We start from the raw sequence: 115,343 nt of genomic DNA on the forward strand, positions 1-115,343 counted from the left end.
ATACCCGCGACCTGCGCCGGGTGATCGACGGCAACCAGGAGGCCAACTGGCCGCTGCCGCCGACGTGGGAATCGCTGACGCAGACCATCACCGTCTAAAGAGGGTGATGGCTGCCAGCGCATTCCACCGCTCCCCCGCGTCGCAGGCAGTGCGCACTTCGACATGCGTTGATACATGGCGTTACACGCGCCAGGCCCCCCAGCACGAAAGGGCTTTCGCCCGTCACCGGTAGATGTGAAGACGCCGGTAAACGCTTGGCACATATGCCTTCACCCGGGCCCTCTATACACTCGGCGGTCGAGAAACAACCGGGATTGCATTACATGTTGGGACGCATCGCAGCGCGCTTCGCCGCTGGCATCGCCTTGGTCGCTTTGGCAGGGTGTGGCAGCAAAGACGAGGCCGCTCGCCGGCAGGCAGACGCCGTACCGGTCACCACCCAGGTGGTGCAGACCTCGGCATGGAGCGACACCCTGCAGGCGCTGGGCACGGCCAAGGCGCGCGAGTCGGTGACGGTCACCGCCAAGGTCAGCGAAATCATCGAAACGGTCCACTTCGAGAGCGGCCAGCAGGTCACCGCCGGTACGCCGTTGGTGACCCTGCGCGGCCAGGCCCAGGAAGCGGCCCTGCTGCAGGCCCAGGCGACCTTCCAGGAAGCGGATCAGCTGTACAAGCGCCAGCGCGAGCTCGCGGCCCAGCAACTGGTGGCCAGCTCCACCCTGGATACCCAGCGCGCCATCCGCGATGCCGCCGAGGCGCGCGTGCGTGAAATGCAGTCGGACATCGGCGACCGTCGGGTGCGCGCACCGTTCGCCGGCGTGCTCGGCATCCGTCAGGTCAGCGCCGGCTCGCTGGTGACGCCGAGCACCGCGATCACCACGCTGGATGACATCGAGCGCATGCACGTGGACTTCCAGGTGCCCGAGGCCGAGTTGGCCTCGCTGAGCAACGGCGACAAGGTCACTGCCACCAGCGTGGCCTACCCCGGCCGCAGTTTCGAAGGCGAGGTCGCCACCATCGATACCCGTGTCGATCCCGGCACGCGTGCGGTTACCGTGCGCGCGGACTTCATCAATGCCGACCACGCACTGCGCCCGGGCATGCTGCTGGACGTGCGCATGTTCCGCCCGGAGCGCCAGGCGCTGGTGATCCCGGAGATCGCGGTGGTCCAGGTCGGTCGCGATTCCTACGTGTTCCGGGTCAAGCAGGACCAGAGCGTGGAGCGCGCCGATATCATCGCCGGTGGGCGCCGCAGCGGTGTGGTGGAAATCCGCGAAGGTCTCGCCGTGGGCGACCGCATCGTGGTGGACGGCACCGGCAAGCTGCGCCCGGGCCTGAAAGTGCAGGCTGATGAGGCCGCGCCCGCAACCTCTGCACCGGCACCTGCCACCCAGCCGGACACCGCCGGATGAAACTCTCCGACATTTCCATCCAGCGGCCGGTCTTCGCCGTGGTGATGAGCCTGCTGCTGGTCGTGCTGGGCTTCATGTCGTTCACCCGCTTGACCCTGCGCGAGCTGCCGGCGATCGATCCGCCGATCGTGTCGGTCTCGGTGGATTACACCGGCGCGTCGGCAGCGGTCATCGAGAGCCGCATCACCCAGGTGCTGGAAGATGCCCTGGCCGGTATTGAAGGCATCGACACGATCAACGCGCGCAGCTCCAACGGGCGCTCGCAGGTCAGCATCGAGTTCACCTCCAACCGCGATATCGAAGCGGCCGCCAACGACGTGCGCGATGCGGTGAGCCGCGTTGCCGACCGCATGCCCGAAGAGGCGCGGCCGCCGGAAATCGCCAAGGTCGAGAGCGACGCTGACCCCATCATCTGGCTCAACATGAGCTCGACCTCGATGGATACGCTGGAGCTGAGCGACTACGCCGACCGCTACATCGTCGACCGCTTCTCCAGCCTGGATGGCGTGGCCCAGGTGCGCATCGGTGGCCGCCAGCGCTATGCGATGCGGATCTGGCTGGACCGCGACCAGCTCGCTGCGCGCGGTCTGACCGTAGGCGATGTGGAAAGCGCGCTGCGCAACGAGAACGTGGAACTGCCGGCCGGCCGCATCGAATCGGCCGACCGCGATTTCACCCTGCGGGTGGAGCGCAACTACGTCAAACCCGAGGACTTCGCCGGCATCCCGCTCGGCAAGGGCACCGACGGTTACGTCGTGCGCATGGGCGATGTGGCCAAGATCGAACTGGCCTCGTCCGAACGCCGGGCCTACTACCGCAGCAACGGCGAGCCGAACATCGGCCTGGGCATCGTCAAGACCTCCACTGCCAACGCGCTGGATGTCGCCCGCGAAGCACGCGCCGAAGCCGACCGGATCAGCAGCACGCTGCCGGAAGGCACGCGCATCTTCGTGGCCTTCGACAACACCACCTTCATCGAGGCGGCGGTCGATCGCGTGTACGCCACGCTGGTCGAGGCGATGCTGCTGGTGCTCGCGGTGATCTGGCTGTTCCTGGGCAGTTTCCGCGCGGCGTTGATCCCCGCGGTAACGGTGCCGGTCTGTCTGATCGCCGCCTTCATCGCGCTGTACGCCTTCGGTTTTTCGATCAATCTGCTGACCCTGCTCGCGCTGGTGCTGTGTATCGGCCTGGTGGTGGATGACGCCATCGTCGTGGTGGAGAACGTGCAGCGTCGCATCGATCTGGGCGAGCCACCGCTGGTCGCATCAAAGCGTGGTACCACCCAGGTGGCATTCGCGGTGATTGCCACCACCGCGGTGCTGGTCGCGGTGTTCCTGCCGGTCGGCTTCCTGGAAGGCAATACCGGCCGCCTGTTCCGCGAGCTGGCCGTGGCGCTGGCCGCGGCGGTGGCGCTGTCGGCGTTCGTGTCGCTGACGCTGACCCCGATGATGGCCTCCAAGCTGCTCAAGCCGCATACCGGCCAGGCACCGAAGGGCCTGCATGGAGTGATCAACCGCAATCTGGATCGCCTGTCGGCCGCGTACGGGCGCTTCCTGGAAGCGCATGTGACCCGCACGTGGGTCTACATCGTGGTGATGATCCTCTCGCTGCTGGCCAGCGCGCTGCTGCTCAAGGTGCTGCCGTCCGAGCTGGCCCCGGCCGAAGACCGTGGCTCGTTCCAGATCATGATCGATGGCCCGGAAGGTGCCGGCTTCGACTACACCGTCGGCCAGGTCCAGCAGGTCGAGAAGATCGTCTCCGGCTTCGTTGGCGAAGATGAGCCGATCGTGCGCGCCAACCCGCGCGTGCCCGGTGGCTGGGGCTCCAGCGAAGAAATGCACACCGGCCGCATCAGCGTGTTCCTGCAGCCATGGCGCCAACGCGATGTGTCCACCCCGGATGTGGCGGCCGAGCTGCAGACCCACCTCAATGACCTGCGGGGCGTACGCGTGCGCACCCAGGTCGGTGGTGGCCTGGTGCGCAGCCAGGGCCAGCCGTTCCAGATCGTGCTGGGGGGGCCGGAGTACGCGGAAATCGCACAGTGGCGCGACCGCATGCTGCTGCGCATGGCCGACAACCCGGGCCTGGTCGGCACCGACTCGGACTACAAGGAAACCCGCCCGCAGATGCGCGTGAACATCGACCGCCAGCGTGCGGCCGATCTGGGCGTGTCGGTCACCGCGATCGGCAGCGCGCTGGAAACCATGATGGGCTCACGCCGCGTCACCACCTTCGTCGACAACGGCGAGGAGTACGACGTGCTGGTCCAGGCCGGTCGCGAAGGCCGTGCCTCGCCGGCCGATCTGGCCGCGATCCGCGTGCGTGCCAGTGGCGGCGAACTGGTCCCGCTGTCCAACCTGGTCACGCTCAGCGAAGTAGCCGAAGCCGGCAGCCTCAACCGCTTCAACCGGCTGCGCTCGATCACCATCAGCGCCGGCCTGGCCCCGGGCTACCCGTTGGGCGAGGCCATCGCCTGGGCCCAGCAGGTGGCCAGCGAGGAGCTGCCGCAGCACGCACAGATCAGCTGGAAGGGCGAATCGCGCGAGTACCAGAATGCCGGCAGCGCCGTGCTGCTGACCTTCGCGATGGCCCTGCTGGTGGTGTTCCTGGTGTTGGCCGCGCAGTTCGAGAGCTTCATCCATCCGCTGGTGATCATGTTGACCGTGCCGCTGGGCGTGCTCGGCGCGTTGCTGGGGCTGTATGTCAGTGGTGGCACGATCAACCTGTTCAGTCAGATCGGCATCGTGATGCTGGTGGGCCTGGCGGCCAAGAACGGCATCCTGATCGTGGAATTCGCCAATCAGCTGCGCGATGAAGGTCGCAACGTGCACCAGGCCATCGTCGAATCGGCGATGGTGCGCCTGCGCCCGATCCTGATGACCTCCATCGCCACCGTGGTCGGTGCGATCCCGCTGGTGGTGGCCGGTGGCCCGGGTTCGGCCAGCCGCGGCACGATCGGTGTGGTGGTGATCTTCGGCGTGACCGTGTCCACCTTCCTGTCGCTGTTCGTGGTGCCGGCGTTCTACTCGCTGCTGGCCCCGTACACCCGCTCGCCGGAAGCCGTGGCCCGCGAACTGGCCCGCCAGGAAGCGGAAACGCCTTCGGTCGGTGGCCATGCCTGACCCGAATGGGCGGCAATGCCGCCCATTCATCGAAATTGCCACTACGCAGTCCGGCCCGGATCGTGGAGAATCGACCGGGTCCCAGCCGACGGGGACGTTCCTTTTGTTTCCGCCGACTGGAGAGAGCGCGTGGAAGAAGTAGTCCATTTCATCACTGGGATCATCTGGAGCAAGGCTCTGATTTTCCTGTGTCTTGCCGCGGGCCTGTATTTTAGCGCCCGCACCCGTTTCATGCAGATCCGCGGGTTCGTGGAGATGTGCCGCCTGACCGTGCAGGGTGAAAAATCCGATGCCGGTGTGTCCTCGTTCCAGGCCCTGGCCATGTCCATGGCCGGGCGAATGGGCATCGGCAACATCGCCGGTGTCGCCACCGCGATCGCCTTTGGCGGCCCCGGTGCGATCTTCTGGATGTGGGTGATGGGCTTCCTCGGTGCGTCCACGTCGTACGTGGAGTGCACCCTGGCGCAGATCTACAAGACCAAGGATGCCGAAGGCCGCTACCGCGGTGGCCCGGCGTACTACATCGAAAAAGCGATGGGCCTGAAGTGGTACGCGCTGGCGTTCGCCATGGCGACCATCGTCGCGGCCGGCTTCCTGATGCCCGGCGTGCAGGCCAATGCCATCGCCGACAGCATCATCAACGCCTGCCGTGGCGGTGCCCTGTGCGGGCCGCTGGACGGCCAGGTCATGGGCATGGAATCGGTGCAGGCGCTCAAGCTGGGCATCGGCGTCGTGGTCGCGTTGCTGCTGGGCGTGGTGATCTTCGGCGGCGTCAAGCGCATCGCCAGTTTTGCCGAGGTGGTGGTGCCGTTCATGGCCGCAGGCTTCATCCTGATGGCCATCGTCATCATGATCCTCAACTATGAGCGCGTGCCGGAGATGTTCAACATCATCTTCAGCAGTGCGTTCGGTGCCCACGCAGCATTCGGCGCGATGATGGGCCTGGCGGTGGAGTGGGGCGTCAAGCGCGGCATCTACGCCAACGAGGCCGGCCAGGGTACCGGCCCGCACGCGGCGGCCGCCTCGGAGGTCTCGCACCCGGCCAAGCAGGGGTACGTGCAGGCCTTCGCGATCTACTTCGACACCATGATGGTGTGCACCGCCACCGCCTTCCTGATCCTGGCCGCGGGCACCTACAACGTGTACTCGCCGGTGCCCGGTGCCGCGCCCGTGTTCGCCGGCCTGGCCGGTATTGCGGAAGGCGCGGGCTACGCCCAGGCGGCGGTGGAAACCGTCATCCCGGGCTTCGGTGCCGCGTTCGTGGCGATCGCGATCTTCTTCTTCGCCTTCACCACGATCATGGCCTATTACTACATGGCCGAAACCAACCTCACCTACATCAACAACAACGCCAAGCGCCCGCTGACCGTCCTGCTGCTGCGCTTGGGCATCATCGGCATGGTGATCTTCGGTGCATTCCACAACGCCGGGCTGGCGTGGGCGCTGGGCGACATCGGCGTGGGCCTGATGGCGTGGTTGAACATCATCGCGATCCTGATCGTGCAGAAGCCGGCGATGCTGGCGCTGCGCGACTATGAGCGTCAAAAGAAGCTCGGCCTGGATCCGACCTTCGACCCCGATGCCCTGGGCATCAAGAACGCCGATTTCTGGCGTCAACGCAAGCTGGAGCTGTCCCGTAGTGAATGATCCCTGGAAGAATGCGCGCCGTCCGTCCGCACGGCCGCCGCGCGCCACGCCGCTGCCCCCCCGCGAAGCTGGCACCCCGCCGCCGCCCGGCCGTGGCAACGACGAGCTGCGCCTGTACGGCTGGAATGCCGTGCAGGCGCTGTTCGAGCATCGCCCGCAGGCGCTGCGCAAGCTGTACCTGACCGAGTCGCTGATCCCGCGCATGCAGCCGGTGTTGAAGTGGTGCGTGGCCAACCGCGTCGGTTACCGCGTGGTGGAAGAGGGGGATCTGAACAAGCTCGCCGCAACCACGCATCACGAAGGCCTGGTGGCCGATGTGCTGCGGGCACCGATGCTGGAGCTGGAGGAGTGGCTCGCTACGCTGCCGGCCGACAAACCGGTGCTGGCGCTGTGGCTGGATGGTGTGGGCAACCCGCACAACTTCGGCGCGATCCTGCGCTCGGCGGCACATTTCGGCGTGGCCGGGCTGCTGCTGCCGCCGGGGTCGACGCTGGCGTTGTCCGGCGCGGCCGCGCGCGTGGCCGAGGGTGGCGCTGAATCGGTGCCGCTGGTGCGCCTGCCGGAACTGCCCGAGGCCATGGCCCAGCTGCGTGCAGCCGGGCTGAGCCTGGCCGCAACGCTGGTGGACGGTGGCGAAGATCTGTTCGCCAGCGCGCTGCCGTCGCGCCTGGTCTATGTGATGGGCGCCGAAGGCGAAGGCATGGATCGCGAATTGGCGCAGGACTGCGATCACCAGGTATCGATTCCCGGTACCGGTGCGGTGGAAAGCCTCAACGTTGCTTCGGCAACGGCGGTACTGTTGGCGCAGTGGTTTGGACGCAGTCGCGTTTGACCATTGGCCGCATGTTTCGGGGACGCGCGTCATCATTCGCGCTGCCCACGGTGTGATCGGTTTCACCGAACTCGTCGTGACTACATCGCTTTCGGATTAATCGCATAGTGCATGCAGTGAAAACTGCGCACAGTGCCGGGCGGACGCGGTGCTGCGTGGGTGAGGAGAGACACCCCCGCAGCGCGGCGCCCCGCTTGTCCGGACCGCGAGGGTCTAGCGGCGCTCACCGCGTGGGGTGTGATGTATCCCGGTAGCCCGGTCGCTGTGCGACCGGGCTTTTTTTTGTACCCATCACTTGCGTGTCGGGATCATTCGCTCGGTGGTGTGGTCGGCTTGGCTTCGCTGCCGAAGCTGCCCTCGGCTTCGGCCGCCAGATAGGCGAACACGGTGTAGGCCGCTACGTTCTGCGCCAGTGCGGCCGGGTCGATCTTGTCGAGCGTGTCGTCGGCGGTGTGGTGCAGGTGGAAGTAGTCGCTGCCATCCTGCGCCAGCCACGCCCATGCACCGCCCTTGGCCGCCAGCGGACCCACGTCCGGCCCTGGGCCGCCCTTGTCGGCGGCGTACTCGATGCCGAGCGGCTTGAGCACCTCGGCGATCTGGCGGGTGGCCTCGCGCGAGTTGGCCGGGTTCGGCGAGCCGGTGTTGAAGGCGTAGATGCGGCCCGCACCGAAATCGCTCTCGGCCGCCAGCTGGTGCAGTACCACATCCTTGGCGTGCGCTTCGGCATACGCCTTGCCGCCGTACAGGCCCTGCTCCTCGTTGGCGAAGGCGATCACGCGGATGGTGCGCTTGGGCGCCTGCTTGAGCTGGCCGATCAGATGGCCGGCCGCCATGGTGATGCCCACGCCGGCGCCGTCATCCACCGCGCCGGTGCCCAGGTCCCAGGAATCGAGGTGACCGCCGATCACCACCACTTCCTTGGGCAGGCTGCGCCCGGTGATCTCGCCGATCACGTTGTACGAGGTCGCCTTGCCGTCCCAGCCGCAATCCAGGCTGAGTTTGAGCGTGGTGCTGCCGAGCGCGACCAGGCGCGCCAGCTGGTTGGCATCGGGCACCGACAGTGCCGCGGCCGGGACTGGAGTCAGGCCGTCATCGAAGCGGGTGATGCCCGTATGCGGCACGCGGTGCGAATCGGTGCCGGCCGAGCGCATCACGAAGCCGATCGCACCCTTGCGGATCGCCTCGGACGGGCCCTTGCTGCGCACCGCGCCACCGTTGCCGTAGTCGCGGCCATCGCGGTAGGCGGTCATCTGGTAATCGACGAAGGCGATCTTGCCTTTCAGCGAGCCTTCCGGCGCGGCCTGCAGCGCGGCCAGGTCGGCGAAGCGCACGACTTCAGCCTCCACCGTGCCGCCCGGGCTGCCGCCAAGGGCGGTGATCGTCAGCGGCTGGGCATGCTTGCCGATCACTTCAGCGTGCTCACTGCGGCGCTCCCACTTGGGGAAGGTGACCGGCTCGGTCCAGACCTTGTCAAAGCCCAGCGACTTGAACTTGGCCACCGCCCAGGCCACGGCGCGTGCGTCGGCTTCACTGCCGGCGATGCGCGGGCCGATCTCGGTGGTGAGCGACTCGACCACCTTCCAGCCGGTGTCGTCCTTGAGCGCCTGCTCGCGCAGCTCGGCAGCGGTGGCCAGCGACTTGGGCGGCAGCGTGGTGATGCCGGTCGCCGCGAATGCGGGCGCGGTCAGCAGGGCGAGGGAAGATGCGATGGCAAGGACGCGGCGACGCATGGACGAACTCCGGGAAACGGGGCGGAAGCGTCCGAGCTTACCAGCCTCTCCCGGACGCACATGGGCGGTAGGTCATGCTCCGGCGAATGCTGTTTTCCAAAAGCGAAAGCCCCGCCAAAGCGGGGTTCTCAAGGTAGTGCCGGCCGCTGGCCGGCTCCGCGCGATGCAGGTTATACGGTGAGCCGGCCAGCGGCCGGCACTACCGTTTCCGTGCTGCCGGCCGGCGGCCGGCACTACCCGTATAGCCGCCTCAGTGCTTGAGGTTGTCGCGGATCTCGCGCAGCAGCAGCACTTCTTCGCTCGGCGCCGCCGGGGCGGCCGGCTCGGCCTGCTTCTTGCGGGCCAGGCGGTTGATGAACTTCACGACCATGAAGATCGCAAAGGCCACGATCACGAACTGCACCACGGTGTTGAGGAAGTCGCCGTAGCCGATCACCACCGCCGGAATCTCTTTGCCATCGGCCGCAACCCGGGCCGGGGCCAGGGTCCAGGCCAGCTCGGAGAAGTCCACGCGGCCGATCATCCAGCCCAGCGGCGGCATGATGATCTTGTCCACCAGTGCGGTGACGATCTTGCCGAACGCTGCACCGATGACCACACCGACGGCCAGATCGATGACGTTGCCGCGCATGGCGAATTCTTTGAACTCAGTCAGTACACCCATCGGGCTCTCCTGTCGCAGTGGGGAAAAAGACACCGCAGCGTAACGCAGCGGATGTCATCCAGCGATGATGCCGTGGCGCTCGGCCACGTTCTCCAGGCGCGCGCTGAAACGGTCGCCCGGCTTCAAGGCGGCGACGCCGGACGGCGTGCCCATGAACACCAGATCGCCTGCGCGCAGCGCCCACAGCTTGGACAGCTCATGCAGGATCTCCGGCACGTTCCAGATCATCTGGTCCAGCAGCGACTGCTGGCGCACTTCGCCGTTGATCTCCAGCGACAGATTGAGAGCGGCCAGATCGCCGACTTCACCGGCCGGGACCAGCTCGCTCACGGGGGCGGACTGATCGAAACCCTTGGCCGGATCCCACGGGTGGCCCTTGGCCTTGGCCTGCGCCTGCAGGTCGCGCCGGGTCAGGTCCAGGCCGACGCCGTACCCGAACACCAGCGACTCGGCCTGGTCGACCGGCAGCTCCCCAGCAGGCGCGTCCTTGCCGATCGCCACCACCAGCTCCACCTCGTGGTGCAGGTCCTGGGTGGCGAGCGGGTAGGGGATTACATCGTCATGGCCGACCACGATCGCATCGGCCGGCTTGCTGAAGAACATCGGGCGGCCGCGATCGTCGGCGGACGGCACGGCCGCGCCCATCTCGCGCGCGTGATCGGCGAAATTGCGACCGACACAGTAGATACGACGCACCGGGAAGGTACCGCCGCCGGCGACCGGAATACGGGGTTGCTCGGGCGTGGGAATTACATCGGTCATGCGCGCGTCCTGTGGAGAGGTTTCGCCGCAGTCTAGAGCGTTTTCCCGCTGCCAGAAACAGAAACGGCCGCGCAGGGCGCGGCCGTCATCAGGAGGAATGCGCGTTGATCAACGCGACATCGGCAAGGCCTGCTTGCGGACCACCCGGTACTCGCCGTCCACGACCTGCGACGGAACGGTGCGCGCACTCTTGCGCTGGGCGAGCAGCTTCCATGCCAGACCGGCGATGATCATCGCCGCGCCCACGAACACACCGACGAACACCAGCGCGGCCAGGATCGCCAGGCCCAACAGACCGACCGCGACGCGCACCAACGGGTGGCGCGGCTTGCGCGGCGCGAACAGGGCACGGAACTGGTTGAACTGGAAGATGCGGCTGTACATGGCACTCTTTTTGGCTGAGGTCAGCAGTGGACGAGTATCCGTGCTGGCCTTTGTGACTGAGTGAAAAAAGCGTTAAACGTATCCCGCACGCATTGCAAATCAATGACTTGTATTCATCCGGCAGCCAGTGACATGAGCGCGTGAGACACTGTGCCACCCCTGCCTGTTGTAGATGCCATGTCCGTTCCAGAGACCACCGCCGCCGCCCTCATCGCCCTGGACGCCATGGCCGACGGGGGTTTCGCCGAAACCGATGCCCGCATTGAGGGGGACAGCGAATCGGTGGTGTTGTACCGCGACGGCGACCAGGTGCGCGCCTGGCTGAACATCTGCCCCCATGCCGGCCGCCGGTTGGATTGGGCCCCGGGGCAGTTCCTGAAAAGCAAGGAAGGGCACCTGGTCTGCGCAGCGCACGGCGCTTCATTCTCGCTGGACACCGGTGACTGTGTCGCAGGGCCATGCCGTGGTGATCGCCTGCGCGCGGTGCCCGTGCAGGTGCGCGACGGGCAGGTCTGGTTGGCGTGACAACGACCGTTGGCGCCGGGCTTATCAGTAGATAGCGACCGTTGGTCGCCACGCCTCGGATGTCGCCCACCGACCGGTAGTGCCGGCCGCTGGCCGGCTGCTCTTGACGGCCAACCGTACGTGGAGCCGGCCAGCGGCCGGCACTACCTGGGGCATCGGGCGAGCCGGCCAGCGGCCGGCACTCCCTAGAACATCAGGTTGATCATCAGCACCACCACCGCCGTATAGATCAACGACAGCGGGGCGCCGACGCGCCACAGCTCACGCGGGGTGTAATTGGCCGGGCCGGTGATCATCGAAATCACCGGGTTGGAGGCGGTCATCAGATTGTTCGAGGCCGACAACGCCACGATCAGTGCGAACGCGGTCGGGCTGCCCCCGGCAGCCAGCGCCAGGTTCACCGCGATGGGCACCATCACGATGGTCGCGCCCACGTGGCTGATCACCAGCGAGAACATCGTGGTCAACAACGCCAGCGCGATTTCCAGCACCCACACCGGAATGCCGGTCGGCAGCCGGTCGATGGTGTGCCCGGCGATCCACGCCGCCGCGCCACTGCTGTCCATCGCCCAGCCGAGCGGAATCAGCCCGGCCATCATGAACACGGTTTTCCAGTTGATCGAGGCGTAGGCCTCGTCCATGCGCAGCACGCCGGTCAGCAGCATGCCGGCCACGCCGGTCATCAGGGTCAGCGCCACGGGCAGCTTGGAAGTCAGCGCGATCAGGATGGTAATGGCGAAGATGCTCATCGCGATCTTGAACTTGTGCGGCCGCTGCTCGCCCTTGGGGTAATCGGTCACCACCACGAAGTCGCGGCTCTTGGCGGCCTGGGCCAGATCGGTCCAGATGCTGTGGAAGACCAGCATGTCGCCCGCGCGCAGGGCCACATTGCGCACGTCTTCGCGGATCACCTGCTTGTCGCGGTTGATCGCCAGCAGGCTGATGCCGCGCTGCTTGCGCAGGCGCAGGTCCGAAGCGCTCTTGCCGATCACGTCGGACGTGGGCGGCACCACCGCTTCGGAAATGCCGGCGCGGCTCGGGTTGAACAGGTCGCCCAGGTGCTTCAGCCGCGAGGACATCCGCAGGAACTGGTTCTGTGCGAAATCGCTGACCTGCTGGCGCGCGCCCATCACACCCAGCACGCTGCCCACCCAGATGCGCATCTCCGCCGGCGGTGCCAGACGGGTGTCATTGCCGGTCTTGAGCGCCAGCAGCAGCGGTGCATCGTGCACGTTCTCGGCCTCGCCCAGGGTCATGCCGACCAGCGGGCTCTCGGCGGTGACCACCAGCTCGAACACATCGCCTTCGATGCCGTAGGTCTTGGCGAAGTAGCTTTCGGTGCGCGACGGGGTGACGCCATCGTTGGCCAGCGTCTCTTCCTCCACCAGCTTGCGATCACCGAAGTAGCGGAAATACAGCAGCGAGGCGATCAGCAGCGCCACACCGATCGGCAGCGGCGCGAACATGCGCAGCGGTTCGATGGTGGCCAGGCCCGAGGGCAGGTTGTTGTTGGCCGAGGCCAGCAGATCGTTGAGCAGGATCAGTGGCGAGTTGCCGACCATGGTCAGCGCACCGCCCATCACGATGGCCGCTGCGATCGGCAGCAGCAGGCGCTGCAGGGTCAGCCCGGTGCGCGCGGCCAGCCGCGAGGCGACCGGCAGGTACAGCGCCATCACCGAAGGGTTCTGCATGAACGAGGAGTTCAAGCCGGCGATCGCGGTGGTCATCATCAACAGGCGCGTTTCCACGCCATGCCCGCGCCGCAGCAGCCAGGCCGCCAACCGGTTCAGCGCCCCGGTGCGGTCCAGGCCCGCGCCGAGGATGGTGGTGGCGATGATGCTCATCACCGCGTTACCGGAGAAGCCCCCGAAGATTTCTTCCGGGGCGATCAGGCCGGTGACGCCGAGCACCACCAGCACCACCAGCGCCACCACGTCGGCGCGGATGCGCTCGAACAGGAACATCGCCATCGTGAAGCCGACCAGCCCCAGGACGAGCTTCATGTCGGTAGTCAGCGTCAGCGCGGTATCCATGGGGTGGCGCGGTTCCTTGTGGGATCAGGTGCGGTCGTACAACAGGTCCCACACGCCATGGCCGAGCTTCTGGCCACGGGTTTCGAAGTGGGTCTGCGGGCGCCATTGCGGACGTTCGACCTGCCCACGCGGACCGGCGCGGTTGGTCAGCCCAGCGGTGGCATCGAGCACGTCCCACATCTGCTCGGCATAGTCTTCCCAGTCCGTGGCGCAGTGCAGGCGCCCACCGACGCGCAGCTTGCGCACCAGCAGCTCGGCAAAGCCGGGCTGGATCAGGCGACGCTTGTTGTGGCGCTTCTTGTGCCACGGGTCCGGGAAGTAGATGCGCACTTCATCCAGCGCGCCATCGGCGATTTCCTTTTCCAGCACCTCCACGGCATCGTGGTGGTACAGGCGCACGTGGTCGGCATTGTCGTCGGCCAGGGCGTTGAGCAGGCGGCCCACGCCGGGAGCGTGCACTTCCAGGCCGATGTAATCGCGACTCGGGTCCTGCTGCGCGGCGAAGCGCAGCGCGGCTCCGTTGCCGAAGCCGATTTCCAGCACCTTGTGTGCATCGCGCCCGAAGGTAGCATCCAGATCGCGTGGCTCACCGGTGAAGTCCAGCCCGAAGCGCGGCCAGCGGTCGTCGAATGCACGCTGCTGGGCGGGGGTGAAGCGGCCCTGGCGCAGCACGAAACTGCGGACCTCGCGGCGGCCTTCGGTAATGGTGAAGGGCTTGGGCGGTGCCTTGGCACCGGCGCTGTCGAAAGGATTAGTCATCAGCCGATCAACCCGTCGATCGGCGAGGACGCACTGGCGTAGCGCTTGCGCGGAATGCGCCCGGCCAGGAAGGCCTCGCGCCCGGCTTCCACGGCCTTGCGCATTGCGCTGGCCATCAGGATCGGGTTGCGCGCGCCGGCGATGGCGGTGTTCATCAGCACGCCGTCGCAGCCCAGTTCCATCGCGATGGCTGCATCGGAGGCCGTGCCCACGCCGGCATCGACGATGATCGGCACCTTGGCGTCTTCGATGATCTGCAGCAGGTTGTACTTGTTCTGGATGCCCAGGCCCGAGCCGATCGGCGCGGCCAGCGGCATCACCGCCGCGCAGCCGATCTCTTCCAGGCGCTTGGCCAGGATCGGGTCATCGGAGGTATAGACCATCACCTCGAAACCATCCTTGACCAGCTGCTCGGCCGCCTTGAGGGTCTGCACCACATCCGGGTACAGGCTCTTCTGGTCGCCCAGCACTTCCAGCTTGGTCAGGTTGTGGCCGTCGAGCAGCTCGCGGGCCAGCCGGCAGGTGCGCACGGCATCTTCGGCGGTGTAGCAGCCGGCAGTGTTGGGCAGGATGGTGTAACGGTCCGGCGGCAGCACGTCGAGCAGGTTCGGCTCGCCCGGGTTCTGCCCGATGTTGGTGCGGCGGATCGCCACGGTGACGATCCGGGCGCCAGCGGCCTCGGTGGCCAGGCGGGTTTCTTCCAGATCCTTGAACTTGCCGGTGCCGGTGAGCAGGCGGGAAGCATAGGTCTTGCCGGCGATCACCAGCGAATCAGTGGGGGCAGGTGCATTCATGGCCGAATTATCGCCTATCGCGCGTCACGATGCTGCCTCAGCCACCGCCCAGCGCATGCACGATCTCGACCACGTCGCCCTCGCGCAGGCCATGGCTGGCGTGCTGGCTGCGGGTCACGATCTCGCCGTTGACCTCGACCGCGACGCGGCGCTCGAGCAGGTCTTCGCTGCGCAGCAGATCGTGGACGGTGGCGGTGTGCGGAAGCTGGCGGTTCTCGCCGTTGAGCTGGATGTTCATGACGGTATTGTCCCGCAATCACCCTGCAGTGCGTACCCTGTGCGCCCCGCGGCAGTGGTGCCGCGAGCGTCAGGCCAACGATGGCCGGGCGGCGGGCTGTGGCAGTTCATGCCGCAACGCAGCGTGATGCCGGCGGGGTGCAGTGGAAACATGGCACCGTGCGCCGGCGTACGTCCGCCGTTTTCCCCACCTTAAAGGAATTTTCATGTTGCTCAGCAAACGCCCGATCCGCTCCCTCATGGCCGTGGCCATCGCCCTGGCTGCGGTGCCGGCCATGGCGCAGTCGCCGTACACCAAGACCGTCTTCATCGGCGACAGCCTCACCGATGCCGGCTATTTCCGTCCGCTGCTGCCCGCCTCGGTGCAGCCGGTGACCGGCCAGTTCACCACCAACCCGGGCTGGACCTGGGCCCAGCATGTGGCCAATTATTACGGCACCAACGGTGCGGCCCACGGCAACGGCCAGAACGGTGACAACTACGCCATCGGCGGCGCCCGCGTCGGCGTGGACACCACCCAGGTGCTGGCTGCCGGTACCCCGGCCATTCCGGTGTACTCGCTCAAGACCCAGACCGCGCAGTACCTGGCGGCCAACGGCGGCAAGGCCGACCCGAACGCGCTGTACACCGTGTGGGGCGGTGCCAATGATCTGTTCGCCATCCAGGCCGGCGCGCCGCTGGTCTCGACCCTGACCAACGCCGTGCGCGACCAGGTCGGCATCGTCGGCACCCTGAAGGGCGCTGGCGCCGAATACATCGTGGTGCCCACCATTCCGGACGTCGGCCTGACCCCGGGCGCCCGTGCCGGTGGCCCGGCCGGCATGGCTGCCGGCACCGCGCTGGCCAAGGCGTACAACGACGCCCTGTTCGGTGGCCTGAAAGCCGCCGGCCTGCAGGTGATCCCGGTCGACACCTTCCACATCCTGCAGGAAATCGTCGCCAACCCGGGCCAGTACGGCTTCGTCAACGTGACCAGCCCGGCCTGCACGACGGCGTCGTCGCTGACCTGCAACCCGACCAGCTACGCCACCCCGAATGCTGCCAACAGCTACGTGTTCGCCGATGGCGTGCACCCGACCACGGCCACGCACGAGATGCTGGGCCAGTACACGCTGTCGATCCTGGAAGCCCCGCGCAACCAGCAGATCCTGACCCACTCGGCACAGACCATCGGCCGTTCGCGCGCTGACCAGGTCAGCTGGCACGTCGACGGCCGTCCGGCCGACGGCCTGAGCTGGTGGGGCAACCTGCGCGGCGACATGCAGCGCTACGCCCACGCCGATCTGTACGACGGCATGGCGCCGGCCGGCCTGTTCGGTGTGGATTGGGCACGCGACGGCATGGTGGTTGGCGGCTTCGCCGGCTACGGCCGCATGGACGCCGATTTCGGCAACAACAAGGGTGACTTCACCCAGTCCGACACCACGCTGGGCCTGTTCGCCGGCTGGTATGGCGAGCGCGCCTGGGTCAATGGCCAGGTCAGCTACAGCTGGCTCGACTACGACGTGACCCGCAAGCTGCAGCTCGGCCCGGCAACGCGCATCCACAAGGGCTCGCCGGAAGGCAGCAACCTGACCGCGGCCTTGAATGCCGGTTACGAGTTCGGCACCGAGGGCGGCTTCCGCCACGGTCCGGTTGCCGCCGTGATCTGGCAGAAGGTGAAGCTGGATGGCTATGCCGAGTCCAACCCGAGCGCCTCGGCGCTGGGCTATGCCGACCAGGACGTGGATTCGACCGTCGGCCGCGTCGGCTGGCAGGCCCGCTTCGATGGCGGCAACGTCAAGCCGTACGTGCAGGTCACCTACGACCACGAGTTCGAGGACAGCAAGCAGGCAAGCGCCTGGCTGCAGAGCATGCCGGACGTGGGCATGTACAAGGTGCCGGGCCTGGAGTTCGATCGGGACTACGCCACCGCCGTACTGGGTGCGCGCCTGAACCTGTGGGGCCTCAGCAGCAACATCGGCATGAGCACCACCACGATGCAGAAGCGTGCACGTGACGTGTCGCTGTTCGCCAGCTTCGGCGCCAGCTTCTGATCCAGCGTGCGCAGTGCCCGTTCGCGGGCACCGCGCACGGCAGCGGAAAGCGAGAAACAACGGGCGGCCCAGTGCCGCCCGTTGCCTTTCATGCCCCCGCCCGAATAGACTTACGCCGCGCCTTGCGGGTGTAGCTCAATGGTAGAGCTGTAGCTTCCCAAGCTACTGACGAGGGTTCGATTCCCTTCACCCGCTCCATGCTTCCCAGAGCTTTAATGGATTTTGGCCGCTCCGCAAAAAGCCCTGCCCGCTCCGCAATGTGTACGTTCAGCGTAAGGCAGAGTGTTGTGGTATCTGCTGTGCGTCGTCCGTGCTGAATGCGATGAGGAGCCATGTAGCTGGTTTGTCAAAGTGAAGCTCGCCTTCCATCTAGCTTTCGCTCGTTGATCTCGGTCGTGGTGACCGATAAATGCCCCAGCTGGGCCTGCCCTTCGCGAATGTCATTAGCCGAATCAGCCTTCTCCGTTCCTGCCTTCGCGCGCAGGTCCCGGGATGCGATAGCGGCGTCGTCACTCGCCTTGTCAAGCCGGTAGCGCAGCGCCGCAGCCGAGTTCCAGTCCGCTGTTGTCCATGATCAAGCGAGTGCTGTAGGGCTTGGATCTGCCCTCGGGTAGCTTCTCGCTCTTCCGCTTGGCGATCCGCTCCAGCAATGTCGCGAGCTCACCTGTGATCTCCATGATCAACTTGTTAGTGGACTTCGCCTGCGTAATGGCCAAGCCACGTGGGGTGAGCTGGCGAAGGTCAATGGACTAGACGTCGCCGACGCGCCGGCCGGTGAGGTAGGTGAGGTACATGGCGTCCCGCGGTAAGGCGTCGGCGTGGTGGTAGAGCGCCTGGAACAACTTGTCCTCCACGTACACGCCGCTGCCACACTCCTTATTTTTTCGGATGCTCTTGCACGGATTGGGCTGTTGACTGCCTTCTGATCGTTAGAGTGAATTGCAAAGCGCACATGCATAGCCTTGAAATGCCAATTACCGGTTAGATCGCCTCCACGAAGCTCCTGGGTACTGTGCCCTTGTGTCACTGCATGCGAGGTTGCCTGAAGCCGAACAACTTGGCGGGCCGCTTAGATACGCTGGATGCAAACAACAAACAACAAACAACAAACAACAAACAACAAACAACAAACAACAAACAACAAACAACAAACAGCAAACAGCAGAATGTAAAATGCGAAGGTGATGGCGCCGGCTGAGTACGCCCATGCGCTTCTCCTCCCAGATCACTGCCGCCAACAACGAGATGGATCACTTGTACTCCGATACAACCTTCCAATGCACCGCGCATTGGTACGCAGTCACAGAAGTTAAGATCTATATCCAGTAGATTCCTTTCGTCACGTAGCGTGACTCGACACCTGAAAGGACATCAGATGAAGCGTATCACCCTATATATAGGCTTGGCCGTAGCGTTGGCAGTGGGGCAGGCTTCCGCCGCCATGCCAGGCTCCCGTTATCTGCAGCTTGCCGCTGATCAACTGGTACAACCCGGCACTGCCACTCTGCTTTCAAGCGATATCGAATTAAGCGCGCCTGGCTGGGTATACGTACAGTCGGACGGGCGCTACTTCCCTGGAGGCAGCTCTGCAGCCAGTGCCTACATCACCATCAACGGCGAGGTCGTCTCCAACGACAGCTATATCGACTGGCGCCAGTCGACGTCCGCCCAGCAGCATTCGTTCAACGTCATCGGTGCCAAGTATCTGCCCGCTGGACGCCACTCGGTCGTCTTGGCCGGACAGGCCATCGGTTCGGCGGTCAACTTCGGATCCGCCAGTAACCTCTCCGTGCTCATCACCTCTGCGGGCTCGGTAACCAACAGCCGTCTTCCTAGCGATACCGCGCAGCTGGACTTCAATACGGTCGGCAGCCCGGAAGGAATGGCATTGCTGGCCAAGGACCGCAAGCTGCTAATGACCGCCCAGGCAGGCAATCCCGGCGGCCCCATCGTGGCCATGGCATCTGGCCGCGCGTTCGACTGGGGAACCTACGGCGACGGCATGATGGGCATTTTCCTGAACGAGCAGGAGCCTGGCATCGAATCGATGACCTGGTCGATCAACGACATCTTCATTGGCGCAGAAACGCAGGCTCCGTTCTATTCGCAGGGCCTGTTCGTCAACCCGCCGGCTTACAGCAGCGTCAGCTTCGTCGCGTCCGAATCGCCGTACTACCAGCCGCAGGACGCCAATACCAACAATGTGAAGTACAAGTTCGGCGCCAACTCCCGGCTGGTGACGCTGTCCAATGGCTTCGGCGTGGCCGGCAAGGGTTTGAATCCGGGATTCAACTACGCCGCGGCAGGTCCCTACCGGCGCTTTGCATATGTATGTGTCGGGACCAATGGATTCTCGCCCAGCTGTCCGTCGGTGGGCTCGGAGGTGGTGATCGGTGAGGGCCAGGTTTGCATCCCGCAGGGGCATAACGGTGTGGTGCTGTTCTCGACGAAGTCTCGCGTGCAGGGTGATACGAACGATGGTGGCGGCAGCGTGTTCCTGTTCCTGAAGATCGATGGCCAGCAGGTGGGAAGCCTCGGCACTCAGCAGTTGGGATCCAAGCCAAACTCCGTAAGCACCCGCACTATTTCAGCCAGCTACCTGAGCGCGGGCTCTTCCGCACTAGGAACGGGCTGCCACACCGTACAGGCCGTAGCGCAGGCGCTGGGAGATTTCCGCCACATGTCGTTCAATGCCGACATGCCGCTGGTCTGGTTCGACTGACCCCCCACGCTACACGACGCCGGTGGCGGGGTTCGCCCTGTCATCGGCATCCCGAAACCCTGCTGCTCGCGGAAGGTCAGCTTCCCCAGTCGCACCAGACATGCTTTGAGAAGTTCTTCAAACGGGCGGCAACTAAGAGACGAACCGGGCTCTGGGCTAGGTAAGTCATTGTTCTTTTGCCCCGCGAGACACCGATCTAGCCGCACCTTTATCGAAATGCAGCGATAGCGGAATTGTGCAGAGCAACTTTAAGTCTGCTCGGGCAATATTCGCAGGAGTCGCGTTTGAACTCCATTCTCGTCCCGACCAGCGCTTGCGATCAAATTCCTGCTCCGCTTTTTGCCGGATGGCGTCTCATTATCGGAGACGTCGCTTTGCCATCATTGCCGTTCAATCTGATGAGGAGCGGGAATGAGTCAGTCAAGCGCAATCGATCTGCCGTCGATCCCTGAGATGTTGGGGCGAGTCAAGCTCCAGGAGAGCAGGAAAACTGGAAGGAAGGATCGCTGCGCAGTAATTGCGATGTCCGCTCTGCTGGGTGTAATGGCTGCTGTGGTTGCCGTAGCGAAGTTTGGATGGATGGGCATGGTGACTGCGAAATACACCGTGGTCCTGCTTTACGCGCTGCTTGTACTCGTTTACGCAACATGGGTAGCTCTGATGTTGGTAGAGGTGTTCAATCAAGTGAGGGCTGGTTTCAGGCAGGCCGCGCAAAGGGTAGATCGCCAGATTGCTCACCAGAGAGAGCTTATCAGCTGGCTCAGTAGTTACCCCCGTGAGCTGCTGCGGGAGCGGGCCATGCTGGTTGAATTGGAGTCCAAAAGCTGGACGCGAAGAGCAGGTATCGGCGTTGCATTCGGTGCTGCGTTTACGGTGGGTCTCAGTCTTTTGGCGGCCGCAGTCAAAGTGAACAGTACGTCACTGCCGTCGTCCGTGCCGACGTTGAACAGTTATGTGAACACAATATCCGTCACCGTCTATGCGGTCATGTTTGGGCTCCTCTTGGGTTCGGCAATGGCTTGCGTCTTCGCAGCGAGGCTGGAGAAGGTCGCAGGGGTTTTCAAAGAGGCCGCAGAAAGAGGGAGCGCGGTCTGAGCGTGGAAGCGAACGTGAGGCTTCTACTGGATAGTCGGCTGCGCTTGAACGTGCGGCCGGCGTGAGTGCTGGGTTTTTGGCGATGGGGTTTATTGGTTTTGACACCTCCACCACACCTGCCACACGCTATGCTTCGCGCTTTCCCGCCCCCTGCGCCGCGATGAAACTCGCCATCCTGTCCCGCAACAGCAAGCTGTACTCCACGCGTCGCCTGGTGGAGGCCGCGCGCGCGCGGGGCCATACCGTGCGCATCCTTGATCCGCTGCGCTGCTACATGCGGATCGCCGCGGACGGCTTCACCATGCATTACAAGGGGCGGCCGATCACCGGGGTGGACGCGGTGATCCCGCGCATCGGTGCCTCGGTCACCCGCTACGGGACGGCGGTGCTGCGCCAGTTCGAGATGATGGGCGCCCGCACGCCCAACCCCTCCGATGCCATCCTGCGCGCCCGCGACAAGCTGCGGGCGCACCAGATCCTGGCCTCCAAGGGCATCGACATGCCGGTCACGGTGTTCGGTGACAACCCGGACGACACCGTCGATCTGCTCTCGATGCTCGGCCCGCCGCCGCACGTGGTGAAGCTCAACGAGGGTACCCAGGGCCGCGGCGTGATCCTCACCGAGAAGGCCAGCGCTTCGCGCGGCATCGTGGAGGCGCTGCGCGGGCTGTACGCCAATTTCCTGATGCAGGAGTTCATCGGTGAGGCACAAGGCGCGGACCTGCGCTGCCTGGTGGTGGGCGACCAGGTGGTCGGCGCGATGCAGCGCCAGGCGCCGGAGGGCGACTTCCGCTCGAATCTGCATGCCGGGGGCAGTGCGCGCGCTGCCAAGGCGAGCCGGGCGGAGCAGCAGGTGGCCGTGCGTTCGGCCAAGGCACTGGGCCTGGGCGTGGCGGGAGTCGATCTGATCCGCTCAAGCCGTGGTCCGCTGGTGCTGGAGGTGAATTCCACCCCAGGCCTGGAGGGCATCGAGGCGATCTGCCGGGAAGACTTGGCCGGGCGCATCATCGACCATGTCGTTTCGTTGAAAAAACCTGTCAATACAAGGGGTTGACAGGGGTTTCTGCAGTAGGGGAGGGTCTTAACATCGGTTTAATCGATCCCGGCGTAGGCTCTGTCGAACCGCAGCTCTGCCCTCCTCAGCAGGAACGGTAATCGGGAAACACCTTCAGGCCCGGTCAGCGCCAGCTGTCCGGGCCTTTTTCCGGATTGAAGGCCGGTGGCGCCCAGATTCGACCCTGCCATCAGTGACTTGTGGGTGCCGCTTCCAAGCTCGTAAAGTTGGCGCTCATACATGTGGATAAGGATGTCGCGGATGTATCGATTGCTCGCTATTGCATTGCTTGCAAGCCTCCCGTTGGCCGCGCAGGCCGGCGCCGACGGCAAGGGGCGTGACGCTGCGGTGGCCATCACCGCCGATGCGCCCGTGGCCGAACAACTGGCCAACGTCGAACGCGCGCTGGGAAGCGAGGCTTACAGTGAGATCAGCATGGAAGACAAAAGCCGGGTGCAGGCGGCCGTGACCCGTATCCGCAACCGGATGGGTGACCGCGAGCGCATGGACCAGCTGCCGGCGCAGCAGCTCACCGAGATATTCAATGATCAGGAAGTGGTGAACACCATCCTGACCCGGGCCAAGGCAGACAGCCGCATGGTCTGCCGCCGCGAGCGCGCCACCGGCAGCAACATGAACAAGAGCATCTGCATGACCGTGGCCCAGCGCCGGGAAGCGACCGAACGGGCCAAGAGCCTGATGGACGATCCGCGCCGCTTGGCACCCAAGGAAATGACACTTTGACGCGCTTTCAGCATTCGACGGTGTCTAATGTTAACAATGAAGCCTGTATCTTCAGCCTGAACCCGTGCCGCGCGCCCTGCCGCGCAGCGGCGCAGGTCAGTCTTTTCCGTCGAACACCCTGAAACAGAGGTCCCAGTGCGAATTCTCGTCATCGAAGACAACAGCGACATTGCCGCCAACCTGGGCGATTACCTCGAAGACCGCGGCCACACCGTCGACTTCGCCGCCGACGGCGTGACCGGCCTGCATCTGGCGGTCGTCCACGAGTTTGACGCGATCGTGCTGGACCTCAACCTGCCCGGCATGGACGGGATCGAGGTCTGCCGCAAGCTGCGCAATGAAGCGCGCAAGCAGACTCCGGTGCTGATGCTGACCGCCCGCGATTCGCTGGACAACAAGCTGGCCGGTTTCGATTCCGGCGCCGATGACTACCTGATCAAGCCGTTCGCGCTGCAGGAAGTCGAAGTGCGCTTGAATGCCCTGTCGCGTCGCGGCAAGGGTGTGCAGACCCGTGTGCTGGAAACCGGCGATCTGGAATACAACCTGGACACGCTGGAAGTGCGCCGCCAGGGCAAGCTGCTGCAACTGAACCCGACCGCATTGAAAATCCTGCAGGCGCTGATGGAAGCTTCGCCGGCCGTCGTTACCCGCCAGGAACTGGAAACCCGCGTGTGGGGCGAAGAGCTGCCGGACTCGGATTCCCTGCGCGTGCATATCCACGGCCTGCGCGCCGTGGTCGACAAGCCTTTCGAGGTGCCGATGATCCAGACCCGTCATGGCATCGGATACCGCATCGCCGCGCCGGAAGCCTGATCCGGTGACGGGGAAGGGGGAGCGCCGCCGCGCGCCATACCGGCGCCGGCTGCGCAGCCGCATCATCGTCTCGTTCGTGCTGTTGGGCTTCTGCCTGACCACGTTGTTTGCGTTCGCCACCAACTGGACCCGCGCCCGCGTGGAAAACCAGCTGGTCGAAGATGTGATGAATCGCAACATCAACGAGTACGCCAAGCGCTTCGCGGCAGACCCCTCGCGCAGCCCCGACCTCCCCGTGCAACAGATGTACGCGCGGCTGGTCAGGCCGGACAAGTTTGAAGCCCTGCGCCAGGAACAGCCGGACTGGTACAACCTCAACGATGGCATCCACGGCGTAAGCGGTGTGGATGAGGGCGGCAAGCCGTTTTCCTACAAGCTCGCGGTGCGCAAGACGCCAGATGTGTGGTTCTTCCTCGCCTATGACATGACCGAGAGCATCCGCGGCGAGAGCCAGCTCAACCGCGCGCTGTTCTTCTCGGTGCTGGTGTTCAGTGTGCTGTCGCTGGTGCTGGGCTGGTGGTCGGCCTCCAAGGTCATGAAGCCGGTGTCCGATCTGGCGGCCCGCCTGCGCGCGTATCGCGGTGGCACCAGCGAGCCGGAGCCGCTGGCGCCGCGCTTCCCGGACGATGAAGTGGGCCAGCTGGCCCAGGCGCTGGACGACTATTCCGCGCGGCTGACCGAAGTGGTGCAGCGCGACCGCGAGTTCAACGCCGACGTCAGCCACGAGCTGCGCACGCCGCTGGCGGTGATCCGTGGTGCCACCGAACTGCTGCTGACCCGCCCGGATCTCGATCCCAAGGTGCTGCAGCGCCTGCAGCGCATCCAGCGTGCCGAACAGCAATGCACCGATCTGATCGGCGCGCTGCTGCTGCTTTCACGCAACGAGCGCGGGCAGGGCAGCAGCAATGTCGCCCGGGTCTCGGAGCAGCTGCTGGATTCGCACCGCGCCCAGCTGGGCGGCAAGCCACTGGAACTGATCCTGGAAGGCAATCACGACCTGGTGATCGATGCGCCGGAATCGGCCCTGTCGGTCGCCTTGGGCAACCTGATCGGCAATGCCGTGAAGTACTCCAAGGAAGGCGCCGTGCGCGTGCGCGTGGGCAACAACGCGGTCGAGGTGATCGACAGCGGCCCCGGCCTGAGCGAGGAAGATGCTGCCAAGCTGTTCCAGCGCGGCTATCGCGGCACGCATGCGGGGCACTCGCAGGGCGGCGGCATCGGCCTGTCGATCGTCAGCCGCCTGTGCGACCTCTACGGCTGGCAGGTCAATGTCCGCCCCGGCGCAGAGCGCGGCGTCATCGCCACGCTGACCTTCTCTCCAGCGTAAGTCGGTAGAGCCGACCGTTGGTCGGCGCCTCCAGATCTACCGCGCCGCCAGCACCCGGTACGCCTGATCCAGCCGCTCCACGTGCGCTTGCAGGTGCGCCGGCTGGCCATCATTGACCACCACATCATCGGCCAGCGCCAAACGCGCCTCGCGGCTGGCCTGGGCGGCGATCATGCGGTCGGCCAGGGCGCTGTCGATCCCGTCGCGCTGCATCAGCCGTGCATGCTGCACGGCGACCGGCACGTCCACCACCAGGATCCGGTCCAGCCACGGGTACTGCTGGCGGCCACCGGCTTCGGTCAGCAGGGGGATCGCGGCGATCGCATACGGCCCGTCCGCCTGTTCGCAGGTCTGGCGCAGCAGCTGGCGGATCGCCGGATGGGTGATCGCCTCCAGCGCCTGGCGCTCCTGCACCGAATCGAAGATGCGCGCGCGCAGCGCGGCACGGTCGAGCTGGCCGTCAGCCAGCAGGATGTCATGCCCGAAATGCGCGGCAATCCGCGCCAGCCCCTCGCTGCCCGGTGCAACCACCGCGCGGGCAGCCAGATCGGCGTCGGCCACGGTGATGCCCAGCGCTTCGAAGCGACGGCTGACCTCGCTTTTGCCGGCGGCAATGCCGCCGGTCAGCCCGATCACGAAGCGACTCATCGCACCGGCCTCAACGCAGGCCGGCGTAGCTCAGGTAGCCGTTGATCAACGGCTCGCCCCACATGAACACGATCCAGCCGGCAATGGCCAGGTACGGCCCGAACGGGATCGGCGTGGCCCGGTCGCGGCCGCGCGAGTACAGCCAGATCGAGCCGACGATGGCGCCCACGATGGACGACAGCAGGATGATCGGCAGGATGCCCTTGAGCCCACACCAGGCACCCAGCGCGGCCAGCAGCTTGAAATCGCCGTGGCCCATGCCTTCCTTGCCGGTGATCTGCTTGAACAGCCACCACACCGACCACAACGAGAGATAGCCGGCCAGCGCACCCAGCAAGGCCGGTTTGGCCGGCATGTACAGGTTGTCGCTGGCCGCGATCAGGCCGAGCCACATCAAGGGCAGGGTCAATTGATCCGGTAACAGCTGGGTGCGCAGATCGATGCCGGACAGCGCCACCAGGAAGCAGCTCAGCACGATCGCGCCGAAGCCCTGCCAGCCGAACCCGAACTGCCAGACGCTGGCGAGCACCAGCACGGCGGTCAGCAGCTCTACCAGCGGGTACTGGATCGAGATCGGGGCGTGGCAATGGCGGCACTTGCCGCGCAACGCCAGCCAGCTGAACAGCGGGATGTTCTCGAACCAGGACAGCTTGTGCTTGCAGTGCGGGCAGTGCGAGGGCTCCACCACGATCCCCGGCGGAGGCGGCTCGTAGATGTCCGGCTCTTCCAGCACTTCGCGCGCATCGCGCTTCCACTCCCACTCCAGCCGCTTGGGCAGGCGCAGGATGACGACGTTGAGGAAGCTGCCCAGGAGCAGCCCCAGTCCGGCCGCGGCGGGGTAGCCGAGGATGGGGTGCTGGTCGAGAAATGCCATTTATTGATTATCCAACCACGGAGGCGAGTTTGAAGATGGGCAGGTACATGCCGACCACCATACCGCCGACGACCACGCCGATGAAGACCATGATCATCGGTTCGAGCAGGCTGCTCAAGGCATCGACCGCATTGTTGACCTCCTGCTCGAAGTACTCGGCCACCTTGAACAGCATGGTGTCCAGCGCGCCGGCCTCTTCGCCGATCGCGGTCATCTGCACCACCATGTGCGGGAAAATGTTGACCTGCTTCATGGCCATGTTGACCGGGTAGCCGACGGAGACATCGTCGCGCATGCGCAGCACGGCTTCCTCGTAGACCTTGTTGCCGGTGGCGCCGGCCACGATGCCCAGCGCCTCCACCAGCGGCACGCCGGCCTTGAAGGTCACCGCCGTGGTCCGTGCGAAGCGGGCGATCGAGCTGTTGTGCATGATCTGGCCGATCACCGGCACCTTCAGGATGAAGCGGTCCATGCCGTGCTGCATCGAGGGCGAGCGTCTGTAGGCAAACACGAACCCCACTATCGTTCCGATAACGACGAACAGGATCACCCACCACCATGCCACCATGAATCGCGAGGCACCCACGATCAGCTGGGTGAAGGCAGGCAGGTCGGCACCAAAGCTCTTGAACACGTCTTCGAACTGGGGCACCACGAAGATCAGCAGGATCGCGCTGACGAGCAGCGCCACCGCGATGACCATGGTCGGGTAGAACAGCGCCTTCTTGATCTTGCCCTTGAGGGCCTCGATGTTCTCTTTGTAGTTGGCCACCGTATCAAGCACGGTTTCCAGCACGCCGGCACCTTCGCCTGCTCGGACCAGATTCCGGTAGAGCTCGTCGAACTGAACCGGATGCTTGCTGATCGCTTCGTAAAGCGACGAGCCGCCCTCAATGTCGGTGCGGATACTCTCAACCATCTTGCGCATGCGCGGGTTCTTATGACCCGTACCAATGATCTCCAGCGCGCTGACGATCGGCACGCCGGACTTCATCATGATCGCCATTTGGCGACTGAAGAAGGCGACGTCCTTAGTGCTGATCGCGCTGCCGGTTGCCCCGAACAAGGGCTTCGGCTTCGGCTTGACCACCGTGGGCGTGATGCCCTGGCGACGCAGCTCGGCACGCAGCAGGTTGGCGTTCTTGGCAGGCGTTTCGCCCTTCATCTTGACGCCACGCTTGTCGGTCCCCACCCAGACAAACGGTTGCAGCTCCATGGTATTGCGGACCACGGGCTCTTTCTTGATGGCACTACGGCTGACAGACATTTCAGGCTCCCCAGCCACGCCATCCCCAGGCGGGCTATCTCGCGGCATGGTAGCGGGTTCCGTGGGCGCTGGGCAGTCCTGCCGGGTGCCCCGAAGCGATGGGGTGCCCGGACCGGGTGTGTCAGAAGGTGACGTAACCGGTCACATTGCCGGGTCCATCGCAAATTGTTGCGCGGGGGGTTCCAATCCGGAAGATTGCTGCCATCATTGCGCCGGGGAATGCTGGGGAGCATTGCCGGCTCACTTGGCATGCAACCTGCTTCGATCCACCTGCACAGGGCGCCCGCCCCGCTCAACCGGCCTGCCGGTCCGGCGACGGCCCAGTGCCCTACCAACTTTGTTATCTCTAGGGGATGTACTCATGAAGAACCAGAAGGGCTTTACCCTGATCGAACTGATGATCGTTGTGGCGATCATCGCGATCCTGGCCGCCATTGCGCTGCCGCAGTACCGGAACTACACCGCGCGCGCCAAGATCACGCAGGCCATCGGCTCGGTTGCTGGTGAGAAGATCAAGGTCGGTGAAAACCACGCCTCTGAAGAAGCCCTTTGCACCGGCATCAAGGCCGGTCTTTGTGCGGACGGCACGCTCACCGGTACCTCGAATGATGGTAACACCACTGTCTCGATCGCTCCGACGATCGACGCCACTGGCGTGAACCCGATCACCTGGGCGTGTACTGTGACTGCGTCGACTGTCGCTTCGTACAAGGACAAGCCCTGCGACGCGTTGAACTAAGTCGTTTGCTAAGTCCTGTTCCTTGTTGGAGCTGTGGCTAGGATGCCCGCGAGAAATCGCGGGCATCTGCATTTGTATTAGGTGGCGTTCGCGTCTATAACCCTGCCAATGACTTCAAAGCTCTGCCTATGAACGCAGTCACCTCTCCTAACCTCGTCGGCATCACCGGCATCGCCCGCCGTCTGGTCCAGGACGGTGCGCTGGAGGAAGCCGTCGCCCGCGCTGCCATGGCCGACGCCACCGCCGCCCGGCAACCGCTGCCGCAGTGGTTCGCGGACAAGAAGCTGGTCACCGCCGCGCAGCTGGCCGCGGCCAATGCGCTGGAGTTCGGCATGCCGCTGCTGGACGTGAGCGCGTTCGACACCAGCCACAACGCCATGAAGCTGGTCAGCGAGGAGCTGCTGCGCAAGCACCACGTGCTGCCGCTGTTCAAGCGTGGCGGCAAGCTGTTCGTCGGCACCAGCAACCCGACCCATTCGCTGGACGAGATCAAGTTCCACACCAACCTGGTGGTCGAGCCGATCCTGGTCGACGAGGAGCAGATCCGCCGCACGCTGGAGCAGTGGCAGACCACCCAGGATGCTCTGGGCTCGGCGCTGGGCGGCGGCGACGATGACATGGGCGACCTGGATGTCTCGGCCGGCGATGAGGAAGGCGGCGCGACCGATTCCGGTGTCGATGCCAAGGGCGACGACACCCCGGTGGTCAAGTTCATCAACAAGGTGCTGGTCGATGCGATCCGCAAGGGCGCCTCGGACATCCATTTCGAACCCTATGAAGACGACTATCGGGTGCGCCTGCGCATCGATGGTCTGCTCAAGAACGTGGCCAAGGCACCGGTCAAGCTCAACCAGCGCATCGCCGCGCGCCTGAAGGTGATGGCGCAGCTGGACATCGCCGAGAAGCGCGTGCCGCAGGATGGGCGCATCAAGCTCAACCTCTCCAAGACCAAGCAGATCGATTTCCGCGTCAGCACGTTGCCGACCCTGTTCGGCGAGAAGGTGGTGCTGCGTATCCTCGATGGCAGCGCGGCCAAGCTGGGCATCGACAAGCTCGGCTACGAGCCGGCTCAGCAGAAGCTGTTCCTGGATGCGATCCACAAGCCCTACGGCATGGTGCTGGTGACCGGCCCGACCGGCTCGGGCAAGACCGTGTCGCTGTATACCGCGCTGGGCATCCTCAACGATGAGACGCGCAACATCTCCACCGCGGAAGACCCGGTGGAAATCCGCCTGCCCGGCGTCAACCAGGTGCAGCAGAACGTCAAGCGCGGCATGACCTTCGCCGCGGCGCTGCGCTCGTTCCTGCGCCAGGATCCGGACATCATCATGGTCGGCGAAATCCGCGACCTGGAGACGGCCGAGATCGCGATCAAGGCCGCGCAGACCGGCCATATGGTGCTGTCCACCCTGCATACCAACGATGCGCCGCAGACCATCGCGCGCCTGATGAACATGGGTATCGCCCCGTACAACATCACCAGCTCGGTGACGCTGGTGATCGCCCAGCGCTTAGCACGCCGGTTGTGCAGCCGCTGCAAGCGTCCGGTCGAGCTGCCGGCCAATGCATTGCTGGCCGAAGGCTTCACCCAGGCCCAGCTGGAGGCCGGCATCAAGCTGTTCGAGCCGGTCGGCTGCGATGAGTGCACCGAGGGCTACAAGGGCCGTACCGGTATCTACCAGGTAATGCCGATGACGGATGAGATCTCCACGATCGTGCTGGCCGGTGGCAATGCGCTGCAGATCGCCGAGGCCGCGCAGCAGGCGGGGGTGAACGACCTGCGCCAGTCCGCGCTGGCCAAGGCCGCCGCCGGTGTGACCGGTCTGGCCGAGATCAACCGCGTCACCAAGGATTGAGTGATACCGCCACAACGAAAAGGCCCGCGAATGCGGGCCTTTTTCGTTGTGGCGGCGGGTGGGCTCAGTCCATGCCGAGCTTTTTCAGCTTGTAGCGCAACGCGCGGAAGGTGATGCCCAGCTGCGCGGCGGTGCGGGTCTTGTTCCAGCGGTTCTCTTCCAGCGCCTTCTGGATCGCGGTGCGCTCCATCTGTTCGATGTAGGAGGGCAGGGCACCGCTGCCGGTGGGCAGGTCGATCACGGCCTCCTGCTGTGTGGTGGCCACAGTGCTGGCACCGAAGCGCGGCGCGTGCTGCGGCAGGCGCAGGTCGCTGGCGCCGATGCGGTCTTCCTCGGCCAGGGCCAGGGCGCGTTCCAGGATGTTCTCCAGTTCGCGCACGTTGCCGGGGAAGTGGTACTGGGCCAGTGCATCCAGCGCCGAGGGCGCGAGCAGCGGGGTCGGGCGGTTGTGGGTGCGGGCCAGCCGGGCCAGGATCGAGGCGGCCAGCGCGGGCAGGTCGCTGCGGCGCTCGCGCAGCGGCGGCACGCGCAGTTCGATCACGTTGATGCGGTAGTACAGGTCGTGGCGGAAGCGGCCGTCTTCGACCAGCTCGCCCAGGTCCTTGTGGGTGGCCGAGAGGATGCGCACGTCCACCGGTACCTCGGTGGCGGCGCCGACCGGGCGGATGGATTTTTCCTGGATCGCGCGCAGCAGCTTGACCTGCATCTGCAGGGGCAGCTCGGCCACTTCATCCAGGAACAGGGTGCCGCCATGCGCCGCCTGGAACAGGCCGGGCTTGTCCGCGTGCGCGCCACTGAAGCTGCCCTTCTTGTGGCCGAAGAACTCGCTCTCCATCAACTCGGAGGGGATCGCGCCGCAGTTGACCGGCACGAAGGCGCCGGGCGCGCGCGCGCTCTGCGCATGGATGGTGCGGGCCACCAGCTCTTTGCCGACGCCGGATTCGCCGAGGATGTAGACCGGGGCCTGGCTGCGCGCGACTTTGCCGATGGTGGCGCGCAGCACGTCCATCGAGGGCGAATCGCCGAGCAGGCGCGCGGCCTGTTCGGGCGCGAGTGGCGCCGGGGCGGCACGCTCGGTGTTGTTGAGTTCCAGCGCGTGCTTGACCAGGCCGCGCAGCACCGAGATGTCGACCGGCTTGCTGACGAAATCGAACGCGCCGGCCTTCAGCGCTTCCACCGCCAGGTCCATGCTGCCGAACGCGGTGATCATCGCCACCGGGGTGCGCGGGTAATGCTGCGCGATCTCGGTGACCAGTTCGATGCCGTTGCCGTCGGGCAACCGCATGTCGGTGATGCACAGGTCGTAGGGGTTGCTGGCGAGCAGCTCACGGGCTTCGGCGAGATTGGCCGCGGTGCTGATGCGCAGGCCCATCCGGCCCAGGGTCAGTACCAGCAGTTCGCGGATGTCGCGTTCGTCGTCGACGACGAGGGCGCTGCGGGTGTCATTCATAGGAAAGGAAGATAGCCGAGGGCGGTCATTGGCGACAAATGTTTGACGGTGGGGGCCGGATGTGACGTGACGCTCATCCCGACATCATCGTGTGCGGCCCGGCCAGCACCAGCCGGAAACAGGCGCCGCCCGCCGGCACCGAGACGTACTCCAGCCGGGCCTGGTTGGCGCGGCACAGCTCGCGGGCGATGTACAGGCCCAGGCCGGTGCCGTGCTCGGAGGTGGTGAAGAACGGACGGAACAGCTGGCTGGCCACGGTCTCGGGAATCCCCGGGCCGCGGTCCATCACATCGATGATGGCGATGCGGTCCTGGCGCGCTACGCGCAGCCGTACCCGCGCCGGCTCCTCGGCCACGCGGCCGTACTTGAGCGCGTTGTGGACCAGCACGGTGAGGATCTGGTGCAGGTGGCGCGGGTCCACCAGGGCATGCACCGAGGTCTCGCTGATGATCGGCTCCACGCTGTCGGTTTCCAGCGACAGGCCCTGCTTGTACTCCAGCACGAAGCGGCGCACGAAGGCGGCCAGATCCACGTTCTCCGGGTTGGCGCGCTCGCGCCGCGCCAGGCCGAGCACGCTTTCCACGATGCCGTTGGTGCGCTGGCACTGCTGGCCGATGATCTGCAGCAGGCGGCGGTCGGTGTCGCCGAGGTCGGTGGACTCTTCCAGCAGCTGGGCCGCGTAGTTGATCGCCGCCAGCGGGTTGCGGATCTCATGGGCCAGGCTGGCCGAGAAGCGGCCCATCGCCGACAGGGTGAGCGATTCGGCGCGGCGCGAGACCACGGTGGAGTCGTCCAGGAACACCAGGGTCAGGTCGCTGCCGGCCAGCAGGCGGGCGAAACGCGGCTGCACCTCGGGCTGGTCCGGCGAGAGTTGCAGGGGCAGCTCTTCGTTGGTCCAGCCGTTGCGCCAGCGCTGCAGGCGGCGGCTCAGCTCGGGCGCGGCGCTGCCCAGTTCCAGGCGGCCGCTGCCACTGTTGCCGTCGGCATCGCCGAGCAGGGTGGAGGCCGCTTCGTTGGCCAGGGTGATGCGGTTGGCGCCATCGACCACGATCACCCCGGTGCGCATGCGCCGGATGATCAGTTCGTTGATCTGGAACAGGTTGGCCACTTCATCGCCGCGCCGGTTGGCCAACTGCTGGTTCATGCGGGCGCGGTTGCCGACCTGGTAGCTGATGAAGGCGATGGCCAGGTAGCTGGTGACGAACATGGCCAGCTCGGCCAGGGTGCGGGTGGGATCACCGCCTTCGACCAGCTTCCACATGTATTCGCCGGCCGTGGCGAGGCTGGCCGCGACCGCCAGGGCCAGCCCCATGCTGAGCGGCAGCAGCGTCGCGGCGGCGGCGATGTTGAACAGCAGCGACATCGAGATGCCCGCGCTGGCGCCGGGCAGGGCATGCGCCAGCAGGGTGGCGGCGATGATGTCGGCGGCCACGCTCCACACCACGATGGTGCGCAGCCAGCGCTCGTTGCGGCCGAACAGCAGCACCAGCAGGGCGACGACCAGGTAGGCAATGACCACAATGGTGGCCAGGCGCGGATGCTCGGCCGAGCCCACCAGGCTGCTCAGCGGGCTGAACAGCAAGGCGGCGATGACCGAGGCCATCAGCAGGCGGTACAGCGCGAAGAAGTACAGCTCGCGCCGCGGAATCGATTCGATGCGGTCGATCAATGAAGCACTGGGTGACACGCCGGAACTCCCCTTCTGGCACGGAGCCAGTGTAGGGCGTCCGGCCCGGTTTGGGGGCTGCCGCCAGGGGCGAGGGCGTGAAGGCCGGGCCGTGGGCGGGGACGGGCCGGCTGCGCGGCCCCGGCCTGGCCGGCCGGGCAGCGGCTTCGGGCACGACCCGCAACTGCCTGAAATTGCGCTGGAAACGGCCCCGCGCGGGTGTCTTGGGACTGACTTCTTTGCGCGCGCGCGCCGGGTCGTCCACAATAGTGGGCCCGCCGCGGTCCTTACCGGCGCCCCCGTGAGGGAGCCTTGGAGATGCGTGCGGTCGTTCCTATTCCCACGGTGACGCATGAATTTCCACGAATACCAGTCAAAACAGCTGCTTGCCGAGTACGGCATTCCCGTTCCGGCCGGCAAGGTCGCGGCTACTCCGGACGAAGCGGTTGACGCTGCCAACGCCCTGGGCCAGGGCCCCTGGATGGTCAAGGCGCAGATCCACGCTGGCGGCCGCGGCAAGGCTGGCGGCGTCAAGTTCTGCAAGACCACCGACGACGTGAAGGCCGCTGCGGCCAAGATGCTCGGCACCAAGATGGCCACCTACCAGACCGCCGGCGTTGAACTGCCGGTCAACCTGGTGCTGGTGACCACCGCCGGTGAGATCGTCAAGGAACTGTACCTGTCGGTGCTGGTTGACCGTGGCACCAAGACCATCACCTACATCGCCTCTTCGGAAGGCGGCGTGGAGATCGAGCAGGTCGCCGCTGAAACCCCGGAGCTGATCCACTCGCTCAACGTTGATTTCGTTGAAGGCGTGCAGGGTTACCACGGCCGTGATTTCGGCTTCAAGCTGGGCCTGACCGCCAAGCAGGCCGGCCAGTTCGCCAGCATCATGGTGAACCTGTACCGCCTGTTCAACGAAAAGGACCTGGCCCTGGTTGAAATCAACCCGCTGGCCATCCTGGACGACGGCAACCTGTACGCGCTGGACGGCAAGTTCGACAGCGACGACAACGCCGCGTTCCGTCAGAAGGCGCTGGTTGCCATGCGCGACAAGACCCAGGAAGACGAAACCGAAGTGACCGCTTCGGAGCTGGACATCAACTACGTCACCATGGACGGCAACATCGGCTGCATGGTCAACGGCGCCGGTCTGGCCATGGCCACCATGGACGTCATCAAGCTCAACGGCGGCGAGCCGGCGAACTTCCTGGACGTGGGCGGCGGTGCGAACAAGCAGCGCGTCATCGAAGCGTTCAAGCTGATCCTGTCCTCGGACAAGGTCGAAGGCATCTTCGTCAACATCTTCGGCGGCATCGTCCGCTGCGACATGATTGCCGAAGGCATCATCGCCGCGGTCAAGGAAGTGGGCGTCAAGGTTCCGGTCGTGGTGCGCCTGGAAGGCACCAACGTGGAAGAAGGCAAGCAGCTGCTGCGTGACAGCGGCATGGCCATCATCCCGGCCGACAACATCAACGACGGTGCCAAGAAGGTCGTCGAAGCTGTCAAAGCCGCCGCCTGATCCGACACCGAAGGAAATCCAATGTCAGTTTTGATCAATAAGAACACCAAGGTGATCGTGCAGGGCTTCACCGGCCAGCAGGGCACCTTCCACGCCACTCAGATGATCGAGTACGGCACCCAGGTTGTTGGCGGCGTGACCCCCGGCAAGGGCGGCACCACCCACATCGATCTGCCGGTCTTCAACACCGTTGCCGACGCCGTGCAGAGCACCGGCGCCAACGCGTCGGTCATCTACGTGCCGCCGCCGTACGCGGCTGACGCGATCCTGGAAGCGGCCGCTGCCGGCATCCAGGTCATCGTGTGCATCACCGAAGGCATTCCGGTGCTGGACATGCTGCGCGTCAAGAACGTGCTGACCCGTGCCCATCCGGACACCGTGCTGGTCGGCCCGAACTGCCCCGGCGTGATCACCCCGGGCGAGTGCAAGATCGGCATCATGCCGGGCCACATCCACATGCCGGGCAAGATCGGCATCGTGTCGCGTTCGGGCACCCTGACCTATGAAGCGGTCAAGCAGACCACCGAAGTCGGCCTGGGCCAGTCCACCTGCATCGGCATCGGTGGTGACCCGATCAACGGCCTGAACTTTGTCGACTGCCTGAAGCTGTTCAACGAAGATCCGCAGACCCTGGGCATCATCATGGTCGGCGAAATCGGCGGCGACGCTGAAGAAGCTGGTGCCGAGTACATCAAGGCCCACGTGAAGAAGCCGGTCGTCGGTTTCATCGCGGGCGCCTCGGCTCCGGCCGGCAAGCGCATGGGCCACGCCGGTGCGATCGCATCGGGCGGCAAGGGCACCGCCGAAGGCAAGTTCGCTGCCATGGAAGCTGCCGGCGTTGTCACCGTCCGCTCGCCGGGCGACCTGGGCGCTGCCATCGCCAAGCTGGTGAAATAAGACCGCCAGCCGCGCAGCGGCTGACGTGTCTGTAGAAGCCGACCGTTGGTCGGCTGCTCGAAACAGAAAGGCCGCCTCCGGGCGGCCTTTCTGCGTTCAAGGCGATACCCGGAGCGGTAGGTCCCGGCCGCTGGAAGGCAAGCACGCCACGTAGTGCCGGCCGCTGGCCGGCTCCTCATCGTGCTGCCGCCGAATGCGTGGTTGCCGGCCAGCGGCCGGCACTACAATGAGCGCAGTACACCTACAGGCTGGAACACCATGACCTCGCTCCGCATTGCCCTGGCGCAGTTCGATTTTCCGGTTGGCGCCGTGGCGCAGAACACCGACACCATCATCGCGATGATCGCCGAGGCGCGCGATGAGTACGGTGCCGAGCTGGTGGTGTTCCCGGAGCTGGCGATCAGCGGCTATCCGCCGGAGGATCTGCTGCTGCGCCCGGGCTTCCTGTACGACTGCCAGCAGGCGCTGGAGCGCATCGCGGCGGCCACCACCGGCATCGCGGCCGTGGTCGGTTGGCCACAGGCCGCCGGTGCGGTGGTCTACAACGCGGCCAGCGTGCTGCGCGATGGCAAGGTCGAACACACCTACCGCAAGCGCGAGCTGCCCAATTACGCGGTGTTCGATGAGCGCCGTTACTTCGATGTCGACCCGGACGGCGGCAGCTGCGTGTTCGAGCTGAAGGGCGTGCCGGTCGGCGTGCTGGTCTGCGAAGACCTCTGGTTTGCCGAACCGCTGGCCGATACCGTCCGTGCCGGCGCGCAGCTGGTGATCGTGCCCAATGCCTCCCCGTACGAGCGTGGCAAGCATGCCCAGCGCGACGCGCTGCTGGCCGAGCGTACCCGCGAGAGCGGAGCGGCGATCGCTTACCTCAACGTGGTGGGTGGGCAGGACGCGCTGGTGTTTGATGGTGCCTCGGTCGTCGCTGACGGCGATGGCACGGTGCATCCGGCCGCGGCGGCCTTCACCGACCAGTGGCTGGTGGTGGATTACGACGCCGATGCGCGCCGCTTCCTGCCGCGCGAGTGGATGGACGACGGCGACGAGAGCATGGATGCGCTGGCCTGGCGCGCGGTGACCCGCGGGATCCAGGATTACTGCCGCAAGAACGGCTTCAAGAAGGTCTGGATCGGCCTGTCCGGCGGTATCGATTCGGCCCTGGTGCTGGCGATGGCGGTGGACGCGCTGGGCGCTGCGAACGTCACCGCGGTGCGGCTGCCGTCGCGTTACACGGCGGACATGTCCAACGATCTGGCGGCCGAGCAGTGCCGCGCGCTGGGCGTCACCTTGGAGGCGGTCTCGATCGAGCCGGTGTTCGAGGGCCTGATGGCTGCGCTCGGCCCGATGTTCGAGGGGCAGGCGGCCGATGTGACCGAAGAGAACCTGCAGTCGCGCAGCCGGGGTGTGATCCTGATGGCGCTGTCCAACAAGTTCGGCGGGCTGCTGCTGACCACCGGCAACAAGAGCGAGTACGCCGTGGGCTACGCCACCATCTACGGCGACATGTGCGGCGGCTACGCCCCGCTCAAGGACCTGTACAAGACGGAGGTGTTCGGGCTCTCCAAGTGGCGCAATACCGTGGGCGGCGCCCCGGTGATCCCGCCGGCGGTGATTTCCCGCCCGCCCTCGGCCGAGCTGCGCGCCAACCAGACCGACCAGGACTCGTTGCCGGCCTACGACGTGCTGGACGGCATCCTGTACCGCTATGTGGACCAGGAGCAGTCGCGCGAGGAGATCGTGGCCGCCGGGTACGCCGCCGAGGTGGTGGACCGTGTGCTGCGGCTGGTGCGCACCAGCGAGTGGAAGCGCCATCAGGCCGCCCCGGGGCCGAAGGTCTCGCGCCGGGCGTTCGGGCGTGAGCGGCGTTACCCGATCAGCAATGGTTACAAGGGCTGAGACGCCAGCCGGTAGGCGCCGACCGTTGGTCGGCGCAGGGTGGGGCGTGGGGCTGGCGGCGAAGGGCGGCCTGTGAGGGGGCTGGCGAGGTGGCCGGTATAACCCGCAGAGAGCAGCCGACCAGCGGTCGGCTCTACCGGCCGCTGCCGCGACGCCCCCGTCGGCGTCGCCGCCGGGTAATAAAAAGGCCCCTTTCGGGGCCTTTTTATTACTTGCGGTTCATCGTGGCGTTGCGTTCACCGGTGCTGGCGGACTTCTCGCCGGCAAACGGGTTCAGCTTGCGCACCATCCACGGGTACTTCGGCCACTTGCCCTGCAGCCACGGGTGATCGGGCTGGTTCAGCTCGAGCACGCGACGGGCATCGTCGGCCAGGGTCTTGTTGCCCAGGTGGGTGTAGGCCTCGCCCAGGGCGGCCACGGCGTCGTACTGGAACGCGCTCTGCGGGTAGTTCTCCAGCAGGAAGTTGGCGCGGCCAGCGGCCGAGACGTACGCCTCGCGGCGCAGGTAGTACAGGGCGTTGTCCAGCTCGTACTGGGCGAACACGTCGCGCAGGGCGATCATCCGCTGGCGCGCATCGGCGGCGTAGCGGCTGTTGGGATAGCGCTCGGTGACGATGGTGAAATCGGCATAGGCCTGGCGCGGGCTGGACAGGTCACGGCGGCTCGGGTCCAGCGACCAGACGCGGCGCAGGAAGACCGTGTCGCGATTGCCATTGGCCAGGCCGCGCAGGTAGTACATGTAGGCGATGTTGCGGTGGGTCGGGTAGGTACGGATGAAGCGGTCCACGCTGGACACCGCGTCATCGTGCTTGCCGGCCTTGTACTGGGCGTAGGCGCTTTCGATCATCGCCTGTTCGGTGTACGGGCCATACGGGTACTGGGCTACCAGGCGGCGGAAGCTGGCTTCGGCACCGCTCCAGTTCCCCCCTTCCATGAGCTTGTGGCTCTTCTCATAGAGCGTTTGAACCGGCAGACCTTCATCCGGATTCTTGTCCTTGGTACCGCGGTGACAGCCGGTGGCGACGAAGAGCAGCACCAGCATCAGGGCGGCGAGGCGGACGGGCGCGGACAGCATAACGGAGCGTCGGATCATGGGGTCAGGGCGGGACGCGGCTGGAATACGAAGGGTCGATGATAGCCTAGTGGCCTGTCCCGCGACTGAAACTGGTCGCCCGGACCCCAAAATTGTCCCTATTGCGGTGTGCCCCCATGTCCGATACCCCTGCTGATTCCGATTCCCCCCGCCAGGCCATCGTGCCCGATACCGCCGCCGGCCGGCGTTTTGACGCGGTCCTGGCCGAGCTGTTCCCCGAGTTCTCCCGGTCCAAGCTGACCGAGTGGATCAAGTCCGGCGACGTCCTGCTGGACGGCGACACCGTGCGCGGGCGCGATCCGGTGCGCGGCGGCGAGGTGGCCAGCCTGCATGTCGTGCTCGACACCCAGACCCATGCCGAGCCGGAGGACATCCCGCTGGAGGTCCTGTACGAGGACGAGCATGTATTCGTGATCAACAAGCCGGTCGGCCTGGTGGTCCACCCCGGCGCGGGCAACCCGACCGGCACCCTGGTCAATGCGCTGCTGTTCCGCGACCCCTCGCTGTCGGTGCTGCCGCGTGCGGGCATCGTGCACCGCCTGGACAAGGACACCAGCGGCGTGATGGTCATCGCCCGCACGATCCAGGCGCAGACCGCGCTGGTCGAGCAGCTCTCGGCACGTGAAGTGCATCGCCAGTACCTGGCCGTGGTGGTCGGTGCGCTGGTCTCCGGCGGCACCGCCACCGCCGGTATCGACCGCCACCCGCGCGACCGCATCCGCATGGCCGTGCGCGAAGACGGCAAGGAAGCGATCACCCATTACCGCCTGCGCGAGCGTTTCCGCGCGCACACCGCGCTGGAATGCCGCCTGGAAACCGGCCGTACCCACCAGATCCGCGTGCACATGGCGCACCTGCGTCATCCGATCATCGGCGATCAGCTGTATGGCGGCGCGCTGAAGCTGCCCAAGGGTGCCAGCGAGGAACTCGTGGCCGAACTGCGCGGCTTCAAGCGCCAGGCGCTGCACGCCGAAACGCTGGAGTTCGTGCACCCGATCACCGGCGAGAAGATCACCAACAGCGCACCGCCGCCGGCCGACATGCAGGCGCTGCTGCACGCCCTGCGCGAAGACAGCAAGCGGTTCGCCGAGCAGGAACGCAACCGCCGCTGATGGACACCACCGTGCCCGTGCTGCCCGCCGACTGGCCAGCCCCGAGCGGGGTCCATGCCGTCACCACCCTGCGTTTCGGCGCGGGCGGTTCGGTGGCGCCGTTCGATCAGTTCAACATGGGCAACCGGTACGCCGCCGACGGCGATGATCCGGCGCAGGTGCAGCGCAACCGCGATCTGCTCGTGCCCGGGCTGGGCTTGCCCTCCGCACCCCATTGGCTGCGCCAGGTGCATGGCACCGGCGTGCGTCGCTTCACCGCGCCGCCGACGGCCGTTGGCGTCGAGGCCGAACCCACCGCCGATGCGGCGGTGACCTCGGTTCCGGGCGTGGTGCTGGCTATCCTCACCGCTGACTGCCTGCCGGTGGTCTTCGCCGCCCGCGATGGCGGTGAGATCGGGGCGGCCCATGCCGGTTGGCGGGGGCTGGCCGACGGCATGCTGGAGGCCACCGTGGCCGCCATGCAGACCCCGGCCGCGCAATTGCAGGCATGGCTGGGCCCGGCGGCCGGGCCCGCGCTGTATGAGATCGGCGAGGATGTGTTCGAGGCCTTCGTCGAGCGCGACGAGGGCGCTGCCGCGGCCTTCGTGGCGACCCGGCCGGGACACTGGAAGGTGGACCTGTACGCGGTGGCTCGCAGGCGCCTGCACTCTGCGGGTCTGGACCCTGCACGCATCAGTGGTGGGCAGTACTGCACCCTGGCGGACCCGCAGCGGTTCTACTCGCATCGGCGCGACCGCCGCACCGGGCGCATGGCGACCCTGGCGTGGATCGCGCCCTGACCGTTGGACAGACGGGGAGTGGAGCGGCCGACGCGGTCATCGTCTTCGACGGCGTCTGTGCACTGTGCAGCCGCTGGGTGCGGTTCCTGCTGCGCGTCGACACGCGCGGCCGCTATCGCTTCGCTGCGATGCAGGGCGTGCACGGACGCGCCCTGCTGCAGGCGCACGGGCTGGATCCGGAGGATCCGTCTTCGTTCCTGCTGCTCGAGCAGGGGGGCGCATGGACGGACACCGATGCCATCCTCCGCGTGCTGACCGGGTTGGGCGGTGCATGGCGTGTGCTGGGCGTGCTGCGCTGGTTGCCCCGCGGGCTGCGCGACCGCGCGTACCGCGCGCTGGCGCGCAACCGGTATCGGTGGTTCGGTCGTCACGACACGTGTTTTCTGCCGACTCCGGCGCAGGCGGCGCGTTTCCTCGACTAAGCAGGGACGGGTTGCCGGCCAGCGGCCGGCACTACCGCAAGCGGTCCTGGTAGTGCCGGCCGCTGGCCGGCATCACCCTTCCAGCGCCTGCAGATACGTCCGCCGCCAATGATTGATGTCGTAGGTGCGCAGGTGCTCCATCATCGCCTGCCAGCGCTCCACGCGCTTCTTCAGCGGCATGGTTGCCGCTGTGGCGATCGCATCGGCGACGCCATCGAGGTCATGGGGATTGACCAGCAGCGCCTGCTTCAATTCATCGGCGGCACCGGCCAGCAGTGAGAGCACCAGCACGCCCGGGTTTTCCGGATCCTGCGAGGCCACGTACTCCTTGGCGACCAGGTTCATGCCATCGCGCAGTGGCGTCACCAGTCCCACCGCCGCCGCCCGGTAGAAACCGGTCAGGGTGGCGTGGGTGAAGTTCTGATTGACGTAACGCAGCGGGGTCCAGTCCGGCGCGGCATGACCGCCGTTGATGTGGCCGGCGATCTGTTCCAGCTGGCTGCGCAGGTGACGGTACTCGGTGACATCCCCTCGCGAGACCGGGGCGATCTGCAGGTAGGTCAGCGAGCCGTGCTGGTCCGGATGGCGCTCCAGATACCGTTCGAACCCCTGGAAACGCTCGGGCAGTCCCTTGGAGTAGTCCAGCCGGTCCACACCGATCGCCAGCTGACGATTGCGCAGGCTCCCGCGCAGGTCCTTGACCGCCGGCTTGTTCGCACCGGCCTTGGCCTGGCGGGCGATGAACTCGGTATCGATGCCGATCGGGAAAGCGGCAGCGCGGAAACGCCGACCGCCGGGCGCTTCCAGCTCGCCATCCGGCAGTACCCGGCCGCCACCGAACAGCCGCACGTAGGACTGGAAACGGTCCGCATCGCGCTGGGTCTGGAAGCCGACCAGATCGTAGGCGTACAGGCTGGAGAACAGCCGCAGGTGATCCGGCAGCGCCTGCAGCAGATCGGCCGAGGGCATCGGCACATGCAGGAAGAAACCGATGCGGCAGCCGATGCCACGCTCGCGCAGCAACGACGCGAGCGGGATCAGGTGATAGTCGTGGATCCAGACGATATCGTCCTCGCGCAGCAGCGGCGCGAGCTTCTCGGCGAACAGCGCATTGACCCGGCGATACGTTTCGCGCGTGGCGCGATCGTAGTCGACCAGGTCCAGCCGGAAGTGCAGCAGCGGCCACAATGTGCGGTTGGCGAAGCCGTTGTAGTAGCCATCGACGTCGCGCTTGTTGAGGTCCATGGTGACGTAGCGGATGTCACCGTCTACCTGCTCGTGCAGGGCGCCGCTGTTGTCACGGACCGACTTGCCGCTCCAGCCGAACCACAGGCCGCCACGCTCCTTGAGCGCGGCCAGCAGGCCGACCGCCAGGCCGCCGGCGCGGGATTCACCGGGAACGGCGACCCGGTTGGAGACGACGACCAGGCGGCTCATGAGGCCTCCTGCCAGCTGCGCGACAGGCGCATGGCGGCGGTGATCAGGCCGACGTGCGAATAGGTCTGCGGGAAGTTGCCCCACGCTTCGCCGTTGTCGAAGGCCAGATCCTCCGACAGCAGGCCCAGATGGTTGCGGCGCTCCAGCAGCGTTTCGAACATCTCGCGCGCTTCGTCCAGGCGACCGATCGCGGCCAGTGCGTCGATGTACCAGAACGTGCAGATGGTGAAGCTGGTTTCCGGCTCACCGAAGTCATCCGGCGCCACGTAGCGGTACAGCGCGTTGCCGTGCTTGAGATCGCGGCCAATTGCTTCGACCGTGGCGACGAAGCGCGCATCGGTCGCCTCGATGAAGCCGATGTCGGCCAGCAGCAGCAACGAGGCATCCAGCCGGTGGCCGCCGAAGGTGTCGGTGAAGTGGCCGAGTTCCTCGCTCCATGCCTCGCGCAGGATGCGCGTGTGGATGGTGTCGGCGCGCTCGCGCCAGTAAGTGGCGCGGTCATCCAGCTTCAGGCGCACCGCGATCTTGCACAGGCGGTCGCACGCGGCCCAGCACATCGCGCTGGTGTAGGTGTGCACTTCGGTGCGGCCGCGGAACTCCCACAGCCCGGCATCGGGTACGTCGTGCAGGGTGAACGCCTGCTCGCCAAGCGGCTCCAGCCGCGCGAACGTATGCGCATCGCCCGGATCCTGCAGGCGACGATCAAAGAACAACTGGGTGGAGGCGAGCACCACGCTGCCGTACACATCGTGCTGGCGCTGCACCCAGGCCAGGTTGCCGCGCCGCACTGGGCCCATGCCGCGGTAGCCGGACAGCGACGCCACTTCGGTTTCCTCCAGCTTGGCTTCGAAGCTGATGCCATACAGCGGCTGCAGGCTGCCATCGGCGGTGGCCAGGTTGAAGATGTAGCCCAGGAACTGCTCCATCGTGCGGGTCGCGCCGAGGCGGTTGAGCGTGCGCACCACGAAGGCGGCATCGCGCAGCCAGCAGTAGCGGTAATCCCAGTTGCGGATGCTGCCGGGCGCTTCGGGAATGGAGGTGGTCATCGCGGCGATGATCGCGCCGCTGTCTTCGTACTGGCAGAGCTTGAGCGTGATCGCGCTGCGGATCACCGCGTCCTGCCATTCCAGCGGGATGGACAGATAACGCACCCATTCGCGCCAGTAGTCGCGCGTGCGCTGGAAGGATTCCTGCACGTAGCCACTGAGCGAACGGTTCAGCGATTCGTCCACGCCGAGCACCAGATGCACGGGATGGTTGAGCACGAACGGCAGGCCATCGCGGACGAAACGCAGCGGCACATCGGTGGTCAGGCGCAGCACATGGTCGGGGAGCACCCAACGGATATGGTTGCTGCCCCACGTGGCATCCGGGACGCGGGCGCCCCAGTCGGCCAGCGGGCGCGCGCGCACGATGATGCGCGGGTTGCCGGACAGCGGCCGCACCTGGCGGATCAGGCTGACCGGCCGGTAGAAACGGTCGTTCTGACGCCAGCGCGGTGCGAAATCGATGATTTCCAGTGCGCCGCCATGCTTGTCGCGCAGTACGGTGCGCAGGATGGCGGTATTGGTCAGGTAGCTCTGCTCGCTGTCGACCATGTCCTCCAGCTCGATGCCGAAGTCACCGCCTTCCTGTTGATTGGGGCCGAGCAGGGCGCAGAAGGTTGGGTCGCCGTCGAAGGTAGGCAGGCAACTCCAGACGACGCGCGCGTGCTTGTCGATCAGCGCGCCGAAGCTGCCATTGCCGACCACGCCCAGATTCAGATCGGGTTCGCTCATGATGCAGAAAGTCTCGTGTCATGCCGCGGTGGCACACCGGTGGGGGAGACCTGCGCGCGGCGTCAGGGGGCCTTGGGGGTCAAGGCATCAGTAGGCATTCTCGCGAAGCCAGGCGTGCACGCTGCGTATGGTGGGCAGGGCGAACACCGCATCGCTGGGCTCGCGTTCACCGACCAGCACGCTCCAGCCATGCAGGTCGTTGGCGGCGCCGAAGCCGAATTCATCGGTGAGGTCGTCGCCGACGAACACCGGCATGCGATCGCGGAACGGCGGCTGCAGCATCAACTGCCGCAGCGCGCGCCCCTTGTCGCTGCCTTCGGGCAGGAATTCGATGACATGGTCGCCGGGCTGCAGCCGGTAGCCGGCATGGCCGCGGATATGCCGCTCGGCGAACGCGCGCACGTCGTCGGCGGCGTGTGGCGCCCCGCGCCAGTGCAGGGCCAGGCTGCGGCCCTTGTCCTCGACCAGGACGCCGGGCGTGCCGTGCGCGAACCGCATCGCCTGCTGGTGCAGGGCATGCAGCCACTCGCTGGTATCGGCGGACGGATCGCTGCTCTGCGCGCGCTGCTCATGGTTGCGCAGCTCATGGCCGTGCAGCCCGGCGGCGGGCAGGTTCAAGGGAGCGAACAGCGCGTCCAGCTGGGCGAGCGGTCGCCCGCTGATCAGGGCGACCGCGCCATCCAGCCGGTCGCTGATGCGGCCGATGGCTTCACGCACATCCGGCAGCAGGACGACCGACTCGGGGTCGTCCGCGAATTCGATAAGGGTGCCATCCACGTCCAGGAACAGCGCACAGGCATCGTCCAGCAGTGGCGGCGGCGGACGTTGGGGGAAGTCGTTGGCCATAGCGGCCAACATGCCAGCGTGGATGTGATTACCAGGTTAATGATGACCACATCCACGCTGTAATGCCCGCCGCTGGCCGGCAACGCTTCATGGCGTTGCGCCGCTGCACGGAGGCGCCGGCCAGCGGCCGGCGCTACCGGTCAGAAGGTATACCGCACGCGCCCGTAGTAATACGCACCATTGCTGCCGATCGGTGACAGTACGTCGTACGGCAGGTTGCCGAAGTAGTAGATGTCGTCGTTGGACAGATCCGAGTAGTTGTCGGTCAGGTTCTGCCCACCCACCGCCACGCTCCACTGCGGGGTGATCTTGTATTCCACTTCGGCATCCAGCTGCCACTCGGCGCCGTAGGTCTGGCGGGGGATGTAGCCATCGCCGAAGTTGAACACGCGGGTCACGCTGCCATACCGGCTCAGACGGCTGGTCAGCGACCAATGATCGTCGGCCCAGCTGGCGGCGAGCGCGGCGCGGGTGCGCGGCGTGGCATCGGTCAGCGTATTGGTTTCTTCCACGCCGAACAGCACGTAGTCCGGATCCAGCGCGAGCAGGCCCGGCGGCGTGGCGAGCACGTTCTTCAGCGTGGTCTTGGTATAGGCATAGGTGCCGGTCAGCACCAGTTCGCCGTCACCCAGCGACTGCCGCCAGTTGCTCACCAGTTCCGCACCGCGGGTGCGGGTATCGGCGGCGTTGACGAAGAAGCTGGCGCTCTGCAGGCCGGCCACCCCGAACTGCTGCTGCACGTAGTCGGTCAACGCATCACCGGTGATGCTCTCCGACAGCGCGATGCGGTCATCGATGTCGATCTGGAAGAAGTCCAGCGAAACATCGAAGTGGTCGCCGATGCGGCTGGTGAAGCCCAGGCTGGTGTTGAGCGACTTCTCCGGCTTCAGATCGGTGGCACCCAGGCCACGCGCGATCGGATTGTTGACCGACAGCACACGGCCCTGCACCAGTTGGCCGGCCGCGTTGTAGCCGGTGGAGGTCGACTCGTAGCCGATCTGCGCCAGCGACGGCGCGCGGAAGTTGTTGGAGATCGCACCGCGCAGCGCGAAGGCCGGGGTGAATTCGTAGCGCAGGCCGAGCTTGCCGGTGAGCTCACCGCCGAAGTCGTCGCTGTGCTCGTAGCGCGCCGCCAGATCGCTGGAGAAATGCTCGCCGAACTGGCTGGACAGGCTGACATAGGCGCTGGCCACATCGCGCGACAGCGAGGTGGCGTCCTGCGGAGTCAGGCCGCCACCCGCCTGCGAGCCGGTCGGGCGATCCGTGAACGGGCCCGCGGCATAGCTGCTCGGGTCACCGGGGCGGGTTTGGTAATGGTCGCGGCGCGCTTCCAGGCCCAGGCCCAGGCTGTGGGTGATGCTGTCGCCCTGCGAGAACACGCGGCCGAGGTCGACGTTCGCGACGGTCAGTTCATTGCGGTAGTCGCCGGTCTTGAAGCGGGTCGGGCTGGTCGGGCCCAGCGAGGCGTTGATCGAGTTGCGCAGGCGGTAGGTGAACGTGTTGATGCCGTAATCCAGGCTGGCATCGTAGTTCCACTCGCCCCACTGGCCCTTCGCACCGGCCACGGCCTGTACGTCGCGGTTTTCGCCTTCGGAGATCGGGCGGTAGCCGTTGGGGTAGACCTGGGCCCAGTTGGCATCGCTGTCCGGATAGCGGAAGTAGTTCGCGCCTTCGCTGTCGCGCTGGTTGAAGGTGGCGAAGCTGTAGAACGTGGAGGTTTCACCGAACGGCAGCTGCGCGTTGTACCAGGCGTTGAGATCCTTGGTCTTGCCGTCGCCGAGCACGTAGTTGCGCTTGCCCTGCAGGGCAAGGTTGGTATCGCTCTGGTCCCACGGCGGGATCTGATCGAAGCCGGCTCGGTTGGTGCCCTCGTGGTTCTTCAGCTCCAGGCCGACGCGCAGGAAGCCGCCGTCGTCGCCCAGTGCGGTACCGACCTTGGCGCTGGCGTAGCTGGTCTGGCCATCGGTGAGGGTGCGGTCGATCGGCTTCAAATCGGTGTGGTTGGCGCCGAAGCTGGCTTCGAACGCGCCACCTTCCGGGGCGTCATCCAGGATCACGTTGATCACGCCGGCCACCGCATCGGAGCCGTACAGCGCGCCGGCGCCATCGCGCAGCACCTCGATGCGCTTGATCGCGCTGACCGGGATCGCGTTGAAATCGACCGGTGTGGTGCCCTTGCCGATCTTGCTGTCGGTGTTGACCAGCGCGCTGCTGTGGCGGCGCTTGCCGTTGACCAGCACCAGCACCTGATCGGGCGAGAGCCCGCGCAGCTGGGCGGCACGGATGTGGTCGGCACCGCCGGAGTTGGACTGGCGCGGGAAGTTGAACGAGGGCAGCAGCGCCTGCAGCGCGCTGCCCAGTTCGCCGTTGACCACGCCGGCCTTGCGGATGTCCTCGGCGGTGAGCACGTCTACCGGCGAGGTCGATTCCAGCACGGTCCGGTCGACGGCGCGGGTGCCGGTGACGATCACGGTGTCCAGCGTTTTGGCAGTGTTCGGCGCGTCCTGCGCAAGTACGTCCTGGGCCAGCAGGGGGGAGGAGAGGACGAGCGCGATGGCAAGGCCAAGGCGGGACGCGGACGGACGGGACATGCGGACTCCAGCAGGACGACGAGGGGGAGGGATGGGGGAGGGGGACCGGCGTTGGCGACCAGTGGTCGGTACTACCAATCCATCCGGATGAAGCGATATATTATCTTCGCGTGATCGCCCCGTGTGACGCAAGTCCCGTCGCGGTGGTTATCAGCAGATAGCCGTTGGCGATCTGCGCCGGACCCGGATGTCCGGCACGCTTCTTCCCCTGCCTGTCCCCGTGTTTCCGGAGAGTTGTCCATGTCGTTCCGCGCCATTGTGTTTGCCCTGGTCCTGGCCACCAGCGGCTGTGCCACCGCCGCCCCGGCTGCCAAGCCGACCCCGCCCGCCACCGCCACGGCCACCCTGCAGGGCGATGCGGCGCGCCCGGATGCGGCGGCCGGCTGGGTCCGCAGCGAGCTCTATTTCGGGGTGGGGGAAGAAACCGGCGTGGCCGATCGGCCGCAGACCGAAGGCATCACCGACGCGCAGTGGCGCGCCTTCCTCGACAAGCAAGTGACCCCGCGCTTCCCGGACGGCCTGACCGTGTTCGACGCCTACGGCCAGTGGCTGTTCCGCGGTGCGCCCGAGCCGAACCGCCTGCGCACCAAGGTGCTGGTGGTCCTGCACGAGAACACCCCGCAGCGCCGCGCCGACATCGAAGCGATCCGCCTGGCATGGAAACAGGCCACCGGGCACCAGTCGGTGCTGTGGGCACAGCAGGCGGTTGAAGTATCGTTCTGAGCCAGGGCGCCGCGGTGGCGCTGCACGGAGTGATGATGAAACACAGGGATGCGATGCTGGCCGCGCTGTTGATGGGCCTGGCGGTGACGTGCGCGCACGCGCAGGCTGCCGCCCCGGCCCGGCTTCAGCTCGAGGTGGCTGCCGGCGTGCAGGTGCAGGCGACGCTGCAGGGCGACGGCGGTATTTCCGTCGTACTGGCACCGTCGGGCAAGCGTCAGGTGCTGCCCGGGGTGACCGACGCGGACGGCAACGCACGCCTGTCCGCCGAGGACGTCGATTTCGATGGCCATCCGGAGCTGGTGGCACGTGCCTCGGTCGGCATGGTCAACGAAGCGGTCGCGGTCTACCGCTACGTTCCAGCGCGACAGGAACTGGTTGCTCTGGCGCCCATCCCGAACGACCGCGCGCAATGCGGTGACCTGATGGGTCTGACCGTGGACGAAGACAACCGCACCCTGAGCAGCAGCTGCCGCAGCGGTCCGATGTGGTACGTGGACCAGTACCGCTACGACGGTGTGCGCCTGTACCTGTACCGTGCCGAGCGCCTGCTGATGCTCGACGATGTGCTCGAGCCTTACGTGTTCATCAAGCAGACCGCCGACAGCGGTCCGCTGGCGGTCTGGAGCACCTTTGATCCTGACGGCAACGTGCTGGAGACTGCCATCGGCGATGGCCTGGAGACGCCGCGTGCCGGCGCGCCGCTGCTGCGCATTTCCGGTCATGTGATGGTGACGCGGCTGCCGCTGTACACCCGGCCCGGTGATGCCACGACCAAGCGGTATCTGGTGCGCGATGACCGCGTGGAACTGCTGGATGAGCGCGATGGCTGGGTGCAGGTGCGTTATGACAATCGCACACGGGGCGCGGTGGTGGGCTGGGTGAACACGCAGCCGTGATCGGACGCTGCCATGGGTAAACCTACATGAGTGTCACTTGCCCGCGACTACGCTGACCCTTCCCCCTCGTCGTGGAAGCATGTCATGAGCAAGCGCGTTGCCGAGATCGTGGTTGAAACCCTGCAGGCCGCCGGTGTCCGTCACTGTTACGGCATCGTCGGCGATACCCTCAACTACGTCACCGATGCCATCCACCACAGCGAGATCGAGTGGGTGCACATGCGGCATGAGGAAGTGGCCGCGTTCGCCGCCGGTGCCGAGTCGTTGATCAGCGGGCAGCTCACCGCCTGCGCCGGCTCGTGCGGCCCCGGTGGCCTGCACTTCATCAACGGCGTGTTCGAGACCAACCGCAACCGCGCGCCGATGGTGTTGATCGCCAGCCAGGTGGTCACCGCCGAGTTGGGCATGGAGTTCCCGCAGGAAGTCGATTTCAAGGCGGTGTACGGCAGCTGCAGCGTGTTCTGCGAACAGGTACAGAGCGCCGAGCAGGCGCGCCGCGTCGTGACCCTCGCCTGCCAGGCCGCCATCAGCCGCCGCGGGGTGGCGGTGGTGATACTGCCCGCCGACATCAGCGAAGCCGAGGTCAAGCACGATGTGCCGTTCTCGGTGCACTACACCCAGCCGGTGCTGCGCCCCTCGGACGACGAACTGCAGCGCATCGCGGCGCTGATCGGCGAGGGCAAGCGGATCGGCATCTATGCCGGCGCCGGCTGCGAGCATGCGCACGATGCGCTGGTCGCCCTCGGGGCCCGGCTCAAGGCGCCGATCGCGCATACCTCGCGCGCGAAGGATTTCGTGGAGTACGACAACCCGTACAACATGGGCATGACCGGCATCTTCGGCATCGAGTCCGGGTATCACACGCTGATGGCCTGCGACACGCTGCTGCTGCTCGGCGCGGACTTCGCGTGGGGCCAGTACTACCCGGACAAGGCCACGTTGATCCAGGTGGATCGCGATGGCAGCCATCTTGGCCGCCGGCATCCCGTGAACCTTGGCGTGGTCGGTGACATCGGCCCGACCCTGGAGGCGCTGCTGCCGTTGCTGCCCGAGCGCGAGGACCGCAGCTTCCTGGACGAATGCCTGCAGCACCGTGAGAAGGCGCTGGCCACGCGGGCCAAGGAAGAGCACCCGGGCGAGGGCGAGCTGATCCACCCGCAGCACCTGACCGCGCTGATCGACCGCCATGCCGCCGATGATGCGCTGTTCACCGCCGACGGCGGCTCGCCGATGGTCTGGATCCTGCGCCATATCCGCGTCAACGGCCGCCGCCGCACGCTGACCAGCCTGCTGCACGGCACGATGGCCAACGCGATGCCGCAGGCGCTGGGCCTGCAGAAGGCCTATCCGGGCCGGCAGGTGATCTCGCTGTCCGGTGACGGCGGCCTGGCGATGCTGCTCGGCGACCTGCTCACCGCCGTGCAGGAAAACCTGCCGATCAAGGTGGTGGTCTACAACAACAGCTCGCTGAACTTCGTGGAGCTGGAGCAGAAGGTCGAAGGCCTGCTGGACAACTACACCGATCTGAAGAACCCCGATTTCGGCCGGCTGGCCGAAGTGATTGGTTTCTACGGGCGCACGGTCACCCGCTCGGACGACCTGGAGCAGGCCGTGCAGGACATCCTGGCCCATCCCGGCCCGGCGCTGCTGGACGTGCACACCAGCCCGACCGAACTGGTGATGCCGCCGCAGGTGGAGGCCAAGCAGGTGGCGGGTACTGCCCTGTACGCCGCCAAGGCGCTGCTGAGCGGGCGGGTCGGGGATGTGCGGGACCTGCTGGCCAACAACTTCCTCAACAAGCCCTGATCCCAACGCGATCCATCGGCGGGCGTTTCCCGGTGTTCCATCCATGCGCCTGTTACTGGGGGCGGGGAGGCCCTACCATCGGCTACCCCCTCCCCACGGCCGCCCCGCGCATGTCCGCCACTGCTCCCGTCCCCACCGGACGTCCCCGCTGGTTCGTTGCCGGCGATCTCAACGGCTTCTTCGGCCTGGTGGTCGACAATCTGTCGATCCTCGGCTTCATCGCGATGGCGCTGGTCGGCATCTTCCAGTTCCCGGCCGATGTGGTGTTCGGCCGCATGTTCCCGGGCACCGCCTTCGGCGTGCTGGTCGGCAACGTGCTCTACACCTGGATGGCCCGACGCCTGGCCGCGCGCACCGGTCGTGACGATGTCACCGCGATGCCGCTCGGCCTGGATGCGCCGACCAGCATCGGCATGGCGCTGCTGGTGCTCGGCCCGGCCTTCCTCGCCTTCAAGGGACAGGGCCTGGCACCGCACGATGCGGCCATCGCCACCTGGCAGCTGGGCATGGCCTCGCTGGTGATCATGGGCGTGCTGAAGGTGATCCTCTCGTTCTTCGGCGAAGCGGTCACCCGCGCGCTGCCGCGTGCCTCGCTGCTGGGCTCCATCGCCGGTATCGCGATCGTGCTGATGGGCTTCCTGCCGCTGCTGGAAACGCTGCGCTCGCCGATCGTCGGGTTCGTCACGCTGGGCCTGCTGCTGTACGTGCTGATCGCCAAGCGCAAGCTGCCGATCCGCGCGCCCGGCGTGCTGGTCGCGTTCGTGTTCGGCACGATCCTGTATTACGGCCTCGGGCTTGCCGGGCTGGGCGCACCGGGCTTCAAGGTGCCCGAGTGGGTGCCGCCGCAGGTGGTGCTGCCGTGGCCGACGCTGGGCTTCATCGACGGCCTGCCGACCGCGATCACCTACCTGCCGCTGCTGCTGCCGTTCGGCCTGCTGATGGTGGTGGGCGGCATCAACGTCTCCGAGAGCGCGCGCGCGGCCGGTGACGATTACCGCACCCGCGACATCCTGCTGGTGGAAGCCATCGCCACGCTGGTGGCCGGCTTCTGCGGCGGTGTGGCGCAGACCACACCGTACATCGGCCAGCCGGCCTACAAGCACATGGGCGCGCGCAGCGGTTACACGCTGCTGACCGGCCTGTTCGTCGGCATCGGCGGCATGCTGGGGGTGATCTCCGGGCTGGTGCAGTGGCTGCCGCTGGCCGTGCTGGCCCCGATCATCGTGTACGTGGCGATCGACATCACCACCCAGGCCTTCCAGGCCACGCCGCGCGAACATGCCGGCGCGATGGTGCTCGGTTTCCTGCCCTCGGTGGCCTACCTGCTGGCGATCAAGGCGCCGGGCTGGATCGCACCGGAGCAGCTGGCAGCGATGACCACCACCCTGGACGGGCATGGCCTGCCGGAGCTGGCGGTGATCTTCACCCTGGGCAATGGCTTCATCATCACCTCGATGCTGTGGATCGCGGCTGTGGTGGCGATGATCGACGGGAAGCTGCTGCGCGCCTCCGGGTTCCTGCTGGTGGCTGCGGCGCTGACGCTGTTCGGCCTGATCCACTCGGTGGACCCGCGCGGTGGCATCTACCTGCCGTGGCAGCTGGAAGGACTGCCGAAGATCATCAGCTGGCAGTTCACCGGCGCGTATGTGGCGCTGGCCGGGTTGCTGGCGCTGCTCTCGCTGCAGAAGCAGCCTGCGGAGCGTGCGTAACGCCCCGGTCGTGCCGGCCGCTGGCCGGCTGCTTTTCCTTGCGCTCACGCCCCACGGTCGTGAGCTGCCGAATGGGCTGGTCCGCTGCGGAGCCGGCCAGCGGCCGGCACTACCTGCTCACGACCAACGGTCGTGAGCTACCGCTGCACGCGTCGCGGCCGCCGGCGAGGCATCATTGCTCGCCATCCAGCTCCGGGTAATGCCGGAAGATGCCGTTGGTGTTGAACGGCAGACGCCGTTCGGAAGAGAGGTACGCGGCGATGTTGGGCCGGGTCTCCACGCGGTCCTTCAATGCACGCAGTTGCGGCAGCGTGGGCCACAGCGCCTGCATGCGGCGCGGGAACATGTAGTCCAGCCCGCTCAGCAGCTGGAACAGCGACAGATCCACGTAGGAATGCTCACGCAGCGGATGCCGCCCGCCATTGTGCTTCAGCACGCTTTCGAAATACGTCAGGAACTTGGGCATGCGCTCGCCGCGCATCGACGCGGCGCGCGCCTTGGCTTCGTGCTTCTGATCCTCGTAGTACTTCGACGCAGCGATGGGGTGATGGGTGTCGTGCACCTCGGCGACCAGATCGGCGATGGTCAATTGCAGCTGGAGTGCCTGCTGCCGCCGTGAGCTGGCGTCGGGCACCAGGCCGAGCGTCGGTCCCAGATGATCCAGGATCGCGCCGACCTGGGCGATGACCTGCTTGCCCGTGCGTAGAAAGGGCGGAGCGAACGGCTGCAGACCCTCGACCTTGCCGTCCAGGTACGGCTGCATCACGGCATCGCCGTGCACGCGCGCCATGTCGGTGTAGCCGGCGCCGGCATCCTCAAGCGCGAGGCGGACAAACTCGCCGCGACCCTGGATGCCGGTCCAGTAATACAGTTCGTAATGCATGCCGCCACTCCGTGCCGAATCGGCTTTCAGCATGACCCGCGCTGTCGAAAGCAGGCGTGAGTGCAGCGTGGTTCCCGTGCTAGGGTCGAGCGGGGATGCAGACGGGAGTACGCGATGCGGAGATGGGTGCTGGGCATGTGCGTGGCGGTGATGCCGGCCACGGTAGCGGCCGATCCGGTGGCGCTGCACGATGGGTTCGGCTACAGCGACGCGGTGCTGCGCGCGGAGCTGACCACGCTGCGCGACATGAGCGGCGCACCCGGTCCGCGGCGTCACCTGGGCGCGGCCGGGTACCACCGCGTCCGTGGTGAACTGGCCGCCTCCAACCGTGCAGCACGCCAGTGCCTGGAGGAAACCCGGGACGCCCCACCCGCATTGCAGGGTCTGGCGTTCCTGTGCGAGTCCACCCTCGCGGGCAATGCGCTGATCGAGGGCGATATCGCCGGATGGGCCAGCCTGATGTTGCGCGTGCGCGAGGACTACCAGCGCACCATCGTGCCGATGCTCAGGGCCGGCGATGAAGTGCCCGATGTCACCCGGCCGGCATTCGCGTCCTTCACCACCTGGCCGCGTAGCGCGCTGCCCGCAGCCGAGCGGGGGCAGGACGTGGCGGTGCCGATCCAGTTCAGCAATGAGCTGCCCTCGGTGACGCTCACCCTGCACGGCACGCGCGATGGCGCGCCGGTCGCCCACGAGGCGGCCTTCATCGTCGATACGGGTGCCCCGCGCTCGCACATCAGCCGCGGGCTGGCCGACTCGCTTGGTTTGGCGGTGACGGACAACTTCGTGGTGTCGCGCATCCTCGAGGGCGATATCCAGCAGGCGGGCCTGGTGGCACCGATCGATATCGAGTTGGGTGGGCAGCGGGTGGGTGATGTGTCGTTCAACAGCGAACCCACGCGCGAGCTCAACCTGATCGGGCTGGACGTACTGCGTGCGCTGGGGCGGATCAGGCTCTCGCGTGAAACGCTGACCCTGCTGGGGGCACAGTCGCCGGCCGCGTGCACGCGCCGGATGGCAGTGACCTCGTCGCTGTGGGGACCGTTCCAGCAACAGCGCTTTCCCATCCGCGGCCAGGACAACAACCTGATGCTGGTCGATACTGGCTTCAACGGAGCCTTCCAGATGCGCGGCGCGCCACGCTCGTCGGTGCCCGCTGCCGCGATCCAGCGCAAGAACGTCATCACCACCCGCGGGGCGGAGGACATCGAGTACGCCCAGGCCAATACTCCTCTGCAGCTGACCGACACCGTGACCCACATTCCGGTGGATATCGCCTTCCAGCCCCCGGATCTGTTTCCCTCGTCCTGGCGGATCGGCTACGGCGTCACCGGCGGCTATGACGTGTTTCTAGACCTGCCTGGCGGCATCGGCTGCCTGGTGCCGCGTCCGGCCGAGCCGCCCCTGCTGGGCAGGCCTCCGACCGCCTGACCACGCCTGAATCGGCATCTCATCCACCCTTGAAACACGCGCGCGTAACCGCATCTCAGGGACAGTGCTGGCACGGCCAGCCCCGTTTACATCGAGGACAAGAACATGCGGATGGACAAGCTCACCTCGCGTTTCCAGCAGGCGCTGGCCGACGCGCAGTCGCTGGCCGTGGGCCGCGACCACAACATCATCGAACCGGTACATGTGTTCAGCGCCCTGCTGGACCAGCAGGGCGGCAGCACGCGCCCGCTGCTGGCCCAGGCCGGTGTCAACGTGCCGGTATTGCGCGAACGCTTGAATGAAATCCTGGAGGCCCTGCCCAAGGTCTCCGGGCAGGAAGGCAACCTGTCGATCGGCAACGATCTGAACCGGCTGCTCAATAACACCGACAAGCTGGCCCAGCAGCACGGCGATGCCTTCATCGCCAGCGAGTGGTTCGTGCTGGCCGCGGTGGACGATGGCGGCACCCTGGGCATGGCGCTGCGCGCCGCCGGTGCCGACAGGAAGAAGATCGAGACCGCCATCGACAAGGTGCGCGGCGGCGAGACCGTGCAGTCGGAAAACGCCGAAGACCAGCGCCAGGCGCTGGAGAAGTACACCATCGACCTGACCGCGCGGGCCGAGAGCGGCAAGCTGGATCCGGTGATCGGCCGCGATGAGGAGATCCGTCGCACCATCCAGGTCCTGCAGCGCCGCACCAAGAACAACCCGGTGCTGATCGGCGAACCCGGCGTGGGCAAGACCGCCATCGTCGAAGGCCTGGCCCAGCGCATCATCAACGACGAAGTGCCCGAAGGCCTGCGTGGCAAGCGCGTGCTCTCGCTGGACATGGGCGCGCTGATCGCCGGCGCCAAGTTCCGCGGTGAGTTCGAAGAGCGCCTGAAGGGCGTGCTCAACGACCTGGCCAAGAGCGAAGGGCAGGTGATCCTGTTCATCGACGAGCTGCACACCATGGTCGGTGCGGGCAAGGCCGATGGCGCGATGGATGCCGGCAACATGCTCAAGCCGGCGCTCGCCCGCGGTGAACTGCACTGCGTCGGTGCGACCACCCTGGACGAATACCGCAAGTACATCGAAAAGGACGCTGCGCTGGAGCGCCGCTTCCAGAAGGTGCTGGTGGGCGAGCCGAGCGTGGAAGACACCATCGCGATCCTGCGCGGGCTCAAGGAAAAGTACGCCGTGCACCATGGTGTGGAAATCACCGACCCGGCGATCGTCGCGGCGGCCACGCTGTCGCACCGTTACATCGCCGACCGCCAGCTGCCCGACAAGGCCATCGACCTGATGGACGAGGCGGCCTCGCGCATCCGCATGGAGATCGACTCCAAGCCGGAGGAACTGGACCGCCTGGAGCGGCGCCTGATCCAGCTCAAGATCCAGCGTGAAATGCTCAAGAAGGAAAAGGACGATGCCTCGCGGCAGCGCCTGGCCGATCTTGAGAATGACATCGATGCGCTGGAGCGCGAGTTCTCCGATCTCAACGAAATCTGGAAGTCGGAGAAGGCAACGCTGCAGGGCGCGACCCGGATCAAGGAACAGATCGAACAGGCCAAGCTGGAGCTGGAATCGGCCCAGCGCCGCCAGGATTTCGGCCGCATGAGCGAGATCCAGTACGGGCAGCTGCCGCAGCTGGAAAAGCAGCTGGCGGCCGCGCAGGAAGTGGAAACCAGCGAGTTCAAGCTGGTGCAGGATCGGGTCACCGCCGAAGAGATCGCCGAGGTGGTCTCGCGTTGGACCGGCATCCCGGTCAACCGCATGCTGGAAGGTGAGCGCGACAAGCTGCTGCGCATGGAAGACATGCTGCACAACCGCGTGGTGGGCCAGGAAGAGGCGATCAAGGTGGTGTCCGATGCGGTGCGGCGCTCGCGTGCGGGCCTGTCCGATCCGGATCGCCCGAGCGGCTCGTTCCTGTTCCTGGGTCCGACCGGCGTGGGCAAGACCGAACTGTGCAAGGCGCTGGCCGAATTCCTGTTCGACAGCAGCGACGCGATGATCCGCATCGACATGAGCGAGTTCATGGAGAAGCACAGCGTCGCGCGCCTGATCGGTGCGCCTCCGGGCTATGTAGGCTACGAAGAAGGTGGCTACCTGACCGAGGCGGTGCGCCGTCGCCCGTACTCGCTGATCCTGCTGGACGAAGTGGAGAAGGCGCATCCGGATGTGTTCAACATCCTGCTGCAGGTGCTCGACGACGGCCGCTTGACCGATGGCCAGGGCCGCACGGTGGACTTCCGCAACACCGTCATCGTGATGACCTCCAACCTGGGCTCGCACCAGATCCAGGACATGAGCAGCGATGACAGCCCGGAGGCCTACATGCAGATGAAGGCGGCGGTGATGGGCGTGGTGCAGGCGCATTTCCGCCCGGAATTCATCAACCGCCTGGACGACATCGTCGTGTTCCATCCGCTGGACAAGGTGCAGATCAAGCAGATCGCCCGCATCCAGATGCAGGGTCTGGAAAAGCGCCTGGCCGAGCGTGGCCTGCGCATCGAGGTCAGCGACGACGCCTTCCAGCTGCTGGGCAACGTCGGCTTCGATCCGGTCTACGGCGCCCGCCCGCTCAAGCGTGCGATCCAGTCGCAGCTGGAGAACCCGCTGGCGCAGAAGATCCTCTCCGGCGAGTTCCTCAACGGCGATGTGATCCGGGTCGATGCGGCCGAGGGCAAGCTGGTGTTCGTGAAGGGCTGAGCCCCGCGCGCACCGGCGGCCTGATAACCGTTGGGTCTCACACCATGCATGTTTGGCATGAACCCCCGCTTCGGCGGGGGTTTTTTGTTCGGTATCGTCGGCATTCACCTGGAGACGATGCGATATGTCCGAACACGGCAGTCCCGAATCACAGTGGCGCGCGGAGACCATCGCGGTGCATGGCGGTTATCGGCCTGACCCCACCACCCGCGCGGTGGCGGTGCCGATCTACCAGACCGTGGCCTACGCCTTCGATGACACCCAGCATGGCGCGGACCTGTTCGACCTGAAGGTGCCGGGCAACATCTACACCCGCATCATGAACCCGACCACCGATGTGCTGGAGCAGCGCATCGCCGCGCTCGAAGGTGGCATCGGTGCGCTCGCACTGGCCTCGGGCCAGGCCGCGATCACCTACGCGATCCAGACCATCGCCGAGGCCGGCGACAATATTGTCTCGGCCAGTGCGCTGTACGGCGGCACCTACAACCTGTTCGCGCACACGCTGCCGCAGTTCGGGATCGAAACGCGCTTTGCCGACTATCGCGACCCGCAGGCGTTCGGCGCGCTGATCGATGACCGCACCAAGGCGGTGTTCGTCGAGTCCATCGGCAACCCGCGCGGCAACATCACCGACATCGAAGCGGTGGCGAAGATCGCACATGCGCATGGTGTGCCGCTGATCGTGGACAACACGGTGGCGACGCCCTACCTGCAGCGCTCGTTCGATTTCGGCGCGGACATCGTGGTGCATTCGCTGACCAAGTATCTCGGTGGGCATGGCACCAGCCTGGGCGGGGCGATCGTGGATTCCGGGCGCTTCCCCTGGGCGGAGCACAAGCAGCGCTTCCGCCGCTTGAACGAGCCGGACGTGAGCTACCACGGCGTGGTCTACACCGACGCACTCGGGCCGGCCGCCTACATCGGCCGCGCGCGGGTGGTACCGCTGCGTAATACCGGCGCGGCGATCTCACCGTTCAATTCCTTCCTGATCCTGCAGGGCATCGAAACGCTGGCACTGCGGCTGGACCGTATCAACGCGAATACCCTGGCCGTGGCCAAGCACCTGCAGGGCCACGCGAAGGTGGCCTGGGTCAACTACGCCGCGCTGCCCGACCACCCCGAACACGCGCTGGTGCAGAAGTACCTGCGCGGGCACGGCTCCGGCGTGCTGACCTTCGGGCTGCCGGGTGGGCGTGCGGCCGGTGCGCGTTTTCTGGACGCGCTGCAGTTGTTTACCCGGCTGGTGAACCTGGGTGATGCCAAATCACTGGCCACGCATCCCGCCTCGACCACGCACCGGCAGTTGGATGCGGCCGAGCTGGAGAAGGCGGGGGTCAGCGAAGACACGGTGCGCTTGTCGGTCGGCATCGAGCACATCGACGACCTGCTGGCGGATCTGGAGCAGGCGTTGGCCAAGGCGTAGCGGCAGGACCCACGGCGGCCGGTGCGGGCCGGCCGCCGTGGTAGTTTTGGCGCGGCGCCATGCGTGGGGTTAGCATCGGCTGACGTTCTGGAACTGCGCAAGATCGGCCACGCGCAGGAGCGCGACGCGGCGCACGCTGAGCGTCACCTAAAGAGGGAGCCCGCCATGCGCCGCATCGCCCAGATCCGCCAGCGCCACGGTATCGATCGCGTCATCGCCCATCTGCAGACATGCCTGCGCGCCGGTGATCCCTTGCCGGATCTGGAGGCACTGGCCGCGATCGCGCACCAATCGCCTTTCCACTTCCATCGCCTGTATCGCGCGCTGACCGGCGAAACGCCCGGGCGCACCGTGGCGCGCCTGCGCTTGCTGCGGGCGCTGACCCTGCTCGGCCAGGCCGACCGCCGCGTCACCGAGGTCGCGCTCAACGTCGGCTTCGAAAGTCCGCAGGCGCTGGCCCGAGCCTGCCGCCAGGCACTGGATGCCACGCCCACCCGCCTGCGCGAGGACACCGCGCTGCGCAGCCACTGGCAGCAGCGGCTGTCACTGCCGGCCGGCGATCACGCAGACGGGACGGTACCCATGCAGGTCACGGTGACCACGCTGGAACCGTTCGATGTGGTCGCGCTACGCACGCAAGGGGCCTTCGATGATCTGGATCAGGCCTTCGGCGAGATATTCACCTGGGCCGCCGAGCAGGGCTGGGCCGAACAGCTGCAGCAGCTGATCGGCATCGCACGGACGGACCACCGCGACGCGCCGGCGCAGGACTGCGTATTCGATTGCGCAATGGGCTTCGGGCGCACGCCGCAGGCGCTACCGGCTCCGCTGCGTGCGTTGACGCTGGGCGGTGGCACGTATGCCGTGCTGCGCCATGTGGGCAGTTACGCGGGCCTGGAAGCGGCTACTGATGCCCTGCTACGCGACTGGCTGCCCGACAGTGGCCACGCCCTGCGCGATGCGGAGCTGTACTACCACTACCTGGATGATCCGGAAGAAGTGCCCGAGGCCATCCTCCGCGCGGATATCTGCGTACCGGTCGCGTAGCGGCCCTCACACCACCGGAATGCTGTGCTGCTGACCCATCGTGCGGTACGGCGGGGTGGACATCACCATCTCGGCCAGCGAGTAGGCCAGTTCGCGCTCGGCCATCACCGTGCCGTCGGCACCGTGGGCGAGCAGGTGCTTCACCTCGGCATCGCTGTGCGCGCGTGCCAGCAGGGTCAGGCCGGGGTTGAGCGCGCGCAGCTTGGCCAGCGTCTCACCGGCCTCCAGCGGCTGCGGGATCGCCAGCACGGCGATCTTGGCGCGCTCGGGATGCGCTTCGGCCAGTACGCGGTCGGACGCGGCGCTGCCGCGGATACCGGGCAGCCCGGCCGCGTGCGCTTCGGCGACGTGTTCCTTGTTGTCGTCGATGATCATCACCGGCACGCCACGGTCGCGCAGGACCTGCGCCAGCGCGCTGCCGACGCGGCCGTAGCCGATCACGATGGCGTGGTCGTGCAGATCCAGCGACGGGCCCGGCGGCAATTCCGTCTCCACGGTGGTGGGGGCGGTTTCCTGGTTTTTGAGCAGCCAGCGGTCGAGCAGGCCGAACACCAGCGGGTTGAGCATGATCGAGATCAGCGCACCGGCCAGCACCAGCGCCTGGCCTGTCGGCGGCAGAATCTTCAGGGTCACGCCGAGGCCGGCGATGATGAAGGCGAATTCGCCGATCTGCGCCAGGCTGGCCGAAATGGTCAGCGCGGTACCGGTCGGGTGGCCGAAGGCCCGTACGATCACGAACGCGGCGGCGGATTTGCCGAACATGATGATCGCGGCGGTCGCCAGCACCTGCCACGGATGCTCGATCAGGATGGCCGGATTGAACAGCATGCCGACCGAGACGAAGAACAGCACCGCGAAGGCGTCGCGCAGCGGCAGCGAATCGTTGGCGGCCTTGTGGCTCAGCTCGGATTCGTTGAGCAGCATGCCGGCGAAGAACGCGCCCAGTGCGAAGGACACGCCGAACAGCATGGCCGAGCCGAACGCCACGCCCAGCGCGATCGCCAGCACGGCCAGCGTGAACAGCTCGCGCGAACCGGTCCCGGCGATGCGCTCCAGGATCCACGGAATCACCCGGCGCCCGACTACCAGCATCACCGCCACGAACAGCCCCAGCTGCACGAAGGTCCAGCCGATGCTGGCCAGCACGCTGCCGACGGTATGGGTTTCATTGGCCGCATCCGGGCCGAACACGCCGGCCAGCACCGGCATCATCACCAGGGCCAGGACGCAGGCCAGGTCTTCCACGATCAGCCAGCCGATGGCGATCTTGCCGCGCGTGGTTTCCAGCAGGCGCCGTTCTTCCATCGCGCGCAGCAGCACCACGGTACTGGCGGTGGCCAGCGAGAAACCGAACACCACGCCGTAGATCACCGGCCAGCCCATCAACGCCGCCAGGCCCCAGCCGAGCAGGGTGGCGACCAGGATCTGGCCGATCGCACCCGGGATGGCGATCGCTTTGACCTCCATCAGGTCTTTGAGCGAGAAGTGCAGACCGACCCCGAACATCAGCAGCATCACGCCGATCTCGGCCAGCTGGTTGGCCAGCGCCTGGTCGGCAACGAAGCCCGGGGTGAACGGCCCTACGCAGATGCCTGCAATCAGATAACCGACGAGCGGAGACAACCGCAGCTTGTTGGCCAGCGCGCCGAGTATGAAGGCGAGCCCCAGGCCAACGGCAACGATGTTGATCAGGTCGGTGTCATGGTGCATCGGGGCTCGCAGAAATAGGGGATGCCCCGATTTTCACCGATGCGGCCGGTCCGGGCAAACATCGGCGACCGCAATGCTGCTATGTCCCCGTGGGCAGGTCATATGCTGTCCGGGACAGCCCGTGCGTTGAAGGGTGAATGCGCGGAATCCCGGTTTCCTGCGGCCAAAACGCACATGCCCCGGCGAACCGGGGCATGTGGTTTATCAGGCAGATTCATTTACCACTTGTAGGTCACGCGACCGTACACGTAGGCGCCGTTGAACCCATACGGCGAGTAGTTGCTGTACGGCAGCATGCCCCAGGTGGAGTTCTGCAGGTCCACGGTGCGGTCCGGATACTGGTCCAGGATGTTGTCCGCGCCCAGGGTCAGGGTCCAGTTCTCGCTCGGCTTGTAGCTGGCCGAGGCATCGAGGACCCACGAGGCGTCATAGGTCTGGTCGCGCAGGGCGGTGGCCGAATTGCGCACCGTGAACGAGCCGTAGCGGGTGGCCGCCAGGTTGAGGTCCCAGTGGTCGGTGCGCCAGGTGCCGCTGAGGATGGCCTTGTCGCGCGGGTAGCTGTCCTCGATGCGGCCGATCTCATCGCGGCCGATCAGCGACTGGGTGATGCCCAGCGCGCCGAACACCGCCGGTGAGCCGATGAACTTCTTCACCTCGGTCTCGTTGTAGCTGTAGGCGGCGGTGAGTTCCAGCGAGCTGGCAGCAAAGGGAATCGTGTAGCTGGAGACCGCATCCACGCCGCGGGTGCGGGTGTCCACACCGTTGGTGAAGTAGGAGAACGCGGTGACGCCCGGCAGCCCCAGGCCGGCAAGCAGCGAATTGGCGGCGGTATTGGTGGTGATGTTGGTCGACAACACGATGCGATCGTCGATGTCGATCTGGTACGCATCCACGGTCAGGTACAGACGATCCACCGGCTGCAGCACCAGGCCCAGGCTGTAGGAGGTCGAGCTTTCGGCCTTCAGCGGGCTGGCGCCGAGCGCCTGCGCGGCGGGGCTGGTGGTCGGGAAGGTGCCGCGTTCGACGAACACGCCGTTGACGATCGTGCTGGTGACGGCCTGGTAGCTCTGCTGGGCCAGCGACGGGGCGCGGAAGCCGCTGGAGGCGGTGGCGCGCAGGGCGACCTTGTCGGTGAAGGCGTAGCGTGCGGAGAGCTTGCCGGAGAACTTGTCGCCGAAGTCCGAGTAGTCCTCATAGCGGCCGGTGGCACCGGCGGAGAACTTGTCGGTGAGGTCCGCTTCCAGGCCTACGTAGACAGCGTAGTTGTCGCGGTCGGCATCCACCGCGTTGAGCGGAGTGAAGCCGCCGAAGCCCTGTGCACCGCTGCCGGTGTACGAGTTCAGTTCACCGGCCGACTGCTCCCAGGTTTCCTTGCGGTATTCACCGCCGAAGGACAGCGTGACCGGGTAGGCCAGGCCCCAATCCAGGGTCTTGGTCACGTCGGCATTGACGATGTTCTGGGTGTACTCCAGCGCGCCGTCGTAGAACGAGCGCGGGCTGTTCACGCCGAGCGCGTAGTTGATGCTGTTGCGGGTGTGGAAATCGATCTTGTTGGCGCCGTAGTTGTAGCTGACGTCCCAGTTCCAGCCGCTGTCCGTATCGCCCTTGACCCCGGCGACCAGCGAACGGTCCTTGGAATACTGATTGATCTGCGGCACGAACCCATCCGGGTAGGTCTGCGCCAGCAGCGCGCCCTGGTTGAGGTTGTTGCGCGAGCGGTAGAACGCGAACGAGGTGATGTCACGGTTGCTGGCCATCGCGGTGGCGTAGGCCGAGACGTGGTCGCTGAACTGGAAGCTGGCGTTGGCCGATGCGGCGGTCGCATCCACCTGTGGGTCGCCGACCACGAAGGTGGTCTGGCCGATGTCGGGGAAGTTGCTGGTGTTCGGCACGGTGCCCTGGTACGGGCCGGCACGGTTGCTCTCGTCCTGCTGGACGATCTGGCCGGCTACATGCACGCTGCCGCGGCCGTCGGCGAAGCCGATACCGGTATCGCCGGAGAGCTGGTACTTGTTGCCGTCACCGGCCGAGTACTGGCCGGCATCCAGCGCCAGGCTGCCGCCGGAGGACGAGCCCTTGAGCACGATGTTGATCACGCCGGCAATGGCATCCGAGCCGTACTGCGCCGAGGCGCCGTCGCGCAGCACTTCCACGCGCTCGATCGAGGCGATCGGAATCGCGTTGATGTCCACTGCCGACGAGCCACGGCCGATGCTGCCGTTGACGTTGATCTGCGCGGAGGTGTGGCGGCGCTTGCCGTTGACCAGCACCAGCACCTGGTCCGGGGAGAGGCCGCGCAGCTGCGCCGGGCGGATGCCGCTGGTGCCATCGGTCAGTGCCGGGCGCGGGAAGTTCAGCGAGGGCAGGGCGCGGGCCAGCGCGGTGGCCAGCTCGGTGGTCCCGGTGGACTGCAATGCCTCGGGGGTGATGATGTCGATCGGCGACTGGGACTCGGCCACGGTGCGGTCGGCCACGCGGGTGCCGGTGACGATGATGGTGTCCAGGGTGTTGGCCGCGGTGCGGGCGGGGGCGTCCTGGGCGGTGGCGGCGAAGCTGGACATACCGAGCGCGACAGCTACGGCGGCGGCGAGCGTACTGGTCTTGCGGTTCATCAGGATGTGGCTCCGGTAGTGACGGTGCTGCACCAAAGCGACATGACGACATCGAGGATCGGGTCAGCGAAGGCGGGTGTTGCGGTGCGCAATAGACGAATTAACGGGATATTCATCGCTTGTCAAATTTTCGCCGTTTTCGTAAAAAACGTTGCAGAAGCAACCATTTACGTGCGGCATTGGATTCGACAGGAGGGTCCCGGGGAAGCGCAGGCGGGGTCGTGGGAGAGAGGAACGAGACCCGCCGCGCATCCCGGGGCGCGTCAAGTATTCGTTAACGTTAGAATTACGTCGCAGGAAAGGTGCTCACCAGCACATTCCATTCCGTTATATGGACCCCCAAGATGATCTCCCTTCGTAACTTCGCCTTGCGCCGTGGCGAGCGGCTGCTGTTGTCCAACGTCGACCTGACCCTGCACGCGGGGTACCGCGTCGGCGTGGTCGGCCGCAATGGCGCCGGCAAGTCCAGCCTGTTCGCTGCCGTGAAGGGCGAGCTTGAGGCGGACAAGGGCGACGTCGATCTGCCCGGCAAGATCCGCATCGCCAGCGTGGCCCAGGAAACCCCGTCGCTGCCTGACCCGGCGCTGCAGTTCGTGCTGGAGGGTGACACCGAGGTGGCCGCCGTGATGCGCGACGAGGCCGCGGCTGCGGCGCGCGAAGACTGGGAGGCGGTGGCCACCGCCCATCAGCGGATGGCCGAGATCGGCGCCTATGACGCGGAAGCGCGCGCCGGCAAGCTGCTGCACGGCCTGGGCTTCCCGGCCGAGACCCACTCGCGCGCGGTGTCCTCGTTCTCCGGCGGCTGGCGTGTGCGCCTGAACCTGGCGCGCGCGCTGATGATGCCCAGCGACCTGCTGCTGCTCGACGAACCGACCAACCACTTGGATCTGGACGCCGTGTTCTGGCTGGAGCAGTGGCTGCTCAAGTACCCGGGCACCCTGCTGCTGATCTCGCATGACCGCGAGTTCCTGGACAACGTGGCCACCCACACCCTGCATCTGCACGGGGGCGGCGCCAAGCTGTACGTCGGCGGCTACACCGATTTCGAGCGCCAGCGTGCCGAACAGCTGCGTCAGCAGCAGCTCGCCCACGACAAGGAACAGGCCGAGCGCGCGCATCTGCAGAGCTTCATTGATCGCTTCAAGGCGCAGGCCAGCAAGGCCGCGCAGGCGCAGAGCCGCATGAAGCGCCTGGCCAAGCTGGCCGGTACCGAAGCGGTGCGTGCCGAGCGCGAGTTCCGCATCGAATTCGCGCCGCCGGCCAAACTGCCGTTCTCGCTGATCCGCCTGAACCATGTCGAGGCCGGTTACGGCGCCGATTCGGTGATCCTGAGCAACGTGGGCTTTGGCCTGGAGGCTGGCCAGCGCATCGGCCTGCTCGGCCCGAACGGTGCCGGTAAGACCACCCTGGTGAAGACCCTGGTGGGCGAGCTGGACCCGATCAGTGGCGAGCGTGCCGCGCATCCGGACCTGCGCATCGGGTACTTCGCCCAGCACACGGTGGAGTCGCTGCACGAAGGGCAGTCACCGATGGAGCACTTCCGCGACCTGGCCCCGGACGCACCGAACCAGTCCTTCCGCGATTTCCTCGGCAAGTGGAACTTCGCCGGCGACCGCGCGTTTGAACCGGTGGACGGCTTCTCCGGTGGCGAACGCGCGCGCCTGGCCCTGGCGCTGATCGCCTACCAGCAGCCGAACGTGCTGCTGCTCGACGAACCGACCAACCACTTGGACCTGGAAATGCGCGAAGCGCTGGCCGAAGCACTGGCCGACTTCGAAGGCGCGATCGTGATGGTCTCGCATGATCGCCATCTGATCGGTCTGGTCTGCGACACGTTCTGGCGGGTAGCCGATGGCGTGGTCGAGCCGTTCGACGGCGATCTGGATGCCTACGCGGCGTGGCTGCGTTCGCGTCCGGCCGCACAGGGCACCAAGCAGAAGATGGCCGCGGCCGCACCGGAGCCGGTGCCGCCGACCCCGCCGCTGCCTGCGCGCAAGCCGGCCAACCCGCACAAGCTGGCCGCCGCCGAAGCCAAGGTGGGCGAGCTGGAAGCGCTGCTGGCCGATCTGGACCGCCAGCTGGCCGATCCCTCCAACTATGCCGATGCGACCCGCATGGCCGTGCTTGGCCGTGACCGCGAAGCGACCGCCACCCTGCTCAGCAAGGCCGAGCAGACGTGGATGGAATTGCTGGACGCGTAAACGGCATGCCGACCAACGGTCGGCATCTCCCTGGCACCCTCAGGCAACCGGTAGGTGCCGACCGCTGGTCGGCACATCGTCCTGCGCCTCCAGCCATTCCCGGAACCGGCCCGCCGCATCGCTCTCGGCGCGCGAGCGCAGCCGCGTCAGCCAATACCTGCCCAGGTCCAGGGTCTGCGCGAAGGGCTGGATCAAGCGCCCTTGGGCCAGGTCCTGCTCGAACATCTTCAACGGCAACAGTGCCACGCCCGCACCTGCGGCGGCGGCACTGGCCAGCGTCAGCGACGAATCGAACACCGGCCCACGCGCGTCCAGTTCCGGTGCTCCGGCCGCCTGCAGCCAGCGTGGCCACTCGTCGCTGCGGTAGGAGCGCAGCAACGCCACGTTGGCCAGATCGCGCGGCTGCCGCAGCGTACGTGCCAGCGCCGGCGCGCACAGCGGCGCAAACGGTGCATCGAGTACGACGTCGCTGATCTGCCCCTGCCAATCGCCATCACCGAACCGGATCGCCAGGTCCAGCCCTTCACCGGCGAGATCGATGCGGTTGTTGTGGGTCTGCAGGCGCAGTTCGATATCCGGATGGCGCGCGTTGAAATCCCCCAGGCGCGGCAGCAGCCAGCCGGTGGCGAAGGTGCCGACCACCCCCACGCTCAGTACCTCGCGGAAGTGTCCGCCGACGAAGCGGTCCAGGCTCACCGCGATGCGGTCGAAGGCCTCGTTGAGCACTGGATACAGACGGGCCCCCTCATCGGTCAGGGCGACCCCGCGCGGCAACCGGGTGAATAGCGACACGCCCAGCCGGTCCTCCAGCGCCCGGATCTGATGGCTCAGCGCGGCCTGGCTGACGCACAGCTCCAGCGCGGCGCGGGTGAAATTCTGGTGCCGCGCGGCAGCCTCGAAGGCGCGCAGGGCGTTGAGCGGCAGCTGGGGGCGGAGCATGGGGCGAGCCGTGAGCAGGGGTGATGCATCATCGCATCGCCTGCCGGGTTGGGTGCAATGATGGCCATCTACGACGCCAATGCGCCGAGCCGTCGTCATCGGGCCTTGGTTTAAGCATAAGGAAAATTGATGCCTCGCACTGAAAATCGTCGCTGGTGGACGGGCGTGGACCTGCCAATACTCAGGCCTTCGCCAAGGAGAACCTGCATGATCGCTCGACGACAGTTCCTGCAATGGACGGGCGCGGCCGCCGCGTCTGCGCTGGCCGCCACCGCCTTCGCCAAGACGCCGCTGCCCGCGCCGAAACCCGCCGTCGCGGCGAAGGACTTCGCGGCGTTGGAAGTAGCAAGCGGCGGGCGCCTGGGCGTGACCCTGCTCAATACAGGCACCGGCTGGCGCACCGGCAACCGGCAGGACGAACGCTTCCCGATGTGCAGCACGTTCAAGTTCGTGTTGTCCGCTGCGGTGCTGCACCTGGCCGACCAGGGCAGGCTCTCGCTGGACCAGCGCGTGGCGGTGCGCCAGCAGGACATGCTCTCGCATGCGCCGGTGACCACGCGGCACATCGGCAAGGACGTCACCGTGCGCGACCTGTGCCGGGCGACCATGATCACCAGCGACAACCCCGCCGCGAACCTGCTGCTGGGCGTGGTGGGAGGGCCGGCCGGGGTCACCGCGTTCCTGCGTGCCAACGGCGATGCGGTGACCCGCAATGACCGTCTCGAGCCGGAGATGAACCGCTTCGCCCCGGGTGATCCGCGCGATACCACCAGCCCGGCCGCGATGGCCGCCAGCCTGCAGCGCTTCGTGCTCGGTGACGTCCTCAAGCCCGCCTCGAAACAGCAGTTGGCCGACTGGCTGATCGACAACGAAACCGGCGATACACGGCTGCGCGCCGGATTGTCCAAGGCGTGGCGGGTGGGTGACAAGACCGGCAGCAATGGCGAGGACACCACCAATGACATCGCGATCCTGTGGCCGCTCGCCGGCGGTGCACCGTGGGTGCTGACCAGCTATCTGCAGGGCGCGACGGTGGACGATGCCGGCCGCAACGACGTGCTGCGGCAGGTGGCAGTGCTTGCCGAAAGCATCATGCAGCACGCCGGGTAAGCCACGCCGCCGGCAGGCACCGACCGTTGGTCGGTGCAGCACAGGGTAGTGCCGGCCGCTGGCCGGCAACCCATGAAACCGGCACCGCTTGAAGCCGGCACCGCTTGGAGCCGGCCAGCGGCCGGCACTACCTCTGCAACGTCAGCCTTCGGTGTGGCTGGTGCGTACCGCTTCCAGGAAGTCCCGGCCCCAGCGATCCACGTCGTAGTACTCCACGCTGCCGAAGAGCTGGCGCATGCGCCCGGTGGCTTCATCGTCGGGCATCGACAAGGCCTGCAGCAAGCCGGCGGTGAGGTCGGCCGGGTCATGTGGATTGGTCAGCACGGCGCCTTTCAGCTCGGCCGCCGCACCGGCAAACTCACTGAGCACCAGCACGCCGTTGCTGCCCTCGATGCCCTGCGTGGCCACGAACTCCTTGGACACCAGGTTCAAGCCATCGCGCAGCGGGGTGATCCACATCACCTGCGCGGCGGCGTAGTGCGCGACCACTTCTTCGAACGGGAGTGCCTGGGCGAAGAAGCGCACCGGGGTCCAGTCCAATCGCGAGAAACGCCCGTTGATCCGGCCGACCGCCTGTTCGATCTGGTTCTGCAACGTGCGGTAGATGGTCATCTCGCGCGCGGCCGGCACGCAGATCATCAGCAGGGTGACCTTGCCCTGGCGATCCGGATGCTGTTCCAGCAGGCGCTCGAACGCCTCCAGCTTGGCCAGCGTGCCCTTGGTGTAATCCAGCCGCTCCACCGACAGCACCAGCTTGCGCGCGCCGATCTCCCGGCGCAGCTTGAAGATGTCATTGCGCACATCGCTGCGTGCGAGCACGTTGTGGATGCGGCGCAGATCGGTGCCGACCGGATGCGCACCGAGGGCGACTTCGCGGTCGCCCACGCGCAGGCGCGTGGTCATCGTGTCCAGACCCACGGCGCACCCGTACGTGAGGAAACGCGGGGCGCAGCTTTCCCACGCCAGACGCTCGGCCGGCATCGCGCCGCGCACGACGTCCACGAAGTTCTCCACCTGGCGCGGAATGTGGAAGCCGATGTAGTCGCAGCTGAGCAGGCTGCCGATGATTTCGCGGCGCCAGGGCACCACGTTGAACACATCGGCCGACGGGAAGTAGGTGTGGTGGAAGAAGGCGATCTTCAGGTCCGGGCGCAGCTCGCGCAGCGTGGCCGGCACCATCCACAGGTTGTAGTCGTGGATCCACACGGTCGCGCCATGCGCGGCTTCGGCGGCGGTGGCCTCGGCGAATTTGCGGTTGACCTTCAGGAACACCTGCCAGTCTTCTTCGCGGAATTTCGCGCGCTCCCAGAACACGTGCAGCATCGGCCAGAACGCTTCCTTGGAGAAGCGCTTGTAGAAGATGTCCACTTCCTGCTTGCTCAGCGGCACGCGCGCGGCGGTCAGGGTGGGGTAGCGCTCGGCATCCACCGCCAGATGGGTCTGGAACGGGCCGCGCTTGGGATCATCGATCCCCCACGCGACCCAGGAGCCTTTCTGGCCGCCTTCGAAGAAGCTCAGCAGCGAGGGAATGATGCCGTTGGGCGAGCGCGGCGGGCGCTGCACCAGCACGCCGTCCTCCATGACTTCATCGAAGGGCAGGCGGTGGTAGACCATCACCAGGTCGGCGCCGTCCGCGCGCGCCTGCGGTGGTGGGCGGAGGAAGGGGTCGTCATCGGCGAGCAGGCCGAAATGTTCGATCGCCTCGAGGATGCCGCCGCAGCCCGGCGCCTGCGCATGGAAGGTGTGCTTCAGATCGGCCGTGGCGGCGGTCAGTGCCGGCTCGGAATCGCCCACGCACACCCCGCGGAAACCGGAGGTGTACATCGACAGGTCATTGAGGGTGTCACCGGCCACCAGGATGCGGTCGCGCGGGAGCTCCAGCAGGCGCGCAAGCGCGGCCAGGGTGCGGCCCTTGTCGGTATCGGGCGGCAGGATGTCCAGATAGCGGTCGGCCGAGTACAGCACATCGCAGCCCAGCGCCTGTGCGGCGGCCTGGATCTGCGAGCGCAGTGGCGCCAGCGTGTCGGGATCGCAGAAGTACGAGCAGCGGCGTTCCTGCGGCACATCCTGGCGCTGCAGTGCGGTGAACGGACGCATTGCGGCGGCGACGACCTGCTCGCCCGGCCAGTGCGCGTCGATCATCGATTGCAGGGGCTGCAGCGGCTGCAGGGTGTGGCCGTCGACGACGGTGGCGCCGACATCGCAGACCACATAGTCCGGGCGCGGAATGGCCGGATCGGAGAGCAGGGGCATCACCGCTTCCAGGCCGCGGCCGGTGATGAAGATCAGGCGGATGCCGGGGTGCTGGTCGACCAGCCGGTAGAGCCGATGGCGCGCGGCGGCATCGCCGGCGAGGAAGGTGCCATCCAGATCGGTGGCAAGGATCAGTTGCGGTGCCGGCGGGGCCGGCGGTGTACGGGTTGGAGTGAGGGAGGTCGGTGTCGAAACAGTCAATGCACTTCCTTATCGGAGTCAGAGGGGAGGGGAGTATCGGGATCCGGCGGCGCGGTGTCGGTCTCCGGCATCAGCTCCAGCGCCGAAGGCGTGGTGCGCAGCATCAGCCGGAAGCCGACCGGATGCGTGCGCAGGCGCTGGAAGCTGAGCAGGCGCGCGGTGGTGAACAGCGCCAGCAGCATCAGGACCACCGCGAAGTACAGCGGCAGTGCCGGCGCGCCGAAGCGCTGCATGGCCGCACCGGCCAACGCAGGGCCAAGCGCGGCGCCCACGCCATGCACCAGCAGCAGGCTGGAGCAGCCCGAAAGCAGATCCTCGCGCGGCAGGTAGTCGAGCATGTGCGCCACCGCAAACGGATACAGCGCGAAGGCCAGCCCGCCGTAGAAGAAGAACAGGCCGAACACCAGATGGGTCTGCACCTGGATCATCGGCAGCGAGGCCACCACGGCGATACCGGCCGCGGCCAGGCTCAGGGCGACCAGCCCGGTGCGCCGGTCATGCCCATCGCTGATGTGGCCCAGCGGCCACTGCAGCAATGCACCGCCGGCGATGGCGGTGAGCATGAACAAGGCCACGCCGTTGCCGTCCAGGCCGATCTCGCCGGCATACACCGGCAGCAGGCCCCAGAACGCGCCCATCGCCAGGCCGGACAGACCGGCGGCCACGGTCGCCACCGGTGCCATCGCATACAGACGCGCCAGTTTCAGACGCGGCACCGAGGGGATCTCGGGCGGGCGTAGACGCGTTGCGGTGACCGGCAGTACCGCCGCGCAGACCAGGATCGCGGTGAGCATGAACATCGAGGTCGCGCCGGCATCGCCGAGCATCAGCAGCACCTGGCCGAGCGCCAGCGCCGAGAGATTGACCACCATGTACAGCGAGAAAGCGCGGCTGCGCAGGCGCGGGTCAGGCTCGGCGTTGAGCCAGCTCTCGATCACCGTGTACAGGCCCACCAGCGCGATGCCGGTGATGATGCGCAGCACGCCCCAGCCCACCGGATTGATCCACAGCGGGTGCACCAGCACCGCAATGGCGGCGAGGGCGGCAAAGAAGGCGAACGCACGGATATGGCCGATGCGGCCGATCAGCGAGGGCGCGAAGAACGTGCCGATGAAGAAGCCGGCAAAATAGCCGGACATCACCAGGCCCAGGGTGCCTGCGCCGAAGCCGGCTTCGCCACCGCGCACCGCCAGCAATGTACCGAGCAGGCCGCTGCCGGTGAGCAGCAGCGCCACGCCGGCAAGCAGGGCGGTCAGCCGCCACATGCGGGCGGTTTCGGTGGAAATGAAAAAACTAACACGTGAACAACCCTAACATAGCCCGCTTGAAGGTCCTGTCAGCGCAGGTGCGAATGGCTTGCGCTGTCGGGGTGAAGGCTGGAAACTCCGCGGGCTGCGCGCGGCGGTTGGCTGCGCGCGATCATTTCGTTCATTGCCCGGGATCCGGGTGTTTCAACAGGAGTAGCAGGTGTGATCCAGGACGTCGATACGAAGCGCAGCCTCTTGCCGGGGAAGATTCTGTTGTACTTTGCCGCCGTGATGCTGGTGGCGCTGCTCTGCTATGGCTGGTCGATGCCGCCCGTGGATGCATCCGGTTTCCGCCAGACCCAGACCGCCTTGTCGATTGACTGGATCGCCCGCGGCTTCCCGGTGTTCAGCTACATCACCCCGGTGATCGGCGCGCCGTGGTCGATTCCGTTCGAGTTCCCGCTGTACCAGTGGTTGGCGGCGATGCTGTCCAACGCCACCGGGATGGGCATCGACAACAGCGCCCGGTTGGTGTCGGGTTTGTTCCATGTCGGCTGCATCGTGATGGTGTACCGCGTGACCCTGGCGATCCGGCCGGAGCGTGCGCTGGCGCTGTGCATCGCTGGTGCCTTCGCGGCATCGCCGTATGCGCTGTTCTGGGGCCGCTCGGTGATGATCGAATCCACGGCGGTGTTCTTCGGGCTGGTGTTCGTCTGGGCGCTGGCGCGGCTGCGGGCGGCGCCGCTGGATTACCCACGCCTGTTCGGATTGGGGCTGGTCGCCGTGATCGCGGCGGTGCTGTCGGCCTTGGTCAAGGTCACGACGTTCTTTGCGTTTGCCGCCTTTGTTGCACTGGCAGTTGCCTGGCTGGCCGTGCGCGAGCACGGTTGGCGTCCGCAGTGGCTCGCCCGGCACTGGCCGCTGTTGGCCTGTGGCGCGCTGTCGGCGGTGGCCGTGCTCGCCGTGATGACCCAATGGCTCTCGCATGCCGATGCGCTGAAGGCGCAATCGCCGCTGGGGCATGAGGTGACCTCGAGCGCGTTGTCGGCGTGGAACTACGGCACGCTGCAGCAGAAGCTGGATCCGGCCACCTGGTGGGGCACGGTGTTCAAGAAGCGCTTCAGCGGCGCGGTCGGGTCGAACTGGGTGTTCCTGATCTTGCTGGTCGTGGGGCTGTGCGCGCGACCGATCCGCGGCGCGGTGCTGTTGCTGCTGGTGGCCTATCTGGCGCCGGTGGCGGTGTTCACCAACCTGCACATCGCCCACCCGTACTACCAGGCGGCCAACATCGTGTTCGCCACCTCGATCGTGGGCCTGGTGGTGTGGTGGAGCATCCAGCGCGCGCAGCTCAGCGGCAAGACGGCCCGCCCGATCTGGCTGGTCGGCCTGGTGTGCCTGTTGTCCTTCGGCAACCTGGCAGGCAACTACGCCAAGCGGATGCGGGAGGCGCGCGAACCGGGCGAGGTGGCGCAGATCGCGGCGCTGATCAAATCGGGCACGCAGGCGCAAAGCGTCATCGTCGGCTTTGGACAGGACTGGTCGTCCGAGCTGCCGTACTTCGCCGGTCGGCGCGCGGTGATGGTGCCCGACTGGGCCCCGACCACCGCGTTGGCCTCGATGGCCGGTTCGGACGCCGCGCTGGGTGACTTCCCGCTGGGTGCATTGGTGGATTGCCCCAATGGGATCGGCAGCGATCCTGCCCGCAGCGCGTACCACCAGCAGATCATCGCGCGCTACAGCGCCGGCGCCACCGCCCAGACCGTCGGGCACTGCCAGGTCTGGCTGCACCGCTGAGGACGGCCCGCCCCGGTTTGCACGCGCCGTGCGGGGCCGTTAGGGTGGGGGCATGAATGCTTCCGCCCTCGTTCCCGCTGTTCTCGTGCTGGCTTTGGCCGGCTGTTCCCCTCAACCCGATGCGGTCTCACACGACATCGCCAATGCGCCATCCGATGCCTTCATGTCGGCCGTGGCCGCGCACTGCGGCAAGGCCTTTGAAGGCCGCATCGCGGTCAACGAGCCGAAGACCGATGCGCCTGATCCCTTCGAGGGCAAGCGGCTGGTGATGCATGTGCGGGGCTGTGAGGATCCGGCGCATGAGCTGCGGATTCCCTTCCATGTCGGTGATGATCATTCACGTACGTGGGTGCTGACCCGTACCGAAAATGGGGTGCGCCTCAAGCATGATCACCGCCACGAAGACGGCAGCCCTGACGCGGTCACGATGTACGGTGGAGACAGCAAACCGCCCGGCACTGCGGAGCGGCAGTCGTTCCCGGTGGATTCGGACTCGGTGGCGATGTTCCGCAAGGCGGACATGCTTGCCTCGGTGCAGAACACCTGGGCGATGGACGTGGAGCCGGATCAGCGCTTCGTCTACGAGTTGACCCGCCCGGGCGGGCGCCACTTCCAGGTGGTGTTCGATCTGAGCAAACCGGTGGCCCTGCCGCCGGCGCCGTGGGGCAGTGAGACGCCCGCGCCGTAACGTTCAAGGGTGCCGACCAACGGTCGGCACCGACCCATAACGGGGCGCTCAGCGTGCGCCGAAGCGGGCGCGGCATCCGCCGCTGACCCACAGGCTGCCATTGCTGTAGCCCCAGCTGCGGCCCTCCACGCACGCCGTGCCCGACAGCTGCTGTACCAGTGCAGGGCGCCCCTGGCGGTCGTCCCAGGCGCAGGTCTGCTGGCGCTTGTCGTTGCTGCTGCAGGTCACGCTGTAGTTGCTGTTGCCGCCGGGGCCGCCCCAGTTGCCGCCGCTGTTGCCCCGCGCTTCGGCGAATTCGCCGCGGCAGCCCCGGTTGACCCAGACTGCGCCATTGCGCACGCCCCAGGTCTGGCCTTCGACGCAGGCCGAGCCCGAGATCTGGCGGACCAGGGTGGCGTTGCGCCAGCCGGTGTTGCAGGTGCGCTCGCGGTTGTCCTGGCTCTCGCAGCGGATCGTCGCGCCGGTGCCGCCACCGCCGCCCCAGTTGCCGCCATTGCCACGGCCCTCGACGAATTCGGCCCGGCAACCGCCGCTGACCCAGACCGTGCCGTTGCGCGAGCCCCAGTTGCGGCCCTCGGTGCAGGTGGTACCGGAGAGCTGCCGTGCCAGCTGCGCGCTGCGCCAGCCGGTGTTGCAGCTGCGCTCGCGGCTGTCCTGGCTCTCACAGCGGACCGTGCCGTTGTTGCCAGGCCCGTTGCCGCCGCCATTCCAGTTGCCGCCGCCGTTGCCGCGCAACGAGGTGGCGATGTCCTGCTTGATGCGGGAGAAGCTCCAGCCCGAGTTGACCTGGGCCAGGTAGAAACGCAGTTGGTCATCCGGGATCCGGCGGCCATTGGACTGGTCGGCATATTCCTGGGTGATGACCCGGCTGCGGTCGGAGGAGGACAGCTGCGACAGATTTTCCGGGGCATAGGCCCGGGTACTCATCTGGGCGTGCAGGGCCGGGGCCATACAGGCCAGGGCGAGGGTGAGGCAGACGGTGCTCAGACGGCGTTGCATGGCGACATCCCCGTGCGGTCGTTGGTGCGCGGACTATAGGAATGCCCCCGGTTCACAGCGCGTGATGCCGGGCCGTGGCGCCCGGATTTGCCCCGCCGGGCTGGCGGCCGCAGAATAACGGGCTTTCCGGCGCAGCTTGGCGCCGGCACTCTCCTGCGGAGCTTTACCCCCATGCGTACCCACTTCTGTGGCCTGGTCGACGAGACCCTGATTGGCCAAACCGTAACCCTCGCCGGCTGGACCGACGTTGCCCGCAACCAGGGGGGCGTGGTCTTCATCGATCTGCGTGATCATGAAGGCATCGTGCAGGTGACGGTGGAAGTCGACAACGCGGCCGTGTTCGCGGTGGCCGCCAGCCTGGGCTACGAGGACGTGCTGCAGGTGGAAGGCGTGGTGCGCGCGCGCCATGCGGCCAACGACAAGCTCCGCACCGGCAACGTGGAAGTGATCGCCACGGCCATCACCATCCTCAACAAGGCCGAGCCGCTGCCGTTCCACGCGCACGAGAACCCGGGCGAAGAAACCCGCCTGAAGTACCGTTACCTGGATCTGCGCCGCCCGGAAATGCAGCGCATGCAGCGCACCCGCATCAAGCTGGTGCAGGCCCTGCGCCGCCACCTGGACGCCACCGGCTTCCAGGACATCGAAACCCCGATCCTGACCAAGGCCACCCCGGAAGGCGCCCGCGACTTCCTGGTGCCGGCGCGCATGCACCCGGGCGAGTTCTACGCCCTGCCGCAGAGCCCGCAGCTGTTCAAGCAGATCCTGATGGTGGCCGGCTTCGACCGTTACTACCAGATCGCGCGCTGCTTCCGCGATGAAGCTCTGCGTGCCGACCGCCAGCTGGAATTCACCCAGCTGGACATGGAGTTCGCCTTCGTGCGCGAGCGCGACGTGCAGGATTTCGTGGAAACCATGATCCGTGCCATCTTCAAGGAAGTGGTCGATGTGGAGCTGGCCGCCAGCTTCCCGCGCATGACCTGGGCCGAGGCGATGCGTCGCTATGGCTCGGACAAGCCGGACCTGCGCATCGCGCTGGAGCTGGTGGACGTGGCCGAGCTGGTCAAGACCAGCGAGTTCCCGGTCTTCACCGCCGCCGCCAACGATGCCGACGGCCGCGTGGCCGCGCTGCGCATCCCGGGCGGTGCCAGCCTGTCGCGCAAGCAGATCGACGACTACGCCGCGCATGCCGCCAAGTACGGCGCCAAGGGCCTGGCCTACATCAAGATCAGCGAGAGCGGCGAAGTCAGCTCGCCGATCGCCAAGTTCTTCAGCGAAGAGGCGTTCGCCGCGCTGGTCGCCCAGGTGGGCGCCGGTAACGGCGACATCGTGTTCTTCGGCGCCGGTGGCTACAACAAGGTCTCCGACTTCATGGGCGCCCTGCGCCTGAAGGCCGGCAAGGATTTCAACCTGGTCGCCGCCGGCTGGGCGCCGCTGTGGGTCACCGATTTCCCGATGTTCGAGTACGACGACGAAGCCCAGCGCTACGTTGCCCTGCATCACCCCTTCACCGCACCGGCAGTGGATGACATCGCCGATCTGCGCGCCAACGCCAAGACCGCCGTATCGCGCGGCTATGACATGGTGCTCAACGGCAACGAGATCGGCGGCGGTTCGATCCGTATCCACCGCTCGGACATGCAGAGCGCGGTGTTCGACCTGCTGGGCATCGGTGCCGAAGAGGCCGAGGGCAAGTTCGGCTTCCTGCTCGACGCGCTGCGTTTCGGTGCACCGCCGCACGGTGGCATCGCCTTCGGTATCGACCGTATCGCCGCACTGATGGCCGGTACCGAGTCGATCCGCGACGTCATCCCGTTCCCGAAGACCACCGGCGCGCAGTGCCTGATGACCGGTGCCCCGTCGCCGATCCCGGACGAGCAGCTGGCCGAAGTGCACGTCCAGGTCCGTCCGCGCGCGGTCAAGGAATAAGCCGGTAAACGCCGGCCATCGGTCGGCGTGGGGTGCGGCAGGTACCGGCAGGAGGTCGGTGCCGGGCCGCGCCATCACCGCAGCGTTCAGGTAAATTGGCGGCTCCCGCCGATGCCGATGCTCCCGCCGTGACCCCAGGCCGTTACACCATCCGCCGCGCCACCCCGGACGATGCCCAGACCCTGTCGGTGCTGGCCGCCCGTACCTTCGTGGAAACCTTCGGTCCCCTGTACCCGCCGGACGATCTGCAGACCTTCCTCGATGAGGCGTACCCGGCGCAGCGCCAGCGCATCATCCTCGAACACCCCGATTACGCGGTCTGGCTGCTGGAGCTGGACGGTGTTGCCGTGGGCCACGCCGCTGCCGGCCCCTGTGGCCTGCCGCACGAGCAGGTGCAGCCCGGCGATGGCGAACTCAAGCGCCTGTACCTGATCAAGGACCAGCAGAGCTGTGGCTGGGGCAGTCGCCTGTTCGAAACCGCGCTGACCTGGCTGGAACGCGAGGGCCCGCGCACGGTGTGGCTGGGGGTGTGGTCGGAGAACTTCGGCGCGCAGCGCTTCTACGCCCGCTACGGCTTCAGCAAGGTCGGCACCTACGAGTTCCCGGTCGGCAAGGTGCGCGACCTGGAGTTCATCCTGCGCCGTCCGCCAACGGCCGCCTGAGCGCGATCCTGAAGGGCCCAGGCGGCTTCACCTGCCGTTGTCCGGTCCATTCGTCTAATGACGCTGTTTCCTTCTGCAGGCGCCCCGCCCAACGGGCTAGGCTGACACCATGAATCCCCCTGTTTTACTGCTGCATGGCATCTGGAATGCGCGCGCGTGGGTCGGCCCGCTGGCCTGGCGTCTGCGTGCCCGTGGCTTCGCCGTGGATACCTTCGGGTATTCCAGTGTGTTCGGGGGGCCGGAGGTGGCGGTGCCGCAACTGCTGGAGCGGCTCAAGGACAGCGGCCCGGTCTCGCTGGTCGGGCACAGCCTGGGCGGACTGGTCGCGCTGGAGGCGCTGCGGCGCGCGCCGGAGCTGCCGGTCTCGCGGGTGGTCTGCCTCGGTTCGCCGCTGCGGGGCAGCGTGACCGCCCGTTCCCTGAGCGATCACGGCTGGTCACTGGCGCTGGGACGCAGCTCTGAACTGCTGCTCGATGGCCTTCCGGCCTGGGAGGGCAAGGCGCAGGTCGGCCTGATCGCCGGCTCCGTCCCGCACGGGCTGGGCAGCCTGCTGGGCGCCTGTGGCGATGCCTCCGATGGCACCGTGGCGCTGGATGAGACGCAGTTGCCCGGTCTGGCCGACCACTGCGTGATCCCGGCCAGCCACAGCGGGTTGGTATTCTCGCCGGATGCCGCGCGCCAGACCGCTGCTTTCCTTCGCGATGGCCGGTTCCGCCGGGACGACGCGGCCCACGCCGCCTGATCGGGCCCGGCACTGACACGGGCAGGCCGACGGATCAGGTAGAATTCGCGCCCTGTTCCTGACAGAAACACGAGAGTCACCCCATGGGTAGAGGCCCCTCCATCGAGAACCGCAAAAACGCGTCTGACGCGAAGCGCGGCAAGATTTTCACCAAGATCATCCGCGAGATCGGCGTTGCCGCGCGCGGCGGTGGAGGCGACCCCAACAACAACCCGCGCCTGCGGGTGGCCATGGACAAGGGCCTGTCCTCGAACATGTCCAAGGACGTGATCGAGCGCGCCATCAAGAAGGCGACCGGTGAGCTGGAAGGCGTCGAGTACGAAGAGATCCGCTACGAGGGCTATGCCCCCGGTGGCGTGGCCGTGATCGTGGACTGCCTGACCGACAACCGCGTGCGCACCGTGGCCGATGTCCGCCATGCGTTCAGCAAGTGCGGCGGCAACATGGGCACGGAAGGCTCGGTGTCGTTCATGTTCAAGCGCCTGGGCGTGCTGCACTTCGCGGCCGGCGCGGACGAAGAAGCCGTCACCGAAGCGGCGATCGAGGCCGGCGCGGACGACATCGTGGTCTACCCGGAAGACGGGGCGATCGACGTGGTCACCGCGGCCGACAGCTATCACGCCGTCAAGGATGCGATGGAGGCCGCCGGGTTCACCCCGGACCACGCCGAAATCACCTACCGTGCCGACAACGACATCAAGGTCGAAGGCGACACCGCCTTGCAGGTCAAGAAGCTGCTGGACATGCTCGAAGACCTGGACGACGTGCAGGACGTGTTCTCCAACGCCGAACTCGGCGCGGACGCCTACGCCTGAGCGGGCGCTTCACCGGTCGCTTTGCGCGACCGGTGAGCGGACAATGCGGACCATGATGACTCCAGCCGTTCCCTGTTATCCCCGTGCGTGTGCCGCATGACCCGCATTCTCGGCATCGACCCCGGCTCGCAGCGCACCGGGGTCGGCATCATTGATGTGGACGCCGCCGGCAAGGTGGTGCATGTGCATCACCTGCCGCTGGTGCTGCTGGGCGCGGACGACTTTCCGCAGCGCATGAAGCTGCTGGTGGTCGGTCTGACCGCCCTGGTCGAGGAGTACCGCCCCGACGAAGTGGCCATCGAAAAGGTGTTCATGGCGCGCAACCCCGATTCGGCCTTGAAGCTGGGCCAGGCGCGCGGCGCCGCCATCTCGGCCGTGGTGATGCGTGATCTGCCGGTCAGCGAGTACGCCGCCACCGAGATCAAGCTGGCCGTGGTCGGCCGCGGTGGCGCGGAAAAACAACAGGTCCAACACATGGTCGGGCTCATGCTCAACCTGAAAACCAAGCTGCAGGCCGACGCTGCCGATGCGTTGGCCGTGGCGATCACCCACGCCCATGTCCGGGCGACGGCGCTGCGCCTGGGCGTCAATGCGCGCCAGGCCTGGAGCCGGAAATGAGGAACACTGCATGATTGGTCGTCTGCGCGGGATCGTGGCCTACAAGGCGCCGCCTTGGCTGATGGTGGACGTCAATGGCGTCGGCTACGAGCTGGAGGCGCCGATGAGCACCTTCTACGATCTGCCCGAGCTGGGCCGCGAGGTCACCTTGTTCACCCATTACGCGCAGAAGGAAGACAGCGTCTCGCTGTACGGCTTCCTGCGCGAGGGCGAGCGCCGCCTGTTCCGCGATGTGCAGAAGGTCAGCGGGATCGGCGCCAAGATCGCGCTGGCCGTGCTCTCCGGCGTCAGCGTGGACGAGTTCGCGCGCATGCTGCAGGCCGGTGACATCACCGCGCTGACCCGGATTCCGGGCATCGGCAAGAAGACCGCCGAGCGCATGGTGCTGGAGCTGCGCGACCGCGCGGCCAACTTCGGTGGCGGCGGCGCGCCGATCGCCGGTGCCGCACCGGCCACCGATCCGGTCTCCGAGGCGACCGTGGCCCTGCAGCAGCTGGGTTACAAGCCGACCGAGGCCGCGCGCATGGCACGCGATGCCAACGCCGAGGGCGACGATGTCGCCACGGTTATCCGCAAGGCCCTGCAGGCCGCGCTGCGCTGAGCCGCGCGCCTGCCTTTCCCTAGCTACCGACACCACCGACCGCGTCCGCCCGGAGCCCCATGTCCACCACTTCTTCCCAGCACAGCGATGGCCCGTCCCCGCACGGGCACGCGCCGGCCGCCGGTGGCATGGCGCTGATGATCGGCGCCATCGGCGTGGTGTTCGGCGATATCGGCACCAGCCCGCTGTACACGCTGAAAGAAGCGTTCTCCCCGCACTACGGGCTCAACAGCGACCATGACACCGTGCTGGGCGTGCTGTCGCTGGCGTTCTGGGCACTGAACATCGTGGTCACCCTCAAGTACGTCACCATCATCATGCGTGCCGACAATGAGGGCGAGGGCGGCATCATGGCGTTGATGGCGCTGACCCAGCGCACGCTGCGCAACGGCTCGCGCTCGGCCTACGTGGTGGGCATCCTGGGCATCTTCGGCGCCTCGCTGTTCTTCGGTGACGGGGTGATTACCCCGGCCATCTCGGTACTGGGCGCGGTGGAAGGTCTGGAGGTCGCGGCCCCCGGGCTGCATGCGTTCATCGTGCCGATCACGGTGGTGGTGCTGCTGGCGGTGTTTGCCGTGCAGCGCTTCGGGACCGAGAAGATCGGCAAGCTGTTCGGTCCGATCACCTCGATCTGGTTCATCTCGTTGGCCGCGATCGGCATCTACAACATCGTCGATGCGCCCGAGGTGCTTAAGGCGTTCAACCCGATGTGGGCGCTGCGCTTCTTCATGGAGCATGGCTGGCACGGCATCTTCATCCTCGGCGCGGTGGTGCTGGCCGTGACCGGCGGCGAGGCGCTGTACGCAGACATGGGCCACTTTGGCGCCAAGCCGATCCGCCACGCCTGGTACTTCTTCGTGCTGCCGTGCCTGGTGCTGAACTACCTGGGGCAGGGCGCGCTGGTGCTCAACAACCCCGAGGCGGTCAAGAACCCGTTCTTCGAAGCGGTGCCGGACTGGGCGCTGTACCCGATGATCATCCTGGCCACGATGGCCGCGGTGATCGCCTCGCAGTCGGTGATCACCGGTGCGTTCTCGGTGTCGCGCCAGGCCATGCAGCTGGGCTACATCCCGCGCATGCGCATCACCCACACCTCGCACGACACCATCGGCCAGATCTACATCCCGGGCATCAACTGGGGCATCGCGGTGATGGTGATCGGGCTGGTGCTGGCGTTCCGCAGCTCCTCCAACCTGGCCGTGGCCTACGGCATTTCGGTCTCGGCGACGATGCTGATCGATACCCTGCTGCTGGCCCTGGTGGCCCGCGCGCTGTGGCCGACCTCGCGCTACTGGATCATTCCGCTGTGCGCGGTGTTCTTCGTGATCGATCTGGGCTTTGTGATCGCCAATGGCGCCAAGCTGCTGCAGGGCGCGTGGTTCCCGGTGGTGCTGGGCATCGTGCTGTTCACCATGATGCGCACCTGGCGGCGTGGCCGCGAGCTGCTGCGCGATGAAATCCGCAAGGACGGCATCCGGATCGACACCTTCCTGCCGGGCCTGATGCTGGCCCCGCCGGTGCGGGTGCCGGGCACTGCCGTGTTCCTGACCGCCGATCCCTCGGTGGCCCCGCACGCGCTGATGCACAACCTCAAGCACAACAAGGTGCTGCATGAGCGCAACGTGTTCCTGCACGTGGTGACCCTGCCGGTGCCGTACGCGCCCTCGGGCCAGCGCCTGAAGATCGAATCGGTGGGCGACGAGTTCTACCGGATCTACGTGAAGTTCGGCTTCATGGAGACCCCGGACGTGCCGCTGGCGCTGATGCGTTCGTGCGACCACGGCGGGATCTACTTCGATCCGATGGACACCACGTTCTTCGCCAGCCGCGAGACCATCGTGGCCACCGCCAACCGCGGCATGCCGATCTGGCGCGACAAGTTGTTCGCGCTGATGCACCGGAACGCGGCGCCGGCGACCGGGTTCTTCCGGATTCCGGGTAATCGGCTTGTGGAACTCGGGGCGCAGGTGGAGATCTGACCGGACGGCCGACCAACGGTCGGCCGCTACCCCACGGTTTGCGATGCAAACCGTGGGCCCCGGCGGCATTCCCCCTTATCCCCGCGCCTTCGGCGCGCCCCCTTGAACAACAAGGGGGCTCTTCCTCCGATGCGATCCCGGTAGTGCCGGCCGCTGGCCGGCTCCTCAGGACATCTGCATCGCGCGGAGCCGGCCAGCGGCCGGCACTACCGGGCGCGGATCGCGCCGCTTTTGCCGCATAATTGCCGAATGACCGACGACCGCATCATCGCCGCCGGTGCCACCCGCGAAGACGAGGGCACCGACGCCAGCATCCGCCCCAAGCGCATGGCCGATTACCTCGGTCAGGCCCCTGTGCGCGAGCAGCTGTCGATCTACATCGAGGCGACCAAGGCCCGTGGCGACGCGCTCGACCACGTGCTGATCTTCGGGCCGCCGGGCCTGGGCAAGACCACGTTGAGCCATGTGATCGCCAATGAGCTGGGGGTCGCGCTGCGCGTCACCTCCGGGCCGGTGATCGAAAAGGCCGGTGACCTGGCTGCGCTGCTGACCAATCTGCAGCCGCACGATGTGCTGTTCATCGATGAAATCCACCGCCTCTCGCCGGTCGTGGAAGAAGTGCTGTACCCGGCGATGGAAGATTTCCAGATCGACATCATGATCGGCGAGGGCCCTGCGGCCCGCTCGATCAAGATCGATCTGCCGCCGTTCACCCTGATCGGCGCGACCACCCGCGCGGGCCTGCTGACCGCGCCGCTGCGCGACCGCTTCGGCATCGTGCACCGGCTGGAGTTCTATACGCCGGAAGAGCTGACGAAGATCGTCCGGCGTTCGGCCAGCATCCTCAACATCGATTGCACCGCCGAAGGCGCGGCCGAGATCGCGCGGCGCTCGCGCGGCACCCCGCGTATCGCCAACCGGCTGCTGCGCCGCGTGCGCGATTTCGCCCAGGTGAAGGCCGCCGGCCACATCGACCAGGACGTCGCCCAGGCGGCGATGCAGATGCTGAAGGTCGACCCGGAGGGCTTCGACGAGCTCGATCGGCGGCTGCTGCGGACCATGGTCGATTACTTCGACGGTGGCCCGGTCGGCATCGAGTCGCTGGCGGCCGCCCTGTCCGAAGAACGTGGCACGCTGGAGGATGTGGTCGAGCCGTACCTGATACAGCAGGGCTTCCTGATCCGCACCGCGCGGGGCCGGATGTGCACGCACAAGGCCTACCGGCACATGGGGTTGAAGCCGAAAAACCCGCCGGCCGACCTGTTCGCGGAGATTCCGGATGTCGGTTGATCCCCGATTCAGTTGGCCGACACGCATTTACTGGGAAGATACCGACGCTGGCGGGGTCGTGTACCACGCCCGCTACGTGGCCTTCATGGAACGGGCGCGCACCGAATGGATGCGGGCGCTGGGGTATGGTCAGGAGCGCATGCGCTGCGACCATGGTCTGGTGTTCGCGGTGCGCAGCATGTCCATGGATTTCCTCAAGCCGGCGCGTCTGGATGATGCGTTGGCGGTCACCGCCACGCTGGTGCAGTGCAAGCGCGCCAGCATGGTGTTCGCCCAGGCGGTCCATCGGGGCGATGAGACACTGCTGACCGCGCAGGTGAAGATCGCCGCGCTCGATGCAACCACCTTCAAACCGCGTGGCATGGACGATGCACTGCATGCCGCGCTGAAACACCTCGAATTTCCAGAATCCGCACACTGAGGAACAACGGATGATCGCAATGCTCCTGGCCCTGCAGGCCACGGTGACCGAAGCGCTGCCGCAGGAAGTCACCAGCGCCGCGGCACAGACTGTCGCCCAAGCCGCGCATGGCGGTGGCATCAACTACCTGGACCTGATGATCAAGGCCAGCATCCCGGTGAAGATCATCGTGCTGCTGTTGCTGGCCGGCTCGTTCATCAGCTGGGTGATCATCTTCCGCAAGGCGCGCGTGTTCAACGCCGCCAACCGCGAGGCCGATGAGTTCGAAAGCCGCTTCTGGTCCGGTGCGGACCTGGGCAAGCTGTACAGCTCGGCGACCGACCGCAACCGCAAGGTCGGCGGCCTGGAAGCGATCTTTGAAGCCGGCTTCCGCGAGTTCACCCGCCTGCGCGACAAGCGTCGCCTGGACGGCCGTGCGCAGCTTGAAGGCGCCCAGCGCGCCATGCGTACCACCTACACCCGTGAAGTGGACCAGATGGAACGCAGCCTGGAGTTGCTGGCCAATATCGGCTCGACCGCCCCGTACGTGGGCCTGGTCGGCACCGTGTTCGGCATCATGGTGACCATGCACGACATGATCAACAGCGGTGAGCAGGCCGGTATCGCCTCGGTGGCCCCGGGCATCTCCGAAGCCCTGTTCGCCACCGCGATCGGCCTGTTCGTGGCGATCCCGGCGGTGTGGGCCTACAACCGCTTCACCACGCGCGTGGAGCGCATGTCGGTCCGCTTTGAAACCTTCGCAGAAGAGTTCAGCTCGATCCTGCAGCGTCAGACCGCGGGCGACGAGTAAGCGCCCAGCACAGGAGTCCTGCCATGACCGCAGCCATTGGCCGCCGCAAGCGCCGAAAGCTCAAATCCGAAATCAACGTCGTGCCGTACATCGACGTCATGCTGGTGCTGCTCATCATCTTCATGGTGACCGCGCCGCTGCTCACGCTGAGTTTTGAAGTGGATCTGCCGACCTCCCAGGCCAAGGCGCTGGAAAGCAAGCAGGATCCGGTGGTCGTGTCCGTCCGCCTGGATGGCCAGCTCAGCCTCAAGCTGCCCGAGGCCAAGGACCCCGAGCCGATGGACGCTGACCGGCTGCAGGCCCAGCTGTCCGCACTGTCCTCGCAGGACAAGAACCTGCGCGTGATCGTCGCCGCCGACAGGGCGGTGGCGTATGAAAAGGTGGTCGCGGCCATGGACGTGATCAAGCGCGCCAACGTGGAAAAGGTGGGCCTGGCGACCGATGCACACTGAAGCCCTGCCACCGCAGCGCGCACGGGATGAAGAGTGGGGCCTGCCGGTCGCGCTGGCGCTCGGCGTCCACCTGCTGCTGGCACTGATCTTCATCGCCGCCTGGTTGTGGTCGCCGCAACGCACGACCGAAGCGGCCGCCGGCGATCCGGCGATCGAAGCCAGCCTGCAGCTGTCCGCCTCCGAGGCATCGGCCGCGCGCCAGGCCTTGCGTGCCTCCGAAGCGCTGCCGGACCTGCCCGAGCCGGTCGCCGAGCCCGAACCGGTGCCGGAAGATACCGTCCCGCCACCGCAGCCGATTGAGGAGCCGCGCCCTCAGGATGCCCCCACGCCGCAGCAGCAACAGGCGCAGGAGCGCATTGCCCAGCCCGACACGGTTGATCAGGAGGCGGTCAACGCCTTGGCGATCTCGGCTGAGAAGGCCAAGCAGGAGCAGGAGGCCAAGCGCCGTCAGGAACAGATCGACCTGACCGAGCGCAAGCGCCAGGACCAGGCCGAGCAGAAACTGCGCCTGGCCAAGCAGCAGGAAGAGGCCGAGAAGAAGAAGCTGGCCGAGCAGGAACAGAAGGCCAACGATGCCAAGGCCGATGCCGAGCGCGACAAGAAGCTCGCCGAAATCCGTCGCAAACGTGCCCAGGCCGAGAACGAAGCCAAGCTGGCCGAGCAGAAGCTGCGCCAGGTCTCGGCGGCACGCGCGGCCAATGCCTCGGCGTCGACCTCCGGCGCCACTGGTACGGCCAAGCCGGCCGCCGGTGCCGGTGGAACCAGCGACGACCTGGGCGCCAAGTACGCTGCGGCGATCCAGCAGAAGGTGTCCGCGCAGTGGACCCGTCCAGACACCGTCCCGCTTGGCCAGCGCTGCCAGGTCTCGATCAACCAGATCCCCGGGGGGCAGGTCATCCAGGCCAAGGTCAGCGGGAACTGCCCGTTCGATGAGGCCGGCCGCCGCTCGATCGAGGCGGCCGTGTTGAATGCCCAGCCGTTGCCGTACCGTGGTTTCGAGTCGGTGTTCGCGCCCACGATCAACTTCACCTTCACCGCCCAGGATTGATGCCGGGCGGTGCGGAGATCGGCTTGAAGACCGCCACTGAATGCGTGGCGGTGCGGTCCCACGCCTCGAACTGAGACCTGGTCGTTAACGGCCTGTGAGTTTCGTGCGGCCGGTGACTCGGAATTCACACTGCCTTGGTTCATGATTGCGAAACTGTTCACTGCCGTCCTGTTATCCCTCGTTCCGGTTTCCTCCCTATTGAGCGCTCCATGAAAAAAATGCCTCGTTGGCTTGCCGTTGTTGCGGCCCTGTTGTTGCCCTTCGCTGCCGTGGCGCAGCAGAAGGGGCTGGATATCGACATCATTGGCGGCAACGCCTCCGCCACGCCGATCACCGTTGTCCCCATGCCTTACCAGGGCTCGGCCGGTGCACCGCAGACCGATGTGGCCGCCGTGGTACGCGCCGACCTGGACCGTTCGGGCCAGTTCCGCAATCTGCCGGAAGCCCAGATCGTCGAAAAGCCGACCCGTGGCAGCGAGATCCAGTTCGCGACCTGGCGTGCGCTCAAGCAGAACTACGTCGTGGTTGGGCGCGTGATGGACGCCGGTGCGGGCGCCTACCGCGTCGAGTACGAGCTGTACGACGTGCCCAAGGGCGAGCGCCTGCTCGGCCTGGCGATGACCGCCCGCGGCAACGCGATGCGCGATGTCGCCCACCAGATGGCCGATGCCATCTACGAAAAGATCACGGGTGTGCGCGGTGCCTTCTGGACCCGCATTGCCTATGTCACCGCCAGCGGCAAGGGCGACGCCATGCGCTATGCGCTGATGGTGGCCGACTCGGATGGCTTCAATCCGCAGACCATCGTCCGTTCGGCCGAGCCGTTGCTGTCGCCGAGCTGGAGCCCGGACGGCAACAAGCTGGCCTACGTGAGCTTCGAGCGTGGCAACTCGGCGATCTACATCCAGAACATCTCCAGCGGCGCCCGTGAGCTGGTGACCAGCTTCCGCGGCATCAACAGCGCGCCCTCGTTCTCCCCGGACGGCCGCCGCCTGGCGCTGTCGCTGTCGCGCAGCGGCAACCCGGAGATCTACGTGATGGACCTGGGCAGCAAGCAGCTGACCCAGCTGACCAACCACTTCGCCATCGATACCGAGCCGACCTGGAGCGCAGACGGTTCCAACGTCTATTTCACCTCCGACCGTGGTGGCCGCCCGCAGATCTACCAGGTGGCGTCCAGCGGCGGCAGTGCCTCGCGCGTGACCTTCCAGGGCAATTACAACGCCACCCCGAGCCTGTCCTATGACGGCAAGAAGCTGGTGGTTGCCCAGGGCAGCGGCAACACCTACAAGATCGCGATGATGGACAGCAGCACCGGCTCGGCCCGCTGGAGCACGCTGTCGCCAGGATCGCTGGATGAATCGCCGAGCTTCGCGCCCAACGCGAGCATGGTGTTGTACGCCGCCCGTGAGGGTGGCCGTGGCGTGTTGTATGCCGTATCGGCCGATGCGCGCGTGCGCCAGCGACTGGTGTTGGCGGATGGCGACGTTCGTGAGCCTTCTTGGTCGCCATACCGTACAAAGCGCTAACAGAGTGTTAAGATTTCTCCGTATTCATCCCTCATCCGGCTTTAGGAGCCTCAAAGGTATCGCCATGAACAAGACCACCCGCGTTCTGCTTGTCTCCCTGTTGTCCGTGGCCGCCCTGGCCGGTTGTTCCAAGAAGGTCAAGGAAGTGCCGGCTGCCCCGGTTGATACCGGCAGCACCACCGCTCCGACCGGCCCGTCGACCTCGGGCCTGTACGGTCCGGGTGATCTGGATACCGATTCCTGCCTGCGCCAGCGCGTGGTGTACTTCGATCTGGACCAGGACAGCGTCAAGCCGGAGTTCCAGGCCATCATGGCGTGCCACGCCAAGTACCTGCGTGACCGTCCGTCCTCGCGCATGACCCTGCAGGGCCACACCGATGAGCGCGGTTCGCGCGCTTACAACCAGGCTCTGGGCGAGCGTCGTGGCAACGGCGTGTCCTCGGCACTGCAGGCCAACGGTGGCTCGGCTTCGCAGCTGACCGTCGTGTCCTACGGTGAAGAGCGTCCGGTCTGCACCGAGTCGGGCGAGTCCTGCTGGTCGCAGAACCGTCGCGTCGAGATCGTGTACACGGCTCAGTAATAGATGCGCTTTCGATTTCTATCGATGATCGTTGCGGCAGCCCTCGTGGCTGCCGCACCGGCCAATGCGCAGCGGCAGAGTCTGGCCGACCGCGTCGGCGCGCTTGAGCAGCAGGCGAACAACAACCAGTCCAACATGGACATGCTCAATCAGCTGAATCAGCTGCGTACCCAGTTGCAGGCCCTGCAGTCGCAGGTCGAGCAGCTGCAGCACGACAATGAGCAGCTCAAGCAGACCGCCAAAGACCAGTATCTGTATCTGGACAGCCGCCTGAACCGCCTGGAAGGTGGAGCCCCCGTGCTTCCCGCCGCCCCGGCCGCAGCCGCGCCTGCCCCCGCAGCCCCCCCGAAACCGGCAACGGCCGCTTCCGAGCGGCCGCCTACCGTGCACGGCGATGCCGGCAGCCTTGCTGCCAGTGGCGACGAACGCACCGCCTACAACGTCGCCTTCGATTCGCTCAAGGCCGGCAAGTACGACGACTCGGCGCAGCTGTTCCTGAGCTTCCTCGAGTTGTACCCCAACGGCGTCTATACCCCCAACGCGCTGTACTGGTTGGGCGAGAGCTATTACGCCACCCGCAATTTCCCGCTGGCTGAGGCGCAGTTCCGCGACCTCATCTCGCGCTACCCGACCCACGACAAGGCGTCCGGTGGCCTGCTCAAGATCGGCCTTTCCCAGTATGGCGAAGGCAAGGTCGACCAGGCCCAGGCGACCCTCGAACAGGTCGTGTCCACGTATCCCGGCTCCGACGCCGCGCGCACCGCGCAGGACCGTCTGCAGTCGATCCGGCTGGGTCAGCAGATCCGCTGAACCCGCCCCGGGCCGCTGTCGCGGCCGGGCCCGGTATACTGATGGATCGCCAACCGGGCGCTGCCCGGTCCCCGTGCCGGGCCATGCCCGGCTGTTGTCGTTTCCGAAGCCGTCCCCCAAGAATCACCGCCATGACCACGACCCTGTCCGCTGCCGCCGCACTCCCCAGTGAGATCGTGCAGTCCCCGCTGCCGCGACTGAAGATCACCGAGATCTTCCTGTCCCTGCAGGGCGAAGCCGATACCGCCGGCTGGCCGACCGTGTTCGTGCGCCTGACCGGCTGCCCGCTGCGCTGCACCTACTGCGATACCGCCTACGCCTTCCACGGCGGCACGTGGTGGGACATCGACGCGATCGTGGACGAGGTGCTCGCCCAGGGCGTCCACCACGTCTGCGTGACCGGTGGCGAGCCGCTGGCGCAGAAGCGCTGCCTGGTGCTGTTGGAAAAGCTCTGCAACGCCGGTCTGGACGTCTCGCTGGAAACCTCCGGCGCGCTGGATGTCAGCGCCGTCGATCCGCGTGTGTCGCGCGTGGTCGACCTGAAAACCCCCGGCTCCGGCGAAATGGCCCGCAACCGCCTGGAGAACCTGCCGCTGCTGACCAAGCGCGACCAGATCAAGTTCGTCCTGTGCAGCCGCGAGGATTACGAATGGGCCCGCGGCATGGTCCGCGAGCACCGCCTCAACGAGCGCAGCATGGTGCTGTTCTCGCCGAGCAAGAGTGAGGTCAGCCCGCGTGAGCTGGCCGACTGGATCGTGGCCGACCGCCTGCCGGTGCGCTTCCAGATGCAGCTGCACAAGCTGTTGTGGAATGACGAGCCCGGGAGGTAATGCCGGCTGCAGTGCTACGGCTCTGCGCTTGCCATCGACCACGCCCCACCATCAGTAAAGACGTCCGGCGCGGGACAGCGTGCTGGTTCCCCGCAAACCACCGGAAACTCCCCCATGAAAAAAGCAGTCGTCCTCCTGTCCGGCGGCATGGACTCCGCCGCCGTCGTTGCCATCGCCCGCGAGCAGGGTTTTGCCGTCCACGCCCTGAGCGTGCGCTACGGCCAGCGTCACACCTCCGAACTCGACGCCGCCGCCGCCGTCGCCAGCGCGCTCGGCGCGGTCGCCCACAAGACCGTCAATGTCGATCTGCGCAGCATCGGTGGCTCGGCCCTGACCGATGACATCGACGTCCCGGAAGCGGGCGGCGAGGGCATCCCGGTCACGTATGTGCCGGCACGCAATACGATCATGCTGTCCGTCGCGCTGGGCTGGGCCGAAGTGCTGGGCGCCAACGACATCTTCTGCGGCGTCAACGCGGTGGACTACTCCGGCTACCCGGATTGCCGCCCCGAGTTCATCCAGGCCTTCCAGGCGCTGGCGAACCTGGCCACCAAGGCCGGCGTGGAAGGGGCGGGCATCCAGGTCCATGCACCGCTGCAGTTCCTGAGCAAGGCCGACATCGTGCGTGAGGGCGTCCGGCTGGGCGTGGACTTCGGCCTGACCGTGTCCTGCTACAACGCCGACGACCAGGGCCGCGCCTGCGGGCATTGCGATGCCTGCCGCCTGCGTGCGCAGGGTTTCACGGATGCCGGCGTGCCGGACCCGACCCACTACGTGTGATGCTGGACGGGTACGCATGAGCGCCAAGATGCGTTAGAATGCGCACCCCCGGCGTCACGTCGGGGATGCAATGGGCCGTTAGCTCAGTTGGTAGAGCAGAAGACTTTTAATCTTTTGGTCGATGGTTCGAATCCATCACGGCCCACCACTGCATCCATGATGAAGGCGACCGCGAGGTCGCCTTTTTCATGTCTCCGGTTCTGCCCGGATCGCATGAAGCCCCCCTCCCTCCGCATGGAACGCGTCGTGAGCAACCACTTCCCACATCCCCCGTCTGCCTCCCGTCGTCGCGCGATCCTGCATGGCGCTGCAATGGCCCTTGCCCTGATCGCCCTGGATGCGGGGGCCGCGCAGGATCTGACGATCACCTACTACGACGTGCAGGGCGGCAACCTGCAGGAACTGCGCGCGTCCTTGAATGCGCGCGGGCCCGTCGGCAAGGACGGCGCGCGCCATCACGGCCACGTGGACTGGCAAGTTGGCTGGAACTACGACTACGCCCCGCGAGGGGGCGGCTGCAGAATCGGCAAGCTGCGCGTGGATGTGAGGGCCACCATGGTGCTGCCGCGCTGGACCGCCGCCGATACAGCGCCTGCGTCGCTGCAACAGGAGTGGGCGCGCTACAGCCAGGCGTTGCGGGTGCACGAAGACGGCCATGCAGCCCATCCCGGTCAAGCTGCCGAGGAAATCCAGCGGCGGTTCGCGGCAGTTGGCGGTGGGATGCGCTGCCCGCAGCTCGGTGAGGAACTCAACCGTATCGGGCAAGCGGTTCTCGATGAATACGCCGCGCGCGATAAACAGTACGACGACACCACCGAACATGGTGCCACGCAGGGTGCGCGTCTCTAGCCCGTAGGAATTCTCACAGCCTCATGCGCGTTTCCCCGACGCCCAGCGAGGAAGTGACCGATGCCCACGGATGGCTCCCACGCGCACGCTACCCCTCCAGACCTTGAGCGCCGCAGGCCCGTTTCCGTGTGATGCGGTGGGTACACGGCGGGTCGATGCGGGGCGGCGGCATGGCAATGGGAATGGATGTTCTGCAGACGGCACTCGTCTTTGCGACGGTGCTGGCCGCTTTCACCGGGTTGCAGTCCGCGTGGCGGTACGTATCGAGCGCAGCAACCAAAGCGCCGAGACCAGACAGGTGAGAATGACCGCCATCGACAACGGCAGGTGGAAGGCGCGATGCCCGAACGCGGCAAAGCCAACGTGGATGGCGAACGTGGCCAGGCCCAGCGCGGCGCAGAGGAGCGCGTAACCGCGCGCCTTGCTGGTTTGCAGCACCACATGTCGGTAGCCGACCAGCAGGATGCCCACTGCGATCAGATTGAACACCACGAAGCCCTGAACGCCGCCGGGTAGCAGGAACATCTCCCACTCGCGCCAGAAGGCGGCATCGATCTGATGGAGGATCAGGGCGAGCAGGGTGGAGAAGTAGCTTCGTTCCATGCGCAGCGCGGCCATCAACACTGCGGATCCTGCAGCGGCCGTAGTGTAGCGGGCGATCGATCCCCCCTCACACAATCCTCCCCCACGCAGGCGCAGGATCAAACGGTAACGGGCCACAGTGGGATCTGCGATTCCACGGAGCGGTGTCATGAATACCGACAATAACGGCCAAACGGTACGCGGGCTCAATCAGATCATCAGCATTGCGCGCGATGGTCACGGCATATACGCCAGGGCCGTCGCGGGCGTGCAGGTAACGGATCCGACGTTGAGCGCGCTGATGATGCGCATGGCCGCGTCCAAGACCAAGGTCGTCACGGAGGTCACCACGCTGGTGCGTCGCGCTGGCGGACAGCCGGCACTGCATGGGACGCTCGGAGGGCATGTGCGCGGTGGGTTCGGGTGGTTCGGCACGGTGCTCGGCGATGCCGGCATCCAGTACGTGAGCGAGAGCCATGCGGCCGAAGCCCGTCTGGTTCGCGCGATGGAAGCGACCGTCCACCACCACGCACTGTCCGGGCAGGCACGCCGCACCCTCGGCAACCTGCTGCGGGAGACGCGGTTGTGCTGGGACGATATGCGCCAGCAGCTGGCGACGCTGCGCGAGCGTGATCCCTGATCCATCCGCCTGGCGCAGTTGCCGCCACGGCAACGCGACGGCCGGCGTCCGCCGCCGTCATCACAGATCAAGAAGAAGGCGCGCGCGCACCAGTGCAGGCCGACACGGAGACACACCATGAACATCGTATTGCAAGACGCCACCGGGCGACGATTGCGTCTGGGCGGATCATGCCTGGTGGAAGATGGCGTGCTGTATTACCGCCGGATGATGCTGGTGGCGATCGGGGAAGGCGTTCGCCTCGCACCCTCGGTGCTGGACGTGATCAACGCGTCTGTCGCAGGCAGTGCGTGGGTATTGGACGATGACGTGCCGACCGGCGTCATGACGAGCCTCGAGCTGTCCCTACACGCGATGCGGTGATGGCGTTGCTGCGAGCCAGGTAAACCTGTCAGGGCTGCGCGGTTGCGCAGCCCCACCCTGTAACAGAGGGAATCCAGTAGCAGAGGAAACTTACTTCTGCTGCGGCTTGTTGCCAGCATCAGGCGCTTTCTTGGTGTCCTGTTCCTGCTTCTGCTGCTGCCTGGCCTGCGCGTCCTTGCGTTCCTGGTCGGACTGCGGCGCGTTCTGGGCGTTGGCCGCATTCTTCACGTTGTTTTCGTTGTTCTGCATGTTGGACATGGGTGACTCCAAGGCGACGTGATGTCGCAGCACCATCGTGGACCTGCCGCTGTTACTCGAGGGTCGCACTGGGATGAGCATCGGGTCAGGGTAGTCTCATGACCAAGTGCTACACCGCGTGGGTGTGACCACCCACGACGCTGCTGGTCCACAACGTCCCTTCATCCGAGGCGCCGAGTTGGTGGACGCGGCCGTCTATGTATCAGGATTGGCAGAGTGTCCCGCAATGGTCGGTGCTGAACCCGGCAATGGCCTGCTGCAGGAGCGGAACGTCGCTTGGGTCCACCTGTTCCAGCGCCTCCTTCAACGCGTCGCGCACCGGCTGCCGTTGCGCGGGCTGCAGCATCTGCGCGTAAGGCGCCGCCGTCTCCGCCAGCGCACGGACCAGGGTCCGCTTCAGCGTGCTGCCCGCCGCCTGGGCACGCATCACCTCCAGCATCTCCAGATACTGGCGTTGCGCATTGCGGCGAAGGGTGTCGGTGCCGCCCGGTCCCAGACCGGCAAGCTCTGCGGGCGTTGCAACGGTCAGCCACGCATCCACCAGTGGCTGCATCCGTGCACCGCACTGCAGCAGGTACGGCAGCAGCAGGCCCAGCTGTGCCTGGAAGCGCTCGGCGTTGTGGTTGCCTTGGCGGGCCTGCTCGCCGGAATGGAGGAGCACGGCTGCTGGCATCGCACCCATGCCGAACTGCATCAACCGGGTAGACAGCGTTACGCCGTACTGGCACGCGTTGGTCAGCAGACCCAGGTCCGCCGTCGCGTAGTCCGGCGCCAGGACGTCGGTCGTGTTGGTCACCGCCGCCAGCAGTTGCATGGCGCGTGGGCTGTCGAGCTGCTCCGGTGCCTTGTCGGCGTCGGCTTGCTGCAGCAGTTGCAGGTAATCGCGCGTGGCTTCGTACTGCGCCATGAACTGCGGCGGTATGTCATCGGCACGTGCGGGTGAGGCGACCAGAAACAACACGAGGAGGGCCGCGCCCAGCGGTGTCTGGGCAGGCGCACGCGCCGGCCATGCCAGTCGTCGCGTGAGAGAAGAAAACGGGCTGCCACTCATCCGGAGCATGGTCCTTGGATCGATTCGGGCATGGAGCGTAGGTGACCCGGGGCAGGGCGGCAACCCGGTGCGCAGCATCGCCGGGGCATCCTGCGGGTGCCCGGCAATCGGTTGTCCTCGAATGACGGTGAGCAGAGATGCAGGCGTGGCCCACGAGCGGTCTGCCTGTGCACACCGCAGAACCGCTTACGGGGGCACAATAGCCAGTCATTCGCTGATCGATGTTGGAGGTGCCATGAACCGTTTCGTCCTGCTGGGTGTGGGGGCGCTTGCGCTCGCGGCCTGTTCCAAGCCGGCGCCGTCCGATACCGCGACTCCGGCAGAGCCTGCCGCGCCGGCCACGTCGGCCCCCGCTGCCAGCGCGCCCGCCGCCCCCGCCAGCCCGACCCTGCAGCCGCCGTCGTTCGATTGCGCCAAGGCGCAGTCCGAGGCGGAGACGCTGGTGTGCGGCGACGCGCGCCTGGCCGCGCTGGATCGCCAGCTGGCCGCGCTCTACAAGCGGGTGCAGACCAGCCCGGACGAGCTGGACATCGCGGCCGAACAGCGGGGCTGGATCAAGGGGCGTGATGCCTGTTCGCGCGCGGTCGATCCGCACCGTTGTCTCGTGGAGTCCTATCAGACCCGGCTGGTCGAGCTGACCATCAATGGCGGCGGCATCCAGGTACCCGCGACGGTGGAGTACCGCTGTGATGACAACAGCAAGCCGGTGACCGCCGTGTTCTACAACGATATCGACCCGACCGCGGCCGTGGTCAGCTGGGGCAGGGATCAGGCCATCGTGTTCCCGGTGCCGGTCACCAAGGACGACAACAACGGCGGTCGCTGGGGGCGCGAAGGTGTCGACCTGCGCACCCACAACGACCAGACCACGCTGGAGTTCTACGGCACCACCCTGCAGTGCCAGATCGCCAGGGGATGACGATCACCGCCGCGTCGCTCAACGCACGCGGCGGTAGCGCACTTCGTTCTGCCGGTCGCCCACTTCAGTGGTGACAAAGCCATCGCGGCTCTGGCTGATGTCGAACACACTGCTGCCGACGTTGAGCTGGCCGCCGTTGATCCAGCCGTTCAAGGTCTGGCCACGTGTCTGTGCGCTCATGCGGCCATCGCTGTCGATGCGCATGCGGATGTCGGCGTTGAAGGTAGGGTTGTAGCCCTCGAACTCGCCGATCATCCAGCCGGGGACATACGAGCTGTGCCGGGCGCCCTGGTAGCTGTCATCGTCGTAGCGCGCATCATCCTTGTCGGCGTTGTGCGCCAACGCGCCGAGAATCGCCGCGCCGATCAGAACGCCGGCGGCGACCTTGGCGTCGTGGTTGTCCTTGTCGTGGCGGTCATCGCGATCGCTGTCGCCATGTACACGGAACGAGGCGCGGCAGCCATCGTCGACCCAGACCTCACGACGGTCGTAGTCCCAGTTGCGGCCCTGACGGCAGTCCGCACCGGACAGTTTGCGGTCCAGGGTGACGTAGCCGGCGCGAGGCAGGGTGCAGGACTGATAGCGATTGTCGCGGCTCTCGCAGGTGACGACGTCATCCGCGCGCGCGTCGTCCAACGGCAGCATCAACAGCAAGGGTGTAGCCAGCAGCATACGGAAGAGCATGTCGTCGATTCCGGCAAGGAAAAGGAGCGTGTCGCATCGTATGGAAAGCGGGAGACCCCCGTTCCCGGCACCGACGATGGCCACGCGGACATGAAATCCGGATGAAGGTCACTCAGCGGCGCGCTCGGACGGCCGCCGGCCGTTGCAGGCGACTCGCCTCAGGCGCAGGCCGCCAGCGGCTGCTGGAAGCAGGCGCGGATCGCGTCGAGCAGCTCGCTCATGCTGTAGGGCTTGGGCAGAAAATGCATGCCCGGACCGAGCTGCGGCACCACCACGGAGGGCTCCAGGCCCGAGGTGACCAGCACCGGCAGCCCGGGCTGTTCCTGCTTGACCCGATGCGCCGCCTCGATGCCACTCACCGCGCCCAGGCAGACATCGGTGAACACCAGGTCGAAGCGCTCGCCGGCCTGCAGCAGGCCCAGCGCGGCTTCGGCGGAGCTGACCGCCACGACTTCGCAGGCCTGGCTTTCCAGGGCCATGCGGCTGAGCTCGCGGGTGTCTTCGGTATCTTCGATCAACAGCACGCGCGGTTCGGGATGGTGCTTGGACAACAACATGGAGCGTGGTTCCGGCTTTCCCCCGGAGAGGGGCGCGCAATTATCGCGGGGCGCTGGTGAGGAGATCGTTGACGCCGCCGAAATGCCCGGTGAACCGGCCGTGCTGCCCGCGTTGGCGCGGGTCAGGCGAGGGCGAGTGAACGTTTCCGACGGCGCTGCCAGGCCCACACCAGCCCGACCGCCAGGCCCGCCGCCGACAGGCGCAGCACCGTCGCCGGCCAGCCGACGGCAGTCGCCTCGGTGATCACGAACACGTTCCACGCCAGATTGAGCGACACGTGCAGGGCCAGTCCGCTCCACAGGGTGTAATCGTCCAGCGTATTGAGCCAGGCGAACACCAGCCCGCCGATGCCGGTGATGGCGAACACCTGTAGCGCCATGCCCCCGCCGCCGCCGAACGACCACCAGTGGATCGCACCGAAGACCACCGCCTGCACGAGCGCAGCGGCCAGCCACGGCCAGCGCTGCTGGCGGTGGGCGAAGATGAAACCGAAGCCGCGGAAAATGATTTCCTCGGCCAGCGGGAACAACACCCCGAGCATCAGCAGGGCCAGCAGGTCCTGGGTGGGATTCACCCCGCCCAGCCACCACAGGCCGAGCCAGCAGGGCAGGGTCGCCAGCAGGGCCAGCGCCGGACCCTGCCAGCCATTCCAGCGCAACCCGAGCAGCGCGTGCAGGCGCTGCCCGGGGCGCAGCAGCAGTGCACCCACGGCCAGCACCAGCAGCACGCCCAGACCGTTGTCGAGGATGGCGCCGCCATAGGGAATTGGCAGCGTCGAAATTGGCGTGCCCAGCCACGCGGCGAGGTCGCGCAGATTGATCGACACGGCCAGGGTCAGCACCAGCACACAGGCGGCCAGCCACGCAGGCAGGCGAAGGGACGACATGGGACGCTCCATATCCAGGGACTGGGCGGATTGTTGGGCACGGCCGCAGCGGCAGCATGGGGCATTGGTCGGGGGGCCATCGGTCATGGCCGCGTTGCACCACGGTCAGGTATGACCGGCTAGAGTGCGGCTTTGCCCCTTGGATTACCGCCCATGCAATGCCCCGTATGCAAAACCCAAGCGCTGCAGATGTCCGAGCGTCAGGGCATCGAGATCGACTACTGCCCGCAGTGCCGTGGCGTGTGGCTGGACCGTGGTGAACTGGACAAGATCATCGAGCGCTCCGCCAGTGCCGCAGCGCCTGCGCCCGCCCCGGCACGCGCTGCTGCTCCGCCGCCGCCGGCCGCCGTGCAGCACCGCGATACACGCCATCTGGGCCAGCAGCAGTACGGCGATCAGCACGGCTACCGCAAGAAGAAGAAAGAGAGCTTCCTGTCGGACCTGTTCGACTTCTGATGCATGCCTGCGCTGCGCTCAGGCGCGGCGCAGGATGAACTCCCGGTCGACGCTCTCGCCGACCGGGAAATCGTATTCGCCCACCTTGCGGCAGCCATAGCGTGCGTAGAAGCGTTGCGCACCCAGATTCTCGGACCACGCGCCGATCCACAGCGTGCGCCGCTGCGGTTGATCCAGCCATGCCAGGAACGCGTCCATCAGGCGCGCGCCGTGACCACCCGCCTGGTGGCTGGCGAGCACGTACAGCCGCTTGAGCTCGATATCGCCTTCGGCAGCGTCCGCATGCGGCAGGCTGTTCGGGCCTGCGGCGAGATAGCCCACCACACGTTCGCCGTTGTCCAGCAGCCACGCCGCGTTGCGTGGATCGGCGAGCTCGCGGCGTTGCGGTTCGACCGCGTAATGGCTGTCCAGAAAATCGCGCAGGTCCTGCGGCGGGTAGGAATCGCCGAAGGTTTCGGTGTAGGTGGCGATGGCGATCGCCGACAGCGCAGCGGCATCGGCGACGGTGGCACGGCGGATGGTCAACGTCATGGCGCAAGGCAGGCAGGTGGGGCCGGCAGCTTACGCTATCGTCTGGGGTCGGCCGTAGTTCCGGGTACGTCGGTACCCGGAACCTGTCATGGTTGCCGGATCAGAACCAGACCCGCACGCCCGCCACCCAGCGGGTATCGCGCGCACCTTCGCCGGCTGCCTCGTGGTAGTCGGCGGTATCGCCGAACAACCGCTCGTGGCTGATGCCGATGTACGGTGCGAAGCGGCGGCTGAATTCATAGCGCAGGCGCAACCCGGCTTCGACCTTGTTGAGGCCCGCGCCGTTGCGATACGTGGGCTCGTCCTTGGCCGAGAAGGTGGCTTCCAGCAGCGGCTGCAGGATCAACCGGTTGGTCAGCAGCAGCTCGTATTCCACCTCGACCGTGGCCGCCAACTGACCGCCTTCGCCTAGATAGGCCGTGGCAGAGGTCTCGAACTTGTACGGCGCCAGGCCTTGGATGCCGAACGCCGCCCAGGTACGTGAATCGGCCGGCCGGAAATCCTGTTTCACGCCGACCAGTACATCCCACCACGGCGACACGCTGCGCCCATACATCACTTCCAGATCGGCCGATCCGGTACGGCCGTCACTGCGCTCGCCTTCGCTACGCACCCACAGCCGGTGGATGTTGCCGCCCACCCAGCCGCTGGCCTCCCAGGCCTGGCCGCTGCCGTGCTGGCCATCCCAGTGTTCGAGCCGGTTGACCAGCAGCAGGCTATGGATCTCCGGCGCATGCTCCATCGCGCCGTGGTCGATCGGCGGAAACGCGGCGAGCCGGTCGGCGGCGGTCACGGCCGGAATCGGTTCGAGCGGCTCGGTGGGCGCGGGCGCCCTCGGCACACCATGCCCCATCGCGGCGTGATCCATCGTCGAATGGTCCATCTGGCTGTGATCAGCGCTGCCGTGGTCCATCGTTGAATGGTCCATCTTGGTGTGATCCATGCTGCCGTGATCCATCGGGCGGTCATCCGCCGGTGATGCATCAGTCGTGGTCGGCGCCGTGGCATGGCCGGCATGCGACTGTGCCCAGACCGGTGCGGCCAACGCCAGCAGCAGGGCGGCGCTCAGTGCGGACAGCACGGTGAGAGGTGAGCGGCTCATTCTTCGATCCTCACTTCGCGCATCATGCCCGCTTCCATGTGGTACAGCAGGTGGCAGTGGTACGCCCAGCGCCCAAGCGCGTCGGCACGGACGCGGTAGGTGCGGCGGGTGCCGGGCGGCATGTCGATGGTGTGCTTGCGCAGGTGGAACTCGCCGTCCGCGTTTTCCAGATCGCTCCACACGCCGTGCAGATGGATCGGATGCTGCATCATCGTGTCGTTGACCAGCACGATGCGCATGCGCTCGCCGTAGGTCAGGCGCAGCGGTTCGGCGCTCGCGAACGGGATCCCGTCGAAGGACCAGCTGAATTTTTCCATGTGGCCGGTCAGGTGCAGCTCGACCTCGCGGCCGGGATCGCGCCCATCGGGATCGTCGAACAGGCTGCGCATCGCGCCGTAGGTGAGTACGTTGCGGCCGTTGTCGCGCAGGCCGATACCAGGATCATCCAGCTTGGGCGCGGTGGCCATGCTCTGCATGTCCACCAGCGGGTTGCCTTGCTCGCTGGCCGGGTGACGCGGCGCTTTGGGATCGGTGCCGTGTGCACCGTGGCCCATGCTGGCACCGCAGCCGCCTTCCATGCCCTTCATGTCGTGGCCCGCCATCCCGTTGGAGGCATGGCCCATGTCGTGGCCCATGTCACTCATGGTCAGCAGCGGGCGCGGGTCGCGCGCGGGGATCGGCGCCTGCAGGCCGTGGCGCACCGCCAGCGTGCCGGCGGCATAGCCGGTGCGGCCCATGTCCTGGCAGAAGATCGTGTACGCGTCCTGGCCGCTGGGTTCGACGATCACATCGAAGGTCTCGGCCGGGGCGATGCGGAATTCATCGATGCTGACCTGGTGGATGTACTGGCCATCGGCGGCGACCACGGTCATCTTCAGGCCGGGGATGCGCACGTCGAAATAGGTCATCGAGCCGCCGTTGATGAAGCGCAGCAGCACCTTTTCGCCACTGCGGAACAGCCCGGTCCAGTTGCCGGCCGGGGCGGTGCCGTTGAGCAGGTAGGTATAGGTGTGGGCGTTGATGTCGGAGATGTCGGTCGGCGTCATCCGCATCCGGCCCCACATGCCGCGGTCGGCGGTGGCCGCGGCCCAGCCGTCCTTGCGCACATCGCGCAGGAAGTCGGGCAGGGTGCGCTTGTAGTAGTTGTCGTGCTCGGCGAGCTTCTTCATGCGCCGGAACAGCGCGCCGGGGTCCAGGTCGGTCCAGTCCGAGAGCAGGATCACGTGCTCGCGGTCGGCGTGATACGGCGCCGGCTCCAGCGGGTCGATGATCAGCGCGCCGTACAGACCCGCCTGCTCCTGGAACATGGAATGGCTGTGATACCAGTACGTGCCGGACTGCTTGAGGGTAAAGCGGTACTGGTAGGCCTCGCCCGGGGCGATGCCGTTGAAGCTCAGGCCGGGCACGCCATCCATGTTGGCCGGCAGCAGCAGGCCGTGCCAGTGGATGGAGGTGGGGTGGGCCTGCAGCGTATTGGCCACGCGGATGTTGACCGTCTGGCCCTCGCGCCAGCGCAGGATCGGCGCCGGAAGGCTCCCATTGACGGTGATGGCCGGGCGGGTGTGGCCGGTGAAGTTGGCCACCGATTCGCCGATGCTCAGCTGCACGTCATGGCTGCTCAGGACCTGCGGGGCACCGGCAAGACCGGGGCCGGCGGCGGCGAACGCACGCGGGCTCAGGCCGGTGGCGGCCAGGCCGGCGACCACGCCGCCGGCAGCGACGCCCTGTACGAACAGGCGGCGCGACGGCATGGGCGGGGTGCCCGTGCCGGGTGTTTTTGGGAAAGACATTGCAACTCCGAATCCGATTCGAATGGCACACGTGGTGCCGTCATCGCACACACGCCGGGGCGCATGTGCAGAGCCTCAGGCCGGCGCTCGCAGCGCGCGGTGGATCAGGCGATCGGAGGGCGGGTGATGCGGTCCAGCGGGGGCATCGGCCGTGACGGATGCGCGGTCAGGATCGGCGCCAGCGACAACGGTGGCGGCGTGGCGATCCACGCGATCTGGACGGTCAGGCTGGGCTGCTGGGCACAGCTGCGCAGGCAGTCCTTGATCTTGCAATGGTCGCCATCGTGCGGGGCCTGGACGCCGGTGTCGGCGGTGGCCATGGCGTCGTGATGGTGCGCGGCAGGCATCGGTGCATCGCCATGGCAGGGCGGGCCGGGTGTGCTGGTGCGGGTCGGTTCGGCCATGGCCAGCGCCATGGGACCGGCCATGGCGACGTTCAGCCCGTTGAGCAACAGGCTGAGCATCAATACCACTCGCAGGAGCAGGCCACTGGCGGACATGGGGCTCACCTTACTGCCAAATCCGGGCGGTCGCACCTGCGGCTGAACACGTGGTTCAACTCTGGAGGCCGGTCCGTGCGGGCTTGCCCGGGCATCAGCCTTCCTCGCGCACGATCTCGACCAGGCGATCGCCATAGCGGGCCAGCTTGGTGCCACCGATGCCGCCGACCCGGCCGAGCGCATCGACACTGGTGGGACGCTGTTCGGCGATGTTGCGCAGGGTGCTGTCGTGGAAGATCACGAAGGCCGGCACGTTCTGCTCGCGCGCGAGTTCGGCACGCAGGCCGCGCAGGGCATTGAACAGGGCCAGGTCCTGCGGCAGCACCGCCAGGCCGGTGCGCTGGCCGCTGCGGTCGCGCTCGCGGGCGGCCTTGGGTGTCTCGCGGCGCATCATGACCTTGCGCTGGCCCTTGAGCACCTCGCGGCTGCCATCGGTCAGGCGCAGACCACCGTAGGCGCTGCTGTCCACCTCGAGCAGGCTGGAGGCGACCAGCTGGCGGAACACGCTGCGCCAGGTGCGGGCGTCGAGATCCTTGCCGATGCCGTAGGTGCTCAATTCGGTGTGTCCGAACTGGCGCACCTTCTCGTTGTCGCCGCCGCGCAGGATGTCGATCAGGTGGCCCACGCCGAAGCGCTGGCCGCTGCGGTAGACGCAGCTCAGCGCCTTCTGGGCGGCAACGCTGGCATCCCACGCATCCGGTGGCAGCAGGCAGTTGTCGCAGTTGCCACAGGGCTGGGGGTAGGTTTCCCCGAACCCGGCCAGCAGGACCTGACGGCGGCACTGCATGGATTCGCAGTAGCCGAGCAGGTGATCGAGTTTGGACCGTTCGAGCGTTTTGCGGTCTTCGCCGGCTTCGGACTGTTCGATCATCTGCTTGAGCAGCACGACGTCGCCGAGCCCATAGCAGAGCCAGGCTTCGGCGGGCTCGCCATCACGGCCGGCGCGGCCGGTTTCCTGGTAATACCCTTCCATCGATTTGGGCAGATCGGTGTGCGCGACGAAGCGCACGTCCGGTTTATCGATGCCCATGCCGAAGGCGATGGTGGCGCACATCACGATGCCGTCCTCGCGCAGGAAGCGGCGCTGGTTGGCGGCGCGTACCTCCGCCGGCAGGCCAGCGTGGTAGGGCAGGGCGTTCATGCCCTCCTTGCACAGGAACTCGGCGGTTTCTTCCACCTTGCGCCGCGACATGCAGTAGACAATGCCGGCTTCCTGGCGGTGGACCTTGAGAAAGTCCAGCAGCTGGCGCTTGGCGTTGTCTTTCTGGACGACGGTGTAGCGGATGTTGGGACGGTCGAAGGAGCTGACGAAGTGCTGGGCGTTGGTCAGGTCCAGGCGTTCGGCGATTTCGCGCTGGGTCGGCGGATCGGCGGTGGCGGTCAGCGCGATGCGCGGGACGTCGGGCCAGCGCTCGTGCAGGACGGTGAGCTGGCGGTATTCAGGTCGGAAGTCGTGGCCCCACTGCGAGACGCAATGAGCTTCGTCGATGGCGAACAGGGCAATCGTGCTGCGCGAGAGCAGCGAGAGGAAGCGGCCGGTCAGCAGTCGCTCGGGGGCGACGTAGAGCATGTCCAGTTCGCCGGCAAGCAGTTCGCGTTCGACGCGGGCGGCGGTTTCGCCATCAAGGGTGGAGTTGAGGTATTCGGCGCGGACGCCGAGCTGGCGCAGGGCTTCGACCTGGTCCTGCATCAAGGCGATCAGCGGCGAGATGACGATGCCGGTGCCGTCGCGGAGCAGGGAGGGGACCTGGTAGCAGAGCGATTTGCCGCCGCCGGTGGGCATGAGGACGAGCGCGTCATTGCCGGCGGCGACATGCTCGACGATCGCCTGCTGCGGACCGCGGAATTCGTCGTAACCAAAGATGCGGCTGAGCAGGTCGTGCGCGGGGCGGGAAGACATCGCGCTAGTTTACCTTGCCCAGGCTACGGGCCGTGTCCTCTGATGCCGGATCGGTCTGTAGGAAAGCCGAGGCCGGAGCCAGAGTCAGAGTCATAGGCAGAGCTGAAGGCGCAAAGCGCCGGGCGTGTCCTCCTGCGGGGTTGGCGCGGTGTGGGTGGGTCTGCTGGACCCGCCGTGAACCCGTCCATGGGGGCTCGATGTGCGCCATCCATGGCGCACAACGGTCCTGCAGACCCACCCACACCGCGCCGTCGACACTTGGCTGGTCTTCAAAGGAGAGCCAGTCCAGAGCCAGTCACGCGCCAGTCAAACGCAGACAGGCGCCAATCGGCGCCTGTCTGCTGTTGCTTGCCTGTGACCTGTGGCCTGTTACCGCTTGCCGAAGAGGCCGCTCTGGCTTGCCCAACCGTCCATCCTGATCTGTCTGGCGAGTGGGGGCCAGGCCCTGACGGGACCGTCGTGCGCCATGGATGGCGCACGTCGAGCCCCCAAGGATGGGTTTACGGCGCGTCCCGGCGGGGCCTGGCCCCCGCTCGCCAACACGGAGACCCCGTCAGCCAAAGCCTTTGCCGTTGCCGTCAGTCAACCAAGCCCGCCAAAAACACATTCTTACTGCAGCAGCGAACGCAGCATCCAGGCGTACTTTTCGTGGGTCTGCAGACGCTGGGTCATCAGATCCTCGGTCGGCGCGTCGTCCGCATCGTCGGCCACATCCAGCACTTTGCGCGCCGTACGGCACACCGCCTCGTTGGCGGTGACCAACTGGCGTACCATTTCACGCCAGTCCGCGCTGTCGGTCAGGCCCGGCTCCTCGGCGATCGAGGTCAGGGCCGCGAACTCGCGGTACGAGCCCGGGGCATTGAAGCCCAGTGCACGGATGCGTTCGGCTACGTCATCCAGGGCCGCCCACTGTTCGGTGTACTGGGTCTCGAACATGGTGTGCAGCGAGTTGAACATCGACCCGGTCACGTTCCAATGGAAATTGTGGGTCTTCAGGTAGAGCGTGAACGCATCAGCCTGGAAGGCCGACAGTCCATCGGCGATCTTCTTGCGATCGCCCTCCTTGATCCCGATATCGATGTTCGGGGCCGACGGGGCCGCCGCGCCGAGCTTCTGCTTGGCAGTCTTGGGCTTTGCCGGGGTCTTGGTCGTCTTCGCCATGGGAGAACTCCTTATGGATGGGATGAATCGGATGGCCTTCACAATAGATCAGACTACCCTTTCAGTAGTAAACAAAAGTTCTAAACGAATCGATTGATGAGCGCTATCGAAAAACCACATGCAGCACGCCTGGCCCAGCAGCAGGCCGCCATCAACGGCGCCATGAGCCGCGACCGCGGTCGTTTGCTGGGGATGCTCTCGCGTTGGCGGGCCAAACCGGCGGATACGGGGCTGGCGGCGGCGTTCGAGCAGGCCTTGCAGGCGTCCGTGCAGCGCCGTGAAGCGCGTGCGCTGAATCAGCCGGCCATCACTCTGGACGAGCAACTGCCGATTGCGCGTGAAGCCGAGGCCATCACCGCGCTGATCCGCGACCATCAGGTCGTGGTGATCGCCGGTGAAACCGGCTCGGGCAAGACCACCCAGCTGCCCAAGCTGTGCCTGGCCGCCGGCCGTGGCACCGCCGGCATGATCGGCTGCACCCAGCCGCGACGGATCGCCGCACGTGCGGTGGCGACCCGCGTCGCGCAGGAACTGCAGTCCGAGCTGGGCACCACGGTGGGTTACCAGGTGCGCTTCACCGATCGCGTCGGTGACGATACCCGCATCAAATTCATGACCGACGGCATCCTGCTGGCCGAGATCAGCAGCGACCGCTGGCTGTCCAACTACGACACGATCATCGTCGACGAGGCGCACGAACGCAGCCTCAACATCGATTTCCTGCTGGGCTATCTCAAGCAGCTGCTGATCAAGCGCCCGGACCTGAAGCTGATCGTCACCTCGGCGACCATCGACACCTCGCGCTTTGCGCAGCATTTCGACGATGCCCCGGTGATCAGCGTGGAAGGCCGTACCTTCCCGGTGGAGGTGCGTTACCGGCCGCTGGAAGGTGAGGGCGGTGGCGAAGCCGACGGTGGGCGCGATGGCGAGCGCACCGTCAATGATGCGGTGGTCGCGGCGGTGGATGAAATCACCCGGATCGACCCGCGTGGCGACATCCTGTTGTTCTTCCCGGGCGAGCGCGAAATCCGCGATGCGCACCAGTCGCTGGAACGACGCAAGTACCGTGGCACCGACGTGCTGCCGCTATATGCGCGGCTGTCGGTCAAGGACCAGGACCTGGTGTTCAACCCGGGCGCCAACCGGCGCATCGTGCTGGCCACCAACGTGGCCGAAACGTCGCTGACGGTGCCGCGCATCCGCTATGTGATCGACCCCGGTTTCGCCCGCATCAAGCGCTACAGCCCGCGCCAGAAGCTGGACCGGTTGCATATCGAAGCGGTTTCGCAGGCCAGCGCCAACCAGCGCAAAGGCCGTTGCGGCCGCGTGTCCGAAGGCATCTGCTACCGGCTGTATTCCGAAGCGGATTTTCTGTCGCGCCCCGAGTTCACCGATCCGGAGATCCGCCGTTCCAGCCTGTCCGGGGTGATCCTGCGGATGCTGCAGCTGGGCCTGGGCCGGATCGAAGATTTTCCCTTCCTGGAGGCCCCGGACGAGCGTGCCGTCGCGGATGGCTGGCAGCAGCTGGGCGAACTGGGTGCGGTCGATGCCGAGCGTCGCCTGACCCCGATCGGGCGCCAGATGGCGCGCCTGCCGGTGGACGTGAAACTGGCCCGCATGCTGGTCGCCGCGCAGGCGCAGGGCTGCCTGCGCCCGATGCTGGTGATCGCCTCGTTCCTGGGCATCCAGGACCCGCGCGAACGCCCGCCGGAAGCGCGCGCCGCGGCCGACAACGCGCATGCGCTGTTCGCCGATGGGCGCTCGGAATTCGTCGGCGTGCTGCGGCTGTGGGATGGCTACCGCCAAGCCCATGAAGACCTGACCCAGTCCAAGCTGCGCGACTGGTGCGGCCGGCATTTCCTCGGCTTCCTGCGCATGCGCGAGTGGCGGGAGCTGCATCGCCAACTGCGCGTGCTGTGCGAGGAGCTGGGCTGGAGCGAGGAGCCCGCCGAGACCTCGCTGGCACCGCTGCTGGCCGGTTCTTCCGCACCGGCACCGGCACGCGATGACGAGGCGAAGATCAAGGCGACGCGCGGCCAGCAGCATCGTGCCGCGCGCTTGGCCCGTGAAGGAAAATCCGAGCCGACGCCTGTCGAGAGCAAGGTGGCGCCGGTCAAGGGCGTCGACGCGGAGGCGCGCAACGCCTTCAGCGACAAAGTGCGCGCCGCTGCCTACCAGACCCTGCACCGCGCGTTGATCGCCGGCCTGCCCACGCAGATCGGCCACCGCAGCGACAAGGGCGACTTCCTGGCACCGCGCCAGCGCCGCTTCCTGCCGTTCCCGGGCTCGACCCTGGCCAAGCGGCCGCCGCCGTGGCTGTTGACCGCGACGCTGCTGGATACCCAGAAGATCTGGGGCCTGACCAACGCGGCGATCGAGCCGGACTGGGTCATCAATGAGCTGCCCCACCTGCTGCTGCGCAAGCACTTTGACCCGCACTGGTCGCGCGCGCAGGGCCAGGTGCTGGCTTCGGAGCAGATCAGCCTGTTCGGCTTGGTGCTGGCCCCGAAGAAGCCGGTGCACTATGGCCGCATCGCTCCGGGCGAAGCGCACGACATCTTCGTGCGTCAGGCTCTGGTGACTGGCGAAATCAACACCCGTGCCGGCTTCGTCGCCGACAACCTCAAGGTGCTGGAGCAGGCGCGCGAAGAGGAGGCCAAGCTGCGCCGCGCCGGCATCGTCGCCGACGAAGGCTGGCAGGCGCGCTGGTACCTGGACCGGATCCCGGCCGAGATCCATTCGGCGATGGGCCTGGACACCTGGTGGAAGGCGCTGGCGCCGGAGAAACGCCGCGCGCTGTCGTGGACACTGGCCGATCTGCTGCCGGGCGAGGGCAGTGACGCCGAACGGTATCCCGCGTACCTGCCGCTGGGTGATGCACGGCTGCCGCTGCATTACACCTTCGAGCCGGGTGCCGACGAAGATGGCGTCACGTTGGAGGTGCCACTGCACCTGCTCAACGCGCTCGATCCGGCGCGGTTGTCGTGGCTGGCGCCGGGCTTCGTAGCCGACAAGGCTGCAGCCCTGATCCGCAGCCTGCCCAAGGCGATGCGCCGCAACTATGTGCCGGCACCGGACTTCGGGCGCGCGTTCGCCGAAGCGTTTGCCGAGCCGACCGCCGATGACATCCGTGGCGAGCTGGCACGGTTCCTGTCGCGTGCGACCGGTGCCAAGCTGGCCGCGACCGATTTCGATGACGCAGCGCTGGACGCCCATCTGCGCATGAACCTGCGGCTGCGCGATGCCGATGGCAAGGTGCTGGCGACCTCGCGCGATCTGGATGCACTGCGCGCCCGCTTCGGTGACAAGGCCGGTGATGCCTTTGCCGCACGCGCCGGCCGGGCACTGGCGGCCGACGGGCTGCGCGATTTCCCGGCCAGCCCGATTCCGTTGCAGGTGCCCGGCGAAGCGGGCGTGCCGGCCTACCCGGCCCTGGTCGACCAGGGCGAGACCGCCGCGTTGAAGATCTTTGCCGATCGCAACGAGGCGCTGGAGCAGCATCCGCTCGGCGTACGTCGATTGCTGGAGATCGCGCTGGCCGACAAGGCCAAGCAGGCACGCAAGCAACTGCCGGTGCCGCCCAAGACCGGGCTGCTGTATGCCGCGATCGAATCGCAGGAGCGCCTGCGCGGCGACCTGGTCGATGCCGCGATGAATGCCGTGCTCGCCGATGGCCTCGGTGATATCCGCGACCCGGCTGCGTTCGCCAAGCGCAGCGCGGAGGCGGGCAAGGCGCTGTTCGGCGAGGCGATGGCCCGCTTGAAGCTGGCCGAGAACATCCTGGCCCATGTGGCCGAACTCAAGCCGCAGCTGGAGGCGCCGCTGATGGGCTGGGCACGTGGCAATCTCGATGACATGGAGCAGCAGCTGGCGGCATTGGTCCATCCCGGCTTCCTGCGCGAGACTCCGGCCGATGCCCTGGCGCAGTTGCCGCGTTACCTGCGCGCCATGATCCTGCGCACCGAACGTGCCAAGCGCGATCCACCGCGCGACCAGGCACGGATGCTGGAACTGCGGCCGTTCGTGGATGCATTGGCCCAGGCCGAGGCGCGCGGTCTGCGGCAGCGGCCGCAATGGCAGGACCTGCGCTGGGATCTGGAAGAGCTGCGGGTGTCGCTGTTCGCCCAGGAACTGGGTGCCAGGACCGGCATTTCGGCCAAGAAGCTGGCCCAGCGCGTGGCGGCGCTGCAGAAGGCCTGATCCGGCTGGCGCCCCGTGCCGTGACGGCACGGGGCGCCGGGATTACTTGACGCGTCGGACCTTGGCGCGGGTGTTGATGCCTTCCACGCGCAGATACCACACGCCGGAAATGCCCGGAATGACCGACACCTTTGCATCGGTCTTGCGCACGCTGCCCACGGCTGCCGCATCGGTCTGCTCCCACACCTGTCCATTGGCGAGCGTATAGGTGCGGCCCTTGCCAAAGCCGGTGAATTCGCCCGGCAGCGTGCTGTCGATGGGGTCCTTGCTGCCGAAGTCGAAGAAGCCGCGGTTCTTGACGATGACCTCCTGGCGGCCTTCTTCGCGGGCCTGTTCGCGCACCTGCTCACGCACCTGCTCGCGTGCATCGGCGGCTGCCGCGGCCACCTTGCCCTGCAGCCAGTTGTTGAGCGACGCCATTTCCTGCGGGCTCAGCTTGTCCAGCCCGGCCGCCTTGAACTCGGCCGGTGACATCTGCTGCTGGAGATCACCGTCGACCACACGCTGGGCCAGGGCCGGCAGCGAAAGACTCATCAGAACGGCCGCACAGGCCAACAACCGCAGACGGGAATAGCGCATGGCAGGGTCTCTCCTAGGAATGGCCGCAGTGTAGTGCCAGCGCCCCGGCATGTGCACATGCAGGCGACGGCGATTGTAGGGGGGGCGCTGCGGCGCTAGTGTAGGTGGCCTCTGTCCTGTCTGTACGATGCTGTGAACCGCGCTTCTGCCCCCGGCCTGGATGCCTTGTTGAACCGTCCCTCGGTGGCCTCGCTGCCGCCTGAACTGCGCGATGCGTTGCTGCAGCGCTGGCAGTTGCCCGAGGCCAATCCGGACATGCGCGTGGGTTGGCCGGTGCTGGCCGACACCCTCGATGCCCTCTCGCTGCTCTCTGCCGACGAGTCGGCGCTGCTGGCCACGCTGTTGTTCGACTTGCCGTGGCTGCGTGCGGGGATGGATGCGCTGCCGCTGGGTGCGCTCAAGCCGGTGATCGTCGGCCTGCTCGATGGGCAGGATGCGGCGGACCAGGTCTGGGCGCTGCACGCCGGGCGCGAGGCCGGGCGCAACAGCGAAGGCCTGCGCCGGCTGCTGCTGTCGATCATCCGCGATCTGCGCGTGGTGCCGATCCTGCTCGCCCGCCAGTTGGCCCGCATGCGCGGTGCCGATCGGCTGCCCGAAGAAGAGCGCCGCGCGCTGGCCCAGCTCACCCGCGACATCCACGCGCCGCTGGCCAACCGGCTCGGCATCTGGCAGTTGAAGTGGGAGCTGGAAGATCTGGCGTTCCGTCACCTGGAGCCGGAAACCTACCGTCGCATCGCACGTGAGGTCGATGAAACCCGTCTGGCGCGCGAGCGCTACGTCGAAGGCGTCAAAAAGGCGCTCTCGCGTGAGCTGCTGGCGCAGGGCATCCGCGCCGAGGTCAGCGGCCGCCCGAAGCACATCTACAGCATCTGGCGGAAGATGCAGAAGAAGCGGCTGGCCTTCGAGCAGCTGTATGACATCCGTGCGGTACGCGTGATGGTCGACGACGTGGCCGCCTGCTACGCCGCGCTGGGCGTGGTGCATGCGCTGTGGGCGCCGGTGCCGAGCGAATTCGATGATTACATCGCGCGGCCCAAGGCCAACGACTACCGCTCGCTGCACACCGCCGTGGTCGGTCCGGAAGGGCGCACCATCGAAGTGCAGATCCGTACCCATGACATGCACGCCCAGGCCGAGCTCGGTGTCGCCGCGCATTGGCGCTACAAGGAAGGCAGCAAGGGCGCGGAGAAGGCGTTCGATCGCAAGATCACCTGGATGCGGCAGTTGCTGGAGCAATCCCAGGAGGGCCACGCCGGCGAGCTGGCCGGTGCGCTGGATGCCGAACTGACCGAAGACCGGGTCTACGCGCTCAGCCCCAAGGACGAGGTGATGGACCTGCCGCAGGGCGCCACACCACTGGATTTTGCCTACCACGTGCACACGATGGTCGGGCACCGCTGCCGCGGGGCGAAGGTCAACGGCCGCATCGTGCCGCTGACCTATCGCCTGCGCAGTGGCGACCGCGTCGAGATCCTGACCGGTAAAGAAGCCGACCCGCGCCGCGACTGGTTGCTCGCCTCCGGCGGTTTCCTGGCCAGCAACCGCTCGCGCGACAAGGTGCGCGGCTGGTTCCACAAGCTGGACCGTGCGCGCAACGTGCAGGCCGGTCGCGAACTGCTTGAGCGGGAACTCAAGCGCCTCGGCCTGCAGCACGCCGATCTGACGATCGCCGTGAAGAAGTTCCACGCCGACAGCGTCGATGATCTCTACATCCAGGTGGCCTTGGGCGACACCGGACCGAACCAGGTCAGCCGCACGCTGCTGGAAGCCGAGCGTGCCGCCAGCCAGCCGGCGGTGCCCGCCCTGCCGCGCCCGACGGCGCGGCGTGACAGCGTGCGCAGCGCCAATTTCACTGTCCAGGGCGTGGGCAATCTGCTCGTGCAGCTCGCCCGGTGCTGCCAGCCCGTGGCTGGTGAGCCGATCGTGGGCTACCTGACCCGCGCCCGTGGCGTCACCGTGCATCGCACCGATTGCGCCGCGCTGGCGCGGCTGGCGGCCGCCAGTCCACAGCGCATCCTGCCGGTGGAGTGGGGCCAGGCCGGCGGTGGCTACGAAGTGGACGTCGTGGTTGATGCGGTCGACCGGCGCTGGCTGCTGAAGGACATCACCAACCTGATCGCGCAGGAGGATGCCTACGTGCTGGACATCCACAGCGACAACGTCCGCAACAGTGGCCGGGCGCATCTGCGCCTGCGCCTGAAGGTCAGCGATTACGGGCAGCTCTCCACCCTGCTGGGCAAGCTGGACGCGCTGCCCGGCGTCAGCGAAGCCCGGCGTCTAGGCTGACCTCACGTGCCCCACGCTAGGCTCGTGGCATGAGCCGGGACGATGACAGGCATGATGCCGCGCACGAGGCGCTGCGGCGGGTACGCCGCGAGGGTCGCTGGTGGTGGCTGCAGGCGCGCCACGCCCGCCGCATCTGGCGCTGGGCGGCGCTGGTGGCGGTGCTGCTGTTCGTCAGCCTGGCGTTGCTGCGGCGGCCCTTGGCCAACTGGTTCTGGAACGAGCCGCAGATCGAGCAGCTGCTCGATCAGGGCGATCGTGCCCTGGCGGCGGGAAAATTGACGCTCCCGGACGGTCGTGGTGCGCGCGAGTCGTACCAGGCGGCGTTGGCGCTGGACAATGATCGGCTGCAGGCGCGTACCGGACTCGCACGGACCGGCCAGGCGGCGTTGCAACAGGCGCACGATGCGCTGAACCACGGCGATCATGCCGCAGCGACCGCCGCCCTGGCGCTGGCCCGCGACCTGCAGGTGCCGCAACGCGATGCCGATGCGCTGGCCCAGCAGCTTCGGGAGCGTGATCAGGCTCGCGCCGGGATCGGCGCCTTGCTCGGCCGTGCCGAAGCGGCCCTGCAGGCTCAACGACTGGATGGCAGCCCGGATAGCGCGTTGCCGCTGTTCCAGCAGGTGCTGGCGCTGATGCCCAACCAACTGCGCGCGCTGGAAGGGCGTGAGGACGCGCTGTCCGATCTGCTGCAGCAGGCACGCACTGCAGCGGAGGGCGGCGATGTTGCACGCGCGGCTGCGCTGGTGCGCAGCGCCCGTGGTTTCGATGCCGGGCATGTCGACCTGCCGGCTACCCAGGAAGCCGTGAACAACGCGCTGGAACGCCGCCAGCGCGAGGGCGAGACCGCACTGCGTCGGCAGAAGCTCGAGGCGGCGGCAGCGGCCTTCGCTGCGGTGCTCTCTGCAATGCCGGATGATCCTGCCGCGCACCGTGGGCAGCTGCAGGTCGCCGACGCCCAGCTGATGCGGGCGACCCGACAGGCCGGCAATTTCCGTTTCGATGAGGCCGCCCAGTCGCTGCAGGCAGCCGAAGCGCTGGGGGCGTCCACGCGTGCGCTCGAGACGGTGCGACATACGATCGACCAGGCCCGCCGTTCCCAGGCGGCATTGACGACCCCGGCAGTGCCGCGAGCCCAGCGCGAACGCACCCTTCAGCGTCTGCTCGCGCGCCTGGACGAAGCGGAGGGCGCCGGACAGTTTCTAGATCCTCCCGGTCGCAGTGCCTACGACGCCCTGCGTGAAGCCCAAGGCGTCGCCCCACAGGATTCGCGCGTGCGGGCGGCCGCACAGCGCCTGCTGCCGGCGAGCCGGCAGTGTTTCGAGGATCGGCTGCGTGAGAACCGTGTGTTGGCGGCGGGCGCCTGTCTGGATGCCTGGCAGACCTTGTCGAGCAACGATGCCGGCCAGGCCGCCGCGCGTCGTCGGCTGGCGCAGCGCTGGCTGGCCATCGGCAGCGAGCGCCTGGGATCGGGCGACATCGTCTTCGCGCAGCAGGCATTGATGCAGGCGCGCCGCTGGCAACCGGACCTGCCCGAGTTGCCGGCATTCGCCGAGCGCCTGCGCAGCGCCGGCGGCGGGGCGGCGAGCTAGGCCAGAAACACCCGCTGCACCGTGGTGCGCGCGGCATCGAGTGAGAAGTGATCCACGATGTTCTGCAGCCCGGCGCTGGAGAGCCGGCGCCACAAGGCCTCGTCCTGGTACAGCCGGACCACCGCGTGCGCGAACGCCTCGGCATCATCGGCGACCAGCACATCCTCACCATCGCGCAGGTGCATGCCTTCGACACCGCAGGTCGTGGCGACCACCGGCTGGCCATGCGCCATGCTCAGATTGACCTTGCCCTTGACCCCGGCACCAAAGCGCAGCGGCGCGACGGCAATGCGTACGCCATCCATGTAAGGCACCACGTCCGGCACGAAACCGTGTATCTCCACGCCCGGCTGGGTGGCGGCCAGCTCGCGCAGGGCATCGGGCACCGCTGCGCCGATGCAGTGGAAACGGATGTCGGGCAGCTGCGCGCGGATCCGCGCGAACACCTCGCCGATGAACCACTGCATCGCATCCAGGTTCGGCGGATGACGGAAGCCACCGACGAAGACCAGGTCGCGACGCTCGGCCCAGTCCGGTCCGGCACCGGCCACTTCATGCAGATTGGAGATCAGTTCCACCGTCGCACCCGGGGCATCCACGCGCAGCTGTTCACGCTCGGCTGCGCTGACCAGCACGGTCACATCCACCTGCG

98 protein-coding genes and 2 tRNA genes (2 of these 100 only partly in view) are annotated in these 115,343 nt (G+C 66.6%); 61 read left to right on the forward strand and 39 right to left on the reverse strand.

What is annotated here, in order from left to right:
- The 5 genes from EDF74_RS12085 to EDF74_RS12105 form a co-directional block, all read left to right on the forward strand.
- Nucleotides 1-98: the end of a LysR family transcriptional regulator gene (locus EDF74_RS12085; protein WP_121039345.1), read on the forward strand. 886 nt of this gene lie to the left of the window's left edge; 98 of the gene's 984 nt are visible here — the last part of the coding sequence; its start codon lies beyond the left edge, outside the window; its stop codon occupies nt 96-98.
- A gap of 225 nt (nt 99-323) precedes the next feature.
- Nucleotides 324-1,412, forward strand: coding sequence for an efflux RND transporter periplasmic adaptor subunit (locus tag EDF74_RS12090; RefSeq protein ID WP_123730340.1), 1,089 nt, complete (start codon nt 324-326; stop codon nt 1,410-1,412).
- Entirely contained in the window at nt 1,409-4,534 is a 3,126-nt protein-coding gene (locus tag EDF74_RS12095; protein ID WP_123730341.1) for an efflux RND transporter permease subunit, read from the forward strand. Before EDF74_RS12090 ends, EDF74_RS12095 begins: the two co-directional genes overlap by 4 nt.
- Before the next feature lie 129 nt (nt 4,535-4,663).
- Entirely contained in the window at nt 4,664-6,181 is a 1,518-nt protein-coding gene (locus EDF74_RS12100) for an alanine/glycine:cation symporter family protein (RefSeq protein WP_123730342.1), read from the forward strand.
- Nucleotides 6,174-7,013 carry a TrmH family RNA methyltransferase gene (locus EDF74_RS12105; RefSeq protein WP_123730343.1) on the forward strand — a complete coding sequence of 280 codons (840 nt, stop codon included), beginning with the start codon at nt 6,174-6,176 and terminating at the stop codon, nt 7,011-7,013. Before EDF74_RS12100 ends, EDF74_RS12105 begins: the two co-directional genes overlap by 8 nt.
- A gap of 308 nt (nt 7,014-7,321) precedes the next feature.
- Here the strand turns inward: EDF74_RS12105 and EDF74_RS12110 are convergent, their stop codons facing one another.
- From EDF74_RS12110 to EDF74_RS12125, 4 genes are all read right to left on the reverse strand, one after another.
- Nucleotides 7,322-8,743 (reverse strand): M28 family peptidase, encoded by a 1,422-nt coding sequence (locus tag EDF74_RS12110; RefSeq protein WP_123730344.1) that lies wholly within the window; start codon nt 8,741-8,743, stop codon nt 7,322-7,324.
- Between the two features lie 250 nt (nt 8,744-8,993).
- Nucleotides 8,994-9,407, reverse strand: coding sequence for a large-conductance mechanosensitive channel protein MscL (gene mscL / locus EDF74_RS12115; protein ID WP_123730345.1), 414 nt, complete (start codon nt 9,405-9,407; stop codon nt 8,994-8,996).
- A 54-nt stretch (nt 9,408-9,461) separates the two neighbouring features.
- On the reverse strand, nt 9,462-10,169 hold the full coding sequence (locus EDF74_RS12120) for a fumarylacetoacetate hydrolase family protein (RefSeq protein WP_123730346.1): 708 nt from the start codon (nt 10,167-10,169) through the stop codon (nt 9,462-9,464).
- A 108-nt stretch (nt 10,170-10,277) separates the two neighbouring features.
- Nucleotides 10,278-10,553 (reverse strand): hypothetical protein, encoded by a 276-nt coding sequence (locus tag EDF74_RS12125; RefSeq protein ID WP_121039319.1) that lies wholly within the window; start codon nt 10,551-10,553, stop codon nt 10,278-10,280.
- Between the two features lie 177 nt (nt 10,554-10,730).
- On the opposite strand from EDF74_RS12125, the gene EDF74_RS12130 reads away from it, so the two are divergent.
- Nucleotides 10,731-11,078 carry a Rieske (2Fe-2S) protein gene (locus EDF74_RS12130; protein WP_123730347.1) on the forward strand — a complete coding sequence of 116 codons (348 nt, stop codon included), beginning with the start codon at nt 10,731-10,733 and terminating at the stop codon, nt 11,076-11,078.
- A 185-nt stretch (nt 11,079-11,263) separates the two neighbouring features.
- Here EDF74_RS12130 and EDF74_RS12135 read toward each other — a convergent pair whose 3' ends face one another.
- Genes EDF74_RS12135 through thiS form a run of 4 tightly spaced genes read right to left on the reverse strand, consistent with a single transcriptional unit; the run spans nt 11,264 to nt 14,902 of the window.
- Nucleotides 11,264-13,111, reverse strand: coding sequence for an SLC13 family permease (locus EDF74_RS12135; RefSeq protein WP_121039313.1), 1,848 nt, complete (start codon nt 13,109-13,111; stop codon nt 11,264-11,266).
- A gap of 24 nt (nt 13,112-13,135) precedes the next feature.
- The gene (trmB, locus tag EDF74_RS12140) at nt 13,136-13,870 is read right to left on the reverse strand and encodes a tRNA (guanosine(46)-N7)-methyltransferase TrmB (RefSeq protein ID WP_123730348.1); all 735 of its coding nucleotides are present in this window, start codon (nt 13,868-13,870) and stop codon (nt 13,136-13,138) included.
- A complete protein-coding gene (locus EDF74_RS12145; RefSeq protein ID WP_121039307.1) occupies nt 13,870-14,664 on the reverse strand; it encodes a thiazole synthase in 795 nt (264 codons plus the stop codon). Before EDF74_RS12145 ends, trmB begins: the two co-directional genes overlap by 1 nt.
- Nucleotides 14,665-14,701: 37 nt before the next feature.
- Complete coding sequence (thiS, locus tag EDF74_RS12150) at nt 14,702-14,902, reverse strand: sulfur carrier protein ThiS (protein WP_123730349.1); 201 nt, start codon at nt 14,900-14,902, stop codon at nt 14,702-14,704.
- A gap of 205 nt (nt 14,903-15,107) precedes the next feature.
- Between thiS and EDF74_RS12155 the strand changes: the two genes are divergently transcribed.
- From EDF74_RS12155 to EDF74_RS12195, 9 genes are all read left to right on the forward strand, one after another.
- Nucleotides 15,108-16,937 carry an autotransporter outer membrane beta-barrel domain-containing protein gene (locus tag EDF74_RS12155; protein WP_123730350.1) on the forward strand — a complete coding sequence of 610 codons (1,830 nt, stop codon included), beginning with the start codon at nt 15,108-15,110 and terminating at the stop codon, nt 16,935-16,937.
- Between the two features lie 124 nt (nt 16,938-17,061).
- Nucleotides 17,062-17,135 (forward strand) — tRNA-Gly (locus EDF74_RS12160).
- Nucleotides 17,136-17,967: 832 nt separating this feature from the next.
- Entirely contained in the window at nt 17,968-18,135 is a 168-nt protein-coding gene (locus EDF74_RS18245; protein ID WP_184997220.1) for a hypothetical protein, read from the forward strand.
- A gap of 177 nt (nt 18,136-18,312) precedes the next feature.
- Nucleotides 18,313-19,659 (forward strand): hypothetical protein, encoded by a 1,347-nt coding sequence (locus EDF74_RS12170; protein ID WP_148045951.1) that lies wholly within the window; start codon nt 18,313-18,315, stop codon nt 19,657-19,659.
- A 411-nt stretch (nt 19,660-20,070) separates the two neighbouring features.
- Nucleotides 20,071-20,754, forward strand: a complete 684-nt coding sequence (locus EDF74_RS12175) for a hypothetical protein (RefSeq protein ID WP_123730352.1) — start codon at nt 20,071-20,073, stop codon at nt 20,752-20,754.
- A gap of 160 nt (nt 20,755-20,914) precedes the next feature.
- Nucleotides 20,915-21,808 (forward strand): 30S ribosomal protein S6--L-glutamate ligase, encoded by an 894-nt coding sequence (gene rimK / locus EDF74_RS12180; RefSeq protein WP_123730353.1) that lies wholly within the window; start codon nt 20,915-20,917, stop codon nt 21,806-21,808.
- Between the two features lie 261 nt (nt 21,809-22,069).
- Nucleotides 22,070-22,552, forward strand: a complete 483-nt coding sequence (locus EDF74_RS12185) for a hypothetical protein (RefSeq protein ID WP_123730354.1) — start codon at nt 22,070-22,072, stop codon at nt 22,550-22,552.
- 135 nt (nt 22,553-22,687) lie between these two features.
- Nucleotides 22,688-23,365 (forward strand): response regulator transcription factor, encoded by a 678-nt coding sequence (locus EDF74_RS12190; RefSeq protein ID WP_019183933.1) that lies wholly within the window; start codon nt 22,688-22,690, stop codon nt 23,363-23,365.
- Nucleotides 23,328-24,692: a sensor histidine kinase gene (locus tag EDF74_RS12195; RefSeq protein WP_123730355.1), complete on the forward strand. Its 1,365-nt coding sequence runs from the start codon at nt 23,328-23,330 to the stop codon at nt 24,690-24,692. Before EDF74_RS12190 ends, EDF74_RS12195 begins: the two co-directional genes overlap by 38 nt.
- A gap of 36 nt (nt 24,693-24,728) precedes the next feature.
- Here EDF74_RS12195 and coaE read toward each other — a convergent pair whose 3' ends face one another.
- The 3 genes from coaE to EDF74_RS12210 are packed head-to-tail and all read right to left on the reverse strand — an operon-like array spanning nt 24,729 to nt 27,481.
- The gene (gene coaE / locus EDF74_RS12200) at nt 24,729-25,340 is read right to left on the reverse strand and encodes a dephospho-CoA kinase (RefSeq protein ID WP_123730356.1); all 612 of its coding nucleotides are present in this window, start codon (nt 25,338-25,340) and stop codon (nt 24,729-24,731) included.
- A gap of 10 nt (nt 25,341-25,350) precedes the next feature.
- Nucleotides 25,351-26,214, reverse strand: coding sequence for a prepilin peptidase (locus EDF74_RS12205; protein ID WP_123730357.1), 864 nt, complete (start codon nt 26,212-26,214; stop codon nt 25,351-25,353).
- Between the two features lie 7 nt (nt 26,215-26,221).
- A complete protein-coding gene (locus EDF74_RS12210; protein WP_123730358.1) occupies nt 26,222-27,481 on the reverse strand; it encodes a type II secretion system F family protein in 1,260 nt (419 codons plus the stop codon).
- Nucleotides 27,482-27,842: 361 nt separating this feature from the next.
- Between EDF74_RS12210 and EDF74_RS18400 the strand changes: the two genes are divergently transcribed.
- Nucleotides 27,843-28,220: a pilin gene (locus tag EDF74_RS18400; protein WP_123730359.1), complete on the forward strand. Its 378-nt coding sequence runs from the start codon at nt 27,843-27,845 to the stop codon at nt 28,218-28,220.
- Nucleotides 28,221-28,348: 128 nt separating this feature from the next.
- Nucleotides 28,349-30,076: a type IV-A pilus assembly ATPase PilB gene (gene pilB, locus EDF74_RS12220; protein ID WP_123730360.1), complete on the forward strand. Its 1,728-nt coding sequence runs from the start codon at nt 28,349-28,351 to the stop codon at nt 30,074-30,076.
- Between the two features lie 64 nt (nt 30,077-30,140).
- Here the strand turns inward: pilB and EDF74_RS12225 are convergent, their stop codons facing one another.
- On the reverse strand, nt 30,141-31,526 hold the full coding sequence (locus EDF74_RS12225; protein WP_123730361.1) for a sigma-54-dependent transcriptional regulator: 1,386 nt from the start codon (nt 31,524-31,526) through the stop codon (nt 30,141-30,143).
- Between the two features lie 73 nt (nt 31,527-31,599).
- Entirely contained in the window at nt 31,600-33,213 is a 1,614-nt protein-coding gene (locus EDF74_RS12230) for a sensor histidine kinase (RefSeq protein ID WP_123730362.1), read from the reverse strand.
- Nucleotides 33,214-33,544: 331 nt separating this feature from the next.
- On the opposite strand from EDF74_RS12230, the gene sucC reads away from it, so the two are divergent.
- The 3 genes from sucC to EDF74_RS12245 all read left to right on the forward strand — a co-directional run bounded on the left by sucC (nt 33,545) and on the right by EDF74_RS12245 (nt 37,504).
- Entirely contained in the window at nt 33,545-34,714 is a 1,170-nt protein-coding gene (gene sucC / locus EDF74_RS12235; protein ID WP_123730363.1) for an ADP-forming succinate--CoA ligase subunit beta, read from the forward strand.
- Between the two features lie 21 nt (nt 34,715-34,735).
- A complete protein-coding gene (sucD, locus tag EDF74_RS12240; protein WP_123730364.1) occupies nt 34,736-35,611 on the forward strand; it encodes a succinate--CoA ligase subunit alpha in 876 nt (291 codons plus the stop codon).
- 258 nt (nt 35,612-35,869) lie between these two features.
- Nucleotides 35,870-37,504 carry an NAD+ synthase gene (locus tag EDF74_RS12245; protein WP_123730365.1) on the forward strand — a complete coding sequence of 545 codons (1,635 nt, stop codon included), beginning with the start codon at nt 35,870-35,872 and terminating at the stop codon, nt 37,502-37,504.
- Nucleotides 37,505-37,712: 208 nt separating this feature from the next.
- Here EDF74_RS12245 and EDF74_RS12250 read toward each other — a convergent pair whose 3' ends face one another.
- Nucleotides 37,713-38,597 (reverse strand): outer membrane protein assembly factor BamD, encoded by an 885-nt coding sequence (locus tag EDF74_RS12250; protein WP_123730366.1) that lies wholly within the window; start codon nt 38,595-38,597, stop codon nt 37,713-37,715.
- Nucleotides 38,598-38,713: 116 nt separating this feature from the next.
- Here EDF74_RS12250 and rluD point away from each other — a divergent pair, with 116 nt between their 5' ends.
- Genes rluD through EDF74_RS12265 form a run of 3 tightly spaced genes read left to right on the forward strand, consistent with a single transcriptional unit; the run spans nt 38,714 to nt 40,910 of the window.
- Nucleotides 38,714-39,709 (forward strand): 23S rRNA pseudouridine(1911/1915/1917) synthase RluD, encoded by a 996-nt coding sequence (gene rluD / locus EDF74_RS12255; protein WP_123730367.1) that lies wholly within the window; start codon nt 38,714-38,716, stop codon nt 39,707-39,709.
- On the forward strand, nt 39,709-40,488 hold the full coding sequence (gene pgeF, locus EDF74_RS12260; protein ID WP_123730368.1) for a peptidoglycan editing factor PgeF: 780 nt from the start codon (nt 39,709-39,711) through the stop codon (nt 40,486-40,488). Before rluD ends, pgeF begins: the two co-directional genes overlap by 1 nt.
- Nucleotides 40,485-40,910 carry a thiol-disulfide oxidoreductase DCC family protein gene (locus EDF74_RS12265; RefSeq protein WP_184997295.1) on the forward strand — a complete coding sequence of 142 codons (426 nt, stop codon included), beginning with the start codon at nt 40,485-40,487 and terminating at the stop codon, nt 40,908-40,910. The genes pgeF and EDF74_RS12265 overlap by 4 nt, the downstream gene beginning before the upstream one ends.
- A gap of 72 nt (nt 40,911-40,982) precedes the next feature.
- Here EDF74_RS12265 and otsA read toward each other — a convergent pair whose 3' ends face one another.
- The 4 genes from otsA to EDF74_RS12285 all read right to left on the reverse strand — a co-directional run bounded on the left by otsA (nt 40,983) and on the right by EDF74_RS12285 (nt 47,562).
- Nucleotides 40,983-42,347: an alpha,alpha-trehalose-phosphate synthase (UDP-forming) gene (otsA, locus tag EDF74_RS12270; RefSeq protein WP_123730370.1), complete on the reverse strand. Its 1,365-nt coding sequence runs from the start codon at nt 42,345-42,347 to the stop codon at nt 40,983-40,985.
- Entirely contained in the window at nt 42,344-44,125 is a 1,782-nt protein-coding gene (locus EDF74_RS12275; RefSeq protein WP_123730371.1) for a glycoside hydrolase family 15 protein, read from the reverse strand. The genes otsA and EDF74_RS12275 overlap by 4 nt, the downstream gene beginning before the upstream one ends.
- 87 nt (nt 44,126-44,212) lie before the next feature.
- Entirely contained in the window at nt 44,213-44,971 is a 759-nt protein-coding gene (otsB, locus tag EDF74_RS12280; protein WP_123730372.1) for a trehalose-phosphatase, read from the reverse strand.
- A 140-nt stretch (nt 44,972-45,111) separates the two neighbouring features.
- Nucleotides 45,112-47,562 (reverse strand): TonB-dependent receptor plug domain-containing protein, encoded by a 2,451-nt coding sequence (locus EDF74_RS12285; RefSeq protein ID WP_123730373.1) that lies wholly within the window; start codon nt 47,560-47,562, stop codon nt 45,112-45,114.
- Between the two features lie 240 nt (nt 47,563-47,802).
- Between EDF74_RS12285 and EDF74_RS12290 the strand changes: the two genes are divergently transcribed.
- From EDF74_RS12290 to EDF74_RS12305, 4 genes are all read left to right on the forward strand, one after another.
- Entirely contained in the window at nt 47,803-48,285 is a 483-nt protein-coding gene (locus EDF74_RS12290; protein WP_184997222.1) for a DUF3574 domain-containing protein, read from the forward strand.
- A 35-nt stretch (nt 48,286-48,320) separates the two neighbouring features.
- The gene (locus EDF74_RS12295; protein ID WP_123730374.1) at nt 48,321-49,181 is read left to right on the forward strand and encodes an XAC2610-related protein; all 861 of its coding nucleotides are present in this window, start codon (nt 48,321-48,323) and stop codon (nt 49,179-49,181) included.
- 84 nt (nt 49,182-49,265) lie between these two features.
- A complete protein-coding gene (locus EDF74_RS12300; protein WP_123730375.1) occupies nt 49,266-50,987 on the forward strand; it encodes a thiamine pyrophosphate-dependent enzyme in 1,722 nt (573 codons plus the stop codon).
- Nucleotides 50,988-51,097: 110 nt separating this feature from the next.
- On the forward strand, nt 51,098-52,696 hold the full coding sequence (locus EDF74_RS12305; protein WP_123730376.1) for a hypothetical protein: 1,599 nt from the start codon (nt 51,098-51,100) through the stop codon (nt 52,694-52,696).
- Nucleotides 52,697-52,868: 172 nt separating this feature from the next.
- On the opposite strand, the gene EDF74_RS12310 is transcribed toward EDF74_RS12305, so the two are convergent.
- Complete coding sequence (locus EDF74_RS12310) at nt 52,869-53,579, reverse strand: glutathione S-transferase (RefSeq protein WP_123730377.1); 711 nt, start codon at nt 53,577-53,579, stop codon at nt 52,869-52,871.
- 114 nt (nt 53,580-53,693) lie between these two features.
- Between EDF74_RS12310 and EDF74_RS12315 the strand changes: the two genes are divergently transcribed.
- The 4 genes from EDF74_RS12315 to EDF74_RS12330 all read left to right on the forward strand — a co-directional run bounded on the left by EDF74_RS12315 (nt 53,694) and on the right by EDF74_RS12330 (nt 60,174).
- Complete coding sequence (locus tag EDF74_RS12315) at nt 53,694-55,010, forward strand: retropepsin-like aspartic protease (RefSeq protein WP_123730378.1); 1,317 nt, start codon at nt 53,694-53,696, stop codon at nt 55,008-55,010.
- A 105-nt stretch (nt 55,011-55,115) separates the two neighbouring features.
- Complete coding sequence (gene clpB / locus EDF74_RS12320) at nt 55,116-57,701, forward strand: ATP-dependent chaperone ClpB (RefSeq protein WP_123730379.1); 2,586 nt, start codon at nt 55,116-55,118, stop codon at nt 57,699-57,701.
- Nucleotides 57,702-57,825: 124 nt separating this feature from the next.
- Complete coding sequence (locus EDF74_RS12325) at nt 57,826-59,127, forward strand: O-acetylhomoserine aminocarboxypropyltransferase/cysteine synthase family protein (protein WP_123730380.1); 1,302 nt, start codon at nt 57,826-57,828, stop codon at nt 59,125-59,127.
- Between the two features lie 165 nt (nt 59,128-59,292).
- Nucleotides 59,293-60,174: an AraC family transcriptional regulator gene (locus EDF74_RS12330; protein WP_123730381.1), complete on the forward strand. Its 882-nt coding sequence runs from the start codon at nt 59,293-59,295 to the stop codon at nt 60,172-60,174.
- A gap of 6 nt (nt 60,175-60,180) precedes the next feature.
- On the opposite strand, the gene ybaL is transcribed toward EDF74_RS12330, so the two are convergent.
- Both ybaL and EDF74_RS12340 read right to left on the reverse strand, forming a co-directional pair.
- Nucleotides 60,181-61,884, reverse strand: a complete 1,704-nt coding sequence (gene ybaL / locus EDF74_RS12335) for a YbaL family putative K(+) efflux transporter (protein ID WP_123730382.1) — start codon at nt 61,882-61,884, stop codon at nt 60,181-60,183.
- A 218-nt stretch (nt 61,885-62,102) separates the two neighbouring features.
- The gene (locus tag EDF74_RS12340; protein WP_123730383.1) at nt 62,103-64,496 is read right to left on the reverse strand and encodes a TonB-dependent receptor plug domain-containing protein; all 2,394 of its coding nucleotides are present in this window, start codon (nt 64,494-64,496) and stop codon (nt 62,103-62,105) included.
- Between the two features lie 344 nt (nt 64,497-64,840).
- Between EDF74_RS12340 and EDF74_RS12345 the strand changes: the two genes are divergently transcribed.
- Nucleotides 64,841-66,697 carry an ABC-F family ATP-binding cassette domain-containing protein gene (locus EDF74_RS12345; protein ID WP_123730384.1) on the forward strand — a complete coding sequence of 619 codons (1,857 nt, stop codon included), beginning with the start codon at nt 64,841-64,843 and terminating at the stop codon, nt 66,695-66,697.
- Between the two features lie 39 nt (nt 66,698-66,736).
- Here the strand turns inward: EDF74_RS12345 and EDF74_RS12350 are convergent, their stop codons facing one another.
- Nucleotides 66,737-67,636: a LysR family transcriptional regulator gene (locus tag EDF74_RS12350; protein WP_123730385.1), complete on the reverse strand. Its 900-nt coding sequence runs from the start codon at nt 67,634-67,636 to the stop codon at nt 66,737-66,739.
- Nucleotides 67,637-67,843: 207 nt separating this feature from the next.
- Here EDF74_RS12350 and blaL2 point away from each other — a divergent pair, with 207 nt between their 5' ends.
- Nucleotides 67,844-68,746, forward strand: a complete 903-nt coding sequence (gene blaL2 / locus EDF74_RS12355) for a L2 family extended-spectrum class A beta-lactamase (protein ID WP_123730386.1) — start codon at nt 67,844-67,846, stop codon at nt 68,744-68,746.
- Nucleotides 68,747-68,887: 141 nt separating this feature from the next.
- On the opposite strand, the gene ggpS is transcribed toward blaL2, so the two are convergent.
- Together ggpS and EDF74_RS12365 are read right to left on the reverse strand one after the other, a co-directional pair.
- Nucleotides 68,888-71,134 (reverse strand): glucosylglycerol-phosphate synthase, encoded by a 2,247-nt coding sequence (gene ggpS / locus EDF74_RS12360; RefSeq protein WP_123730873.1) that lies wholly within the window; start codon nt 71,132-71,134, stop codon nt 68,888-68,890.
- 62 nt (nt 71,135-71,196) lie between these two features.
- Nucleotides 71,197-72,465, reverse strand: a complete 1,269-nt coding sequence (locus tag EDF74_RS12365) for an MFS transporter (RefSeq protein ID WP_123730387.1) — start codon at nt 72,463-72,465, stop codon at nt 71,197-71,199.
- A gap of 204 nt (nt 72,466-72,669) precedes the next feature.
- Between EDF74_RS12365 and EDF74_RS12370 the strand changes: the two genes are divergently transcribed.
- Entirely contained in the window at nt 72,670-74,241 is a 1,572-nt protein-coding gene (locus EDF74_RS12370; protein ID WP_123730388.1) for a hypothetical protein, read from the forward strand.
- Nucleotides 74,242-74,293: 52 nt separating this feature from the next.
- Nucleotides 74,294-74,929, forward strand: coding sequence for a hypothetical protein (locus EDF74_RS12375; RefSeq protein WP_123730389.1), 636 nt, complete (start codon nt 74,294-74,296; stop codon nt 74,927-74,929).
- A gap of 48 nt (nt 74,930-74,977) precedes the next feature.
- Here EDF74_RS12375 and EDF74_RS12380 read toward each other — a convergent pair whose 3' ends face one another.
- Nucleotides 74,978-75,928 (reverse strand): DUF3011 domain-containing protein, encoded by a 951-nt coding sequence (locus EDF74_RS12380; protein ID WP_260232254.1) that lies wholly within the window; start codon nt 75,926-75,928, stop codon nt 74,978-74,980.
- A gap of 171 nt (nt 75,929-76,099) precedes the next feature.
- On the opposite strand from EDF74_RS12380, the gene aspS reads away from it, so the two are divergent.
- From aspS to EDF74_RS12475, 19 genes are all read left to right on the forward strand, one after another.
- The gene (aspS, locus tag EDF74_RS12385) at nt 76,100-77,857 is read left to right on the forward strand and encodes an aspartate--tRNA ligase (protein ID WP_123730390.1); all 1,758 of its coding nucleotides are present in this window, start codon (nt 76,100-76,102) and stop codon (nt 77,855-77,857) included.
- A gap of 128 nt (nt 77,858-77,985) precedes the next feature.
- Nucleotides 77,986-78,519: a GNAT family N-acetyltransferase gene (locus tag EDF74_RS12390; RefSeq protein ID WP_184997224.1), complete on the forward strand. Its 534-nt coding sequence runs from the start codon at nt 77,986-77,988 to the stop codon at nt 78,517-78,519.
- Between the two features lie 109 nt (nt 78,520-78,628).
- Nucleotides 78,629-79,261, forward strand: coding sequence for an esterase/lipase family protein (locus tag EDF74_RS12395; protein WP_123730391.1), 633 nt, complete (start codon nt 78,629-78,631; stop codon nt 79,259-79,261).
- 83 nt (nt 79,262-79,344) lie between these two features.
- Nucleotides 79,345-80,076 (forward strand): YebC/PmpR family DNA-binding transcriptional regulator, encoded by a 732-nt coding sequence (locus tag EDF74_RS12400; protein ID WP_123730392.1) that lies wholly within the window; start codon nt 79,345-79,347, stop codon nt 80,074-80,076.
- Between the two features lie 96 nt (nt 80,077-80,172).
- A complete protein-coding gene (gene ruvC, locus EDF74_RS12405) occupies nt 80,173-80,694 on the forward strand; it encodes a crossover junction endodeoxyribonuclease RuvC (protein ID WP_121039160.1) in 522 nt (173 codons plus the stop codon).
- Nucleotides 80,695-80,704: 10 nt separating this feature from the next.
- Nucleotides 80,705-81,295, forward strand: coding sequence for a Holliday junction branch migration protein RuvA (gene ruvA / locus EDF74_RS12410; RefSeq protein ID WP_088433901.1), 591 nt, complete (start codon nt 80,705-80,707; stop codon nt 81,293-81,295).
- A gap of 128 nt (nt 81,296-81,423) precedes the next feature.
- Nucleotides 81,424-83,274: a potassium transporter Kup gene (locus tag EDF74_RS12415; protein ID WP_184997297.1), complete on the forward strand. Its 1,851-nt coding sequence runs from the start codon at nt 81,424-81,426 to the stop codon at nt 83,272-83,274.
- Between the two features lie 249 nt (nt 83,275-83,523).
- Complete coding sequence (ruvB, locus tag EDF74_RS12420; RefSeq protein ID WP_123730394.1) at nt 83,524-84,564, forward strand: Holliday junction branch migration DNA helicase RuvB; 1,041 nt, start codon at nt 83,524-83,526, stop codon at nt 84,562-84,564.
- Entirely contained in the window at nt 84,554-84,985 is a 432-nt protein-coding gene (ybgC, locus tag EDF74_RS12425) for a tol-pal system-associated acyl-CoA thioesterase (protein ID WP_123730395.1), read from the forward strand. Before ruvB ends, ybgC begins: the two co-directional genes overlap by 11 nt.
- Before the next feature lie 10 nt (nt 84,986-84,995).
- On the forward strand, nt 84,996-85,775 hold the full coding sequence (tolQ, locus tag EDF74_RS12430) for a protein TolQ (protein ID WP_121039143.1): 780 nt from the start codon (nt 84,996-84,998) through the stop codon (nt 85,773-85,775).
- Between the two features lie 23 nt (nt 85,776-85,798).
- Entirely contained in the window at nt 85,799-86,227 is a 429-nt protein-coding gene (gene tolR, locus EDF74_RS12435) for a protein TolR (protein WP_123730396.1), read from the forward strand.
- Nucleotides 86,217-87,275, forward strand: coding sequence for a cell envelope integrity protein TolA (tolA, locus tag EDF74_RS12440; protein ID WP_123730397.1), 1,059 nt, complete (start codon nt 86,217-86,219; stop codon nt 87,273-87,275). The genes tolR and tolA overlap by 11 nt, the downstream gene beginning before the upstream one ends.
- Nucleotides 87,276-87,484: 209 nt before the next feature.
- Complete coding sequence (gene tolB / locus EDF74_RS12445; RefSeq protein ID WP_123730398.1) at nt 87,485-88,804, forward strand: Tol-Pal system beta propeller repeat protein TolB; 1,320 nt, start codon at nt 87,485-87,487, stop codon at nt 88,802-88,804.
- Between the two features lie 64 nt (nt 88,805-88,868).
- On the forward strand, nt 88,869-89,384 hold the full coding sequence (pal, locus tag EDF74_RS12450; RefSeq protein WP_121039134.1) for a peptidoglycan-associated lipoprotein Pal: 516 nt from the start codon (nt 88,869-88,871) through the stop codon (nt 89,382-89,384).
- A gap of 3 nt (nt 89,385-89,387) precedes the next feature.
- Nucleotides 89,388-90,194 (forward strand): tol-pal system protein YbgF, encoded by an 807-nt coding sequence (ybgF, locus tag EDF74_RS12455; protein WP_123730399.1) that lies wholly within the window; start codon nt 89,388-89,390, stop codon nt 90,192-90,194.
- Between the two features lie 131 nt (nt 90,195-90,325).
- Nucleotides 90,326-91,024, forward strand: a complete 699-nt coding sequence (queE, locus tag EDF74_RS12460) for a 7-carboxy-7-deazaguanine synthase QueE (RefSeq protein WP_123730400.1) — start codon at nt 90,326-90,328, stop codon at nt 91,022-91,024.
- A gap of 114 nt (nt 91,025-91,138) precedes the next feature.
- On the forward strand, nt 91,139-91,804 hold the full coding sequence (gene queC, locus EDF74_RS12465; protein WP_019185214.1) for a 7-cyano-7-deazaguanine synthase QueC: 666 nt from the start codon (nt 91,139-91,141) through the stop codon (nt 91,802-91,804).
- 72 nt (nt 91,805-91,876) lie between these two features.
- Nucleotides 91,877-91,952: transfer RNA gene (locus EDF74_RS12470), tRNA-Lys, on the forward strand.
- A gap of 164 nt (nt 91,953-92,116) precedes the next feature.
- Nucleotides 92,117-92,653 (forward strand): DUF922 domain-containing Zn-dependent protease, encoded by a 537-nt coding sequence (locus EDF74_RS12475; protein WP_184997225.1) that lies wholly within the window; start codon nt 92,117-92,119, stop codon nt 92,651-92,653.
- A 231-nt stretch (nt 92,654-92,884) separates the two neighbouring features.
- Here EDF74_RS12475 and EDF74_RS12480 read toward each other — a convergent pair whose 3' ends face one another.
- Nucleotides 92,885-93,271, reverse strand: coding sequence for a DUF6713 family protein (locus tag EDF74_RS12480; protein WP_260232255.1), 387 nt, complete (start codon nt 93,269-93,271; stop codon nt 92,885-92,887).
- A 133-nt stretch (nt 93,272-93,404) separates the two neighbouring features.
- Between EDF74_RS12480 and EDF74_RS12485 the strand changes: the two genes are divergently transcribed.
- Both EDF74_RS12485 and EDF74_RS12490 read left to right on the forward strand, forming a co-directional pair.
- Nucleotides 93,405-93,875 (forward strand): PA2169 family four-helix-bundle protein, encoded by a 471-nt coding sequence (locus tag EDF74_RS12485; RefSeq protein WP_123730402.1) that lies wholly within the window; start codon nt 93,405-93,407, stop codon nt 93,873-93,875.
- A 117-nt stretch (nt 93,876-93,992) separates the two neighbouring features.
- A complete protein-coding gene (locus EDF74_RS12490; RefSeq protein ID WP_123730403.1) occupies nt 93,993-94,238 on the forward strand; it encodes a hypothetical protein in 246 nt (81 codons plus the stop codon).
- Nucleotides 94,239-94,328: 90 nt separating this feature from the next.
- On the opposite strand, the gene EDF74_RS18250 is transcribed toward EDF74_RS12490, so the two are convergent.
- Nucleotides 94,329-94,496, reverse strand: a complete 168-nt coding sequence (locus tag EDF74_RS18250; protein WP_184997227.1) for a hypothetical protein — start codon at nt 94,494-94,496, stop codon at nt 94,329-94,331.
- Between the two features lie 202 nt (nt 94,497-94,698).
- Nucleotides 94,699-95,625, reverse strand: a complete 927-nt coding sequence (locus tag EDF74_RS12495) for a hypothetical protein (RefSeq protein ID WP_148045952.1) — start codon at nt 95,623-95,625, stop codon at nt 94,699-94,701.
- A gap of 157 nt (nt 95,626-95,782) precedes the next feature.
- Here EDF74_RS12495 and EDF74_RS12500 point away from each other — a divergent pair, with 157 nt between their 5' ends.
- Nucleotides 95,783-96,466 (forward strand): lysozyme inhibitor LprI family protein, encoded by a 684-nt coding sequence (locus tag EDF74_RS12500; protein ID WP_123730405.1) that lies wholly within the window; start codon nt 95,783-95,785, stop codon nt 96,464-96,466.
- Between the two features lie 18 nt (nt 96,467-96,484).
- Here the strand turns inward: EDF74_RS12500 and EDF74_RS12505 are convergent, their stop codons facing one another.
- The 3 genes from EDF74_RS12505 to EDF74_RS12515 form a co-directional block, all read right to left on the reverse strand.
- Entirely contained in the window at nt 96,485-97,150 is a 666-nt protein-coding gene (locus EDF74_RS12505) for a DUF3011 domain-containing protein (protein ID WP_123730406.1), read from the reverse strand.
- 158 nt (nt 97,151-97,308) lie between these two features.
- Nucleotides 97,309-97,707 (reverse strand): response regulator, encoded by a 399-nt coding sequence (locus EDF74_RS12510; RefSeq protein WP_123730407.1) that lies wholly within the window; start codon nt 97,705-97,707, stop codon nt 97,309-97,311.
- 122 nt (nt 97,708-97,829) lie between these two features.
- Nucleotides 97,830-98,594: a CPBP family intramembrane glutamic endopeptidase gene (locus tag EDF74_RS12515; protein WP_123730408.1), complete on the reverse strand. Its 765-nt coding sequence runs from the start codon at nt 98,592-98,594 to the stop codon at nt 97,830-97,832.
- A 153-nt stretch (nt 98,595-98,747) separates the two neighbouring features.
- On the opposite strand from EDF74_RS12515, the gene EDF74_RS12520 reads away from it, so the two are divergent.
- Nucleotides 98,748-99,050, forward strand: a complete 303-nt coding sequence (locus tag EDF74_RS12520) for a zf-TFIIB domain-containing protein (RefSeq protein ID WP_123730409.1) — start codon at nt 98,748-98,750, stop codon at nt 99,048-99,050.
- Nucleotides 99,051-99,068: 18 nt separating this feature from the next.
- Here the strand turns inward: EDF74_RS12520 and EDF74_RS12525 are convergent, their stop codons facing one another.
- The 6 genes from EDF74_RS12525 to EDF74_RS12550 all read right to left on the reverse strand — a co-directional run bounded on the left by EDF74_RS12525 (nt 99,069) and on the right by EDF74_RS12550 (nt 106,034).
- Nucleotides 99,069-99,581 (reverse strand): GNAT family N-acetyltransferase, encoded by a 513-nt coding sequence (locus tag EDF74_RS12525; protein ID WP_123730410.1) that lies wholly within the window; start codon nt 99,579-99,581, stop codon nt 99,069-99,071.
- 100 nt (nt 99,582-99,681) lie between these two features.
- Nucleotides 99,682-100,683 carry a copper resistance protein B gene (locus EDF74_RS12530; RefSeq protein WP_123730411.1) on the reverse strand — a complete coding sequence of 334 codons (1,002 nt, stop codon included), beginning with the start codon at nt 100,681-100,683 and terminating at the stop codon, nt 99,682-99,684.
- On the reverse strand, nt 100,680-102,473 hold the full coding sequence (locus EDF74_RS12535; protein ID WP_123730412.1) for a copper resistance system multicopper oxidase: 1,794 nt from the start codon (nt 102,471-102,473) through the stop codon (nt 100,680-100,682). Before EDF74_RS12535 ends, EDF74_RS12530 begins: the two co-directional genes overlap by 4 nt.
- A 104-nt stretch (nt 102,474-102,577) precedes the next feature.
- Nucleotides 102,578-102,973, reverse strand: coding sequence for a CopL family metal-binding regulatory protein (locus tag EDF74_RS12540; protein WP_123730413.1), 396 nt, complete (start codon nt 102,971-102,973; stop codon nt 102,578-102,580).
- A 94-nt stretch (nt 102,974-103,067) separates the two neighbouring features.
- Nucleotides 103,068-104,873: a DNA helicase RecQ gene (recQ, locus tag EDF74_RS12545; protein WP_123730414.1), complete on the reverse strand. Its 1,806-nt coding sequence runs from the start codon at nt 104,871-104,873 to the stop codon at nt 103,068-103,070.
- Nucleotides 104,874-105,482: 609 nt separating this feature from the next.
- On the reverse strand, nt 105,483-106,034 hold the full coding sequence (locus EDF74_RS12550; RefSeq protein ID WP_019185151.1) for a Dps family protein: 552 nt from the start codon (nt 106,032-106,034) through the stop codon (nt 105,483-105,485).
- A 96-nt stretch (nt 106,035-106,130) separates the two neighbouring features.
- Here EDF74_RS12550 and hrpA point away from each other — a divergent pair, with 96 nt between their 5' ends.
- Nucleotides 106,131-110,234 (forward strand): ATP-dependent RNA helicase HrpA, encoded by a 4,104-nt coding sequence (gene hrpA / locus EDF74_RS12555; RefSeq protein ID WP_123730415.1) that lies wholly within the window; start codon nt 106,131-106,133, stop codon nt 110,232-110,234.
- A gap of 42 nt (nt 110,235-110,276) precedes the next feature.
- Here hrpA and EDF74_RS12560 read toward each other — a convergent pair whose 3' ends face one another.
- The gene (locus EDF74_RS12560) at nt 110,277-110,813 is read right to left on the reverse strand and encodes a hypothetical protein (protein ID WP_123730416.1); all 537 of its coding nucleotides are present in this window, start codon (nt 110,811-110,813) and stop codon (nt 110,277-110,279) included.
- A 132-nt stretch (nt 110,814-110,945) separates the two neighbouring features.
- Here EDF74_RS12560 and EDF74_RS12565 point away from each other — a divergent pair, with 132 nt between their 5' ends.
- Both EDF74_RS12565 and EDF74_RS12570 read left to right on the forward strand, forming a co-directional pair.
- Nucleotides 110,946-113,099, forward strand: coding sequence for a bifunctional (p)ppGpp synthetase/guanosine-3',5'-bis(diphosphate) 3'-pyrophosphohydrolase (locus EDF74_RS12565; RefSeq protein WP_123730417.1), 2,154 nt, complete (start codon nt 110,946-110,948; stop codon nt 113,097-113,099).
- Between the two features lie 29 nt (nt 113,100-113,128).
- The gene (locus EDF74_RS12570; protein WP_123730418.1) at nt 113,129-114,691 is read left to right on the forward strand and encodes a hypothetical protein; all 1,563 of its coding nucleotides are present in this window, start codon (nt 113,129-113,131) and stop codon (nt 114,689-114,691) included.
- Here EDF74_RS12570 and EDF74_RS12575 read toward each other — a convergent pair.
- Nucleotides 114,688-115,343, reverse strand: the 3' end of a protein-coding gene (locus tag EDF74_RS12575; protein WP_123730419.1) for a glycosyltransferase. The gene runs 1,444 nt beyond the window's last position; 656 of the gene's 2,100 nt are visible here — the last part of the coding sequence; the start codon falls outside the window, past its right edge; its stop codon occupies nt 114,688-114,690. The genes EDF74_RS12570 and EDF74_RS12575 overlap by 4 nt on opposite strands.

Source organism: Stenotrophomonas rhizophila, from assembly GCF_003751305.1.
GTDB classification, from domain to species: domain Bacteria; phylum Pseudomonadota; class Gammaproteobacteria; order Xanthomonadales; family Xanthomonadaceae; genus Stenotrophomonas; species Stenotrophomonas rhizophila_B.

Coding starts and splice junctions, on each gene's coding strand:
- EDF74_RS12090 (WP_123730340.1), top strand. CDS start 324: ATGTTGGGACGCATCGCAGCGCGCTTCGCCGCTGGCATCGCCTTGGTC.
- EDF74_RS12095 (WP_123730341.1), top strand. CDS start 1,409: ATGAAACTCTCCGACATTTCCATCCAGCGGCCGGTCTTCGCCGTGGTG.
- EDF74_RS12110 (WP_123730344.1), bottom strand. CDS start 8,743: ATGCGTCGCCGCGTCCTTGCCATCGCATCTTCCCTCGCCCTGCTGACC.
- mscL (WP_123730345.1), bottom strand. CDS start 9,407: ATGGGTGTACTGACTGAGTTCAAAGAATTCGCCATGCGCGGCAACGTC.
- EDF74_RS12120 (WP_123730346.1), bottom strand. CDS start 10,169: ATGACCGATGTAATTCCCACGCCCGAGCAACCCCGTATTCCGGTCGCC.
- EDF74_RS12125 (WP_121039319.1), bottom strand. CDS start 10,553: ATGTACAGCCGCATCTTCCAGTTCAACCAGTTCCGTGCCCTGTTCGCG.
- EDF74_RS12130 (WP_123730347.1), top strand. CDS start 10,731: ATGTCCGTTCCAGAGACCACCGCCGCCGCCCTCATCGCCCTGGACGCC.
- EDF74_RS12135 (WP_121039313.1), bottom strand. CDS start 13,111: ATGGATACCGCGCTGACGCTGACTACCGACATGAAGCTCGTCCTGGGG.
- trmB (WP_123730348.1), bottom strand. CDS start 13,870: ATGACTAATCCTTTCGACAGCGCCGGTGCCAAGGCACCGCCCAAGCCC.
- EDF74_RS12145 (WP_121039307.1), bottom strand. CDS start 14,664: ATGAATGCACCTGCCCCCACTGATTCGCTGGTGATCGCCGGCAAGACC.
- thiS (WP_123730349.1), bottom strand. CDS start 14,902: ATGAACATCCAGCTCAACGGCGAGAACCGCCAGCTTCCGCACACCGCC.
- EDF74_RS12155 (WP_123730350.1), top strand. CDS start 15,108: ATGTTGCTCAGCAAACGCCCGATCCGCTCCCTCATGGCCGTGGCCATC.
- EDF74_RS18245 (WP_184997220.1), top strand. CDS start 17,968: ATGCGAGGTTGCCTGAAGCCGAACAACTTGGCGGGCCGCTTAGATACG.
- EDF74_RS12170 (WP_148045951.1), top strand. CDS start 18,313: ATGAAGCGTATCACCCTATATATAGGCTTGGCCGTAGCGTTGGCAGTG.
- EDF74_RS12175 (WP_123730352.1), top strand. CDS start 20,071: ATGAGTCAGTCAAGCGCAATCGATCTGCCGTCGATCCCTGAGATGTTG.
- rimK (WP_123730353.1), top strand. CDS start 20,915: ATGAAACTCGCCATCCTGTCCCGCAACAGCAAGCTGTACTCCACGCGT.
- EDF74_RS12185 (WP_123730354.1), top strand. CDS start 22,070: ATGTATCGATTGCTCGCTATTGCATTGCTTGCAAGCCTCCCGTTGGCC.
- EDF74_RS12195 (WP_123730355.1), top strand. CDS start 23,328: ATGGCATCGGATACCGCATCGCCGCGCCGGAAGCCTGATCCGGTGACG.
- coaE (WP_123730356.1), bottom strand. CDS start 25,340: ATGAGTCGCTTCGTGATCGGGCTGACCGGCGGCATTGCCGCCGGCAAA.
- EDF74_RS12205 (WP_123730357.1), bottom strand. CDS start 26,214: ATGGCATTTCTCGACCAGCACCCCATCCTCGGCTACCCCGCCGCGGCC.
- EDF74_RS12210 (WP_123730358.1), bottom strand. CDS start 27,481: ATGTCTGTCAGCCGTAGTGCCATCAAGAAAGAGCCCGTGGTCCGCAAT.
- EDF74_RS18400 (WP_123730359.1), top strand. CDS start 27,843: ATGAAGAACCAGAAGGGCTTTACCCTGATCGAACTGATGATCGTTGTG.
- pilB (WP_123730360.1), top strand. CDS start 28,349: ATGAACGCAGTCACCTCTCCTAACCTCGTCGGCATCACCGGCATCGCC.
- EDF74_RS12225 (WP_123730361.1), bottom strand. CDS start 31,526: ATGAATGACACCCGCAGCGCCCTCGTCGTCGACGACGAACGCGACATC.
- sucC (WP_123730363.1), top strand. CDS start 33,545: ATGAATTTCCACGAATACCAGTCAAAACAGCTGCTTGCCGAGTACGGC.
- sucD (WP_123730364.1), top strand. CDS start 34,736: ATGTCAGTTTTGATCAATAAGAACACCAAGGTGATCGTGCAGGGCTTC.
- EDF74_RS12245 (WP_123730365.1), top strand. CDS start 35,870: ATGACCTCGCTCCGCATTGCCCTGGCGCAGTTCGATTTTCCGGTTGGC.
- EDF74_RS12250 (WP_123730366.1), bottom strand. CDS start 38,597: ATGATCCGACGCTCCGTTATGCTGTCCGCGCCCGTCCGCCTCGCCGCC.
- rluD (WP_123730367.1), top strand. CDS start 38,714: ATGTCCGATACCCCTGCTGATTCCGATTCCCCCCGCCAGGCCATCGTG.
- pgeF (WP_123730368.1), top strand. CDS start 39,709: ATGGACACCACCGTGCCCGTGCTGCCCGCCGACTGGCCAGCCCCGAGC.
- otsA (WP_123730370.1), bottom strand. CDS start 42,347: ATGAGCCGCCTGGTCGTCGTCTCCAACCGGGTCGCCGTTCCCGGTGAA.
- EDF74_RS12275 (WP_123730371.1), bottom strand. CDS start 44,125: ATGAGCGAACCCGATCTGAATCTGGGCGTGGTCGGCAATGGCAGCTTC.
- otsB (WP_123730372.1), bottom strand. CDS start 44,971: ATGGCCAACGACTTCCCCCAACGTCCGCCGCCGCCACTGCTGGACGAT.
- EDF74_RS12285 (WP_123730373.1), bottom strand. CDS start 47,562: ATGTCCCGTCCGTCCGCGTCCCGCCTTGGCCTTGCCATCGCGCTCGTC.
- EDF74_RS12290 (WP_184997222.1), top strand. CDS start 47,803: ATGTCGTTCCGCGCCATTGTGTTTGCCCTGGTCCTGGCCACCAGCGGC.
- EDF74_RS12295 (WP_123730374.1), top strand. CDS start 48,321: ATGAAACACAGGGATGCGATGCTGGCCGCGCTGTTGATGGGCCTGGCG.
- EDF74_RS12300 (WP_123730375.1), top strand. CDS start 49,266: ATGAGCAAGCGCGTTGCCGAGATCGTGGTTGAAACCCTGCAGGCCGCC.
- EDF74_RS12305 (WP_123730376.1), top strand. CDS start 51,098: ATGTCCGCCACTGCTCCCGTCCCCACCGGACGTCCCCGCTGGTTCGTT.
- EDF74_RS12310 (WP_123730377.1), bottom strand. CDS start 53,579: ATGCATTACGAACTGTATTACTGGACCGGCATCCAGGGTCGCGGCGAG.
- EDF74_RS12315 (WP_123730378.1), top strand. CDS start 53,694: ATGCGGAGATGGGTGCTGGGCATGTGCGTGGCGGTGATGCCGGCCACG.
- clpB (WP_123730379.1), top strand. CDS start 55,116: ATGCGGATGGACAAGCTCACCTCGCGTTTCCAGCAGGCGCTGGCCGAC.
- EDF74_RS12325 (WP_123730380.1), top strand. CDS start 57,826: ATGTCCGAACACGGCAGTCCCGAATCACAGTGGCGCGCGGAGACCATC.
- EDF74_RS12330 (WP_123730381.1), top strand. CDS start 59,293: ATGCGCCGCATCGCCCAGATCCGCCAGCGCCACGGTATCGATCGCGTC.
- ybaL (WP_123730382.1), bottom strand. CDS start 61,884: ATGCACCATGACACCGACCTGATCAACATCGTTGCCGTTGGCCTGGGG.
- EDF74_RS12340 (WP_123730383.1), bottom strand. CDS start 64,496: ATGAACCGCAAGACCAGTACGCTCGCCGCCGCCGTAGCTGTCGCGCTC.
- EDF74_RS12345 (WP_123730384.1), top strand. CDS start 64,841: ATGATCTCCCTTCGTAACTTCGCCTTGCGCCGTGGCGAGCGGCTGCTG.
- EDF74_RS12350 (WP_123730385.1), bottom strand. CDS start 67,636: ATGCTCCGCCCCCAGCTGCCGCTCAACGCCCTGCGCGCCTTCGAGGCT.
- blaL2 (WP_123730386.1), top strand. CDS start 67,844: ATGATCGCTCGACGACAGTTCCTGCAATGGACGGGCGCGGCCGCCGCG.
- EDF74_RS12365 (WP_123730387.1), bottom strand. CDS start 72,465: ATGTGGCGGCTGACCGCCCTGCTTGCCGGCGTGGCGCTGCTGCTCACC.
- EDF74_RS12375 (WP_123730389.1), top strand. CDS start 74,294: ATGAATGCTTCCGCCCTCGTTCCCGCTGTTCTCGTGCTGGCTTTGGCC.
- EDF74_RS12380 (WP_260232254.1), bottom strand. CDS start 75,928: ATGCAACGCCGTCTGAGCACCGTCTGCCTCACCCTCGCCCTGGCCTGT.
- aspS (WP_123730390.1), top strand. CDS start 76,100: ATGCGTACCCACTTCTGTGGCCTGGTCGACGAGACCCTGATTGGCCAA.
- EDF74_RS12395 (WP_123730391.1), top strand. CDS start 78,629: ATGAATCCCCCTGTTTTACTGCTGCATGGCATCTGGAATGCGCGCGCG.
- EDF74_RS12400 (WP_123730392.1), top strand. CDS start 79,345: ATGGGTAGAGGCCCCTCCATCGAGAACCGCAAAAACGCGTCTGACGCG.
- ruvC (WP_121039160.1), top strand. CDS start 80,173: ATGACCCGCATTCTCGGCATCGACCCCGGCTCGCAGCGCACCGGGGTC.
- ruvA (WP_088433901.1), top strand. CDS start 80,705: ATGATTGGTCGTCTGCGCGGGATCGTGGCCTACAAGGCGCCGCCTTGG.
- EDF74_RS12415 (WP_184997297.1), top strand. CDS start 81,424: ATGGCGCTGATGATCGGCGCCATCGGCGTGGTGTTCGGCGATATCGGC.
- ruvB (WP_123730394.1), top strand. CDS start 83,524: ATGACCGACGACCGCATCATCGCCGCCGGTGCCACCCGCGAAGACGAG.
- ybgC (WP_123730395.1), top strand. CDS start 84,554: ATGTCGGTTGATCCCCGATTCAGTTGGCCGACACGCATTTACTGGGAA.
- tolQ (WP_121039143.1), top strand. CDS start 84,996: ATGATCGCAATGCTCCTGGCCCTGCAGGCCACGGTGACCGAAGCGCTG.
- tolR (WP_123730396.1), top strand. CDS start 85,799: ATGACCGCAGCCATTGGCCGCCGCAAGCGCCGAAAGCTCAAATCCGAA.
- tolA (WP_123730397.1), top strand. CDS start 86,217: ATGCACACTGAAGCCCTGCCACCGCAGCGCGCACGGGATGAAGAGTGG.
- tolB (WP_123730398.1), top strand. CDS start 87,485: ATGAAAAAAATGCCTCGTTGGCTTGCCGTTGTTGCGGCCCTGTTGTTG.
- pal (WP_121039134.1), top strand. CDS start 88,869: ATGAACAAGACCACCCGCGTTCTGCTTGTCTCCCTGTTGTCCGTGGCC.
- ybgF (WP_123730399.1), top strand. CDS start 89,388: ATGCGCTTTCGATTTCTATCGATGATCGTTGCGGCAGCCCTCGTGGCT.
- queE (WP_123730400.1), top strand. CDS start 90,326: ATGACCACGACCCTGTCCGCTGCCGCCGCACTCCCCAGTGAGATCGTG.
- queC (WP_019185214.1), top strand. CDS start 91,139: ATGAAAAAAGCAGTCGTCCTCCTGTCCGGCGGCATGGACTCCGCCGCC.
- EDF74_RS12475 (WP_184997225.1), top strand. CDS start 92,117: ATGGCCCTTGCCCTGATCGCCCTGGATGCGGGGGCCGCGCAGGATCTG.
- EDF74_RS12480 (WP_260232255.1), bottom strand. CDS start 93,271: ATGGCCGCGCTGCGCATGGAACGAAGCTACTTCTCCACCCTGCTCGCC.
- EDF74_RS12485 (WP_123730402.1), top strand. CDS start 93,405: ATGAATACCGACAATAACGGCCAAACGGTACGCGGGCTCAATCAGATC.
- EDF74_RS12490 (WP_123730403.1), top strand. CDS start 93,993: ATGAACATCGTATTGCAAGACGCCACCGGGCGACGATTGCGTCTGGGC.
- EDF74_RS18250 (WP_184997227.1), bottom strand. CDS start 94,496: ATGTCCAACATGCAGAACAACGAAAACAACGTGAAGAATGCGGCCAAC.
- EDF74_RS12495 (WP_148045952.1), bottom strand. CDS start 95,625: ATGCTGCGCACCGGGTTGCCGCCCTGCCCCGGGTCACCTACGCTCCAT.
- EDF74_RS12500 (WP_123730405.1), top strand. CDS start 95,783: ATGAACCGTTTCGTCCTGCTGGGTGTGGGGGCGCTTGCGCTCGCGGCC.
- EDF74_RS12505 (WP_123730406.1), bottom strand. CDS start 97,150: ATGCTCTTCCGTATGCTGCTGGCTACACCCTTGCTGTTGATGCTGCCG.
- EDF74_RS12510 (WP_123730407.1), bottom strand. CDS start 97,707: ATGTTGTTGTCCAAGCACCATCCCGAACCGCGCGTGCTGTTGATCGAA.
- EDF74_RS12515 (WP_123730408.1), bottom strand. CDS start 98,594: ATGTCGTCCCTTCGCCTGCCTGCGTGGCTGGCCGCCTGTGTGCTGGTG.
- EDF74_RS12520 (WP_123730409.1), top strand. CDS start 98,748: ATGCAATGCCCCGTATGCAAAACCCAAGCGCTGCAGATGTCCGAGCGT.
- EDF74_RS12525 (WP_123730410.1), bottom strand. CDS start 99,581: ATGACGTTGACCATCCGCCGTGCCACCGTCGCCGATGCCGCTGCGCTG.
- EDF74_RS12530 (WP_123730411.1), bottom strand. CDS start 100,683: ATGAGCCGCTCACCTCTCACCGTGCTGTCCGCACTGAGCGCCGCCCTG.
- EDF74_RS12535 (WP_123730412.1), bottom strand. CDS start 102,473: ATGTCTTTCCCAAAAACACCCGGCACGGGCACCCCGCCCATGCCGTCG.
- EDF74_RS12540 (WP_123730413.1), bottom strand. CDS start 102,973: ATGTCCGCCAGTGGCCTGCTCCTGCGAGTGGTATTGATGCTCAGCCTG.
- recQ (WP_123730414.1), bottom strand. CDS start 104,873: ATGTCTTCCCGCCCCGCGCACGACCTGCTCAGCCGCATCTTTGGTTAC.
- EDF74_RS12550 (WP_019185151.1), bottom strand. CDS start 106,034: ATGGCGAAGACGACCAAGACCCCGGCAAAGCCCAAGACTGCCAAGCAG.
- hrpA (WP_123730415.1), top strand. CDS start 106,131: ATGAGCGCTATCGAAAAACCACATGCAGCACGCCTGGCCCAGCAGCAG.
- EDF74_RS12560 (WP_123730416.1), bottom strand. CDS start 110,813: ATGCGCTATTCCCGTCTGCGGTTGTTGGCCTGTGCGGCCGTTCTGATG.
- EDF74_RS12570 (WP_123730418.1), top strand. CDS start 113,129: ATGAGCCGGGACGATGACAGGCATGATGCCGCGCACGAGGCGCTGCGG.